This is a genomic window from Roseateles sp. P5_E8 (assembly GCF_054177665.1).
The window spans coordinates 55,084-158,994 of the sequence record NZ_JBGCUM010000010.1; the positions used below are offsets into that span (position 1 = coordinate 55,084).

97 protein-coding genes and 2 tRNA genes (1 of these 99 only partly in view) are annotated in these 103,911 nt (G+C 67.8%); 54 read left to right on the forward strand and 45 right to left on the reverse strand.

From position 1 onward, the window contains the following. From ACXRVZ_RS08345 to kefF, 6 genes are all read right to left on the reverse strand, one after another. Positions 1–513: the beginning of a hypothetical protein gene (locus tag ACXRVZ_RS08345; protein ID WP_457423816.1), read on the reverse strand. The gene continues 1,056 nt to the left of window position 1, outside the view; 513 of the gene's 1,569 nt are visible here — the first part of the coding sequence; the start codon lies at positions 511–513; its stop codon lies beyond the left edge, outside the window. A gap of 13 nt (positions 514–526) precedes the next feature. Further along, on the reverse strand, positions 527–2,440 hold the full coding sequence (locus tag ACXRVZ_RS08350; protein ID WP_457423814.1) for a hypothetical protein: 1,914 nt from the start codon (positions 2,438–2,440) through the stop codon (positions 527–529). A 153-nt stretch (positions 2,441–2,593) separates the two neighbouring features. Beyond that, complete coding sequence (locus ACXRVZ_RS08355) at positions 2,594–4,501, reverse strand: protein kinase domain-containing protein (RefSeq protein ID WP_457423812.1); 1,908 nt, start codon at positions 4,499–4,501, stop codon at positions 2,594–2,596. Next, a complete protein-coding gene (locus ACXRVZ_RS08360; RefSeq protein WP_457423810.1) occupies positions 4,494–5,060 on the reverse strand; it encodes an ECF-type sigma factor in 567 nt (188 codons plus the stop codon). Before ACXRVZ_RS08360 ends, ACXRVZ_RS08355 begins: the two co-directional genes overlap by 8 nt. After that, positions 5,057–6,910: a glutathione-regulated potassium-efflux system protein KefC gene (kefC, locus tag ACXRVZ_RS08365; RefSeq protein WP_458232289.1), complete on the reverse strand. Its 1,854-nt coding sequence runs from the start codon at positions 6,908–6,910 to the stop codon at positions 5,057–5,059. The genes ACXRVZ_RS08360 and kefC overlap by 4 nt, the downstream gene beginning before the upstream one ends. Then, the gene (kefF, locus tag ACXRVZ_RS08370) at positions 6,907–7,560 is read right to left on the reverse strand and encodes a glutathione-regulated potassium-efflux system oxidoreductase KefF (protein ID WP_457423806.1); all 654 of its coding nucleotides are present in this window, start codon (positions 7,558–7,560) and stop codon (positions 6,907–6,909) included. Before kefF ends, kefC begins: the two co-directional genes overlap by 4 nt. A gap of 51 nt (positions 7,561–7,611) precedes the next feature. Here kefF and ACXRVZ_RS08375 point away from each other — a divergent pair, with 51 nt between their 5' ends. Next, entirely contained in the window at positions 7,612–8,067 is a 456-nt protein-coding gene (locus ACXRVZ_RS08375; protein WP_457423804.1) for a MaoC family dehydratase, read from the forward strand. Positions 8,068–8,117: 50 nt separating this feature from the next. After that, complete coding sequence (locus tag ACXRVZ_RS08380) at positions 8,118–9,023, forward strand: DUF808 domain-containing protein (protein ID WP_457423802.1); 906 nt, start codon at positions 8,118–8,120, stop codon at positions 9,021–9,023. 6 nt (positions 9,024–9,029) lie between these two features. On the opposite strand, the gene ACXRVZ_RS08385 is transcribed toward ACXRVZ_RS08380, so the two are convergent. The 6 genes from ACXRVZ_RS08385 to ACXRVZ_RS08410 form a co-directional block, all read right to left on the reverse strand. After that, complete coding sequence (locus ACXRVZ_RS08385) at positions 9,030–9,848, reverse strand: hypothetical protein (protein ID WP_457423800.1); 819 nt, start codon at positions 9,846–9,848, stop codon at positions 9,030–9,032. Positions 9,849–9,967: 119 nt separating this feature from the next. After that, positions 9,968–10,813 carry a segregation and condensation protein A gene (locus ACXRVZ_RS08390; RefSeq protein WP_457423798.1) on the reverse strand — a complete coding sequence of 282 codons (846 nt, stop codon included), beginning with the start codon at positions 10,811–10,813 and terminating at the stop codon, positions 9,968–9,970. 9 nt (positions 10,814–10,822) lie between these two features. Continuing rightward, positions 10,823–11,026, reverse strand: a complete 204-nt coding sequence (locus tag ACXRVZ_RS08395; RefSeq protein WP_457423796.1) for a DUF3460 family protein — start codon at positions 11,024–11,026, stop codon at positions 10,823–10,825. A 28-nt stretch (positions 11,027–11,054) separates the two neighbouring features. Beyond that, a complete protein-coding gene (locus tag ACXRVZ_RS08400; RefSeq protein ID WP_457423794.1) occupies positions 11,055–11,783 on the reverse strand; it encodes a YoaK family protein in 729 nt (242 codons plus the stop codon). 77 nt (positions 11,784–11,860) lie between these two features. After that, positions 11,861–13,954 (reverse strand): methionine--tRNA ligase, encoded by a 2,094-nt coding sequence (metG, locus tag ACXRVZ_RS08405; RefSeq protein WP_457423792.1) that lies wholly within the window; start codon positions 13,952–13,954, stop codon positions 11,861–11,863. 42 nt (positions 13,955–13,996) lie between these two features. After that, a complete protein-coding gene (locus tag ACXRVZ_RS08410) occupies positions 13,997–14,179 on the reverse strand; it encodes a hypothetical protein (protein WP_457423790.1) in 183 nt (60 codons plus the stop codon). Between the two features lie 594 nt (positions 14,180–14,773). Here ACXRVZ_RS08410 and minC point away from each other — a divergent pair. From minC to minE, 3 genes are read left to right on the forward strand one after another with little or no spacing between them, the layout of a single operon-like run. After that, positions 14,774–15,601, forward strand: a complete 828-nt coding sequence (gene minC / locus ACXRVZ_RS08415) for a septum site-determining protein MinC (RefSeq protein WP_457423788.1) — start codon at positions 14,774–14,776, stop codon at positions 15,599–15,601. A 45-nt stretch (positions 15,602–15,646) separates the two neighbouring features. After that, entirely contained in the window at positions 15,647–16,462 is an 816-nt protein-coding gene (minD, locus tag ACXRVZ_RS08420) for a septum site-determining protein MinD (protein ID WP_458232290.1), read from the forward strand. A gap of 13 nt (positions 16,463–16,475) precedes the next feature. Further along, positions 16,476–16,742 carry a cell division topological specificity factor MinE gene (gene minE / locus ACXRVZ_RS08425; protein WP_457423784.1) on the forward strand — a complete coding sequence of 89 codons (267 nt, stop codon included), beginning with the start codon at positions 16,476–16,478 and terminating at the stop codon, positions 16,740–16,742. Here the strand turns inward: minE and ACXRVZ_RS08430 are convergent. Then, the gene (locus ACXRVZ_RS08430) at positions 16,739–16,987 is read right to left on the reverse strand and encodes a VF530 family protein (RefSeq protein ID WP_457423782.1); all 249 of its coding nucleotides are present in this window, start codon (positions 16,985–16,987) and stop codon (positions 16,739–16,741) included. The two genes, minE and ACXRVZ_RS08430, sit on opposite strands and share 4 nt — an antisense overlap. A gap of 174 nt (positions 16,988–17,161) precedes the next feature. Continuing rightward, a complete protein-coding gene (locus ACXRVZ_RS08435) occupies positions 17,162–17,752 on the reverse strand; it encodes a 1-acyl-sn-glycerol-3-phosphate acyltransferase (protein ID WP_457423780.1) in 591 nt (196 codons plus the stop codon). A gap of 123 nt (positions 17,753–17,875) precedes the next feature. On the opposite strand from ACXRVZ_RS08435, the gene ACXRVZ_RS08440 reads away from it, so the two are divergent. After that, positions 17,876–19,546: a serine hydrolase domain-containing protein gene (locus tag ACXRVZ_RS08440; RefSeq protein ID WP_457423778.1), complete on the forward strand. Its 1,671-nt coding sequence runs from the start codon at positions 17,876–17,878 to the stop codon at positions 19,544–19,546. Between the two features lie 3 nt (positions 19,547–19,549). Here ACXRVZ_RS08440 and ACXRVZ_RS08445 read toward each other — a convergent pair whose 3' ends face one another. After that, a complete protein-coding gene (locus ACXRVZ_RS08445) occupies positions 19,550–19,828 on the reverse strand; it encodes a 2Fe-2S iron-sulfur cluster-binding protein (protein WP_457423776.1) in 279 nt (92 codons plus the stop codon). Here ACXRVZ_RS08445 and ACXRVZ_RS08450 point away from each other — a divergent pair. From ACXRVZ_RS08450 to ACXRVZ_RS08460, 3 genes are read left to right on the forward strand one after another with little or no spacing between them, the layout of a single operon-like run. Beyond that, positions 19,822–20,337, forward strand: coding sequence for a YgjP-like metallopeptidase domain-containing protein (locus tag ACXRVZ_RS08450; RefSeq protein WP_457423774.1), 516 nt, complete (start codon positions 19,822–19,824; stop codon positions 20,335–20,337). The genes ACXRVZ_RS08445 and ACXRVZ_RS08450 overlap by 7 nt on opposite strands. After that, on the forward strand, positions 20,334–21,260 hold the full coding sequence (locus tag ACXRVZ_RS08455; protein WP_457423772.1) for a tRNA dihydrouridine synthase: 927 nt from the start codon (positions 20,334–20,336) through the stop codon (positions 21,258–21,260). The genes ACXRVZ_RS08450 and ACXRVZ_RS08455 overlap by 4 nt, the downstream gene beginning before the upstream one ends. A 14-nt stretch (positions 21,261–21,274) precedes the next feature. Beyond that, a complete protein-coding gene (locus ACXRVZ_RS08460) occupies positions 21,275–21,760 on the forward strand; it encodes a nuclear transport factor 2 family protein (protein ID WP_457423770.1) in 486 nt (161 codons plus the stop codon). A 59-nt stretch (positions 21,761–21,819) separates the two neighbouring features. On the opposite strand, the gene ACXRVZ_RS08465 is transcribed toward ACXRVZ_RS08460, so the two are convergent. Then, a complete protein-coding gene (locus tag ACXRVZ_RS08465) occupies positions 21,820–22,479 on the reverse strand; it encodes a peroxiredoxin (protein WP_457423768.1) in 660 nt (219 codons plus the stop codon). A gap of 129 nt (positions 22,480–22,608) precedes the next feature. Between ACXRVZ_RS08465 and ACXRVZ_RS08470 the strand changes: the two genes are divergently transcribed. The 3 genes from ACXRVZ_RS08470 to ACXRVZ_RS08480 are packed head-to-tail and all read left to right on the forward strand — an operon-like array spanning position 22,609 to position 26,056. Then, on the forward strand, positions 22,609–24,813 hold the full coding sequence (locus ACXRVZ_RS08470) for an alpha/beta fold hydrolase (RefSeq protein WP_457423766.1): 2,205 nt from the start codon (positions 22,609–22,611) through the stop codon (positions 24,811–24,813). A gap of 8 nt (positions 24,814–24,821) precedes the next feature. Continuing rightward, positions 24,822–25,700: a hypothetical protein gene (locus ACXRVZ_RS08475; protein WP_457423764.1), complete on the forward strand. Its 879-nt coding sequence runs from the start codon at positions 24,822–24,824 to the stop codon at positions 25,698–25,700. After that, a complete protein-coding gene (locus ACXRVZ_RS08480; protein WP_457423762.1) occupies positions 25,697–26,056 on the forward strand; it encodes a translation initiation factor Sui1 in 360 nt (119 codons plus the stop codon). Before ACXRVZ_RS08475 ends, ACXRVZ_RS08480 begins: the two co-directional genes overlap by 4 nt. A gap of 227 nt (positions 26,057–26,283) precedes the next feature. On the opposite strand, the gene ACXRVZ_RS08485 is transcribed toward ACXRVZ_RS08480, so the two are convergent. Then, positions 26,284–26,790 (reverse strand): hypothetical protein, encoded by a 507-nt coding sequence (locus ACXRVZ_RS08485; protein ID WP_457424381.1) that lies wholly within the window; start codon positions 26,788–26,790, stop codon positions 26,284–26,286. Between the two features lie 133 nt (positions 26,791–26,923). On the opposite strand from ACXRVZ_RS08485, the gene dbpA reads away from it, so the two are divergent. From dbpA to ACXRVZ_RS08515, 6 genes are all read left to right on the forward strand, one after another. Then, on the forward strand, positions 26,924–28,321 hold the full coding sequence (dbpA, locus tag ACXRVZ_RS08490) for an ATP-dependent RNA helicase DbpA (RefSeq protein ID WP_457424379.1): 1,398 nt from the start codon (positions 26,924–26,926) through the stop codon (positions 28,319–28,321). Positions 28,322–28,549: 228 nt separating this feature from the next. Then, the gene (locus ACXRVZ_RS08495; RefSeq protein ID WP_457424377.1) at positions 28,550–30,676 is read left to right on the forward strand and encodes a dockerin type I domain-containing protein; all 2,127 of its coding nucleotides are present in this window, start codon (positions 28,550–28,552) and stop codon (positions 30,674–30,676) included. A gap of 23 nt (positions 30,677–30,699) precedes the next feature. Beyond that, a complete protein-coding gene (locus tag ACXRVZ_RS08500) occupies positions 30,700–31,251 on the forward strand; it encodes a cohesin domain-containing protein (RefSeq protein ID WP_457424375.1) in 552 nt (183 codons plus the stop codon). Between the two features lie 320 nt (positions 31,252–31,571). Further along, a complete protein-coding gene (locus tag ACXRVZ_RS08505; RefSeq protein ID WP_457424373.1) occupies positions 31,572–32,381 on the forward strand; it encodes a hypothetical protein in 810 nt (269 codons plus the stop codon). 35 nt (positions 32,382–32,416) lie between these two features. After that, on the forward strand, positions 32,417–33,310 hold the full coding sequence (locus ACXRVZ_RS08510; RefSeq protein WP_457424371.1) for a hypothetical protein: 894 nt from the start codon (positions 32,417–32,419) through the stop codon (positions 33,308–33,310). A 382-nt stretch (positions 33,311–33,692) separates the two neighbouring features. Beyond that, positions 33,693–33,902 carry a hypothetical protein gene (locus tag ACXRVZ_RS08515; protein WP_457424369.1) on the forward strand — a complete coding sequence of 70 codons (210 nt, stop codon included), beginning with the start codon at positions 33,693–33,695 and terminating at the stop codon, positions 33,900–33,902. Here ACXRVZ_RS08515 and ACXRVZ_RS08520 read toward each other — a convergent pair whose 3' ends face one another. The 6 genes from ACXRVZ_RS08520 to ACXRVZ_RS08545 form a co-directional block, all read right to left on the reverse strand. Beyond that, positions 33,903–35,672: a glutamine--tRNA ligase/YqeY domain fusion protein gene (locus tag ACXRVZ_RS08520; RefSeq protein ID WP_457424367.1), complete on the reverse strand. Its 1,770-nt coding sequence runs from the start codon at positions 35,670–35,672 to the stop codon at positions 33,903–33,905. A 54-nt stretch (positions 35,673–35,726) separates the two neighbouring features. Further along, positions 35,727–36,545 (reverse strand): hypothetical protein, encoded by an 819-nt coding sequence (locus ACXRVZ_RS08525; RefSeq protein WP_457424365.1) that lies wholly within the window; start codon positions 36,543–36,545, stop codon positions 35,727–35,729. Beyond that, positions 36,542–36,805, reverse strand: a complete 264-nt coding sequence (locus tag ACXRVZ_RS08530) for a hypothetical protein (RefSeq protein WP_457424363.1) — start codon at positions 36,803–36,805, stop codon at positions 36,542–36,544. The genes ACXRVZ_RS08525 and ACXRVZ_RS08530 overlap by 4 nt, the downstream gene beginning before the upstream one ends. A gap of 50 nt (positions 36,806–36,855) precedes the next feature. Beyond that, on the reverse strand, positions 36,856–37,629 hold the full coding sequence (locus ACXRVZ_RS08535) for a LytR/AlgR family response regulator transcription factor (RefSeq protein ID WP_457424361.1): 774 nt from the start codon (positions 37,627–37,629) through the stop codon (positions 36,856–36,858). Beyond that, positions 37,626–38,696: a sensor histidine kinase gene (locus ACXRVZ_RS08540; RefSeq protein WP_457424359.1), complete on the reverse strand. Its 1,071-nt coding sequence runs from the start codon at positions 38,694–38,696 to the stop codon at positions 37,626–37,628. Before ACXRVZ_RS08540 ends, ACXRVZ_RS08535 begins: the two co-directional genes overlap by 4 nt. 80 nt (positions 38,697–38,776) lie before the next feature. Further along, the gene (locus tag ACXRVZ_RS08545; protein ID WP_457424357.1) at positions 38,777–40,321 is read right to left on the reverse strand and encodes a helicase HerA-like domain-containing protein; all 1,545 of its coding nucleotides are present in this window, start codon (positions 40,319–40,321) and stop codon (positions 38,777–38,779) included. A gap of 76 nt (positions 40,322–40,397) precedes the next feature. Between ACXRVZ_RS08545 and ACXRVZ_RS08550 the strand changes: the two genes are divergently transcribed. The 15 genes from ACXRVZ_RS08550 to ACXRVZ_RS08620 all read left to right on the forward strand — a co-directional run bounded on the left by ACXRVZ_RS08550 (position 40,398) and on the right by ACXRVZ_RS08620 (position 51,692). Beyond that, positions 40,398–41,120, forward strand: coding sequence for a YebC/PmpR family DNA-binding transcriptional regulator (locus ACXRVZ_RS08550; protein ID WP_457424355.1), 723 nt, complete (start codon positions 40,398–40,400; stop codon positions 41,118–41,120). Continuing rightward, a complete protein-coding gene (gene purD, locus ACXRVZ_RS08555; RefSeq protein WP_458232291.1) occupies positions 41,120–42,400 on the forward strand; it encodes a phosphoribosylamine--glycine ligase in 1,281 nt (426 codons plus the stop codon). The genes ACXRVZ_RS08550 and purD overlap by 1 nt, the downstream gene beginning before the upstream one ends. Next, positions 42,397–43,017, forward strand: a complete 621-nt coding sequence (locus ACXRVZ_RS08560; RefSeq protein WP_457424351.1) for a 1-acyl-sn-glycerol-3-phosphate acyltransferase — start codon at positions 42,397–42,399, stop codon at positions 43,015–43,017. Before purD ends, ACXRVZ_RS08560 begins: the two co-directional genes overlap by 4 nt. Next, entirely contained in the window at positions 43,014–43,949 is a 936-nt protein-coding gene (gene hemF / locus ACXRVZ_RS08565; protein WP_457424349.1) for an oxygen-dependent coproporphyrinogen oxidase, read from the forward strand. Before ACXRVZ_RS08560 ends, hemF begins: the two co-directional genes overlap by 4 nt. Beyond that, positions 43,946–44,533, forward strand: coding sequence for a nicotinate (nicotinamide) nucleotide adenylyltransferase (gene nadD, locus ACXRVZ_RS08570; protein ID WP_457424347.1), 588 nt, complete (start codon positions 43,946–43,948; stop codon positions 44,531–44,533). Before hemF ends, nadD begins: the two co-directional genes overlap by 4 nt. Next, positions 44,534–45,235, forward strand: a complete 702-nt coding sequence (gene rsfS / locus ACXRVZ_RS08575) for a ribosome silencing factor (RefSeq protein WP_457424345.1) — start codon at positions 44,534–44,536, stop codon at positions 45,233–45,235. Then, positions 45,235–45,702, forward strand: a complete 468-nt coding sequence (gene rlmH / locus ACXRVZ_RS08580) for a 23S rRNA (pseudouridine(1915)-N(3))-methyltransferase RlmH (RefSeq protein ID WP_056198982.1) — start codon at positions 45,235–45,237, stop codon at positions 45,700–45,702. The genes rsfS and rlmH overlap by 1 nt, the downstream gene beginning before the upstream one ends. After that, entirely contained in the window at positions 45,699–46,301 is a 603-nt protein-coding gene (locus tag ACXRVZ_RS08585; protein WP_457424343.1) for a Maf family protein, read from the forward strand. Before rlmH ends, ACXRVZ_RS08585 begins: the two co-directional genes overlap by 4 nt. A 45-nt stretch (positions 46,302–46,346) precedes the next feature. Continuing rightward, positions 46,347–47,840: a ribonuclease G gene (gene rng, locus ACXRVZ_RS08590; protein ID WP_457424341.1), complete on the forward strand. Its 1,494-nt coding sequence runs from the start codon at positions 46,347–46,349 to the stop codon at positions 47,838–47,840. A gap of 68 nt (positions 47,841–47,908) precedes the next feature. Beyond that, a complete protein-coding gene (gene tolB, locus ACXRVZ_RS08595; RefSeq protein WP_457424339.1) occupies positions 47,909–49,198 on the forward strand; it encodes a Tol-Pal system beta propeller repeat protein TolB in 1,290 nt (429 codons plus the stop codon). Positions 49,199–49,292: 94 nt separating this feature from the next. After that, positions 49,293–49,829 (forward strand): peptidoglycan-associated lipoprotein Pal, encoded by a 537-nt coding sequence (gene pal, locus ACXRVZ_RS08600; protein WP_457424337.1) that lies wholly within the window; start codon positions 49,293–49,295, stop codon positions 49,827–49,829. 17 nt (positions 49,830–49,846) lie between these two features. Further along, on the forward strand, positions 49,847–50,617 hold the full coding sequence (ybgF, locus tag ACXRVZ_RS08605) for a tol-pal system protein YbgF (RefSeq protein WP_458232292.1): 771 nt from the start codon (positions 49,847–49,849) through the stop codon (positions 50,615–50,617). Beyond that, the gene (locus tag ACXRVZ_RS08610) at positions 50,617–51,399 is read left to right on the forward strand and encodes a tRNA threonylcarbamoyladenosine dehydratase (protein WP_457424333.1); all 783 of its coding nucleotides are present in this window, start codon (positions 50,617–50,619) and stop codon (positions 51,397–51,399) included. Before ybgF ends, ACXRVZ_RS08610 begins: the two co-directional genes overlap by 1 nt. A 69-nt stretch (positions 51,400–51,468) precedes the next feature. Then, positions 51,469–51,544: transfer RNA gene (locus tag ACXRVZ_RS08615), tRNA-Lys, on the forward strand. Between the two features lie 72 nt (positions 51,545–51,616). After that, positions 51,617–51,692: transfer RNA gene (locus ACXRVZ_RS08620), tRNA-Lys, on the forward strand. A gap of 38 nt (positions 51,693–51,730) precedes the next feature. Here the strand turns inward: ACXRVZ_RS08620 and ACXRVZ_RS08625 are convergent. Next, the gene (locus ACXRVZ_RS08625) at positions 51,731–52,708 is read right to left on the reverse strand and encodes a LysR substrate-binding domain-containing protein (RefSeq protein ID WP_457424331.1); all 978 of its coding nucleotides are present in this window, start codon (positions 52,706–52,708) and stop codon (positions 51,731–51,733) included. A 123-nt stretch (positions 52,709–52,831) separates the two neighbouring features. On the opposite strand from ACXRVZ_RS08625, the gene ACXRVZ_RS08630 reads away from it, so the two are divergent. Beyond that, positions 52,832–53,845 carry an MBL fold metallo-hydrolase gene (locus tag ACXRVZ_RS08630; protein WP_457424329.1) on the forward strand — a complete coding sequence of 338 codons (1,014 nt, stop codon included), beginning with the start codon at positions 52,832–52,834 and terminating at the stop codon, positions 53,843–53,845. Positions 53,846–53,848: 3 nt separating this feature from the next. Here ACXRVZ_RS08630 and ACXRVZ_RS08635 read toward each other — a convergent pair whose 3' ends face one another. Further along, positions 53,849–54,664, reverse strand: a complete 816-nt coding sequence (locus tag ACXRVZ_RS08635; protein WP_457424327.1) for a substrate-binding periplasmic protein — start codon at positions 54,662–54,664, stop codon at positions 53,849–53,851. After that, complete coding sequence (locus ACXRVZ_RS08640) at positions 54,661–56,190, reverse strand: glycine betaine ABC transporter substrate-binding protein (RefSeq protein WP_457424325.1); 1,530 nt, start codon at positions 56,188–56,190, stop codon at positions 54,661–54,663. Before ACXRVZ_RS08640 ends, ACXRVZ_RS08635 begins: the two co-directional genes overlap by 4 nt. Positions 56,191–56,303: 113 nt before the next feature. On the opposite strand from ACXRVZ_RS08640, the gene ACXRVZ_RS08645 reads away from it, so the two are divergent. Further along, entirely contained in the window at positions 56,304–56,507 is a 204-nt protein-coding gene (locus ACXRVZ_RS08645) for a hypothetical protein (protein ID WP_457424323.1), read from the forward strand. 71 nt (positions 56,508–56,578) lie between these two features. On the opposite strand, the gene ACXRVZ_RS08650 is transcribed toward ACXRVZ_RS08645, so the two are convergent. Then, positions 56,579–65,152: a GH36-type glycosyl hydrolase domain-containing protein gene (locus ACXRVZ_RS08650; RefSeq protein WP_458232293.1), complete on the reverse strand. Its 8,574-nt coding sequence runs from the start codon at positions 65,150–65,152 to the stop codon at positions 56,579–56,581. 105 nt (positions 65,153–65,257) lie between these two features. Here ACXRVZ_RS08650 and ACXRVZ_RS08655 point away from each other — a divergent pair, with 105 nt between their 5' ends. Next, positions 65,258–65,725, forward strand: coding sequence for a hypothetical protein (locus ACXRVZ_RS08655; protein WP_457424319.1), 468 nt, complete (start codon positions 65,258–65,260; stop codon positions 65,723–65,725). Here ACXRVZ_RS08655 and ACXRVZ_RS08660 read toward each other — a convergent pair. Next, positions 65,709–66,047 carry a thioredoxin domain-containing protein gene (locus ACXRVZ_RS08660; protein ID WP_457424317.1) on the reverse strand — a complete coding sequence of 113 codons (339 nt, stop codon included), beginning with the start codon at positions 66,045–66,047 and terminating at the stop codon, positions 65,709–65,711. The two genes, ACXRVZ_RS08655 and ACXRVZ_RS08660, sit on opposite strands and share 17 nt — an antisense overlap. Before the next feature lie 125 nt (positions 66,048–66,172). Between ACXRVZ_RS08660 and ACXRVZ_RS08665 the strand changes: the two genes are divergently transcribed. Continuing rightward, the gene (locus ACXRVZ_RS08665; RefSeq protein ID WP_457424315.1) at positions 66,173–66,733 is read left to right on the forward strand and encodes a hypothetical protein; all 561 of its coding nucleotides are present in this window, start codon (positions 66,173–66,175) and stop codon (positions 66,731–66,733) included. Between the two features lie 12 nt (positions 66,734–66,745). Here ACXRVZ_RS08665 and ACXRVZ_RS08670 read toward each other — a convergent pair whose 3' ends face one another. Both ACXRVZ_RS08670 and ACXRVZ_RS08675 read right to left on the reverse strand, forming a co-directional pair. Then, complete coding sequence (locus ACXRVZ_RS08670; protein WP_458232294.1) at positions 66,746–68,131, reverse strand: sensor histidine kinase; 1,386 nt, start codon at positions 68,129–68,131, stop codon at positions 66,746–66,748. A 28-nt stretch (positions 68,132–68,159) separates the two neighbouring features. Continuing rightward, a complete protein-coding gene (locus ACXRVZ_RS08675; RefSeq protein WP_457424311.1) occupies positions 68,160–68,843 on the reverse strand; it encodes a response regulator transcription factor in 684 nt (227 codons plus the stop codon). A gap of 180 nt (positions 68,844–69,023) precedes the next feature. Here ACXRVZ_RS08675 and ACXRVZ_RS08680 point away from each other — a divergent pair, with 180 nt between their 5' ends. The 4 genes from ACXRVZ_RS08680 to ACXRVZ_RS08695 all read left to right on the forward strand — a co-directional run bounded on the left by ACXRVZ_RS08680 (position 69,024) and on the right by ACXRVZ_RS08695 (position 73,392). After that, positions 69,024–69,986 (forward strand): Bug family tripartite tricarboxylate transporter substrate binding protein, encoded by a 963-nt coding sequence (locus ACXRVZ_RS08680; protein ID WP_458232295.1) that lies wholly within the window; start codon positions 69,024–69,026, stop codon positions 69,984–69,986. 8 nt (positions 69,987–69,994) lie between these two features. Continuing rightward, positions 69,995–70,504: a tripartite tricarboxylate transporter TctB family protein gene (locus ACXRVZ_RS08685; RefSeq protein WP_457424307.1), complete on the forward strand. Its 510-nt coding sequence runs from the start codon at positions 69,995–69,997 to the stop codon at positions 70,502–70,504. Positions 70,505–70,827: 323 nt separating this feature from the next. Continuing rightward, positions 70,828–72,324, forward strand: a complete 1,497-nt coding sequence (locus tag ACXRVZ_RS08690) for a tripartite tricarboxylate transporter permease (protein ID WP_457424385.1) — start codon at positions 70,828–70,830, stop codon at positions 72,322–72,324. A 171-nt stretch (positions 72,325–72,495) separates the two neighbouring features. Further along, positions 72,496–73,392 (forward strand): YihY/virulence factor BrkB family protein, encoded by an 897-nt coding sequence (locus ACXRVZ_RS08695; RefSeq protein WP_457424383.1) that lies wholly within the window; start codon positions 72,496–72,498, stop codon positions 73,390–73,392. Here ACXRVZ_RS08695 and ACXRVZ_RS08700 read toward each other — a convergent pair. Further along, positions 73,363–73,914 (reverse strand): DNA-3-methyladenine glycosylase, encoded by a 552-nt coding sequence (locus ACXRVZ_RS08700; RefSeq protein ID WP_457424305.1) that lies wholly within the window; start codon positions 73,912–73,914, stop codon positions 73,363–73,365. The genes ACXRVZ_RS08695 and ACXRVZ_RS08700 overlap by 30 nt on opposite strands. A gap of 125 nt (positions 73,915–74,039) precedes the next feature. Here ACXRVZ_RS08700 and ACXRVZ_RS08705 point away from each other — a divergent pair, with 125 nt between their 5' ends. Beyond that, the gene (locus ACXRVZ_RS08705; RefSeq protein WP_457424303.1) at positions 74,040–79,745 is read left to right on the forward strand and encodes an alpha-2-macroglobulin family protein; all 5,706 of its coding nucleotides are present in this window, start codon (positions 74,040–74,042) and stop codon (positions 79,743–79,745) included. A 12-nt stretch (positions 79,746–79,757) separates the two neighbouring features. On the opposite strand, the gene ACXRVZ_RS08710 is transcribed toward ACXRVZ_RS08705, so the two are convergent. The 7 genes from ACXRVZ_RS08710 to ACXRVZ_RS08740 form a co-directional block, all read right to left on the reverse strand. Next, positions 79,758–80,546 carry an ATP-binding cassette domain-containing protein gene (locus tag ACXRVZ_RS08710; protein ID WP_457424301.1) on the reverse strand — a complete coding sequence of 263 codons (789 nt, stop codon included), beginning with the start codon at positions 80,544–80,546 and terminating at the stop codon, positions 79,758–79,760. Between the two features lie 146 nt (positions 80,547–80,692). Further along, on the reverse strand, positions 80,693–81,457 hold the full coding sequence (ssuC, locus tag ACXRVZ_RS08715) for an aliphatic sulfonate ABC transporter permease SsuC (protein ID WP_458232296.1): 765 nt from the start codon (positions 81,455–81,457) through the stop codon (positions 80,693–80,695). A gap of 2 nt (positions 81,458–81,459) precedes the next feature. Continuing rightward, the gene (gene ssuD / locus ACXRVZ_RS08720; RefSeq protein ID WP_457424297.1) at positions 81,460–82,632 is read right to left on the reverse strand and encodes an FMNH2-dependent alkanesulfonate monooxygenase; all 1,173 of its coding nucleotides are present in this window, start codon (positions 82,630–82,632) and stop codon (positions 81,460–81,462) included. Position 82,633: 1 nt separating this feature from the next. Beyond that, positions 82,634–83,587 (reverse strand): aliphatic sulfonate ABC transporter substrate-binding protein, encoded by a 954-nt coding sequence (locus tag ACXRVZ_RS08725; protein ID WP_457424295.1) that lies wholly within the window; start codon positions 83,585–83,587, stop codon positions 82,634–82,636. Further along, entirely contained in the window at positions 83,584–84,558 is a 975-nt protein-coding gene (locus ACXRVZ_RS08730; RefSeq protein WP_457424293.1) for a sulfonate ABC transporter substrate-binding protein, read from the reverse strand. The genes ACXRVZ_RS08725 and ACXRVZ_RS08730 overlap by 4 nt, the downstream gene beginning before the upstream one ends. A 126-nt stretch (positions 84,559–84,684) precedes the next feature. Next, positions 84,685–85,245 carry an NADPH-dependent FMN reductase gene (gene ssuE, locus ACXRVZ_RS08735; RefSeq protein ID WP_457424291.1) on the reverse strand — a complete coding sequence of 187 codons (561 nt, stop codon included), beginning with the start codon at positions 85,243–85,245 and terminating at the stop codon, positions 84,685–84,687. Positions 85,246–85,355: 110 nt separating this feature from the next. After that, positions 85,356–85,595, reverse strand: a complete 240-nt coding sequence (locus tag ACXRVZ_RS08740; protein WP_458232297.1) for a hypothetical protein — start codon at positions 85,593–85,595, stop codon at positions 85,356–85,358. Between the two features lie 346 nt (positions 85,596–85,941). Here ACXRVZ_RS08740 and ACXRVZ_RS08745 point away from each other — a divergent pair, with 346 nt between their 5' ends. Continuing rightward, entirely contained in the window at positions 85,942–86,223 is a 282-nt protein-coding gene (locus tag ACXRVZ_RS08745) for a hypothetical protein (RefSeq protein ID WP_457424287.1), read from the forward strand. Between the two features lie 591 nt (positions 86,224–86,814). Here the strand turns inward: ACXRVZ_RS08745 and ACXRVZ_RS08750 are convergent. Next, positions 86,815–87,282: a hypothetical protein gene (locus ACXRVZ_RS08750; RefSeq protein ID WP_457424285.1), complete on the reverse strand. Its 468-nt coding sequence runs from the start codon at positions 87,280–87,282 to the stop codon at positions 86,815–86,817. A gap of 358 nt (positions 87,283–87,640) precedes the next feature. Further along, positions 87,641–88,123 carry a hypothetical protein gene (locus tag ACXRVZ_RS08755; protein ID WP_457424283.1) on the reverse strand — a complete coding sequence of 161 codons (483 nt, stop codon included), beginning with the start codon at positions 88,121–88,123 and terminating at the stop codon, positions 87,641–87,643. Between the two features lie 168 nt (positions 88,124–88,291). On the opposite strand from ACXRVZ_RS08755, the gene ACXRVZ_RS08760 reads away from it, so the two are divergent. Beyond that, positions 88,292–88,594 (forward strand): helix-turn-helix domain-containing protein, encoded by a 303-nt coding sequence (locus tag ACXRVZ_RS08760; RefSeq protein ID WP_457424281.1) that lies wholly within the window; start codon positions 88,292–88,294, stop codon positions 88,592–88,594. 71 nt (positions 88,595–88,665) lie between these two features. Beyond that, complete coding sequence (locus ACXRVZ_RS08765; protein ID WP_457424279.1) at positions 88,666–88,962, forward strand: helix-turn-helix domain-containing protein; 297 nt, start codon at positions 88,666–88,668, stop codon at positions 88,960–88,962. A 314-nt stretch (positions 88,963–89,276) separates the two neighbouring features. Here the strand turns inward: ACXRVZ_RS08765 and ACXRVZ_RS08770 are convergent, their stop codons facing one another. Continuing rightward, positions 89,277–89,684, reverse strand: a complete 408-nt coding sequence (locus ACXRVZ_RS08770) for an antitoxin Xre-like helix-turn-helix domain-containing protein (protein ID WP_458232298.1) — start codon at positions 89,682–89,684, stop codon at positions 89,277–89,279. A gap of 160 nt (positions 89,685–89,844) precedes the next feature. Beyond that, positions 89,845–90,288, reverse strand: coding sequence for a thermonuclease family protein (locus ACXRVZ_RS08775; protein ID WP_458232299.1), 444 nt, complete (start codon positions 90,286–90,288; stop codon positions 89,845–89,847). Between the two features lie 196 nt (positions 90,289–90,484). Between ACXRVZ_RS08775 and ACXRVZ_RS08780 the strand changes: the two genes are divergently transcribed. From ACXRVZ_RS08780 to ACXRVZ_RS08790, 3 genes are all read left to right on the forward strand, one after another. Further along, positions 90,485–90,670 carry a DUF3606 domain-containing protein gene (locus ACXRVZ_RS08780; RefSeq protein ID WP_457424273.1) on the forward strand — a complete coding sequence of 62 codons (186 nt, stop codon included), beginning with the start codon at positions 90,485–90,487 and terminating at the stop codon, positions 90,668–90,670. A gap of 4 nt (positions 90,671–90,674) precedes the next feature. Beyond that, positions 90,675–93,440: a DNA ligase D gene (gene ligD, locus ACXRVZ_RS08785; RefSeq protein ID WP_457424271.1), complete on the forward strand. Its 2,766-nt coding sequence runs from the start codon at positions 90,675–90,677 to the stop codon at positions 93,438–93,440. 396 nt (positions 93,441–93,836) lie between these two features. Continuing rightward, positions 93,837–93,971 carry a hypothetical protein gene (locus tag ACXRVZ_RS08790; protein WP_457424269.1) on the forward strand — a complete coding sequence of 45 codons (135 nt, stop codon included), beginning with the start codon at positions 93,837–93,839 and terminating at the stop codon, positions 93,969–93,971. A gap of 129 nt (positions 93,972–94,100) precedes the next feature. Here the strand turns inward: ACXRVZ_RS08790 and ACXRVZ_RS08795 are convergent, their stop codons facing one another. Then, positions 94,101–95,297, reverse strand: coding sequence for an IS256 family transposase (locus tag ACXRVZ_RS08795; protein ID WP_457424267.1), 1,197 nt, complete (start codon positions 95,295–95,297; stop codon positions 94,101–94,103). 350 nt (positions 95,298–95,647) lie between these two features. Between ACXRVZ_RS08795 and ACXRVZ_RS08800 the strand changes: the two genes are divergently transcribed. From ACXRVZ_RS08800 to ACXRVZ_RS08825, 6 genes are all read left to right on the forward strand, one after another. Further along, entirely contained in the window at positions 95,648–96,415 is a 768-nt protein-coding gene (locus tag ACXRVZ_RS08800; protein WP_457424265.1) for an alpha/beta fold hydrolase, read from the forward strand. A 754-nt stretch (positions 96,416–97,169) separates the two neighbouring features. Continuing rightward, the gene (locus ACXRVZ_RS08805; RefSeq protein WP_457424263.1) at positions 97,170–97,649 is read left to right on the forward strand and encodes a hypothetical protein; all 480 of its coding nucleotides are present in this window, start codon (positions 97,170–97,172) and stop codon (positions 97,647–97,649) included. Between the two features lie 3 nt (positions 97,650–97,652). Further along, positions 97,653–98,342, forward strand: a complete 690-nt coding sequence (locus ACXRVZ_RS08810) for a hypothetical protein (protein ID WP_457424261.1) — start codon at positions 97,653–97,655, stop codon at positions 98,340–98,342. Positions 98,343–98,606: 264 nt separating this feature from the next. Further along, complete coding sequence (locus tag ACXRVZ_RS08815) at positions 98,607–99,806, forward strand: CBASS cGAMP synthase (RefSeq protein WP_457424259.1); 1,200 nt, start codon at positions 98,607–98,609, stop codon at positions 99,804–99,806. Next, positions 99,803–101,431, forward strand: a complete 1,629-nt coding sequence (locus ACXRVZ_RS08820) for a ThiF family adenylyltransferase (RefSeq protein WP_458232300.1) — start codon at positions 99,803–99,805, stop codon at positions 101,429–101,431. The genes ACXRVZ_RS08815 and ACXRVZ_RS08820 overlap by 4 nt, the downstream gene beginning before the upstream one ends. Positions 101,432–101,484: 53 nt before the next feature. Beyond that, the gene (locus tag ACXRVZ_RS08825; RefSeq protein WP_458232303.1) at positions 101,485–101,892 is read left to right on the forward strand and encodes a Mov34/MPN/PAD-1 family protein; all 408 of its coding nucleotides are present in this window, start codon (positions 101,485–101,487) and stop codon (positions 101,890–101,892) included. A 29-nt stretch (positions 101,893–101,921) separates the two neighbouring features. Here ACXRVZ_RS08825 and ACXRVZ_RS08830 read toward each other — a convergent pair whose 3' ends face one another. After that, positions 101,922–102,911, reverse strand: a complete 990-nt coding sequence (locus ACXRVZ_RS08830; RefSeq protein ID WP_458232301.1) for a CBASS cGAMP-activated phospholipase — start codon at positions 102,909–102,911, stop codon at positions 101,922–101,924. A 68-nt stretch (positions 102,912–102,979) separates the two neighbouring features. Further along, positions 102,980–103,911, reverse strand: a 932-nt coding sequence (locus ACXRVZ_RS08835; RefSeq protein ID WP_458232302.1) for a nucleotide-binding domain-containing protein, incomplete at its 5' end; no start/stop codon positions are given.

A 103,911-nucleotide genomic window follows, 5' to 3' on the forward strand; every position in this document is an offset into this window, starting at 1 on the left:
GGCCTTCTTGCGGGTTTCCTTGATCTTGCGGATGGCGGGTTCCGAGAGGTTCTCGGTCCAGGCCAGCCAGACGGCGCCGAAGTCGAAACCGTCGTTGAACACCGCACGCGCCTGGTTGAAGCCGCTGATGTGATCCTTGTGCTCATGCGTGCCCACCACCACGTCCAGCAAGGCCTTGCCATTGGCGGGCCGGCGCCTGGCCGCCGAATGAAGCACGCTGCCGCGGATGTGCTCGACGACGCGGGTCATGGAGGCCTGGTCGCGCGCCAGCGCGCCGCAGTCGATCAGCATGTTGAAGGGCGCTGCGCCCTTGCGGGTCAAGGTGAGCAGGAAGCAGTCGCCCAGGCCGTGGCGGTACATGCGCACGCGGGCGCGGTAGGTCTTGGGGCTGCGCGGAGCGACAAAGGTCGACGCGGTGGCGGCGGCGGGCGAGACCTTCCCCGCAACCTTCTTGGCGGGGGCCTTCTTTGCGGGGGCATTCTTGGCCGCGACGGGCTTGGTGGCTTTGGGCATGGTGTTTCTCCCGTCAGGCGCCGTGGCAGTGCAGGGCGGCGAAGGGCTCATCCGCGGCGCCGTAGTAGGTCGCCGCCAGGGACTGGCCGCGCAGCTGCGCTTCGCGGAAGGCGACGATGCGCGCGATCCGTTTCTCGTCGCCCAGACCCTTGCGGATGGCATACCTGACGACGCCGCCGTCCAGGTCGATCACCAGCGTGCTCCCGCAGTGGATGGGGTGCTGGCGCCCGTCCTCGCCGTCCGCCAGCTCGGTCTGCAGGATGGTGAGGAAGACCTGGTTGAGCACCTGCCCATCCTCGGTCTGGCGGCGCGCCTCGCGCAGCGAGTGGACGAAGAACTTCGGCGCTGCCCGGCGGTTCTTGCGCACGCTGGATGGCGTGCTCTCGGGCGACAGGGCCAGGCCGGTCAGGACTTCCAGCAGCCGTGCCTTGGCCATGTAGTCCCGGATGATGTCGTGAAGGCGGCGGCAGGCGGAGCGGCTTTCCTGCCAGACCTCGAAGCGGCTCCGGCAGCGGCGCAGCTTGTCCACGCTGCCCAGCAGATCGATGTTCCTCATGAAATCGGCAAAGGCCATCGTGGCCTCTTTGGCGTCCCCCGTCGGGTTCTCGTTGGGGGCTGCCCAACGCAGGCTGTCCTGCGACAGCGTGCGGATGTCCTGCGGATAGATGCCCCGGCGGCGGAACGCCTCGATGAAGGCGACGCGGTAGCCGTGCCGGTCCTCGGGCATCAGGTCGATGTCGGCGGTGATCAGCGCGCGCAGGAACTCGCCGAAGGTGAGGTCCACCGGCGGGCAATAGTCCAGCGCGCGAATGCACATGGTGAGGACGTGGCTGGCGGCCTTGCCGGCCTCCTGTGCCAGGCGGTCGACGAGGTCGGCCTGCAGCTCGCCCTGGCGCAGCACGCCGGTGCCCTCGCTGGCCAGGCGCATCAGGTCGCTGGTGCGCGAGCGGTAGATGGACAGGAAGGCGTCGAACACGGCGGCCACCAGGATGGCGCCGCGCGCATGGACCTCGGTCGCCTCGTCCAGGTCCGTGGGGTTGGGATCGTGCTTGACCCACTTCTTCAACTCGGGGCTGTAGTGGCCGATCGCATCGCGCAGGGCGCCGTGCAGGCCCTGGGCCTGGCCGAATTGCGTGGCCAACTGGCCCAGCAGGTTCTGCTCGCTGAGGTCGCCACGGGTCTTGGCGATCTGGTGGCGCAGCACCTCCGGGAATGTGAAGTGCCTGAACAGGGCCACGATGTCTGAAAAGGCCTCATGGAAGGCCAGCACATCCGGGTTCGTCGCTTCCATGAACTCGTCGTGAAAGCCGTCGAGCAGCGCATGCGCGGTCTCGTGCGCGACCACGTCATGGGACAGGCAGGTGAACACCATGCCGCCGGGAAACTGGCCTGACGAACGCTCCTCGGTGGCCGGAAAGTAGCCGAACAGCAGCGCGCCGCGGTTGCGGCTGTAGTAGGCATTGGCCATGCGCAAGGCATGCGGGTAGACGCGCAGCCGCTGGACGAAGCGTTGCGCCTCTTCGAGTGTCTCGCCCTCGGCTGGCTTGCGCTCTGCCCACAGGGCCTTGCGCCCGAGTGCCTGCTCGAAATGGTGGATTGTGGTCATCGCCGCCGCATAGACCATCTGCTGGTGGAACTGCGGGTTGCCCTCGGAAGGCGCCAGGCCGTTCTGGGCCAGGATGTGCGGGTGGTCCAGGTTGACGGGCGCGTAGAAGCAGCCGCTGGCCGGGTCCACGTCGATCACCTCCACATATTCGCCGCGGGGGCCGGCTTCCAGCGGCTCCCACGGCACGCGGTAGCGCACCTCACTGACCAGGGCCGTTTCCAGCCGCGTGGCGAGGCTGGGATCAAAGGCATAGCCGCGCAGCACCCGATGCGTAGGCTTGGCGGGTTGCGAAGCCGCGTGAATCGGCGCTGGCGCTGGCACCGGAGCAGGGGCAGAGCGAGTCGGCGTTGTCGATCTTGGCATGCGCCCTCCCAGGGGTTCCGGTCGACGCCGCGCTTCGGCGTCGGCGGCGTGTCGCACGATAGGCTCGGCGAGGGCCGCCGTCATCATCTGATCGGCGGATCAGGACGGTTTTCAGCGGGCGGAGCAGCCGGGCAGTCCGGCCTCCTCGGCCAGTGCGCGCGCCGCTGCGGCATCGCCGGCGCAGCGGCGGGCGATCAGCGCGGCCAGCGGCTGCTTCAGGAAGGCGGCGCGCAGGCCAGTGCTGCCGCGCAGCAGTTGCAGCGCCAAGGCTTCGTCCTGCGGCGCGTTGACGAGGCTGGCGCGCTGCAGCAGTTGGCGGGCGTGGTCGCTGGCGATGTAGGGCCGGGCGTGGGCGACATGGGTCAGCGCCTGGTTGACGGCGTCCAGCGCCTCGGCTCTGCGGCCGGTTGACGCCAGCAGTTCGCTCAAGGCCAGCCAGGTCGCGGCATGGCCGCTGTCGTCGGGTGCGTCGGCGGCGTAGCGGGCCAGGGCCTGGCGCAGCAGGGTGTCGCGTTCGCTGGCATCGGCGCCCTGGCGTTGGCGCAGGTCGTGGCGGGCCAGCCACCATTCGGCGCGCAGCAGGCCGCGCGCGGGCAAGGCCTTGTCCATGTCGGCCAGCAGCGCGGCGGCGGCGGGCAGGTCGGCTTCGGCCAGCAGTGGCCACACCAGGCCCATGCCGGCGTACTGGGTGCGCTCGTGGCTCAGGCCCAGGCGCGCTTTCAGCAGGGCGTAGCGGCGCTCGCTCAAGGCACGGCTGCGCCTGGCCTCGCCGAGGTAGTCGTGCAGCGTCGCGGTGATGCGCAGCAGCTCGTCGGCCGTGTCGGGGTCGGTGGGCAGCGTGGCCTCGATGCGGGCCATGCGCTCGGCCAGCAGGCGGCGCAGTGCGGCCTCGGGCTGGGCGGCGTCGGGGGCGCGGCGGTCCAGCGTCTTGAAGAGGTCCAGCAGATAGGCATTGGCGGCCTCGGCGCGGCGGGCCTCGCGGCGGGCGCTGTCGGCCTGCCATAGTGCCAACGCGAGGCCGATGAGCAGCGCCGTGGCGCCCAGCAGCGGCCAGCGCTGACGGCGCAGGAAGCAGACGAGGCGGTAGCCACGCGCCTGCGGCAGCGCGTTGACGGGGCGGTGGTCCAGCAGGCGGTGGATGTCGCTGGCCAACGCGTCGACGTCGGCGTAGCGGTCGGCGGGCTCATGGGCCTGGGCGCGGGCGATGACGGCGGCCAGCGCGCGGCTGCGCTCGGGCAGCGGCAGCAGCGCGGCCAGCACGCCACCCAGGCCGTAGACGTCGGCGGCGACGGTCAGCGCCTCGCCGCGTTGTTGCTCAGGCGCGGCCAGGCCGGGCGTGAAGGCGCGCGGGCCGGTGGCGTGCAGCAGGCGGGCGATGCCGAAGTCCAGCAGCTTCACGCGCCCGTCGGCGCCGACGAGGATGTTGCCGGGCTTGAGGTCGGCGTGCAGCACGAGGCGGGCGTGGGCGTGGCGCACGGCGTCCAGCACCTGCAGGAAGGTGATGAGGCGGGTGCGCAGCGGCTTGTGGGTGAGCGCGTCGGTGATGGGTTCACCGGCCACCCATTCCAGCGCCAGCCAGGGCTGTGCGGCCTCGGCGCCGGCGTCGTAGAGCCGCGCGATGTGTGGGTGCTCCAGGCCGATGAGCAGGGCGCGCTCTTCGCCCAGCCGCTCGCTCAGGCGCTGGCCCGGGCGCGGCAGCTTGAGCGCGACACGCCGGCCGGCCATGGGACCGTCGACCTGCTCGGCACCCCAGACCTCGGCCATGCCGCCTGCGCCGATGCGCTCGATCAGGCGGTAAGGGCCGATGTGTTGGCCGGGTGCGGCGAGGGCGGTCGCCGCTTCCAGCGCGGGCAGGTCGGCCTCGCTGTCATGGGCTCGCAACATGGCGCGCAACGGCGTTGACAGCTCCTCGGGCTGCGCGGCGAGCCAGGCCTCGCGCTCTGCGGCGCCCAGTTCCAGCGCCTCATCGAATGCAGCCGACACCCGCGGCCACAGCGCGGGTGGGATGCGTTCAGCCATTCAATTGCATCAGCAAAAAGGCACGCGCCTTGGTCCAGTGCCGGCGCACGGTGCGGTCACTCAGGCCCAGTGCCTCGGCTGTCTCGACCTCGGTGTAGCCGCCGAAGAAGCGCAGCTCCACGACGTGGGCCAGCGCCGGCTCCAGCGTCGTCAGCGCGTCCAGGGCGGCGTCCAGCGCCAGCAGGCGGTCGGCGTCGGCCTCGGGCGCAGCGGCGTCCACCATGGCGGTGTCCCAGCTCAGCGCCTGCCAATCCCCGCCGTGCCGCTGGGCCTGGCGGCGGCGCAGGTGGTCGATGACGATGTGGCGCATGGCCTTCGCTGCCAGTGCGTAGAAGTGGTGGCGGTCGGTCAACGGCGAGGCGAGGGGCTGGGCTTGGGCCAGGCGCAGGAAGCCTTCGTGCAGCAGGTCCTCGGTGGCCAGGCTTGGCGCGGCCGGCCCGCGCAGCCGGGCGCGGGCGATGCGCTTCAGCTCGGGGTAGACCAGCGGCCAGGCGGCCTGCGCGGCGGCGGCGTCGCCCCGGCGGGCGGCGTCCAGCAGCTCGGTCAGCGGCAGGCTCATCCCGGTTTGCCGTCCGCGGCGTCGTGCCGGTCCCAGCCGCCGCGCTGGGCGCGGCGTTGCGCCTCCTCGGCCTCGCGCTCGGCGGCCAGCAACTGCTCGAATTGCTGACGGCCCAGCTTGGCGGCGGCGATCAGCGCGCCCTCGTCGCCCTGCAGCGGCACCATGCGGTCCAGCACCTCGATGTTGTGGCGCCGAAAGCGCATGGCCTGGCGGCGTGCGGCGTGCGGCTCCATGCCGTTGAGCTCCAGCACGCTGCGGGCGCTCATCAGCGCGGCGTCGAAGGTCTCGCGCTCGATGTGGCGCACGCCGGCCTCGTGCAGCTGGTAGTAGTGCTGCACGTTGCGCGCGCGGGCCACGACGGTGAGCTGCGGGAAATGCTCGCGCGCCAGCTCGGCAATCTCCACGCTCTGGCCGATGTCGTCGATGGCGATGACGAGGATGCGCGCCGTCTGCGCACCGGCGGTCTTGAGCATGTCCAGCCGCGTGGCGTCGCCGTAGTGCACGGTCCACTCGAAGCGACGCAGCGTCTCGATGGCTTCGGCGTCGTGGTCCAGGACCGTGGCTTCCAGGCCGTTGGCGCGCAGCATGCGAGCGACGACCTGGCCGTAGCGGCCGCTGCCCGCAATGATGATGGGCGCGGGCGGCGGCGGTGGGGCTTCGCCGCGCTTCTTGGCGCCACGGCGGGCGATCTTGCGGGACATCAGGCGGTCGCCAGCGGTCAGCAGCAGCGGCGTCAACGCCAGCGACAGCGCGACGGACGCCACCAGCGCCGAGTTCTGCGCCGCATCGATCATGCCGTTGCCCTGGGCGAGCTGGAAGACGACGAAGCCGAACTCGCCACCCTGGGCCAGCAGGATGACGAAGGCCGGGCGCTCGACCAGCGGGATCTTCATCGCCTTGGCCATGATGGCGAGCACCAGCGTCTTGCAGACCAGCAGCGCCGCGAGCAGCGCCAGCACCAGACCCGGCTGGGCGGCGACGGCCTTCAGGTCCAGCCCCATGCCGACGGCGATGAAGAACAGGCCCAGCAGCAGGCCTTTGAAAGGCTCCAGGTCGGTCTCCAGCTCGCGGCGGTATTCGCTTTCCGCCAGCAGCACGCCTGCCAGGAAGGCGCCAAGCGCCATCGACAGGCCGACGGCCTGCATCAGCGCCGCCGTGCCCAGCACCAGCAGCAGCGCGGCGGCGGTGAAGATCTCGGGCGTCTTGCTGCGGGCGATCCAGCGCAGCGCCGGGCGCAGCAGCAGCCGGCCGCCGAAGATGATGACGACAATCGCACCGATGGCCTTGCCTGCCGCGAGCCAGGTCTTGCCATCGCCGTCGTCATGCGCGCCGCTGAGCGCCAGGATGGGCACCAGGGCCAGCACGGGGATGGCGGCGATGTCCTGCAGCAGCGCGACGGACAGGATGCTCTCGCCCGCCGTCGTGCGGCCCAGGTTGCGCTCGGCCATGACCGCCAGCGCCACGGCCGTGGACGACATCGCCAAGCCCAGGCTGACGACGACGGTCAGCCGCCATGGGTAACCCAGCGCCAGGCCCAAGGCGGCGAGCACCGCCGCGCAGCCCAGCAGCTGCACGCTGCCCCAGCCGAAGATGGGCCGGCGCATGGCCCACAGCCGCTTGGGCTCCAGCTCCAGGCCGACGAGGAAGAGCATCAGCACGACGCCCAGCTCGGCCACCTCGGGGATGGCGGTGGATTCCGGCACGAGGCCGAGCATCGCCGGGCCGATGAGCAAGCCGGCGACCAGATAGCCCAGGATGGAACCGAGCCGCAGGTAGCGGGCCAGCGGCACCGCGAGCACGGCGGCGGCGAGAAAAACGAGGGGCAGTTGGAGCCAGGCGCCGTGAGTCATTCCGCTCCCCCGCCCAGCGTCGAAAACATTGCCGGCCGCTCGTCCAGTTCAACGTCGTCCTCATCGCCCACGGGCGGCTCGGCCAGGTGCTCGCACCACTCGGGGTAATGCACCAGCCGCTTCACGAACAGCTCGGCATGGGCGTTGATCTCGGCATCCGTCGCGCGGTGCGCGGCGTGCAGGATCTGCGGCGGTAGGTAGTTCATGCCGCAGGTGCGCGCGGACTGAAGATAGGGCAGCAGGAATTCCTCGATGGCATGGTGGTTGTGGCCGCCCGGCGCATAGGCGTCGGCGCCGCCGCCTGTTGAGGTCACCAGCCAGAAGTCCTTGCCATGCAGGGCCGTGCCGCCGGGTCCGTAGGCCCAGCCCAGGTGGGCGACCTCGTCCAGCCAGAGCTTTTGCAGCGCCGGCATGCTGTACCAGTAGATGGGGTGCAGCATGACGACGAGCTTGGCTGCCTCCAGTGCGCGCTGCTCGGCATCGACATGGATGTGGAAGTCGGGGTAGAGGCGGTAGAGGTCACGCAGCTCCACGCGGCTGGCCACCGGCGAGGCGCGCAGCGCGTCTATCAGCGTGCGGGTGGCATGGGAGCGGCCCAAGTCGGGATGGGCGGCAAGAACGAGGATGTCGCGGGCGGTACTGTCAGGCATAGAGCATTAGGGTAACTTCGCGGCGCGACCCACCTTTCTACGTCAGCCCGAATGCGCATCTTCGACACCCTCGCCGACCTGCAAGCCCTGATCGGCCAACCCCTGGGCCACAGCGACTGGATCACCGTCGACCAGGCCCGCGTGAACGCCTTCGCCGAGGCCACGGAGGATCGGCAGTGGATCCACGTCGACCCCGAGCGCGCCAAGGCGGGGCCGTTTGGCGGACCGATTGCGCATGGTTTTCTGACGCTGTCGCTGATTCCGTACTTCTTCGAGACCGGCTTTGCCGTGCGCGAATCGCGCATGGTCCTGAACTACGGCCTCAACAAGGTGCGCTTCACCAGGCCGGTGCCGGTCGGCAGCCGGCTGCGCGGCGCCTTCAAGCTGCTGGCCATGGACGAAGTGGCCGGCGGCGCCGTGCAGCTGACGGTGGAGGTCGCCATCGAGGCCGAGGGCGCGACGAAACCGGTTTGCGTGGCCGAGAGCCTGGCGCGTCATTACCGGTGAAATAGCCGGATAGCATCGCGGCCGTTCCCACGACCGCTTTCGCTTGCACCATGGCCTCCAGCCTGCTCGTTCTGCTCGACGACATCGCCACCATCCTCGACGACGTGGCGACCATGACCAAGGTCGCCGCCAAGAAGACCGCCGGCGTGCTGGGCGACGACCTGGCGCTGAACGCCCAGCAGGTCACCGGCGTCAACGCCGACCGCGAGCTGCCGGTCGTCTGGGCCGTGGCCAAGGGCTCGATGCTCAACAAGGCCATCCTCGTGCCGGCGGCGCTGGCCATCTCGGCCCTGTTGCCCTGGGCCATCACGCCGCTGCTGATGATTGGCGGCGCCTACCTGTGCTTCGAGGGCTTCGAGAAGCTGGCGCACAAGTTCCTGCACAGCCCCGAAGAGGACAAGGTCCACCACGAGGAGCTGGTGAAAGCCATTGCCGACCCCAAGGTGGACATGGCCACTTTCGAGCGCGACAAGGTCAAGGGCGCGGTGCGCACCGACTTCATCCTGTCCGCCGAGATCATCGTCATTGCGCTCGGCACGGTGGCCACGGCCCCGCTGCAGACGCAGCTGGCCGTGCTGGTGGCCGTGTCCATCGCGATGACGGTGGGGGTCTACGGCTTCGTCGCCGGCATCGTCAAGATGGACGACGCCGGGCTGTGGCTGTCCAAGCGCCCGGGCGCGCTATCACAGGCCTTCGGCCGCTTCCTGCTGGCCGCCGCGCCGCAGCTGATGAAGCTGCTGACGGTGCTGGGCACGGCCGCGATGTTCCTCGTCGGCGGCGGCATCCTCGTGCACGGCATCGCGCCACTGCATCACGCCATCGCGCATCTGGCCGAGGGCAAGGCCTGGGCTGTGGCGGCGCTGCTGGAGAACGGTGCGAATGCGCTGGTGGGCGTGGTGGCCGGCGCGCTGGTGCTGGCCGGCGTGGCGGCGGTGCAGAAGCTGCGCGGGCGCTAAGCCGGGTTAAGACATCACGCCCGGGCGAGTCACGGCAGCCGCGATGCCCGCAGGCGCGACCTCGGGTTCGCAGCGCGCAAGATGACTCATTAGATCGGCGGTGCGCATTCGGCGGCCCAGCTTGTGACCGTGCACGCGCAGCGCCGAGCACATGCTGTCCAGTTCAGCTTCAGTCGGTCGCAGAGGGTGCAACGCACGCGCAAGCAGCGGTAGTACGGCTTTCTGCATGAAGCGCCGGCCAGACTGAATGCCTTGCCACACCACAAGACCAAGTCCGAGGATCCCGAAGATCAGAAACAACGAGCCTTCTTCGCCGGGCATGAGACCGTGCAGCGAGGCCGGCCCCACGATCAGCAACACCAGTGCCGCGACGATGGCCAATGCCATCTCCTTGTCGATGTGGGTCGTGGAGAAGCGCTCCTCGACCTTGCCCGACAGCACCATGAAGGGCTCGCGTATGAGCGCGCCACGCTCATCGACCGACAGCGAGTGCAGGTCGACGGCAACGCGCGACTCCAACGCGAAACGCTCGCTCAGCGCATCCTGGATGCTGGGATAGGTCTGCGCGATCAGCTCCGGCAGGGGCGTGCGCGCCTTTGCCACGCTGGCATAGGTGGAGGGGTCGGCTCGCAGCGTCGTGCCGCACTCGGTACAGGCGCGCTCGTGACCCAGCAGTTCGCCTTCGCCCGAGCTGATGTAGTAGACGTGACCCGCCGAGCCAACGCGCACGAGCTTGAAAGCTCTCGTCGTGCGGCAAATGGGGCAGAAGTCGGCAACGTGGCCGAGCTTCCTGCGGACGATCTTTTTCCCCCATACGATGAACATGGCGCTTTCCTCCCTGGCTTCGGCCTGATCTTTGGGGCGGCATGTTGCCAGTGCCAGCACTGGTCGACGCTCATTGCAAACCCGAGGCCGTTACCCCACGCGCGTCGTGTCAGCAGGCGCTAGTTGGCGCTGTAAGCCAGCCGCACGTAGATCGGCGCAAACGCCTCCGCCTGCGTGATCTCCAGCAGGCACTCCTTGGCCAGCTCCAGCAGCGCGATGAAGGTGACCACCAGCACGGCTTGGCCACGCGTCACGTCGAACAGCTGCTCGAACTCGACGAATCGCTGCCCTTGCAGGCGGCGCAGCACGATGCTCATGTGCTCGCGCACCGACAGCTGCTCGCGGCTGATCCTGTGGTGCTGATTGAGCTTGGCGCGCTTGAGGATGTCCAGCCATGCGTCACGCAGGTCGTTGCTGTTGACGTCGGGAAAGTGCGGCGTCAGTGACTGCTCGATGTGGATCTGGGCGCGCTGGAAGTCCCGGCCCAGCACCGGCAGGCGGTCCAGCCGCGCGGCGGCGAGCTTCATCTGCTCGTACTCCAGCAGGCGGCGCACCAGCTCCGCACGCGGATCCTCGACTTCCTTGCCGTCTTCGCTCTTCTTGGGCGGCAGCAGCATGCGCGACTTGATCTCGATCAGCATCGCGGCCATCAGCAGGTATTCGCTGGCCAGCTCCAGGTTGTGCACGCGGATCTGCTCGACATAGCTCAGGTACTGGCGCGTCACGTCGGCCAGCGGGATGTCGAGGATGTTGAAGTTCTGCTTGCGGATCAGGTAGAGCAGCAGGTCCAGCGGGCCCTGGAAGGCCTCCAGGAAGACCTCCAGCGCATCCGGCGGGATGTAGAGGTCCAGAGGCATCTGGAACAGCGGCTCGCCGTACAGGCGCGCCACGGCGACCGCATCCACCACCTCGGGCATGTCCGAAGCAGCGGCCACGGCTTGGCTGGCTTCGTCAGCCACGGCCATCGTCAAGGCTTACTTGTCGGACGTCTGATAGACGTAGGGCTGCTGGGCGACCTTGGCGTCATCGAAGTCGGCCTGGGCGGCGCGGTCCTGGGGCTTGTCCCACAGCAGCGCACGGCCGGCGCGTTGTTCGGCTTCCAGCGTGGGGCGCTGGGCCTTCAGCTGCTCGATGAAAGACGTGACTTCGGATTTGTAGGGCTTCCAGAACAGCGGCATGGGGGTCTCTCAATCGGATCGCGGCATTTTAGTCGCCGAGCCTGGCGCGCAGCCGGTCCAGGTCGTCAAGCGCCGGCACGGCGCCGAGCAGCGTCAGAAAGATGGCCAGCGGCAGCGTGGCGGCGTAGCCCACCGCCTGAAAAGCCAACGCCCCGACGAAACCACCAGTCGCAAAGGCGAGCAGCAGGCCGCCGAGCAGGCGCAGCTTGGTGGCGCTGACGTTGGCGCCCGACAGCGCGCGGCCGAGTTCGATACCCAGGTCGGTGACGATGCCGGTGACATGGGTGGTGCGGATCTCGGCGCGCGAGATCTTGGTGATCAGCGCGTTCTGCAGGCCCATCGTGAAGCACAGCACCGCGACCGCCGCGGGGATGAAGACCGCTTGCACGCCGGTCAGCCAGGCGCCCATCAGGCCGAACAGCACAAGGCAGGCGGCTTCCAGCAGCAGCGGCAGCGCGAAGACGCTGTGCGCCTGGCGCTGGCGGCCGAAGTTGACGAGCAGCGAGGTGCTGGCCGCGCCGGCGGTGAAGCACAGCAAGGCGCCAATGGCGGTGACCAGGGCCTGCGTCGTGCCCAGGGCCAGGCCATCGGCGGCGGCGGAGACCATGCCCGTCATGTGCGAGGTGTACTGCTGCACGGCCAGGAAGCCACCGGCGTTGATGGCACCGGCGACAAAGGCCAGCATCCAGCCCAGGTGGGCGTTGCCTTGCGGCGTGCGTTGCTCGGCCAGTAGTAGGCGGGCGTAGTCGGTGGGCATGGCGGGCGGCTCGGCGATGAACTGCGACGCCCCGATTCTGAGGGCGCCGCCCGGCCGGGCCACCACTCGTGCGACGTTCAGCGAACGCGCATGCCTGGTTGAGCGCCGGGGTAGGGCTCCAGCACGAAGATGCCGGGCGTGGACTTCTCATCGGCATGGCTTGCGGCCAGCACCATGCCCTCGCTGATGCCGAACTTCATCTTGCGCGGCGCGAGGTTGGCGACCAGCACGGTTAGCTTGCCTTCCAGGTCTTCGGGCTTGTAGGCGGACTTGATGCCGCTGAAGACATTGCGCATGCGTCCCTCGCCGGCATCCAGCGTCAGGCGCAGCAGCTTGTCCGAGCCTTCGACGTGCTCGGCCTTGACGATCCTGGCGATGCGCAGGTCGACCTTGGCGAAGTCGTCGATCTTGATCTCGGCGGCAATGTCCTCGCCGCCGGGCGGGCCGACGGCGATGTCGGACGCTTCGAGCGGCAGGGCAGCCGCGTGACCGCCCGCAGGGGCGGCCGGCGCGTCGAACAACTGCTCGACCTTGGCCAGGTCGACGCGCTGCATCAGGTGCTGGTAGGCGCCGATCTGGTGGGCGCCGAGCGCGCGGGCGCTGTCGCTCCACTGGAGGGGCTCGACCTTCAGGAAGGCCTCGACCTGTTGGCTGAGTGCCGGCAGCACGGGCTTGAGGTAGAGGGTCAGCAGGCGGAAGGCCTCGATGCAGACGCTGCAGACGTCATGCAGTGCGGCGTCCGCGCCCTCCTTCTTGGCCAGCTCCCAGGGCTTGTTCAGGTCGACGAACTCGTTGACCTTGTCGGCCAGCGCCATGATCTCGCGCAGCGCCTTGCCGAACTCGCGGGTCTCGTAGAGCTCGGCGATGGCGCCGCTCTGGGCCATGAGGGCGTGCAGCAGTGCCGTGCCTTCAGCGCCAGCGCCTGTGCTCAGCCTGCCGTCAAACCGCTTGGTCAGGAAGCCCGCCGCGCGCGACGCGATATTGATGAACTTGCCGACCAGGTCGCTGTTGACGCGGGCCGCGAAGTCCTCGGGGTTGAAGTCGATGTCCTCGACCTTGGCATTGAGCTTGGCGGCGATGTAGTAGCGCAGCCATTCGGCGTTCAGGCCCAGACTCAGGTACTTCAGCGGGTCCAGGCCGGTGCCGCGGCTCTTGCTCATCTTCTCGCCGCCGTTGACGGTCATGAAGCCGTGCACGTAGACATGATTCGGTGTCTTGCGGCCGCTGAAATGCAGCATGGCCGGCCAGAACAGCGTGTGGAAGTAGGTGATGTCCTTGCCGATGAAGTGGATCTGCTCCACGGTGTCATCGGCCATGAACGAATCAAAGTCCTTGCCCAGCTTGCCGAAGTAGTTCTTTAGCGACGCCAAGTAGCCGACGGGTGCGTCCAGCCAGACGTAGAAGTACTTGCCCGGCGCGTCCGGGATCTCGATGCCGAAGTAGGGCGCGTCGCGGCTGATGTCCCAGTCGCTGAGGCGGTTCATGCCTTCCTCGTCGGGCTCGAACCACTCGCGGATCTTGTTCAGCACCTCAGACTGCAGGCGGCCGGGCTCCTGGGTCCACTGGGTCAGGAACTCGACGCAGCGCGGGTCGCTCAACTTGAAGAAGTAGTGCTCGCTGGTCTTCATCACCGGCGTGGCGCCGGACAGCGTGGAGTAGGGATTCTTCAGCTCGGTGGGGGCGTAGACGGCGCTGCAAACCTCGCAGGAGTCGCCGTACTGGTCCTTGGCGCCGCACTTGGGGCACTCGCCCTTGATGAAGCGGTCCGGCAGAAACATCGACTTCTCAGGGTCGAAGAACTGCTCGATGGTCTTGGTCGTGATCAGCTCGTTGCGGCGCAGCGCGAGGTAGATGGCCTTGGACAGCTCGTGGTTCTCAGGCCCGTCGGTCGAGTGCCAGTTGTCGAAGCTGATGTGGAAGCCGTCGAGGTATTGCTGGCGGCCGGCGGCGATGCCAGCGACGAAGTCCTGCGGTGTCTTCCCGGCCTTCTCGGCCGCAATCATGATCGGCGCGCCGTGGGCGTCGTCCGCGCAGACGAAGTGCACCTGCGAGCCTGCCATGCGCTGGTAGCGGACCCAGATATCGGCCTGGGTGTACTCCATGATGTGGCCGATGTGGAAACCGGCGTTCGCATAGGGCAGGGCGGTGGTGACAAAGAGCTGGCGGGGCATGGGCGCGGGGGCAACAGGGACAGAACGGGACAACCGGCGATTTTAGGTTTGCGGTGCGGCGGGGTCGGTGGGGGCAGGCGCGGCGTCGGCGTCGGGCTGCGGTTCATCGGGCGAGCTGCCGTCCTCGGGCTTGCCGCTCAGCTTGCGCTGGCGCTTGTCTTCGGCCTTGCGCTTCTTGGCCAGCTCGCGCTGGCGTTTCTCATAGCTGTAGTTGGGTGAGGCCAAGTGCGTTTCTCCTGGGGGCGCCCGCACGCGCGGGCAGCAGCCAATGTAACCCGCTGACCTGGGCGGCACCGAACCTCACTTGGCAACGAAAGCTACGAGCCGCCTCAAGGAAGCCGCCTAAGTCACTGATTCGTAACACTTCCAAAAGCTATCCACCGATGCTGTGGAAAACTTTGTGGAGAACTCGCCTCCATCGCCTCCAAGCCCTTGTGTGATGCGGCTCCGCTTAGGTTGCCGTATTTTTGAGCAGCGCCGGGCGCTTATATGAATCAATGACTTAGCGATGCTCCCCGCATGGCCGGCAGGCTAGGGGGACTCAGGGTCCAAAAGACTTGACGCGTGCCGGAAGTGGGGATAAGTCAAGCTCCGGTCGACCGATGTCACGGTTCTGGATGACAGCTGGATGACGTTTGTCCCCGGGATCTGTGGACAAGTCTGTGGGCCGACTGACGACATCGCTGCTAAGTGCTTGATCGGCCGGCAATGATGTCTCTGTGCTCGAATATGAGGCGATGCCATTCGGGGCAGTCCCCAACAGGCCGTTTGAAAGCCCACGGCTAAACTCGCGCCCTTTTGAAGGGCTGGCTGGGGCAGATGGCGGACAACACGAGGGAGAACGGCGGGCGCAAGGCCACTTCGCGCACCGGTGCGTTCGAATTGAAGTCGCGCCGCTTCAGCCTGCTGGGCCTGGTGCTGCACAGCGCCGACATGGCTGAGATCGCTGCGGACTGGGCCGAGCGCGCCGGTGCCGGCGGCTTCGAGCACGAGCCTGTCGTCATCGACCTGAGCGCGGTGCCGCGCGCACCGGCCGCCGCCGCTGCGGAAGGCCAGGCGGCGTTGGCGCTGGACGGCCCGGCTCCCGTGGACCTGAGAGCGATCGTCGAACTGCTGCGCGCCAGCCAGCTGCAGCCCGTCGCCGTGGCCGGCGCTACGCCCGAGGAACTGGTGCTGGCGCATGAACTGGGCCTGGCGGATGCGGCTGACGAACCTGCCGCAGAACGTGCCGTGCCGGTTGCCGTCGAGACCGTGCGCGAAGTGGTCCGCGAGATCACCGTCGAGAAGATTGTCGAGAAGCCCGCCGCGCCCGTGCCGACGATGATCATCGACAAGCCGCTGCGCTCCGGCCAGCGCATCTACGCCAAGGGCGGCGACCTGGTCGTGCTGGCCCTGGTGAACCACGGTGCCGAGGTCATTGCCGACGGCAGCGTGCATGTCTACGCGCCGCTGCGCGGCAAGGCCATCGCCGGTGCGCGCGGCGACACGACAGCGCGCATCTATGCGCACAGCCTGGAGGCGGAGCTGCTGTCGATCGCCGGCATCTACCGCACCGCCGAGAACCCGCTGCCGGCCGACGTGGCGGGCAAGCCGGCCCAGGTCTTGCTGGATGGCGAGAAGCTGCTGATGCAGCCTCTTTCGCTGTAAGGCTCTCTGAACCTCGATTGAACTGAACACAACAGGAAAGCTCAGATGACCAAGATCGTCGTCGTCACCTCCGGCAAAGGCGGGGTCGGCAAGACCACCACCAGCGCGAGCTTCGCCACCGGCCTCGCGATGCGCGGCCTCAAGACCTGCGTCATCGACTTCGACGTCGGCTTGCGCAACCTCGACCTGATCATGGGTGTCGAGCGCCGTGTCGTCTATGACCTGATCAACGTCGTCAACGACGAGATCAAGCTCACGCAGGCGCTCATCAAGGACAAGCAGCTGGACAAGCTCTACATCCTGGCCGCGTCCCAGACGCGCGACAAGGATGCGCTGAAGCAGGAAGGCGTGGAGCGCGTGCTCAACGAGCTGAAGGCGATGGAGTTCGACTACATCGTCTGCGACTCGCCGGCCGGCATCGAGACGGGTGCGCTGATGGCCATGCACTACGCCGACGAGGCGCTGGTGGTGACCAACCCCGAGGTCTCCTCGGTGCGCGATTCGGACCGCATCCTCGGCATGCTGAGCAGCAAGACCAAGCGCGCCATCGAAGGCGGCGAGCCGGTCAAGGAGCACCTGCTCATCACGCGCTACAACCCCAACCGGGTCGAGGGCGGCCAGATGCTGAGCCTGGACGACATCCACGACATCTTGCGCACGCCGCTGATCGGCGTCATCCCCGAGAGCGAGAGCGTGCTGCAGGCGTCCAACCAGGGCACGCCGGCCATCCACCTCGCCGAGACCGACGTGGCCGAGGCCTACAAGGACGTCGTCGCGCGCTTCCTGGGCGAAGACAAGCCGATGCGCTTCACCGAGGCCGTGAAGCCGAGCTGGTTCAAGCGCGTCTTCGGCGGCAAGTGAAGGAGGCCGCACCATGGGATTCCTGAACTTTTTCCTCGGCGAGAAGAAGAGCTCGGCCAGCGTCGCCAAGGAGCGGCTGCAGCTCATCCTGGCGCACGAGCGCAATGGCCGCAGCTCCAGCCCCGACTATCTGCCCCAGCTGCAGCGCGAGCTGGTGGCCGTCATCAGCAAGTACGTGTCCATCAACCCCGACGACATCAAGGTGCACATGGAGCGCCAGGGCGACTTCGACGTGCTCGAAGTGAAGATCGAGTTGCCCGAGACCGCGCCCGGCCGCTAACGGGCCGGTCGCTCGGCGCGGGCCTGCTCGCGCCGCATGAAGAGGTAGAGGCTCTCCACCTTGGCGCGCGCCCATGGCGTCTTGCGCAGGAACTTCAGGCTGGATGCCACGCTGGGATCGATGCGAAAGCACTTGATCTCTATGCGCTGGCCCAGCTCGGCCCAGCCGAAATGCTCGACCAGCGCGGTCACGATGGCCTCCAGCGTGAGGCCGTGCAGTGGGTCTTTGGACAGGTTGGTTGGCATGGGCTGCACTGTGCAATCGGTGGTTTCAGTATTCGGGCCGAGCGCCGGGCCGCTCCCAAGCCGGCCCGCCTGGCGATGTGCGAGCGGGGCCTCCCCCGCGAGCATCGCCGTCCCCTTGGGGGACCGGCTGGGTTCGCCCGCGTGCAGCGAGGCGAGACCGGACGAGGGGCTCGTCTACTCATGCGTGAACTGGTCTGAGTTCTTGCCCTTGAACTGGGCGTAGTAGCGCTTGATCTCGGCCATGTCGGCTTCGATGTCACCGGTGGGTCTGAACAGCGGCCCCAGGCCAACGAGTTTGCGTGGGTAGTCCATGTGGGCCATGACGATGGGCAGCTCGGCGGTCACGGCAATCCAGTAGAAGCCGGTCTTCCAGTAGATGGTCTTGCTGCGCGTGCCCTCGGGCGGCACGATGAGCTGCACCGGGCCGTCGGCGGCCTTCAAGGCCTCGGCCGACGCGGCCACCAGGTTGCTGGACTTGCTGCGGTCCACCGGGATGCCGCCCAGCCAGCGCATCAGGCCGCCGAACGGGAAGCGGAAGATCGACGACTTGCCTATCCAGTAGGGCGTCAGGCGCAGCGCGAACGAGGCGAACAGCGTGTAAGGCAGGTCCCAGTTGCTGGTGTGCGGCGCGGCGATGAGGACGCTCTTGCGCGCCTCGGACGGCAACTCACCCTGCACCGTCCAGCCGGCGAGCTTCAGCCAGGCGATGGACAGGCCCCGCAGCAAGGTGCTGACCCCCGGGGTCGTGAAGATGGTGCGGTGCATGCACCGAATTATCCCGGCCTCCTGCGGCTCATGCCCTGAATCGCGCAGCCTGTCACAGCCGCGTTTGTCACGGCGCAAGACTGCGGCGATGCTGCGCGCTCCCGCAACCCCAGCCACCCCGCCATGCGCAACCCACAGATCTCCGTCGCCGTCCTGCTGTCGCTGCTGCTCGGCGCGGCCCAGGCCGCCACGCCGGCCACGCCCGCCGCGATGGCGGCCTATGCCGATCAGTTGCTCGACGCGCAGAAGATCGCCCGCGACGGCCCGGGCATCACGGTGCTCGTCGCGCGTGGCGACCAGCTGCTCTACAAGGGCGCGCGGGGCGCGGCCAGCATCGAGCTGGGCGTTCCCATGCAGCCCGACCACCTGCTGCGCATCGGCTCCGTCACCAAGCAGTTCGCCGCTGCCACGCTGCTCAGGCAGATCGACGAGGGCAAGGCGAAGTTCGATGACCCGCTGTCCAAGTTTCTGCCCGACTATCCCAACGGCGCCAACATCACGCTGCTGCAACTGCTCAACCACACCTCGGGCGTGAAGAGCTACACCGGCATCGCCGGCTATATGGTCAACCCCATCCGGCGTGACCTGACAACGGCCGAGCTGATCAAGGAGTTCAAGGACCTGCCGGCGGACTTTGCGCCGGGCGAGAAGTGGGCCTACAACAACTCCGGCTATGTGCTGCTCGGCGCCGTCGTCGAGGCCATCTCGGGCAAGAGCTGGCACCAGACGCTGGACGAAGCGTTGCTCAAGCCCGCGCAGATCACCAGCGTGCACTTCGAGGCTGGCGACCAGCTCTTCAAGGGCATGGCGCGGGGCTACACGCTGAACGGCCAGGGGCAGGTCGCGCCGGCTGGCCTGCTCAGCATGACGCAGCCGCACGCGGCCGGCGCGCTGATCGGCAACGCCGAGGGCCTGTGGCGCTGGAACCAGGCCCTGCACGGCGGCAAGCTCATCAGCAAGGCCAGCTACGAGCGCATGACCACGCCCGAAGGCCCGGCCAAGCCGCGCAACTACGGCTTCGGCATCGGCACCGGGAGCTTGCGCGACCAGGCGCTGCTGTCGCATGGCGGCGGCATCCACGGCTTCACGTCGCTGCTGAGCTATCTGCCGAAAAGCCAGACCACCGTCGTCATCCTGCGCAACAGCGACAGCCCCGGTTTCAACATGGACCTCGTGTCGCGCAAGCTGGCGGCCTTCGCCATCGGCGAGCCCTTTGCAGATAGCAAGCCCGTGGCCGTGCCGGCCGAGCAGCTCAAGGCGGCCGAGGGCGTCTATGCCCGCGAGGACAAGCAGACGCGCACGCTGCGCGTGAAGGACGGCGTGCTGCAGAGCCAGCGCAGCGGCAGCGGCATTGCCACGCTGGTGCCGCTGGGCCAGGACCGCTTCGCCTTCGCGGATTCCGTCAACGAGCTGCACCTGGAACGCGACGGCAGCGGCAAGGTCGTCGCGCTGCGTGTCTTCAACAACGGCGAGAAGGCCGGCGAGCGCTGGACGCTCAGCGGCGAGCTGCCGCCCGAGCGCGCCTTCCTCACGCTGAGCGCGGCGCAGATGGAGGCCCTGGTGGGCGAATACAGCGCGCCGCAGTTCTCCATCAAGGTCTTCATCGACGACAAGGGCCGGCTGCTGGGTCAGGCCCCGGGCCAGCCGAGCTTCGAGTTGATGGCCAGCACGCCGCGCCAGATGCACATACCGCAAGTGGGCGCCCAGCTCGACTTCAGCGCGGGAGAGGGCAAGGCCACCTCGGTCACGCTGACGCAGGGCGGGCAGACGCTGTTGATGCCGCGCAAGCCTTGAGGTTCAGTCCCGCCGCAGCGTCACATCGCTGCGCGGCTCGGCCACGCAGGGCAGGATCAGTCCCTCGGCCTTCTCCTCGGCGGAGAGACCGGGCCAGGGGATACGGTGCTCGATGCGGCCGTCCACAAGACGGCTGATGCAGGTGCGGCAAGTGCCGTTGCGGCAGGACCAGGGGAGGGCAAGGCCGGCGGCCAGCGCAGCCAGCAGCAGGGGTTGGTCCGGCGCACAGTCGAAAATGGCGCCCTGCGGCTCCAGCCGCACCTTGAATATCTCCGATGACATCGCCCCATCTTGCCAGCCCTGCCGCCCGCTACCTTGCTGGCTACCCGCCCGAACTGATCGCCCAGGCCGAGACGCTGCGCAGCGAAGGCCGCCTGGCCGCCCACCTCGCGCGCCGCTTGCCGGAGCGCCACGAAGTGCGCAGTGACTCTGCCTTGTTTGCCTACGTGCAGGACATGAAGGCCCGCCACCTGCGCAACGCCGAGCCGCTGAACTTTGTCGGCTACGACGCCAAGCTGCGCGTGCTGCAGCACGCCCTGGGCACGCACACCCGCCGCACCCAGGTGCAGGGCAGCAAGTTGAAGATGCGCCGCGAGATCCGCGTGGCCACGCTGTTCAAGGACGCCCCGGCCGCGCTGCTGCGCATGATCGTCGTGCACGAGCTGGCCCACCTGCGTGAGCTGGAGCACAACAAGCCCTTCTACAAGCTCTGCCAGCACATGGAGCCGGACTACTTCCAGCTGGAGTTCGATCTGCGCCTATACCTGATGCAGCAAGAGGAATCGAAATGATCCTCCTGGCTCCCATGGAGGGCCTGCTCGACCACATCCTGCGCGACGTGCTGACCCGCGTCGGCGGCGTGGACCGCTGTGTCAGCGAGTTCATCCGCGTGACCGACCAGCTCCTGCCTAACCGCGTTTTCACGCGCATCGTGCCTGAGCTGCTGAACGGTGGCCGCACGGCCGCGGGCGTGCCGGTTCATCCGCAGCTGCTGGGCTCGGACGTGACCTGCCTGGCCGAAAACGCCGCTCGCCTGGCCGAGCTCAAGCCCGAGGGCATAGACCTCAACTTCGGCTGCCCCGCCAAGTGCGTGAACCGTCACCGTGGCGGCGCGGTGCTGCTGGACGAACCCGAGCTCATCCACGAGATCGTCGCCGCCGTGCGCCGCGCGGTGCCGGCCGACGTGATGGTGTCCGCCAAGATGCGCCTGGGCTTCATGGACGACAGCAGGACGCTGGACGTCGCCCACGCCATCCATGCGGCCGGCGCGCAGGAGATCGTCGTCCACGCCCGCACCAAGGCCGATGGCTACAAGCCGCCGGCCTACTGGGAGCGCATCGCCGCCGTGCGTGAGGCCGTGCCCATCACCGTCATCGCCAACGGCGAGATCTGGACCGTGGAGCACGCCGAGCTGGCGCGCGAGCGCAGCGGCTGCGAGCACCTGATGCTGGGCCGCGGCATGGTGGCCGACCCCGGGCTGGCGCTGCGTATCGCCGGCCAGCGCGACACGCAAGCGCCGTGGGCCGAGCTGCTGCCGCTGATGCGGGTCTTCTTCGACCAGGTCCGCGGCCACGTCGCCGCCAAGCACCAGGGCGGCCGGCTCAAGCAATGGCTGTTCTACCTGAAGCGCGCCTACCCCGAGGCCGAGGCGGCCTACGCCGAGCTGCGCACCGTGAACGATGCCGACGAGCTCGCCCGACGGCTCTGCCATTGAAAGAGAACCTCGCCATGGTTTCCCTCTCCAAAATCCTTGCGCTGGCGCTCGGTGGCTCACTGGGCACGACCGCGTTCTGCCAGACGATCCACCCCAGCATCCCCGACGCCGAGCTGCCGGCGATCGTCGCCAAGCTGGATCAGCAGCATTTCGACGCCTTCAACCACTGCGACACGGCCACGCTGCTTGCGCTGTACGCACCGGACGTGGAGTTCTTCCACGACCTGACCGGCCGCATCCTGAACCGCGAGCAGTTCATCCAGGCTGTGCAGAAGAACATCTGCGGCAAGGTGCAGCGCCGCTTGGTCGAAGGCGCGATGGAGGTCTACCCGATGGCCAAGATCGGTGCCATCCAGCTGGGCCGGCACTGCTTCCTCGAAGCCGGCAAGACGGACTGCATCCAGCAAGCCCGTTACTACATCCTGTGGCGCTTTGACGGCAGCACCTGGCAGATCGCCAAGGTGTTCAGTTACGACCACCGGCCCATGACTGCCCCCTGAGCTTCAGGCGGCCGGCCGACGCCGCCCTTGCGGACAGGCCGGCGCCTACAGCCTCAAGATCAGCCCGGCTGCTTCGTGATCCGCAGATAAGGCTTGGGCGCCTTCCAGCCCGCCGGGAACAGCGTCTTGGCGTCTTCATCCGACACCGAGCCGGCAATGATCACGTCCTCGCCCTGCTTCCAGTTCGCCGGCGTGGCGACCTTGTGCTTGGCGGTCAGCTGCAGGCTGTCCAGCACGCGCACGATCTCTTCGAAGTTGCGGCCCGTCGTCATCGGATAGGTCAGGATCAGCTTGATGCGCTTGTCCGGGCCGACGATGAAGACCGAGCGCACGGTGGCGTTGGTCGCGGCCGTGCGGCCTTCGGACGTGCCTTCCACTTCGGCCGGCAGCATGTTGTAGAGCTTGGCGACGTTCAGGTCGCTGTCGCCGATCAGCGGGTACTTGGGCAGGTGGCCTTGCGTCTCCTCGATGTCGGCGGCCCAGCGGTGGTGGTTGTCCACGGGGTCGACCGACAGGCCGATGAGCTTGGCGTTGCGCTTGGTGAACTCGGGCTCGATCTTGGCCAGGTAGCCCAGCTCGGTCGTGCACACCGGCGTGAAGTCCTTGGGGTGCGAGAACAGCACGACCCACTTATCGCCAATGAAGTCGTGGAACTTGATCTCGCCCTGGGTGGTCTGGGCGGTGAAGTCGGGGGCGATGTCGTTGATGCGCAGGGACATGGTGGTTCTCCAACGGAAGGGGGCGGGGCGTGAATGATAGGAAGGAAGCAAGTGCCTGTTCCGCATGTGCTTGTTCGAAAGCCGTCTATGGCCGCGGACGCGGCTAGCATGCCGCCGATGAAGATCCTCATGACCCTGCTGACCAGCGCCTGCGTCACAAGCGCCGCCCTGGCCCAGCCCCCCAATCCCAATCTCCTCACCCTCGAACGCCTCACCGCCGACCCGCCGCTGGCCGGCCGCCTGCCACGCCAGGCGGAGGTCTCGCCCGGCGGGCAGTGGGTCAGCTTCCTGCGGCCTTCGCAGGCCGACAGCGAGGTGCTGGAGCTGTGGGCCCAGCCCAGCTCGGGTGGTGAGCCGCGCAAGCTGGTCGCCGCAGCCGACCTGCTTGGCGGCGCCGAACAGAAGCTCAGCGAGGCCGAGAAGATGGCGCTGGAGCGGCAGCGCATCAGCCAGCGCGGCATTACCGGCTACCAGTGGTGCGGCAGCGACGACGGCGCGCTGCTGTTCCCGCTGTCGGGCGACCTCTACCTGGTGCGACTGACGGCCGCCGGCCCGCAGGCGCAGAAGCTGGCGCTGGAGCCCGGCGCGCCCAAGCTGGAGCCGCGCTGCGCACCGGACGGAAAGAGCCTGGCCTATGTGCAGGGCGGCAACCTCTTCATGCTGCCGCTGGCGGCAGGCGCCGTGCCGCGCCAGCTCACCCAGGACGGCAGCGACACGCTGACCTGGGGCCAGGCCGAGTTCATCGCCGCCGAGGAACTGGCGCGCCAGCGCGGCTACTGGTGGAGCAAGGACGGCAAGTCCCTGCTGGCCCTGCGCGTGGACGAGGCCGGTGTGGCGCTCAAGACGCGGGCGCAGATCTTTGCCGACCGCACCGAGCTGACCCAGCAGCGCTACCCCGCGGCCGGCGAGGCCAACGCCAAAGTCACGGCCTTCGCCATCGACGTGGCCAACGGCCAGCGCCGCGAGCTGGCCTTGCCCAAGACGGCGGAGTACATCGCCCGTGCCGGCTGGTTTGCCGACGGCACGCCCTGGCTGCAATGGTTCACACGCGACCAGACGCGGCTGACGCTGACCGAATTCAAGGGTGCGCCGCGCGACATCACCGTCGAGACCGACACCGCCTGGGTCGAGGCCCACGACGACCTCATCGAGACGCCGCGCGGCCTGCTCTGGTCCAGCGAGGCTTCGGGCCGCCGCCAGCTGCTGCTCATCGACCGCACCAGCGGCGCGCGCACGCCGCTGACGCAGGCCGCCGAGCCGGCCGCGCACGCCATCTGCGCCAACGCGCAACACCTCGTCTTCGCGGCTTATGGCGACCGCGGCAAGGGCCAGGAGATCTACGTGATGCCGCTGGCCGGCGGCAAGGCCCAGCCCCTGGCCGGCGCCGGCAACCGCCAGTGGCGCGACGCCAAGGCCGACGCCGGCTGCGGCCGCCTGCTCGTCACCCGCTCGGCCTGGGGCGCGCCGCCGCGGCTGGAGCTGCGCAACCCGGGCCAGGACACCGTCATCGCGCTGGCCGGCGACGCGCCCGACCCGGCGCTGCGCCAGTTCAGCAACACGCCGCTGGCACTGGACCTGAGCGCCGCCGACGGCCGCACGCCGCTGAACGCCTTCTTCTTCGCCGCCCAGGACGGCCGCCCGGGCAAGCACCCCGTCATCGTCATGGCCTACGGCGGCCCCGGCGCCGCGACGGTGCACTGGGGTTGGGGCAAGGACATGCCGCTGATCGCCTACTGGCAGCAGCGCGGCTACGGTGTGCTGATGCTGGACACGCGCGGCATGCAGCACCGCGACCGCGAGTTCACGCGCGCTCACCGGCAGGCCTTCGGCAAGGTGGAAGTGGCCGACCTCTTTGCCGCCGTGCGCGAGCTGCCCAGCCGCGTGCCCTGCGTGGACGCCGCGCGCATCGGCTTCTTCGGCTGGAGCTACGGCGGCTACCTGGGCGCCCGCGCCGTGTTGGATGCCGACACGCCGTTTGCCGCCGCGGTGGCCGTGGCGCCGGTGACCGACTGGACGCTCTACGACACCGCCTACACGGAGCGCTATCTCGGCCAGCCCGAGGCCGGCAAGGCGGCGACCTACGCCAGCGCCAACCTGTCGTCGCGCGCCGCGCTGCTGGCCAGACCGCTGCTGCTGGTGCACGGCACCGCCGACGACAACGTGCTGTTCGAGCACACGCTGCGCCTCGTCGAGGCGCTGCAGACCGCCGGCAAGACCTTCGACCTGCAGATCTACCCCGGCAAGGCCCATGGCATCGCCGGCCGCGCGGCGCGGCTGCACCTGTACCGCACGATGGATGCCTTCTTCGAGCGCCACCTGACCCCCGGCCGTTGAGCCGAGCCATGCCCAGCCGCCGCCAGCTGCTGACTGCCACGCTCGCACCGCTGGCCGGGCCCGTGCTGGCCGCGCCCGAGATGGTGGTCACGCTGCGTGCACCCGATGGCGGTGGCGACCCGCGCAAAGAGCTCATAGGCGCCATCGCCCGGCTGGCCCTGGAACGCACGCGCGACAGCCACGGCGCCTACCTGCTGGCGCTTTCGGCGCGCATGAACAATCGTCGCGCCCTGCTGACTGCGGCGCGCAATGAAGTCGCCAATCTGCTGCTGCCCGCGTCGCCCGATGTGGGCCGCGCGGCCGGGCTGGCGGCGGTGCCCTTCCCCATCCACCTGGGCCTGCATGGCTACCGGGTCTGCTTCGTCAATGCGGCCCGGCAGGAGGCATTGCGCGCCGTGCGCAGCCTGGCCGACCTCAAGCCCTTCGTGCATGTGCAGGGCAAGGACTGGTCCGACGTGACCGTGCTGCGGGCCAACGGCTTGCGGGTCGAAGAAATAGTCAGCTACCCGGCCATGTTCCAGATGGTGTCGCTGGGGCGCGCGGACCTGTTCTGCCGCAGCATCCTAGAAGCCGGCCCCGAACTGGCCCAGAACGCCGGCCTGCCGGGCCTGGTGCTGGACGACAGCCTGCTGCTGGCCTACGACATGCCGGGCTACTTCCACACCCACCCGTCCAACACCGCGCTGATCGAGCGCATGACCACGGGGCTCAGGCGCGCCCATGCCGACGGCAGCCTGCAGGCCCTGCTGCGCCAATACATACAGCCGCATGTGGACCGGTTGCGCCTGGAGCGGCGGCGCGTCATCCGCCTTGCGTCGCCGCCGGGCTGGCCGGCACCCGGCGAGCCGCGGATGGCGCTTGATCTACTGTTGAGGAGTCTGCGATGAGCGGCACCCGTCTCGTCTATTCGACCGATGTCGGCCGCGTCTGTGCGGCCTGCGGCCAAGCCCTTGCGCAATGCGTGTGCAAGGCCAACGCCCGGCTCAGGCCCCCTGGCGACGGCATCGTGCGCGTTCGCCGCGAGACGGCCGGCCGCAAGGGCAAGGGCGTCACGGCCATCCACGGCCTGCCGCTTGACGACGCGGCGCTGACCGTGCTGGCCAAACAGCTCAAGGCTCAGTGCGGCAGCGGCGGCACGGCCAAGGACGGCGTCATCGAGATCCAGGGCGACCACCTGGAGAAGGTGATGGCCTGGCTGCAGGCCCGGCCCGAAGGCTGGACGGTCAAGCGCGCCGGCGGCTGAGCTCGCATTACGGGCCGAGCGCCGGGCCGCTCCCAAGCCGGCCCCAATGGCGATGTGCTCGCGGCCCAATGCCGCGAGCATCGCCGCCCCCTCGGGGGCTGAGGCCGGACACGACAAGTCCTGTGGACTTGTCGTGCCTGCCGAAGGGCTGCGGCACTGCCGCAGCGCGGTCTGCAAGACCGACCAGACTCGCTCGCGTTCAGCGATGCGCGACTGGGCGGGGGGCTTCAGTTCGGCGGGAGCCCCTGCCGCGCGCGCTCACGCGCCATGTAGTTGTTGTGCGCCTGGTCGCGCTCGCGCTGCACGCGGGCGTCGCGGGTTTCCCAGTCGCCGCAGCTGAAGAACGAGCCGCCGAACAGCCAGCTCGTGATGCTGGAGTCGTCCACCGCGCGCGCATCGCCGCCGGTGCAGATCATGGCGGCCTTGGAGCTGCTCTGCTCGGCCAGCGCCTCCTGCACGAGCATGGAGCGCGACATCAGCACCGTGGCCGGCATGGCCACGGCCAGCAGCACGCCGCCGATGACGACGCCCTTGGCCCAGCGCGGTAGGCCGTCTTGCGCCCTGGCTGCGCCCTGCGCGCGCGGGCCTGCCGCCGGCCGCGCCCTGGCAGCGGCGGGGGCTGCCGTGCGCGCCGCCTGCGGGCGGCCCGATCCGCTCTCCAGCACCCTGGGCCGCGCCGAGGTCGGCGGGTCAATGGGCTGGGTGGCAGGGAAGGAGCGTGTGACGGTAGGCATGGCGTTAGGTGGGGGTTTTGAAGCCCGGCGCAAATGCTAGTCAGCGAGGCTGCGCCGGGTCGTGACCAAATGCAAAGCTCGACCGCTTGTCGCGCCGAAACGAGCAGGAAGTCACAACCTCGACAATCACGTCATGACCGATATCGCTTTTTCCACACTGCCGCTGAGCCCCGCCATGCTGGCCAACCTCGACCAGCTCGGCTACACGCAGATGACGCCCATCCAGGCCGCCAGCCTGCCGCTGGCCCTCGCGGGCCGCGATGTCATCGGCGAGGCCCAGACCGGCTCGGGCAAGACGGCCGCCTTCGCGCTGGCCTTGCTGCACCGGCTGGACGCCGCCCAGACGCGCGTGCAGGCCCTGGTGCTGTGCCCCACGCGCGAGCTGGCCGACCAGGTCACCCAGGAGATCCGCCGCCTCGCCCGCGCGGCCGACAACATCAAGGTGCTGGCCCTGTGCGGCGGCTCACCCATGAAGCCGCAGATCGAGAGCCTGTCCTTCGGCGCCCACATCGTGGTGGGCACGCCCGGCCGCCTCATCGACCACCTGGAGCGCGACACGCTGGATCTCTCCGCGCTGAACACGCTGGTGCTGGACGAGGCCGACCGCATGCTGGACATGGGCTTCCTGGACGACATCAAGGCGATTGCCAAGCGTGCGCCGGCCAAGCGCCAGACGCTGCTGTTCTCGGCCACCTTCCCCGAGGGCGTGACCGAGATCGCCGCCAAGTTCATGCGCGACCCGCAGTCGGTGAAGGTGGCGGGCTCGACCAGCGCCGCTTCGTCGACCATCCGCCAGATCGCCTTCGAGGTGGGCGAGAGCGAGCGCCTGGACGCCGTGCCGCGCCTGCTGCGCGCCTTCCGGCCCGAGTCGGCCATCGCCTTCTGCAACACCAAGCAGCAGTGCCGCGACCTTGAGGCGGTGCTGGCCGCCCAGGGCTTCATCGCCCTGGCCCTGCACGGTGACCTGGAGCAGCGTGACCGCGACCAGGTGCTGATCCAGTTCGCCAACCGTAGCGCCTCGGTGCTGGTGGCCACGGACGTGGCCGCGCGCGGCCTGGACATCGCCAACCTGGCCTGCGTCATCAACGTCGACATCAGCGCCGACGTGGAACAGCACGTCCACCGCATCGGCCGCACCGGCCGCGCCGGCGCCGATGGCCTGGCGCTCAGCCTGGCCAGCCTGGACGAAATGGGCCGCATCGGCCGCATCGAGCAGCTGCAGGGCGAGGCCTTCGTCTGGCAGCCGCTGGACGGCCTGAGCGATGCGCCCGGCGGCCCGCTGCTGCCGGCCATGGACACGCTGCAGATCCTCGGCGGGCGCAAGGAGAAGATCCGCCCCGGCGACATCCTCGGCGCGCTGACCGGCGAGGCCGGGTTTGCGGGCGCGCAGATCGGCAAGATCAATGTCACTGACTTCCACAGTTATGTGGCGGTGCAGCGCAACATCGCGGCGGAGGCGGTCAAGCGCCTGTCGGCCGGCAAGCTCAAGGGCCGCAAGGTGAAGGTGCGGCGGCTGGTGGATCTGGAGTGACGTTCGACTGAGGGGTCGTCAAGCTGGCCTGCGCGCGCGGGGGGCGAGATACCGGGGAGGGCCGCGGACTGCCTGCTCCGTGATGCTGCTGGCGTCGCGGGCGGCGGCACACCCATCCGAACGGATGGGCCGCAGGCATCCTTTTGTCGGCTGGGCGGGTGGAGCGGCGATTCCTAGACTGCGACACAGCAAGGTCTCACACCGAACGACGCTTGCGGAGGAGTCTTCATGTCAACCACCCGCTCATCTCTTGTCGCGCGGCGCATGGCCACCAGGCTTGCGCAGGCGTTGCTGTTCAGCCCGTTGCTCGCCGCGGCCCACGATGACGGCGCCTATTGGCACGACTCGGGGCCGGCGGGCAACAACCCCCAGTGGATGCTGACGATCAGCCCGACCAAGACGCTGCCGAACCTGTCGCTGCCGGGTACGCACGACAGCGGCACCTACCGGGGCGTCGGCGGCCCGAGCGCGCGCACGCAGACGATGACCATCCGCGAGCAGCTGGTCTCGGGCATCCGCTGGCTGGACATCCGCCTGCGTTGGTACGACCCCTCCGCCTTGCGCAAATGCAACGACAACTACGTGTCGCCGAACTGCGAGATGCTGGTGTTCCACACCATCTCCAACCAGAGCGTGCAGTTCGAGCGCGACGTGCTGCAGCCGGTTGTCTCCTTCCTCAAGGACAACCCGTCCGAGCTGGTGATGATGCGCCTCGCCAAGGAGAACGACGACCTCGGGGATTGCGATTGCAATCCCGCCAAGCCACTCAAGGCGCTGTTCGAGAAGCCCGCGGTGATCAACGGCGTGACGACGGCGCAGAAGTATGGCGACTGGCTGTTGACCGCCCAGTGCCCCGATCCCGAACAACTGGTGCTGGGCCCGGTACGGCCGCTGAATGCGACGCCGGACCCGAAGTCCTGCAATGCGCGCGGCAAGCTGCTGGTCATTGACCAGTACCTGGGCGGCCAGATCCCGGACTACCACTACAGGTTGCAGTACGACACCGAGCACGGCAGCGGTCCCTACCTGAGCCCCGGCTATGGTCCCTTGAACGTCGTCGGGCAGTTCTACGACAACCTCTGGCTGCCGGTGAAGGCCCACCTCGCCATCGCCAATGCGCTCCCGGCTCTGCCGGGTTTCCTCTACAACTCCGGCCTCTCTGCCAACGGGCCTTCGTTCCCGTTCTTCTTCGCCAGCGGGCACACCACCGAAGCCACCGATGCGCCACGCCTGTCCACCGGGCTGGTCCAGGGCATCAGCGCCAGCAGTTCCACCTGGCCCGACTTCCCGCGCACGGCCTGCCTCGGCAGCGTGTGCACGATCTCGTACGAGGGCATGAACACGCTGGTCGCCGACCACCTGATGCTTCCACCGTTCCACCTGCCCAACAGCCGAGTCGGCATCGTGAATGCCGACTTCCCCGGGGACCGGCTCATCAAGGCCATCGCCAGCGTGAATGCGGGCGTCACATTCAACCGCCCGAACTTCGCGTACACCCTCAAGACGACGACTGGCCGGCCCTACCAGCCCGGCACGTGGACGAACGAGCCGGTGGCGGTCACCCCCGTGTGCACCACGATCTGCACCGGCGACCGCGCCTTCGTGACCGAGGACACGCCCGATGGCTTCACCTACACCGTGACCGGTGGCGGGCAGACCGCGCGCATCGCGGCCAGTCCGGTGCGCATCGACACCACACGCCCGACCGTCGTTGCCGCCGCCACCACGCCGCCGCTGGGCAACGGCTGGTACACCGGCGACGTGACCGTGCACTTCACGTGCGCCGACACCGGCGGCTCGGGCGTGACCATTTGCCCGGCGGACCAGCTGCTCTCGAAGGAGCGTACGGTGTCGTCGACTGCCCAGTTCGCGCTGGACAACGCAGGCAACAAGAGCAACCCGAGCAACGTCGTCACCGTCAACATCGACAAGACGCCGCCATCGGTCACCTACCGCGGCAACCTGGGCTCATACGCACCGGGCCAGACCATCGACATCCGCTGCGAGGCGGTGGACGGGCAATCGGGCGTCGCGTCGACCACCTGTGCCGACATCCGCGGCCCGGCGTCGTCTTTCGGCGTCGGCACGCACAGCTTCAGCGCTCGCGCCACCGACCTCGTCGGCCGCATGGCGACCGCTGCCACCAGCTTCACGGTGGTGGCGCTGCCGGGCGACGTCACGGCCGATGGCGTCATCGACTGCCGCGACCTGGCGCTGGTGAAGGCTTCGTTCGGCAAGCGCGTCGGCATGGCTGGCTTCGACGCCCGCGGCGACACCAACGGCGACGGCGTCGTCGATATCAGGGACCTGTCGTTCGTTGCGCAGAAGCTGCCCGCCGGCAGCACCTGCCAGTGACGGCCCCATCAAGGAGAGAAATCATGAAGTTCGGATTCCTGTGCGCCTGCCTGTTCGTCGGCCTTGTCGCCCCTGCGGCGGCGACCACGCTGTCCATAGTCGCCGCGCCGGCCTCGGTGAAGGCGGGCGAGACGTTTGCGGTGGATGTGGTCGTGACCGACGCGAAGGACCTCTACGGCTTCCAGTTCGACCTGGTCTTCGCAGTGCCCGTGCTGGAGGCGCACGAGGTCGTCGACGGCGGTTTCCTGGCCGCCGGCGGGGCGCTGACCTCCTTCTTCCCCGGGTTAGTCGACGGCGGCGAGGGCAGCGTGTCATTCGTTGCGAACACGCGCCTGGGCCCTGGCGGCGGCGCGAGCGGCGACGGCGTGCTTGCGCGGCTGTCGTTCCTGGCACTGACCCCCGGGGAGGGAACTCTGCTGCTGCGCAACGTGGTGCTGCTGGACTCCGCCCTGGCCGAGACGAGCGCGACGTTCGCTGGCGCGTCGATCAGCGTCACCGCCGTGCCGGAGCCCGCATCGGTCGCGATGCTTTTGGCCGGGCTTGTGGTGATGGCCGCGCGGCGCCAGCGCGCCTGATGACCAGCCGCGTATGGCCCGCTCGACGCGCCCGTGAAAGCGCCTGTCGGCCGGCAAGCTCAAGGGCCGCGAGGTCAAAGTGAGAAGGCTGACCGACCTGACGCAGGACTGATTCCGAACGCCGAATCCGCACGCCGTCTGCGCGCGGCAAGCCCATAGAATTGCCGCAACAAAGGAGTCCGGGTCTGCAGCAGACGGCGTTGGCCGCGCGATGACGGAGGCACCCGGCAACGGCAGTGATCGAGCGACGTTTGCTTCTTGGGGCTGGAGGCTGCCTGCTGGCAGGCGTCTGGCAGCCTGCCCAGGCAAGCCTGCTGACGGTGACCCTGCGCGCGCCCGACACGGCGTCTGACCATCGCAGCGCCTATGTGCGCCAGGCCGTCGATCTCGCTTTGAAGAAGACGGTCGCCAGCCACGGCCCCTACCAGATCAAGATCACGCCGCCGATGAACAAGCGGCGCGCGCTGCTCGTCGCCGGGCAGCAGACCTACCCCAACCTGGTCGTGACGACGGCGCCCGCCGCCGGGCGTGGTGCCGGCCTCGCACCGGTGCTGTTCCCCATCTACATGGGCAGCAACGGCTACCGCGTCTGCTTCGTCAACGCGGAGCGGCAGGCCGCCGTGCGCCAGATCAGCGACCTCGGTGCGCTGGCGCAACTGGAGCATGTGCAGGGCAAGGGTTGGCCTGACGTTGGCGTGCTGCGTGCCAATGGCCAGCGTGTCACCGAGGTGGTCAGTTACTCGGCCATGTTCCATCTGGTGGCCCTGGGCCGGGCCGACCTGTTCTGCCGCAGCGTCATGGAAGCCAGCCACGAAGCCGCCGCCCACGCCAACGTCAAGGGACTGGCCCTGGACGACAGCTTCCTGCTGCGCTACACGCTGCCGCAATACCTCTACACGCACCCCGACAACCGCGTGGCGATGGAGCGCGTGGCGCTGGGCCTGCGCCTGGCCTTTGCGGACGGGTCGCTGCTGGCCTTGCTGCACCGGCATGTGCGGCCATCGCTGCAAGGCCTGGGTCTGGCCAGGCGGCGCGTGTTCACGCTCAAGAGCCCGGAGGACTCGCCCGAGATGGACGACCGGCCTTTCCAGCTGGACCTGCTGCAATTGCAGCCCTTGCCGCGCCCCTGACCGCGGGCAGGGGTCAATCCGGTCCTGCCTCACCCATGTTGCACAGACGCCGCCTGTTGAAGGGAATGCCCGCGCTGCTGATGGCGGGAGACGCCTCGGCGCAGGAGCTGGTCGTCACGCTGCGCGCACCTGACAGCGACGCGGACATGCGCAACGCCTATGTCCGCGACGCCGTGCAGCTGGCGCTGGACAAGACCCGTGGCAGCGACGGCCCCTACCGGCTGGAGAAGTCGACGGCGATGAACAAGAGCCGCGCGCTGCTGGAGGCGGCCCGCGGCGCGGTGCCCAACTACCTCATCGTGACCAGCCCGGAGGCGGGCCGCGCGGCAGGGCTGGTGCCGGTGCTGTTCCCCATCCACCTGGGCGTCAACCGCTACCGCGTCTGCTTCGTGCATGCGCCCCGACAGGCCGCCGTGCACGCGGCTGTGCGCGCGGCCGACAGCCTGGCCGCCGTGGCCGCGCTGCGCCATGTGCAGGGGCGCGACTGGGCCGACGTGGCCGTCATGCGCGCCAACGGCTTCAGGGTGGCCGAGGTGAGCACCTACGAGGCCATGTTCGAGCTGGTGGCCGTGGGCCGGGCCGACCTGTTCTGCCGCAGCGTGCAGGAGATCGGCCATGAGATCCAGGCGCATCTGGGCGTCAAGGGCCTGGCCGTGGACGACAGCCTGCTGCTGTCCTACGACCTGCCGCAATACCTCTACACGCATGCCGACAACCGCATGGCCATCGCACGGGTCGAGCGCGGCCTGCGCCTGGCCTTTGCCGACGGTTCGCTGCAGGCCCTGCTGCGCCGCTATCTGCAGCCCTCGCTGGCCCTGCTGAACCTGCCGCGCCGCAAACTCTTCACGCTGCAGAGCCCCAGGCCCGAACGCGTCGAGATGAACGACCGGCCATTCCAGATCGACCTGCTGCGGCCGTCGGGCCGCTAGGAGCCTGCGCGGCAGTGGGCATAGCCCGCGTTGAGCCTGGCAAGGGTGCAGGCAAGGCGCGAGGAGGCCGCGGGCTCGTGTCCGCAACGACGAGCAACGCTGCATGCGCCCTTGCCAGGCTCAACCCGCAGGGCCGGGGCGATTTGCGGGGCCATTCGGCGTTGCCGGCTCGTTGTGGGTCTCGACCCACGCCTCGCCGTCGCCTTGCCTGGCCCCGCAACTCGCCCCGGCGCGGGCTATGCCCACTGCCGCGCAGGCTCCTAGGTCTGTGACATCTTGGCGCGCAGGGCACCCACTGCAGGGGGTGGCGGCCTGAGCCGCGACGTATGCACGCGCGGCGGGCCGATGCGGCGCCTAGTCTGGAATCAAGACGAGGTGCCCCATGAACTCACGCCCCATGCCCCTGATGACCGATGACTACGAGCTGCGCTTCGAGTCCCTGTTCCAGACCGGCCGCGCCTTGGCCTTCCCGTGCGACGCCTGCGGTGGTGTGCGGCTGGACTCGCTGAGCGACAAGGCGCTGCAGAACTACCTGTTTGCCCGCGCCGTTGTGGGCCGCGATTACGCCAGCCCGACGGTCCGCCGCGTCTGACTACTTCGTGAAGCTGTCTTTCAACCCGGTGATCTTGTTGAACACCGGCTTGTCCGCCTGATGGTCCACCCGGTCGGTCACGAAATAGCCGTGACGTTCGAATTGCCAGCGCTGGTCTGCCGCGGCGTCGGCCAGTGAGGGCTCGACAAAGCCCTGCACGACCCGCAGCGAGTTGGGGTTCAGGAACTCGACGAAGTCGCGGCCGCCGGCATCGGGCTGGGCCTCGGCGAACAGGCGCTCGTACAGGCGCACCTCGGCGGCGACGGCTTCGTGGGCGCCGACCCAGCCGATGGTGCCCTTGACCTTGACCGCATCCGCACCCGGCGTGCCGCTCTTGGTGTCGGGAACGAGGGTGGCCAGCGCAGCGGTGACCTTGCCGTCGGCATCCTTCTCGGCGCCGGTGCACTCGATGATGTAGCCGGCCTTCAGGCGCACCTTGTTGCCAGGGAACAGTCGGAAGTAGCCCTTGGGCGGCACTTCGACAAAGTCCTCGGCTTCGATCCACAGCTCGGGGCCGAGCGAGAACTTGCGCAGGCCCAGCTCCGGCTTGTGCGGATGGGCTGAGGTTTCGCAGGGCTCGCGGTGGTCGGTAGAACCAAAGACCTCGGCGTAGTTCGTCAGCTTGAGCTTGAGGGGCTGCAGCACGGCAAAGGCGCGCGGCGCCTGCGGCTCCAGGTCGGCGCGCAGGGCCTGGTCGAGCACGGTGTCGTCGATCCAGGCGTTCTGCTTGCTGGCGCCGGTGGCTTCCACCATCGCGCGCACGCTGGCCGGCGTGAAGCCGCGGCGGCGCAGGCCCACCAGCGTCGGCATGCGCGGGTCGTCCCAGCCGCTGACGTGGTTCTCTTCCACCAACTGGCGCAGCTTGCGCTTGCTCGTGACGACGTAGTTCAGGTTCAGGCGGCCGAACTCGATCTGCTGCGGCAGCGGCCGGGCCAGCAGGCCCAGGTCGGCGAGCTGGTTCAACAGCCAGTCGTAGAACGGGCGCTGGTCTTCGAACTCCAGCGTGCAGATGCTGTGCGTGATGCGCTCCAGCGCGTCCTCGATGGGGTGGGCGTAGGTGTACATCGGGTAGATGCACCACTTGTTGCCGGTCGCGTGATGCTCCGCATGCTTGATGCGGTAAAGCGTCGGGTCGCGCAGGTTGATGTTGGGCGAGGCCATGTCGATCTTGGCACGCAGCACCATGGCGCCGTCAGGATGCTGGCCGTCGCGCATCTCGCGGAACCGGATCAGGTTCTCTGCCGACGTGCGGCTGCGGAAGGGGCTGTTGACGCCCGGCCGGCCGAAGTCGCCGCGGTTGGCGCGCATGTCCTCGGCGCTCTGCTCGTCCACATAGGCGTGGCCGGCGTTGATGAGGGCCTCGGCAGCGGCGTACATGAAGTCGAAGTAGCTGCTGGCCTCGAACAGGTTGTCGCCCCAACTCCAGCCCAGCCACTGCACCATTTCCTTGATGGCGTTGACGTATTCCAGCTCCTCCTTCTCGGGGTTGGTGTCGTCGAAGCGCAGGTGGCAGGCACCGCCGTAGTCGCGCGCCAGGCCGAAGTTCAGGCAGATGCTCTTGGCGTGGCCGATGTGCAGATAGCCGTTGGGCTCGGGCGGGAAGCGGGTGCGGATGCGCGCCTCGTCCAGCGGGCCGGCGGCGTGGTGGGCGGCATCGCCCGGCGTGCCGCCAAAACGGCGGCCGCTGAAGGCGCCAGATTCGAGGTCTTGCTCGATGCGCTGGCGCAGGAAGTTCGTCGCGGGGGCAGCGGGTGCGGCGGGGTTGCTCATCGTCGGCTCTGGAAATGGAAGCGGGCCGTGTTCCAGGCCCGTGTGGCGCCGATTCTAAGGACGACGCTCCAGCCGCAATGGCAGCTTCACGTGGGCCAGCGCGATGCTGATCCAGACGGCGACGCTGAAGTACAGCGTCATCCACACCACCTCGCTGCGCCAGTGCGCCCAGTCGTGCGAGACGGTCCAACGGCCTGAGGCGTCGGCAATGCCGGCGGCCACGGTCGGATACATGCGGCCAGCCGCTTCGTCGGCCAGCCAGCGCGCCCAGTACATGGGCACGTCGACCGCGAACATATAGGCCGCATACAGCGTGCCCGCCACGATGGCCACGCCCAGCCAGCGGCGGCCGCGCGTGCTCGCCTGCGGCCACATGGCCAACATCGCCAACACGCTGAGCACGGCAGCCGTGCCCCACAGCGTCTCTTCGACGACGTGGCCGATGTTGCGTGTCGTCAGCACGGCATACCAGGAGTGCAACTCGGCGATGGCGATCATGGGCACGATGGCATGCGCCACCCAGCCGCTGAAGCGGTGCCCGGTCGTCAGCGCGGCGCCGCGCAGCAGCAAGGCCCATTGCGCGGCAAAGCTCAGCTCGGCGATGGTGGCCACCGTGCGACCGACGATGACGCTGGATGCCCAGGAGTCGACCATGACGACGCGCGGCACGTCGAACACCGGCAGGAAGCAGCGGTAGCCGCAGCCCAGCACGTACAGCGCCGACAGCAGCAGTTGCAGGCGCTGGTGGGGCCAGGTCGTGCCGTCAGGGCGGTGGCGGTGCAGCCAGGCGGTGGAGGCCGTCCAGGCAATCAGGTTCAGGCCGGCGATGGCGCACAGCAGGGTCCACCAATGCAGCGTCGTCGTGTCGTTCATGGTGCTTCGGTCTTCTTGGGTGGGCGGCCGGTCTTCACCGGCGCCAGCCGGTCCAGCGCGGCGGCCAGGTCCTTGGGCGCTAGCAGGGCCAGCGCCTGCAACCCGGCGCGCAGCAACTCGCTCTTCTTGGCCTCGCGGTGCGCGGCGTGCAGGCGGTGCTTGAGCTCGGCGATCAAGGCGTAGTCCGCCTCGGGCATGGTGAAGCCGTCGCGTACGAGCTTCAGGCGTTCTTCGGGGGCGGGTTTGGGTTTGTGGTTCATAACGATGAAAACCGTTTATACGGTTTGCATCGTTTCCTTGCTACCGCGAGTCAGAGGGCTTTGAAACGATTTGCGTGCACTCTGCTCACGGTCAGCTTCTCCGGCCGCTGGCGCAGTTCCAGCAGCACGGTGCCGTTCTCCAGTCGCTGGGCTCGGGCGACGGCGTCGATGTGGACGATGGTGCTGCGGTGCACCTGCCAGAAGCGCGCCGGGTCCAGCTGCGGGGCCAGCTCGCGCAGCGACATGCGCACCCAGTAGTCGCGCTCGGCCGTCACGGCGCGCACGTATTTGTCGGCGGCTTCCAGGTAGACGATGTCGTCCACCGGCACCAGCTCGATGGTGTCGCCCACGGCGGCCTGCAAGTGGCGCAAACGTGGTGCTGGGACGGCCTGCGTCAGCAACTGACGCAGCGTGGCCAGCGTGGTGTCTTCTGCTGTCGGCTGGGACAGGCGGGCCTGCAGCCGAGACACGCTCTGCGCCAGGCGTTCGGGCGTGACGGGCTTGAGCAGATAGTCGGCCGCCGCCGCGTCAAAGGCCTGCAGCGCGTACTGGTCATAGGCGGTCACGAAGACGAACAAGGGCAGGGCGCCTGCATCCTCGGGCCAGTCCTCGCCGATGGCCTGGGCGGCCTCCAGCCCGGTCATGCCCGGCATGCGGATGTCCAGGAAGCAGACCTGTGGCCGGTGGCGCAGCGCCAGCTCCACGGCCGCCGTGCCGCTGCCGGCCTGGGCCACGACCTGCAGCGCGGGCCAGGCGACGGCCAGCTCGGCGCGCAGGTTGTCGGCCAGAAGGGGCTCGTCTTCGGCAATCAAGGCGGTCGTCATGACGGGATCTCGATGCGAGCGACGCTGCCGCCGCCGGGTTGGGATTGCAGCGCAAAGCTCGCCGAATCGCCATAACGATGGGCGAGGCGCTCGCGGACCTGGCTCAAACCGAAACCGGTGCCGACGCCACTCAGCTCGTTCGCCGTCGCCAGCCCGGCGCCGTTGTCCGCCACCTCCAGCACCAGCCGCCCGCCCGCGCGCGCGACCGACACGCTCAGCTCGCCGCCGGCCACATGAGGCTCCAGCCCGTGCTTGATCGCGTTCTCCACCAGCGGCTGCAGCAGCAGCGGCGGGATGGCGATGCCGCTCAGTTCGGCGGGCAGGTCCAGGCGCACGCGCAGGCGCTCACCCATGCGCAGCTGCATCAGCGCGAGGTAGTCCGACAGGCGCTCGAACTCGTCGGCCAACGGGTGCTCCGTCGCGCGGCTGGCCTGCAGCGTAGCGCGCAGGTAGTCGATCAGGCGGTCCAGCATGCGCTGGGCTTCGTCGGGTTCCCGCTTGATCAGCACGCGCAGATGGGCCAGCGTGTTGAACAGCATGTGCGGCTCCAGCTGGCTCTGCAGCAGCGTCAGCCGCGCCTCGGCGGCCTGGCGCTGGGCCTCGGCCTGGTCCAGCTTCAGCGCGTTGAGCTTGAAGGCCCAGAAGAACACCAGCGAGCCGAGCACGGCGGCCAGCAGCGTGAAGGCGATGGACCGCGTGACGCGCTGATCGCCCACGTCCCACGGGGCGAGCGACTGCTGACCGCTGATGACGTCGGCCAGCCAGATGCCACCCGTGTAGCCGGCCACGGACGCGATCAGCAGGCAGGGCAGCATCAGCCCCCAGGACACCCAGGCCCGCCGCAGGATGGACACGTCGCCATGCCAGCGCACCAGCAGATAGCCCACCCCGGACTGCAGCAGCGCCACGCCGACCGAGATCTGCACGCCGATGGCGAAGGAGTACAGCATGCCCAGCCAGAAGCGCTCGCCACGGAACAGGTAGTTCAGCAGGCCGACGACGACGCAGATGGCTATGGTGCCGCAGAGGTGGAGCCGCCAGTTGTATTGGGAGCGCAAGGGCTTCATGGGGTCAGCATCATGCGGCCCGGCGTCAAGCGCCAGCGGCCCGCGACGGACGGGCGTGTTGAGGCGCCAGCGGGTCCGGTTCAGCGCCGGCGGCCGCCGCCGCCCAGGATGCTGCCCAGCACGCCGCGGATGATCTCGCGGCCCACGGCCGAGCCGATGCTGCGCACGGCCGACTTCGCCGCCGCCTCGGCCAGGCCGGGGTGCCGGCCGCCGCGCGGGCCGGTGGTGCCGAACAGCACGTCCTTCAGCCCGCCCAGCATGCCGCCGCCTTCTTCGGCCGGCGCGGGTGCGGCGGGGCCGCCCTTGAACACGGCGCCACCCTCGGTCGCGATGCTGCCGCCGGCAGGCGCTGCGGGTTTGCCGGCCAGCTTCTCGTACGCCGACTCGCGGTCCAGCAGCTTCTCGTAGACACCGGCCACCAGCGAGTTGGCCAGCAGGGCCTGCCGCTGCGGCAGGCTGATCGGGCCGATCTGGCTGCCCGGCGGCAGCACGAAGACGCGTTCGGTGATGCTGGGGCGGCCCTTTTCGTCGAGCAGGCTGACCAGCGCCTCGCCGACGGCCAGCTCGGTGATGGCGGTGGCAATGTCCAGCCCGGGCTTGGCGCGCATCGTGTCGGCCGCGCTTTTGACCGCTTTCTGGTCACGCGGCGTGAAGGCGCGCAAGGCATGCTGCACGCGGTTGCCGAGCTGGCCCAGCACGGCGTCGGGGATGTCCAGCGGGTTCTGGGTGACGAAATAGACGCCGACGCCCTTGGAGCGCACCAGGCGCACGACCAGCTCGATGCGCTCGACCAGCGCGTCGGGCGCGTCCTTGAACAGCAGGTGGGCCTCGTCGAAGAAGAACACCAGCTTGGGCTTGTCCAGGTCGCCCACCTCGGGCAGGGTCTCGAACAGCTCGCTCAGCATCCACAGCAGGAAGGTCGCGTAAAGGCGCGGCGCGTTCATCAGCTTGTCGGCGGCCAGGATGTTGATGACGCCCAACCCCGACTCGGTCTGCATGAAGTCGGCGATGTTCAGCATGGGCTCGCCGAAGAACTTGCTCCCGCCCTGCGCCTCGATCTGCAGCAGGCCGCGCTGAATGGCGCCCACGCTGGCGGCCGACACGTTGCCGTACTGCGTCGTGAACTGACTCGCGTTGTCGCCCACATGCTGCAGCATGGCGCGCAAGTCCTTCAGGTCCAGCAACAGCAGGCCGTTGTCGTCGGCGATCTTGAACACCATCTGCAGCACGCCGGCCTGGGTCTCGTTGAGCGCCAGCATGCGGGCCAGCAGCAGCGGGCCCATGTCCGAGACGGTCGCCCGCACCGGGTGGCCTTGCTCGCCGAAGACGTCCCACAGCGTCGTGGGGCAGGCCAGCTTTTCGGGGGGGTCGATGCCGCGGTCCTTGAGCACGGCCAGCAGCTTCTCGCTGGGGTTGCCGGGCTGGCTGATGCCGGTCAGGTCGCCCTTCACATCGGCCATGAAAACAGGCACGCCGAGGCGGGAAAAGTTTTCGGCCAGTGTCTGCAGGCTGATGGTCTTGCCGGTGCCCGTGGCACCGGTGATGAGGCCGTGGCGATTGGCCAGCGCGGGCAGCAGCAGGCACTCGATATCGCCGTGGCGGGCCAGCAGGATGGGGTCAGTCATGGGGCGTCCTCTAAAATCGCGAGCTTGCCAACGATAAATCAGGCCGCCTTCGATGCGGTCGCCAGGAGCCGAACACATGGCTGGTCATTCCAAATGGGCCAATATCCAGCACCGAAAAGGCCGCCAGGACGAGAAGCGCGGCAAGATCTGGACACGCATCATCCGTGAGATCACCGTCGCCGCGCGCCAGGGCGGCCCCGACGTCAAGGACAACCCGCGCCTGCGCCTGGCCGTCGCCCTGGCCAAGGCCGCCAACATGCCGGCCGACCGCATCAAGTACAACATCGACAAGGCCAGCGGCAATCTCGACGGCCTGACCTATGAAGAAATCCGCTACGAAGGCTATGGCATCGGCGGCGCGGCCGTCATGATCGACACGATGACGGACAACAAAGTCCGCACCGTGGCCGAGGTGCGCCACGCCTTCAGCAAGTACGGCGGCAACATGGGCACGGACGGCTCCGTGGCCTTCCAGTTCAAGCATGTCGGCCAGCTGCTGTTTGCGCCGGGCACGTCGGAAGACAAGGTCATGGAAGTCGCGCTGGAAGCCGGCGCCGAAGACGTCATCACCGGCGACGACGGTGCCATCGAGGTGCTGACCTCGCCTGCCGAGTACGAAGCCGTCAAGGCCGCGCTCGAAGCTGCTGGCCTGGTGCCCGAGCTGTCCGAAGTGACGATGCGCGCCGAGAACACCATCGAATTGACCGGCGAGGACGCCGAGCGCATGCAGAAGTTGCTGGACATCATTGAGGACCTGGACGATACCCAGGCCGTCTATCACAACGCGGAACTCAGCTGATGAAAGTCCTTGTCATCGGCAACGGCGGCCGCGAACACGCGCTGGCCTGGAAGCTGGCCCAGGCCGAACGCGTCGCCCAGGTTTACGTCGCTCCCGGCAACGGCGGCACGGCGCGCGACGAGCGGCTGGAGAACGTGCCCATCACCGACGTGAAGGCGCTCGCCGACTTCGCCGTCGAACAGAAGATCACGCTGACCGTCGTCGGCCCCGAGGCCGCGCTGGCTGCCGGCGTCGTCGACGAGTTCCGCTCGCGTGGCCTGCGCATCTTTGGCCCCACAAAGGCGGCTGCCCAGCTTGAAAGCTCCAAGGCCTTCGCCAAGGACTTCATGAAGCGCCACGGCATCCCGACGGCGGCCTACGAGACCTTCACCGACCCGGCCGCCGCCCACGCCTATGTGGACGGCCGTGGCGCGCCCATCGTCATCAAGGCCGACGGCTTGGCGGCGGGCAAGGGCGTCGTCGTGGCGATGACGCTGGCAGAAGCCCACGAGGCCATCTCGTGGATTCTTGAGGACAACAAGCTCGGTGTGACCCACAACGCCGGTGGCGCGCGCGTCGTCATCGAGGACTTCCTGACCGGCGAGGAAGCCAGCTTCATCGTCGTCTGCGATGGCAAGCATGTCGTGTCGCTCGCCACCAGCCAGGACCACAAGCGCCTGCTCGACGGTGACGAAGGCCCCAACACCGGCGGCATGGGCGCCTACTCGCCCGCGCCGGTTGTCACGCCCAATGTGCATGCCAAGGTCATGCACGAGATCATCCAGCCCACCATCACCGGCATGGCCAAGGACGGCCACCCGTTCACCGGCTTCCTCTATGCCGGGCTGATGATCGACGAGCTGGGCCAGCCGCGCACCGTCGAGTTCAACACCCGCATGGGCGACCCCGAGACGCAGCCCATCATGATGCGGCTCAAGAGCGATCTGTTCGAGCTGCTGATGCATGCGACGGACGGCACGCTGGACGAGGTCGAACTGCAATGGGACCGCCGCGTCGCCTTGGGTGTCGTGCTGGCTGCCGAAGGCTACCCGCTCAACCCGCGCAAGGGCGATGCCATCACCGGCCTGCCGGCCGATGAGGACGAGGCCATGGTCTTCCACGCCGGCACGACCGAGGCCGACGGCCAACTGCTGACCAGCGGCGGCCGCGTGCTGTGCGTGACGGCGCTCGGTGAATCCGCCCGCACGGCCGCGCAGAGCGCCTACGAGCTGGCCTCAGGCATCCAGTTCGCGGGCCGGCAATACCGCAGCGACATCGGCCACCGCGCCATCAAGCGTTGAGCACTGCGCCCCTCGTCCTGACCGGGCCGCTGCATCCGCACGGCCGCCAAAGCCGGCTGGCCCGCCGGGTGCTGGGCCTGTTCGGCTGGACGGTGGACGCTCCGGGCCTGCCGGCCGAGCAGGGCGTCATCCTGGTCTATCCGCACACGTCCAACTGGGACTTCGTCATCGGCCTGATGGCCAAGTGGACGCTGGGCCTGGAGCTGCGCTTCTGGGCCAAGGACAGCCTCTTCAGCCTGCCGCTGATCGGCCGCTGGATGCGCTGGATAGGTGGCGTCGCCATCGACCGCCGCAACCGCCACGGCATCGTTGCCGACACGGTGAGCCAGATGCAGGCCGCCGCCGCGCGTGGCGAGCGCTTCTGGCTGGCCGCCGCGCCCGAGGGCACGCGCTCCCTTGCGACCGGCTGGCGCAGCGGCGCCTACCAGGTGGCCGTGCAGGCCGGCGTGCCGGTGGGCCTGTGCTATTTCGACTTCCGCGAGCAGGTGGTGTCTCTGACCCGCTTCGTGCGCCTGACGGGCGACGCGCAGGTCGACTTCGCCGCCTTTGCCGACTACCTCGGCCGGCGCGTAGGCAAGCGCCCCGAGCTGGCCAGTCCCATCCGTCCCCGCTCATGAACTCGCAAGCCGTCCGCGACTACCTGCTCGGTCTTCAGCAGCGCATCGTCAGCGCGCTGGAGGCGGCCGATGGCAACGCCTTCCTCAGCGACGGCTGGACGCGCGAGCCCGGCGGCCGGCTGGAGGGCGACGGCCTGTCGCGCCTTATCGAGGGCGGTGCCGTCTTCGAGCGCGGTGGCGTCAACTTCTCGCATGTGAAGGGCCGCGTGCTGCCGCCCTCGGCCACGCAGCACCGGCCCGAGCTGGCCGGCGCGCCCTTCGAGGCCATGGGCGTGTCGCTGGTGATGCACCCGCACAACCCCTTCGTGCCGACGGTGCACATGAACGTGCGCATGTTCGCGGCCCTGCCGCCCGATGGCCCGGCCGTGACCTGGTTTGGCGGCGGCATGGACCTGACGCCCTATTACGGCTACGAGCGCGACGCCCAGCACTTCCACCGGGTGTGCCGTGATGCGCTCGCGCCGCATGGGCCGGAGCTGCATCCGAAGTTCAAGGCCTGGTGCGACGACTACTTCTTCCTGAAGCACCGCCAGGAGCCGCGCGGCATAGGCGGCATCTTCCTGGACGACTATGCCGACGGTGGCTTCGATGGCGGCTTCGCGCTGATCCGCTCGGTCGGCGACGCCTTCCTGGGCGCCTATATGCCCATCGTCGAGCGGCGCCAGGGCTATGCCTACGGCGAGCGCGAGCGCGACTTCCAGGCCTACCGACGAGGCCGTTATGTCGAGTTCAACCTTGTCTGGGACCGCGGCACGCTGTTCGGCCTGCAGTCGGGCGGACGCACCGAGTCCATCCTGATGTCCATGCCGCCGCAGGTGAAGTGGCGCTACGACTGGGCACCCGAGCCCGGTACGCCCGAGGCACGCCTGTACACCGACTTCCTGCGGCCCCGCGACTGGGCCGATGAAACCCCAACCGCACTTTGGCTGTGAAGATCGCACTCTTCGGCGGCAGCTTTGACCCGCCCCACCTTGGCCACCTGGCCTTTGCCCGCTTCGCGCTGGAGGCGCTGGCGCCCGAGCGCCTGCTGTGGCTGCCCGCCGGCCGGCAGTGGCAGAAGCCCGACCAGGTCATGGCCGCCGGCGTGCATCGCGCCGCGATGATCCGCTGCCTGATGGGCGGCGAGCCCCGCTTTGCCGTCGACGAGCGCGAGCTGCACCGCCGCGGCCCCAGCTTCACGGCCGACACGCTGAACGAATTCAAGGCGCAGTTCCCCAGTGCCGAGCTGATGTTCCTCATCGGCCAGGATCAGTACGCCCGGCTGCCGACCTGGTACCGTGCCGAGGCCGTGGCGGCGCTCGCCACACTTGTCGTGGTGCCGCGCGCGGGCGAGTCGGTCGTCACGCCGCCCGGCATGCCGCCGCACCGCCTGCAGGTGCTGAATCTGCCCGAAACCCCGATCTCATCCACCGCCGTGCGCGAGGCTCTCGCCCGCGGCGACGATATTTGCCCCTTGGTGGGCGCCGACGTCGCGAGCTATATTGACTCGCATCGTCTCTACGAGAAGAAGCCCTGAATGGACATTCGCAAGCTGCAACGAGCCATCGTCGATGGTCTCGAGGACGTCAAGGCTCAGAACATCGTCGTGTTCAACACCGAGCACCTGTCGCCCCTGTTCGAGCGCGTCATCATTGCCTCCGGCACCAGCAACCGGCAGACCAAAGCGCTCGCGTCTAGCGTGCGTGAAACGGTCAAGGGCCGCGGTCTGCAGGTCATGCGCACCGAGGGCGAGGACAACGGCGAATGGATCATCGTCGACTGCGGCGCCGCCGTCGTCCATGTGATGCAGCCGAGCATCCGCGACTACTACCGCCTCGAAGAAATCTGGGGCGACAAACCCGTCAAGCTCAAGCTCGGGTCTAGCGAGATCAAGCTGGTGAAGGCGTCGGAAGACGCCTCTGCCAAGCCTGCGAAAAAGTCAGGCAAGCCCTTGGGCTCGGTGGGCGTGAAGCAAGCCACACCGGCCAAGAAGGCTGCGCCCGCCGCCAAGAAGCCGGCGGCCAAGAAGGCGCCTCACCGTGCCGTCGCCCCCAAGACGCCGGCGGCCAAGACCATCACGGTCGGTGCGACCAAGCCTGGAGCCAAGAAGCCTGCCGCCAAGAAGGTCGCGGTCAAGACGACGGTCGGCGTGAAGAAGGCGGCGCCTGCCAAGACGTCGACGAGCAAGGTCGTCGCCAAGAAGGCTCCGGCCAAGAAGGCCGCTCCGAAGCGCGGCTGATGCGCCTGTTCCTCGTCGCTGTCGGCCAGCGCCAGCCGGCCTGGGCTGACACGGCCTACGAAGATTTCGCCAAGCGTTTTCCGCCCGAACTGAAGCTGGAACTCAAGGCCGTCAAGGCCGAGACGCGCGGCAGCAAGACGGCCGAGCAGTTGATGGCCGCCGAAGCCGCGCGCATCGAGGCGGCGTTGCCGAAAGGCGTGCGTCGCATCATCCTGGACGAGCGCGGCGAGCGGCGCACCTCCGTTCAACTGGCCGAGCGTTTGAAGCTCTGGATGGGCGAGGGGCGTGACGCCGCCCTCATCATTGGCGGGCCTGACGGCCTGCACCCCGACCTCAAGGCCACGGCCGACGAGACGCTACGCCTGTCCGACCTCACGCTGCCGCACGCCTTCGCCCGCGTGTTGCTGGCCGAGGGCCTGTACCGCGCCTGGACCGTGACGACCGGCCATCCGTATCACCGCGAATGAAGCCCTTCATCTACCTCGCCTCGCAAAGCCCGCGCCGCCGCCAACTGCTGGAGCAGATAGCCGTCCCGCACGAACTGCTGCTGCCCGGCGCCGATGAGGACGCCGAGGCGCTGGAGATCGTGCACGCCGGCGAACTGCCCGAGACCTACTGCGCCCGCGTCACCGCCGCCAAGCTGGACGCCGCCCTGACACGCCTGGCTGCGCGCGGCCTGCCACCGGCGCCCATCCTCTGCGCCGACACGACGGTGGCCGTGGACGACCTCATCCTCGGCAAGCCCGAGGACGATGCCGACGCGCGCCGCATCCTGACGCTGCTATCCGGCCGCAGCCACCGCGTCATCACGGCCGTCGCCGTGGCAGATGCCAACCAGCGCGCGGCGACGCTGAACGTGTCCCAGGTCGAGTTCGCGCCGCTCTCTGCGGCCCAGATCGATCGCTACATCGCCAGCCGCGAACCCTTCGGCAAGGCCGGCGCTTATGCCATCCAGAGCCAGGCCGCGGCCTGGATCGTGAAGATTGCCGGCAGCTACACGGGCATCATGGGGTTGCCCCTCTTTGAGACTGCCGCGCTCTTGGACAAATTCGGTTTTGAGTTTTGACATCTGCGCCTGCCGGGCGCAGAGGTCAGCATTCAAAGGTTCGCGATGGAAGACATCCTGATCAACTGGTCTCCGCAGGAAACGCGGGTGGCCGTGGTCGAGAACGGCGCGGTGCAGGAACTGCACGTAGAGCGCACGTTGGAGCGGGGCCTCGTCGGCAACGTCTACCTCGGCAAGGTCGTGCGCGTGCTGCCCGGCATGCAGTCGGCCTTCATCGACATCGGCCTGGAGCGCGCGGCCTTCCTGCATGTCGCCGACCTGCACAGTGCCAGCCAGTTCGGCCACAGCCGGCACCAGAACGCCCATGGTGTCGAAGTGCCACCGACGCCCATCGAGCGCCTGGTCTTCGAAGGCCAGCCGCTGACCGTGCAGGTCATCAAGGACCCCATCGGCACCAAGGGCGCGCGCCTGTCCAGCCAGATCAGCATCGCCGGCCGGATGCTGGTTTTCCTGCCGCAGGACGAGCACATCGGCATCAGCCAGAAGATCGGCTCGCCCGAGGCGCGCGAGGCGCTGCGCGCGCGCATGGTGACGCTGGTGGGCACGAAGGAACAGGGCGGTGGTGGCGGCTTCATCCTGCGCACGAATGCGGAAGATGCGTCGGACGACGAGCTGGCTGCTGACATCGCCTACCTGCGCAAGACCTGGCACCAGATCCGCGACAAGGCGCTCACCACGCCGTCGGCCAACCTGCTGCACCAGGATCTGAGCCTGGTCGAGCGCGTGCTGCGTGACCTGACCCACGAGCGCACCGCGCACATCCGTATCGACTCGCGCATGCAGTACGACGTGCTGCGCGAGTTCGGCGAGATATTCATGCCGGCTGCCACGGCCAAGCTGGAGCACTACCGCGGCGAGCGGCCCATCTTCGACCTGTGCAATGTCGACGCCGAGATCGCCCGCGCGCTGATGCGCAAGGTGGAGCTGAAGTCGGGAGGGTCCCTTGTCTTCGACCAGACTGAAGCGATGACGACTGTCGACGTCAACACCGGTGGCTTCGTCGGCGCCAAGAACTTCGACGACACCATCTTCAAGACGAATCTTGAAGCGGCGGGCTCCATTGCCCGCCAACTGCGCCTGCGCAACCTGGGCGGCATCATCATCGTGGACTTCATCGACATGACCCGCGAGGAGCACAAGACGGCGGTGCTGGCGGAGTTCAAGAAGCAGCTCGGGAAGGACCGCACCAAGGTCACGGTCGGCGGCTTCACGCAGCTGGGCCTGGTCGAGATGACGCGCAAGCGCACGCGCGAGTCGCTGTCGCGCATGCTTTGCGAACCCTGCCCGACCTGCGAGGGCCGCGGCCAGGTGAAGACGGCGCGCTCGGTCTGCTACGACATCCTGCGCGAGATCCTGCGCGAGGCGCGCCAGTTCTCGCCGCGCGAGTTCCGCGTCGTCGCGGCGGCCAACGTCGTCGAGATGATGCTGGACGAAGAAAGCGCCCACTTGGCCGGCCTGTCGGACTTCATCGGCAAGCCCATCTCGCTGACCGCCGAGCCGACCAACCAGACCGAGCACTACGACATCGTTCTGTTGTAGTGGGGATTGCGTCGGACAAGGCCTTGTCTGACGTTACAACTCGCGCGGCTGCGGCAAAATCGCGCGCCATGCTCGAATCAGTTTCCCGTCGCCGCAGCCTTGCGGCTCTTGTTGCCCTCACTGCCGCGCTCGGCGCCGCCCCGGCCCTGGCCCAGGTCCGTATCGACATAGCCGGCACCGGCGGCACGCGCATCCCGGTCGCCATCGTCGACTTCCGCGACGAGTCCAAGTCGCCCCAGCCCATCGCCGCCATCATCCGCGCCGACCTGGAGCGCAGCGGCCTGTTCAAGAGCGTCGATGCGCCTGGCGCCGTCAGCGAAACCAGCGTCCCGGTCTTTCCCGAATGGAAGGCCCGCCAGGCCGACGGTCTCGTCGCCGGCTCGGTCAACAAGCTGGCCGACGGCCGGCTGGACATCCGCTTCAAGCTCTGGGACGTCGTCAAGGGCGCCGAGATCATCGGCCAGGCCCAGGCGGTGCACCCGGACGACGCCCGTCTCGCGGCCCACCGCATCGCCGATGTCGTCTACGAAAAGCTGACCGGCGAGAAGGGCGTGTTCGCCACGCGCATGGCCTACGTCACCAAGGCCGGCCGCCGCTTCAGCCTCGTCATCGCCGATGCCGACGGTGAGAGCGCCAAGGTTGCGCTGACCAGCCCCGAGCCCATCATCTCGCCCGCCTGGGCGCCCAATGGCCGCGAGCTGGCCTACGTCAGCTTCGAGAGCGGCAAGGCCACCGTGCGCATCCAGGACGTTCAGACCGGCACGCGCCGCGTGCTGGCCGACTTCAAGGGCACCAACAGCGCCCCGGCCTGGTCGCCCGATGGTTCGCAGCTCGCACTTAGCCTGTCGCGTGAAGGTGGCACCCAGCTCTTCGTCATCAACCGTGACGGCTCCGGCGTGCGCCGCATCGCGCAAAGCAGCGCCATCGACACCGAGGCCTGCTACTCGCCCGATGGCAGCAAGATCTACTTCGTCAGTGACCGCGGCGGCGGCCCGCAGGTCTACCGTATGCCGGCCACCGGCGGCACGGCCGAGCGCGTCACCTTCGGCGGTGGCTACAACATCAGCCCGGCCATCAGCCCCGATGGCCGCACCATGGCCTACATCACGCGCACCGGCGGCGCCTTCCGCCTCAGCGTGATGGACCTCGGCACCGGCCAGTCACAGCAGATCAGCGAAGCCAACGACGACGAGAGCCCGGCGTTCTCGCCCAACGGCAAGCTCATCGTGTATGCGAGCCGCGCCGGCGGCAAGGAAGTGCTGATGACCACCACGCTGGACGGCAAGATCAAGACGCCTCTGCTGGTCACGCTGGCCGAGGTTCGCGAACCTACTTGGGGCCCATTTACATCCCCGTAACTTGACAGTTCGCACCATGTTGGACAATGCCCGGCCGCCGGTGCTGCCGGCAACGCTCTTTTCCCTCGCCCCCCTGTCTGTGGAGACCACTCTAATGAAGATCACCCGCTACGCGCTCACCCTGATTGCCGCTGCTGCCCTCGCTGGTTGCGGCTCCACCGTCAAACTGGACGAGCCCGCGCCGGTCGTCACTGCCCAGCCCACGACGCCCCCGCCGGCGCAGCAGCAAGTCACGACCCCGGTGGTGCCGCAGAGCCAGGTGAAGCCCATCACCCTGGATGAGCAGCTCAACCAGCAGGTCCAGGGCAAGCGCGTCGTCTACTTCGACTTCGACAGCGACATCGTCAAGGAAGAGTACCGTCCGCTGATCGACGTGCATGCCAAGCGTCTGAACAACAACAAGAAGCTGGCGCTGAGCCTCGAAGGCAACACCGACGAGCGCGGCGGCCGCGAGTACAACCTGGCCCTCGGCCAGCGCCGTGCCGAAGCCGTTGCCAAGTCGCTGACGCTGCTCGGCGTGGGTGCAGCCCAGGTTGAAGCTGTCAGCTTCGGCAAGGAGCGCCCGGCCGCCCAAGGCAGCACCGAGGAAGCCTGGTCCAAGAACCGCCGCGTCGAGCTCAAGGACAAGTGATGCGTGGCCTGCGCCTGATGCGACTGACGCTCCTGGCCCTCGCCGCAGGCGCGGCCTTCATGCAGCCGGCTCGCGCCGGCTTGTTCGAGGACGACGAGGCCCGCAAGGCCATCCTGGAATTGCGCGCCAAGATCCAGGCCAACGACGACGCTGCCAAGCAGCGCGCCGAGCAGCTCAACACGCTGGTCCAGGATCAGCTCCAGCCCCTGCGCCGCAGCATGCTGGAGCTGAACAGCCAGCTCGACGGGCTGCGCGGCGAGGTCGCCAAGCTGCGCGGCACCAACGAGCAACTGGCTCGCGATCTGTCCGACACCCAGCGCAAGCTGGTCGATCAGACGCAGTCCGTCGACGCCCGCCTGAAGCCGCTGGAGCCGCAGAAGGTGGCCCTGGACGGCCGTGAGTTCCAGGTCGCCCCCGATGAACGCGGTCAGTACGACGCCGCCGTCGGCCTCGTGCGCCGCGGCGATTTCGCCGAGGCCGTTGCCGCGCTGAACGCCTTCCTCAAGCGCTACCCCGCCAGCGGCTACACCGACTCGGTGCGCTTCTGGCTCGGCAACGCCCAGTACGGCAAGCGTGACTACAAAGACGCGATCGCCACCTTCAAGGCCTTCATCGCCGGCAACCCGGACCACCCGCGTGCCGCCGAAGCCCTGCTCGCGCTGGCCAACTGCCAGGCCGAGCTGAAGGACAACAAGGCCGCGCGGCGCAGCATCGAAGACCTCATCAAGGCCTACCCCGGCACTGAAGCCGCGCAAGCCGGCAAAGAGCGCCTGGCCAGCCTGAAGTGATGGCCGCAGATCAGCAGGATGCTGATCTGGAGCGTCGCTTCGGCGGCCTGCGCCGCCTGCATGGCGACGCCGCCTATCAGCGCCTGCGCACTGCACGTTTCGCGGTCGTGGGCCTGGGTGGCGTCGGCTCCTGGGCCGTCGAGGCCCTGGCCCGCAGCGGCGCGGCCGAGCTGACGCTGATCGACCTTGACCAGGTCTCCGAATCCAACATCAACCGCCAGATCCAGGCCCTGGGTTCGACCGTCGGCATGGCCAAGGCCGAAGCCCTGCGACTTCGCATCGCCGACATCCACCCTGGCTGCGCCGTGCGCGTCATCGAGGAATTCGTCGAGCCCGACAACTGGCCGGCCTTGATCGGCGATGCGCAGTTCGACGGCCTCATCGACTGCTGCGACCAGGTCCGCGCCAAGGCCACGTTGGCCGCCTGGGCGCGTGAACGCGGTCTGCCTTTCGTCACCGTTGGCGCCGCCGGCGGCAAGCGCGAGCCGCATCGCGTGCAACTGGACGACCTCAGTGCCACGACGCATGACCCGCTGCTCGCCTCGCTGCGCCAACGCCTGCGCAAGCATCACGGCGCGCCGCGCACGGGCAGGCTGGATGTGGCCTGCGTCTACTCGCTCGAGCCCGTGCACCTGCCGCAGCAGGGTGAGGGCGACGCTTGTGATGTCGATGGCAGCCTGAATTGTCACGGCTACGGCTCCAGCGTCACCGTCACGGCGACCTTCGGGCTATGCGCCGCCGCGGAGTTGCAGCGCCTGCATGTGCTTCGCAAATCAGCTTGACGGCGCTTGAATGAAAGTTCTTGTCGAGTGCCGAAAAACCTGCCTATAATGGCGGGCTCTGCTTGACACGGGACGTTAGCTCAGTCGGTAGAGCAGCGGACTTTTAATCCGTTGGTCGCAGGTTCGAATCCTGCACGTCCCACCAGGTTTTTCAGTGCTGATTCGACGGAATCAACGCTACAATCACTGGCTCAGCGCGGTACGCCGAGTTGAATCAGGGCTCTTAGCTCAGTTGGTAGAGCAGCGGACTCTTAATCCGTAGGTCGAGTGTTCGAGTCACTCAGGGCCCACCAAATCAGCTTCCGGCACGTCCGGTAGCGCAAAAAACCCCTTACGAATCAACGCGTAAGGGGTTTTTTGTTGTCCGCATCAAGGCGCCAGCCTCGGGCTGCAGCAGACGGTCCCACCACGGCGTCTCGCCGATCTCGGCACGCAAGTGGTCGATGAACAGCCTGGCCTTTGTCGCATGGCTGCGCCCCGGCAGGCGCACGGCATGGATGGCCGGCATGCCGGGCGAGGCGGCCGCCGCGGCTTCCTCGGGAAACAGGGCGATCAGTTCGCCCGAGCGCAGCTGGTTGCACACCACCCAGGTGGCGATGTGGATCACGCCCAGGCCTTGCAGGGCGGCTTGCAGCATGCCGTCCTTGTCGTCGGTGCGTAAGGGGCCGCGCACGGGCAGGGGCTGGTTGCGGTTGATGCCGGCGTAGCGCCAGACGAAGCCAGGCGCCGGGGGCGTGGCGACGGTGATGCAGGCGTGCTCCATCAGATCCAGCGGGCTGGTCGGGTGGCCGGCGCGGGCGAGGTAGGCCGGGCTGGCGCAGGTGACCAGGCGCACCGGCGCCAGCGTCGTGGCACGCAGGTCGCTGTCGGGCAGCAGGCCGATGCGGATGGCGACGTCCATGCGCTGCTCGGAGAGGTCGATGACCTGGTCGATGAGATGCAGGTCAACCTCGATGTCCGGGTAGCGCCGCAAAAAGCTGGCCAGCGCGCTGACGACATGCTGGCGGCCGAACACGGTGGGCGCCGTCACCGTCAGCAGGCCGCGCGGGTCGCCGTCGCCGGCCTGGAGGGCCTCCTTGGCGCCGGCCAACTCACCGAGGATGTTGCGCGCCCGGGGCAGGAACTGCTCGCCGGCGTCGGTCAGCGCCAGGCGGCGCGGGCTGCGGTGGAAGAGCTTGGCGCCAAGCTCGACCTCCAGCGCGTCGATCTTGCGCGTGACCGAGGACACGGCGACGTCCTGGCGGCGCGCGACCTCCGAGAAGCTGCCGTGAGCGGCGACGGCGAGGAAGGTGTCCAGGGCTTCGATCATGGCTTGAGTCTTTGCGAATTTCGCAAACTTCATTTGCGTTGGACATGATTGTTCCGAGAAACGCAAAACAAAACAATGCACTCCGTTTCGCGAACGAACCCAACTTCTCACCGAAAGCCGCAAATGACTTCCTCCCATCCCTTCCCCGCTCCGTCCCCCCATCGCCGCACTGCTCTTGGCCGCCTGGCGTTGGTGTCCGCGCTGGCGCTTGCCGGGCTGGCCTTCGCCAGCCTACCCGTGCCGGCCGAAGCCGCCGCGCCGCAGCAGAAGACGCAGGCACCCGGCTGGTACCGCCTGATGCTTGGCAGCTTCGAGGTCACGTCGCTGAGCGACGGCACGGTCGGTCTGCCGGTCGACCAGCTCCTGCACGCGCCGGCCGGGCGGGTCGCCGAGGGCCTGAAGCAGCATTTCCAGCAGGCGCCGCTGGAGACCTCGGTCAATGCCTGGTTGATCAACACCGGCAGCCGCCTCGTGCTGGTGGACGCCGGCGCGGGCACGCTGTTCGGGCCGACGCTGGGCAAGCTGGTGGCGCAGATCCGCGCGGCGGGCTACCAGCCCGAGCAGGTCGACGACATCCTCATCACCCACATGCACCCGGACCATGTCGGCGGCCTGGCGGCGGGCGGCGAGCGCGCGTTCCCCAACGCAACGGTGCATGGCAGCAAGGCCGATGCCGACTATTGGCTGTCACAGGCCAAGGCGGACGCTGCGCCCAAGGAGAGGAAGGGCTTCTTCCAGGGCGCGATGGCGTCGCTGACGCCCTATGTGCAGGCGGGGCGATTCCAGCCCTTCGAGCGCGATGGCGAGATCCTGCCGGGCATCAGCGCCCTCGCCGCACCTGGCCACACGGCCGGGCATGCGGTCTACGCGGTGGAGAGCCAGGGCCAGCGCCTGGTGCTCGTGGGCGACCTTATCCACGTCGCCTCCGTGCAGCTTGCTTCGCCGGAGGTGACCATCGCCTTCGACAGCGACGAGCCCCAGGCCGCCAGGAGCCGTGCCCGCGTGTTTGCCGAACTGGCCAGGGACGGCAGTCTCGTCGCGGTGAGCCACTTCAACTTCCCCGGCATCGGCCGCCTGCGCCAGGAAGGCAAGGGCTGGCAGTGGCTGCCGCTGGACTACCGCAGCCAGGTGAATTGAAGGTCAGGGCGGCAGCGGCCGGGCGCTGCCGTTCAGGCTGCCCGCCGGGTAGTTGTCGTTGAAGAGCTGCCACACCCGGCCCGACCTGGCCGCCTGCTTGAGGGCTGTGCGCAGCAGGAGCCGGTCGGCGTCGTTCAGGCTGTGCCGGGACAGGTAGACGCCGCTCTCCCCCCAGTCCAGTTCTACCAGCGGCTCAACGTGAACCTGCCTGGCGAGCGGGGCCAGGTCGGCCTCCTGGGCTAGCGTGGCGATGAGAATGCTGGCCGTCATCACGGTGCCCTGGGCCAGGCCCTGGCGCAGCGCGCGGGCCACGCCGGCAGCGTCGGGTTCCTCGACGAGCCGGTGCTGGGCGCGCAGCGTGGCGAGGGCCTGGTCGTAGGCCGGGCCATAGGTGAAGCTGCGGATTACCGCCAGCTTGTAGCCGCGCCGGGCGAGCAACTCGGCCAGCGAGCGCGGCGTCTGCCGCTCACGCTGCAGCGTCACCAGGCTGGCGCGCACCTGCACGAGGGGGACGAACTCGCCATGGACATCGCGAGAGGGTGCGTGGGCGGCGGGCAACAGCAGGTCGGCCTGGCCGGACTCGAACATCTGCTGCAGCCGGGCGCGCGGCACGCGGTGCATCTTGAACTCACAACCGTGGGCGGCGCCCAGTTCGCGCAGCAGCGTGGGATACAGGCCGACGATGCGTTCGCCGTCGAAGCTGACGCTGACGCCAACCGGCGCCAGCGGTACCTCGACCGGCCGGGAGCAGCCGGCCTGCGCAGCGGCAGCCGCCAGCAGGCCCCATGCCCAAATGCCTGATCGCGCCCTTGCGTTCATGCCCCTCGGTTCCGCCATGTTTTGTGCCGATTGTGAGCCCCCGCAGCCCGGCGCTCCAGCGCGTCGAACAGCAGTTGCACGGCGATGGCCAGCACGGCGGCGGGCATGGCGCCGGCCAGCATCAGCGCGCTGTCGTTGACGGCCAGGCCGGCGACGATGCGCTCGCCCAGGCCGCCGGCGCCCACAAACGCCGCCACCGTGGCCGTGCCCACGTTGGTGACGGCCGCCGTCTTCACGCCAGCCATCAGCGTGGGCAGGGCCAGTGGCAGCTCAACGCTGCGCAGCGCCTGGGCGCGCGTTAGGCCCAGCGCGAGCGCGGCGTCAAGCAGGCCGGTGGACACGGCCTGCAGACCCGCGTGGGTGTTGCGCACGATGGGCAGCAGCGCGTAGACGAACAGGGCCAGCAGGGCCGGGACGAAACCGATGCGGCCCACCAGCGCGATCAGGAAGGCCAGCAGGGCCAGCGAGGGCAGGGTCTGCAGCAGACCGGTGACGGCCATGACCGGCGCGGCCAGGCGCGGCAGGCGGTGCGCCGCGATGCCCAGTGGCACGGCCACAGCAATGGCCAGCGCCAGCGAGCCGAGCACGAGGGCCAGATGCTGGGCGAGCAGCTTGGCGAGATCGGGCGCCAGCAGCCGCGCAACGAAGCCCTGCGGCGCTGCGGCGCTGGGCGCGCCCTGCAGAAAGGCGCGCGCCACGTCCGCAAACAGCCAGCCCTCCAGCTCGGCGGCGGCGTTGAGCTGGATCATGCGCGCCTCGGTCAGCCGCCCGGCCAGGCCTTGCAGCGGCTTCTCGTCCACCGCCGCGCGCATCAGCAGCACGGCGTCGTAGCGCGGGAAGAAAGCGCGGTCGTCGCGCAGCACGCGCACCGGCTGGCGGGCGAGCTGGGCGTCGGTGGTGTAGACGTCGATGAGGTCGACCTGGCCGCCGGCCAGCGCCTGGTAGGCCAGGCCGTGGTCCAGGCCGCTGCCAGGCTGCAGCGTCAGGCCGTAGGCGCGCTGCAGCGCCGGCCAGCCGTCGGCGCGGGCGATGAATTCATGCGACAGGCCGGGCTTGAGCGTCGGCGCCTTGGCTGCCAGCTCCGAGATCGTCGCAATGCCCAGCCGCGCGGCATCGGCCTCGCGCATCGCCAGCGCATAGCTGTTGTTGAAGCCCAGCGGCACGCCGGCCTTGAGGCCCAACGGCTTGAGCCAGGCGTTGATCTGCTCCAGCGGCGCCTGCGCGTCGGCGGCGGCGTCGCGCTTTAGCAGCTCGCGCACGATGGTGCCGGTGTACTCGGGGTAGACGTCAATCTGCCCCTGCTGCAAGGCGGTGGCCAGGATGGCGGTGTTGCCCAGGCCCTGGCGGTGCTCTGCGGGGATACCCTGATTTATTAGTGTTACACTAATGAGTTCGCCGAGCAGATAGCTTTCAGTGAAACGCTTGGACCCCACCTTCACAGGTTGGGCATGCGCATTGCCCAAAAGGGCAGTCGCGCAAGCCGCAAGGACGAGGCGGAGCAGCAGGCGGCAAGTCATGGCCGTCATATTGCCTGAGGCGAAGTAGGTTCAGTCCTACCCCCGCTTCTGATCGTCTCCGAAAGACTGGGCGCGATGCCGCACCTAGAGTTGTAAGTCCAGCCCCCAGGAAGGAGCACAAGATGTCCCGCGCCACCGATCATTTGCTGCGTCAGCATCTCGAAAGCCTTGGCGCGCACCTGCGCCAATGCCGAACCCTGTCTGACCGCAGCCACCGAGCCCTGTGCTCGCTCGAAACCATCAACGCCGTTGTCGGCCAGCGCCTGTTCACGACGGTGCTGCTTGGCGGCCTGGTCATGGCGCTCTTCCTTGGCGTCTCGGCCTAGCGCCAGGCGGCAAAGCTTGCCGAAGAAAAAGGCGGCCCTGCGGGGCCGCTTTCCTTTTTTGCCGCTGTGTTTCAAACCAGAGCGGGTTCGGCCCGGGGCGCCGAGGCGTGCTCCGAGGCCGGCACCCACAGCTTGAGGTCGCCCGGCACCTCGGCCAGCACCAGCGCGGTGCCCGGCGCGAGCAGCGTGTAGCCGGCCGGCACCCTGGACTGGGCGGACGCCCGTTGCACTAACACCTCCACCTGGCGGCCTTCCACCGCCAGCCGCACGCGTGCCTGGGACCAGTGCGGCGGCAGGCAGGGCTGCACGCGCAGCTCGCCGTGGCTCAGGCGCACGCCGCAGATGGACTCGACGGCCGCGCGCAGCAGCCAGCCGGCCGCACCCGTGTACCAGCTCCAGCCGCCGCGGCCCGCGTGGGGCTGCGCGGTCTCGATGTCACCCGCCACGGCAAACGGCTCCAGCCCGTAGACGGCGCCATGCGCGCCGCGGTGGGCCGGGCTGATCGCCGTGAACGCGGCCCAGGCACGTTCGGCCTGGCCGAGATGGGCGCTGGCCATCAGCGCCCAGGTGGCGGCGTGGTTGTACTGGCCGCCGTTCTCGCGCACGCCGCCTGGGTAGGCCTGGATGTAGCCGGCCTCGGGTTCATGGTCCTTCAAGGGCGGCCACAGCAGGCGCAGCAGGTGGGCGTCGCGGTCGTGCAGTTCGCGCCAGGCGCTGTCCAGGGCCTGAGCGGCGCGCTCAGGGCGGGCGGCGCCAGTGAGCACGGCCCAGGCCTGCACGATCAGGTCGATGCGGCATTCGCTGGCCGTGTGCGTGCCCAGCACCGAGCCGTCGTCGAACCAGCCGCGGCGGTACCACTCGCCGTCCCAGGCGTTGGCGTCCAGCGCCGCGCTGAGCTTGTCGCGCGCGCGCTTCCAGGTTTCGGCGCGGGCCTGCTCGCCGCGGGCGATGGCCATGGGGCGCAGCGCGTCGATGACGGCGCACAGGAAGAAGCCCATCCACACCGACTCGCCGCGCCCTTCGGCGCCAACGCGGTTCATGCCGTCGTTCCAGTCGCCGGTGCCGAACAGCGGCAGGCCGTGGGAGCCGACCGGCAGGCTCACGTCGATGGAGCGCGCCGCGTGCTCGTAGAGGCTGGCGGTGTCGGCGCTGATGAATGGTGTTTCGTAGATGTCCTCGGCGCCCTCGGGCACGGCGCGGCCTTCGATGAAGGGCAGTTGCTCGTCGGCCAGCGCCGTGTCGCCGGTGCGCTCGGTGTACAGCGCCAGGGCCAGCGCCAGCCAGAGCCGGTCGTCGGCGAAATGCGTGCGCACGCCGGCGCCAGCGGGCTCGTGCCACCAGTGCTGCACGTCGCCCTGCGGGAACTGGCGGCGTGCGTGGCGGCGGATCTGCTCGGCCAGGCGCTCGGGTGCGTGCTGCACCAGCGCCATCGCGTCCTGCAACTGGTCGCGAAAGCCAAAGGCGCCGCCGGCCTGGAAGAAGCCGGCGCGACCCCAGATGCGGCAGGCCAGCACTTGCGTGGGCAGCCAGTGGTTGACGAGGGCGTCGAAGCCGGCGTCGGGCGTGGCCACCTGCACCGGGGCGCTCAAGTTGCGCCAGACCTGGCGTTGTGCGGCCAGGCGCTGCAGCGGGTCCACCTTCCAGGCCTCGCGGGCCCGCTCGCGCGCCGCGTTCAGGCTGGGCGCATGGCCTAACAGCACGGTCGCGTGCCAGGCGTGGCCGGCCTCAAGGCGCAACGGCACGGCCAGCAGCGCGGCGGCGTCGGTGTTGGGTCCGGCCTGGCCGTCCAGCGCGTGCGGCATGACGAGACGGCCCTCGTCGTCGAACAGCAGGCGGCGGTCGCCGCTGGCCTCGATGGCGGCATTCCACAGCCGCGGCGGGTTCAGGTCGGCGGCAAAGCCGGCCTCGTGCGGCCAGGGCCACAGCGCATGGTCCTCGGCCAGGCTGTCGACCTGGTCGGGCGTCACGTCGCCACCGCGCGTCGGGCGCAGCGCCAGCCAGGCGGTGTGGCCACCAAAGCCGTTGAGGCCATCGGCCTGCGTGGCCAGCACCAGCAGCGGCACGTCGCTGGCGTTGCTGGGCGTCGGCGCTTCGATGCGCGTGACCACGCTGCGGCGCGCGCTGCTGTCCATGCCCAGCTGCCATTGCGCGCCGGCCAGCAGGCGCAGGCGGCGCGGCGCGCTGCCGGGCGCGGCGTGCAGCTCGACCTGGCATTGGCGCACGGCGGTGCTGGCGTCCACCGTCCAGCGCAGGCGCACGACGAGGTGGGGCAGCGTGAAGGCCAGCGCCGTGGCGCCGGGCAGGTGGGCCACCGGCTGGTGGGCGCTGGCGCGGCCCAGCAGCCAGGCGCAGCCGCTGTCCAGGCAATGCAGGATCAGCCACTCGCCAGGGCTGTCCAGCAGCGCGTCGTTGGACCAGGGCGTGATCTGGTGCAGCCGGCTGTTGCCGGCCCAGGCCATGCCGGCGCCACGCTCCGACACCTGGCAGCCAAAGCTCTCGTTGGCGATGACGTTGACCCAGGGGCGCGGCGGCTGGCTGGCGGGCGCCAGCTCGAAGACGCATGCACCGCTGGCGGCGTCGAAGTCGTGCGGCGGCTGGGCCGCGCCAGGCTCGGCCGGGCTCCACAGCACATGGGTGGCGAGCGCGGCGCGGCGGGCCTTGGCGGCCTGCTCATGCGGCGCGGCTATGCGCTCCAGCTGCTGGGCCAGCGGCCGGCCGTCGGCAAACCAGCGCACGCGGGCGAGCAGGTTCAGCGCGAAGCGGGTGTCGTCCTGCACGGCGCCGTCGGACAGCACATGCAGCCGCGCACGGCCGCGCTGCTGCTGCTCTGCCAGGGAGCGCAGTGCGCGCGACACCGGCGCCAGGTAGGAGGCGGGCTCGGCGTCCAGCACGACGATGTCCACCGCCAGCGGGCTGCCCTGGGCCTGCAGCAGCGCGCAGAGCTCGCGCACCATCAGCACGCCGGTCGTGTCAGCCACGCGGATGAGGATGATGGGTGCGTCGCCCGACACGCCGTGGCGCCACAGCGCGTCGCGCTGGAAGCTGCCCTCCAGCGCCGGCACGCCGTCGCGTGCGGCTTGCGAGGTCAGCAGCGTCTGCAGCGCCAGGCCCGCGCGCCAGGCGCCCGGGGCCAGGCCGGCGCCCTGCGTGCGCACGCCGGCCATGGTGTGGGCCAGCATCAGCGTGCGCTCGCGCAGGGCGGTCTGGGCCAGCTTGTCGAGCGCGTGGTTGAGCGTCTGCGCCTCGGGCGCGGCGGCGGTGGCGATGGTCAGCGTGATGCGCCCGCCGGGTGGCAGCGTCAGGGCCAGGTGCAGCAGCGAGATGGGGTCGTTGCCCGTGTCCAGCGCGCCGGCCTCGGTGCTCAGCCCAGGCAGAGCACCGCTGCGCAGCGCCTTGGCCTCGGCGCGGGCAATCGCGCCGCCGGGCTGGCCGGCGCGGCCACCACGGGCTAGCCAGTGGGCGCGGTCGGCGCCGGCCTGCAGGCGGTCCAGCCGCGCGCCCCCTTCCGCCTCCACGCCAACGAGGGCATGCACCGCATAAAGCGGCGCCTCCTTGTGGCCGCGCGGCAGGCGCTGCCAGTGCAGGGCGCGCTGCTCGGGAGCCCAGCGTGCCTGCAGGAAGAGCTTGCCGAAAGCCGGGTGGGCCAGGTCGGCACGGGCCGGCGCCAGCACGGGCTCGAAGCTGGACACCAGCGCGATGCGGCGCTCGCGGTCGGACAGATTGCGCAGCGTGATGCGGCGCAGCTCGACGTCGTCTTCCACCGCCACCCAGACCTCGGTCTGCGCGTGCAACTGCTCGCCCTCGGCCGTGAACTGCGCGCTGGCCGGGTGCAGGCGGGCGCTGTAGCGCCACTGCGGGCCAGGCGTGGGCCGCAGCGTCAGCGACCGCCAGGGATTGACCTCAGCACCTCCGCGCCAGTGGCCCTCGGCGGTGACGGGCCAGGGCGTGTCCAGGTCGCGCAGGTGCAGGTGGTGGCCCAGCAGGTCCTGCGCGAGGTCGTCGTGCCAGCGGTTCACCAGCACCTGCGCGCCGGGCTCGCCGAACATCAGCGCGCCGCCGCCGTGCTCGCGCAGCATGGCGGTGAGGCGGCCATGGCCCAGCCAGGCGGTGGCGGGCAGGGCGCGGCCGCGCGTGTCGGGCACGACCAGGGAGATATGGGCGCGGCGCGGCGCGGCGCGCGTGGGCGTGACGGGCGGTTCCTTCAGCGGCGGCACCTCGTGCGGGGCGCGCTCGTGCAGCAGCCAGCGCACGGCGGACAGGCGCGGCTCGGCGTCAGCCCAGCGCTGCGGCGCGCCGCCGCACAACACCTCGGTCAGCGCCACGAGGGCCATGCCCTGGTGATGGCTCATGGATGTGCCGATGCGCTGCACGCGCGGGCCGGTGCGGGCCGGCGCGTCCTCGCTGTCGCTCGGCGTCTCCGGCTGGCGGCTGGCGGTGTAGTCCAGCGCCTCCATGAAGCCATGCTCGTGGCGTGCGCCCAGGGCTTGCAGATGGCGCAGGTTGGCCACCGCCGCGCGCGGCATCACCATGGTCGCCATGAGGCTGGCGTAGGGGGCGATGACGACCTCCTCGGGCGGCGTGTCGCGCAGCGCCAGGGCGGCGTTGCCCTGCGGGCCGTACTGGTAGGCCAGGCTCTCGTCGCGCTTGGCATAGGCGCTTTCGGACACGCCCCAGGGCAGGCCCTTGGCCTTGCCGGCGCGGATCTGCTCCATGACGGTGGCGCGCGCAGCCTCTTCCAACGCGCTGCCGGCGGGCTCGTCCAGCACCAGGGACGGCATCAGCATTTCGAACATCGAGCCCGACCAGCTCTTCAGCCCGGTCACGGCGCCGCGCGAGAAGAAGGGCCGGCCCAGCGCGCCCCAGTGAGAGGCAGGCAGGTCGCCCTTGGCGATGCCGACGAGGCTGGTCAGGCGGGCCTCGGAGCACAGCAGGTCATAGTGGTTCATGTCCAGCCGCTCGCCGCCGGGCTCGACGCCCGGGGGCGCGACGGCGCCGATGTGCAGCAGGCGGCGCTGCGTGTCGTAGAGCCAGGTGAAGTCGTGCGCCAGCGCCATGGCACGGGCGCGGTTGGCCACCTCGTCCAGCGCCTGCGCCACCTCGGGCGGCGGCGGGAAGCCGTCGCCGCCGCGCGCAAAGCCCTCGCAGGCCGCCGCCACGACGAGCAGGTGGGCGCAGAGGTTGCCGCTGTCCACAGCCGACACGTAATGCGGCTCCAACACGGCCAGGCGCTGCGTGTCCATCCAGTTGTAGAGATGGCCGCGGTGCTTGGGGAGCTTGTCCACGGTGTCCAGCGTGCGCTTGATGCGCTCGGCCAGGCCCACGTCGTGCAGCCAGCCGAACTCGCGCGCGCAGCAGGCCGACAGCAGGTACAGGCCGATGTTGGTGGGCGAGGTGCGGTGGGCGACGGCGATGTCGGGATCGAACTGCACGTTGTCGGGTGGCAGGTCGTTGTCGTCCTTGGTGACCCAGCGCTCGAACCAGCGCCAGGTGTCGCGCGCCACGCCCAGCAGGTAGTGGCGGCCGTCGTCGTCGATGGCTTCGCGGCGCGGCCGGGCACGCGGCCGGCTGGCCAGCGCGATCCACAGTGGCGACAGCAGCCAGGCCGCCAGCAGCGGCAGGGCGATGTGCCAGGCGACGTCCAGCCCGACGAAGTTGGCGTTGACCAGCAGCGTGATGAGCACGCCGGTGGCCAGTGTGAGCTTGCGGTGCTGGCGCCACAGCGGCAGCCATTCGGTGCGGGCGGCGGCTTCTGCGGCGTCGGCCGTCGTCCACTCCAGCAGGCCGCGGTGCGTGACCTTCTGGCGCCAGACGGCGCGGGCGATGGCGTCCAGCTGCAGCCAGGTCGTGGCCGGCAGCATCGCCAAGTGCCACAACGTGCCGGCCGCCGTGCGGCTCAGTTCGATGGCGGCCTGGCGGTAGAAACGCGGCAGCGAGATGCGGTCACGCGCCGGCGCGCAGGCGGCCAGCGCGCCCATCAGCGGCCCGACGCCGAAGGCCGCTGCGACGGCGACCAGCGCCCAGCCCGGCGACAGGCCCAGGCCCAGCCATGACGTGACCAGCAGCAGCAGCGAGGCGGGTGCGACGAGACTGCGGCGCAGGTTGTCCAGCATCTTCCACACGTGCACGGCGCGCAGGCCCCAGCGGCGCGGGTGATTGATGAAGGGCAGCAGTTGCCAGTCGCCACGCGTCCAGCGGTGGATGCGCGCGGCGGCCACGTCGGCATGCATGGGCGCGGCCTCCACCAGCACCACGTCGCTGACGCCAGCGCAGCGCATCAGCGAGCCTTCCAGCAGGTCGTGGCTCAGGACCTGGCTCTCGGGCAGGCGGTGGGCCAGCACCTGGGCGGCTGCGTGCACGTCGATCAGTCCCTTGCCGGTGGCGCTGCCTTCGTCGAACAGGTCCTGGTAGACCTCGGACGCGGCGTTGCTGTACGGGTCCAGCCCCGGCTGACCGGCGAACAGGCTGTGGAACCAGGTGCCGTGCACGGTGGAGCTGCCGGCGGCCGTGGCCAGCGGTGTGGCAATGCGCGGCTGCAGCATGCCGTGGCCGTGCACGACGGTGATGGCGCCGCGCGCGGAGGTCTGCACGCGCGGGCGGTTCAGCGGGTGGGCGGCAATGGCCACCAGCTCACGCAGGGTGCCCGGGGGCAGGGCGGTGTCGCTGTCCAGCGTGACGAGGTGGCGAATGCCGGGGGCCGGTGTGGACAGCGCGCCGAGGTCGATGAAGCGGTCGGGGAGCGTCTGGGTATCCAAAGTTGCAGGGTCGGCCGCCAGCAGCGCGACCAACGCTTCCGTCTTGCCGCGCTTGCGCTCCCAGCCAATCCACTTCTGCTCGGTCTCGCTCCAGCGGCGCTCGCGGTGCAACAGCAGGAAGCGCGGCAGGCCGCCGCAGCTGGGGCCGTAGCGCTGGTTCAAGGCCTCGACGCCGGTGCGGGCGCGCAGCAGCAGCTCGCTGTCCTGCGGCAGGTGCTCGACCTTAGCGTCGCCAAAGTCGCTGAGCAGCGCGAACTGGGCTTCGCCCTCCAGGTTGGCGAGGTGGTGGCGCTCCAGCTGGGCCAGCAGCGTCGCGATGCCCTTGGCGCGCGTCAGCATGCAGGGGATGACGACCAGGGTGCGCGCCTCGGCCGGGATGCCGCCGGGCCAGGACAGGCGCGGCAGCCGCAGCGGCCGGGAGCTTTCGCTGATCAGGCGGTTGGCCAGGGCGACGATGGCCTCACTGGCCGGCAGCGCCGCCAGCAGCGCGGCGGCCACCGTCATCGGCCAGCCGGCGTCGTACGCCAGGCCCAGCGCGAGCAGGAAAGTCATCGCGGCGATGCTGAGCCCGGCCAGGCTGGACAGGTAGACGGCGGTGCGGTGGCGCAGCAGCAGGCCTGCGGCCCGCTCGGCCCAGAAATCGCGGATGCGCAGCGCCGACAGCAGTTGCGGCCGGCCACGGCCGGTCAGCCAGTGCAGCGGCGCGCGCTCGGCGGCGTCGGCTGCCCGGGCCGGGTCGTTGCAAAGCCCGCGCAGGACCTCGGCCACGTCGGCCTCAGCCAAGCTGTGCCGGGCCGCCAGCGCCTCGATGGCGTGCACGGCGCGGTCCTGCGTGCTGTCCTGCTCCTGGCGATAGATGTCGATGCGGTTCAGCGCCTTCAGCGCCGGGTGCACGGCCTCGAACAGGCTGGCCCAGTCGGCCGCGCCCAGGCGGCGCAGGCTGCCAATGGCGTTGCGGATGCTCTGGTGGTCGGCCGCGCCCTCGGTCTGCTCGGCGTCCTGGGCGGCGGCGGCATCGGGCAGCAGGCCGGTGATCCAGTCGCGCGCCGCTGCCCACGAGGACTCGGTCCCGTCGCCGTCCTCGTCCTCATGCGGCTGGCCGAGGGCACGGTCCACCAGGCGTTCATGCAGGCGCAGCGCCAGGGCCTGCACGGCAGGGTCGCGCGGCCATTGGGCTTGCCAGTTGGCAAGCTGCTGGCGCACGGCGTCGGGCTTCAGCTGCGGCAGCGCCTCGAAGAGCGCCTGCGCCCCGCGCCGCCCGAGATGACGCCAGGCGGCGCGCTCGGCCAGCCGGCGCAGGTTCTCCACCAGCACCACGCGCAGCGTGGACGGCAGCGCCCACAGCTCGCGCAGCGTCAGTGCCTGGGCATCGTGATGACCGTCCAGGAAATGCTGCATCAGCGTCATGTCCAGCGCGCTGTCGGCATGCGCCACCCAGGCCCAGGCCACGCCGTAAACGCGCGGCAGCCCCTGCAGCGGCTCGTCGGCTAGGCGTGGCAGGCGCTGGAAATAGCTGCGCGGCAGGTCGTGCAGCACCTCGTCGAGCTGCTGCTGCACCAGGCGGGCGTTGTCCAGCAGCCAGGCGTGGGCCGGGTCGGTGTCGGCCTGCAGGCCGTGTTCGGACAGCACCTCCAGCGCGGCGTCCCAGACCTGCAGATTGCTCTTCAAGCGCGGGAAGAAGGGGCGCGGCTTGCGGCTGTCATCCTCGACGCGCTGGGCAGTGGCGAGGCTGCGGCCATGCTCGGCAAAGCGCTCGGCGCCGAACTGCACGGCCCGCACCACCGCCGCCGCCGCTCCGGGGCCCGCCGCCACGCGGAGAAAGTCGGTCGCGGCGCCCGCGGGCGTCAGGTCTTGCGGCAGCGGTGCGGGCGTGAGAGGGGACGGCTCGGTCATGACTGCACTGTCCACGCGAGCGCGCGGGCACGGCGACGGCATGCGTGCCGAGCGGATGTCAGTGCAGTCCTACAGGTAGGGCGACATGCTGCACACTCGCTCACGATGCGAAAACTGCTGCGATTTGGGGCGGGTGTTCTAGGGGTGCTGCTGCTTTTTGTAGCGATGTTGCCGTGGCTGCTCTACGAGCTGGGGCTGAGCCGGTTCGACAAGTTGCCGGCGAGCCCCGCGCAGCTGGCGACGGCGGAAGAGCAGGCGCAGGCGTGGGCGCGTGCGCGTGGCGCGGGCATGCCGAAGATCGAGCCGATGAACCCGTACAGCTTCGTCTTCAATTTCTTCACACGAGACCCTGCCCACAACGCGACGCCGGGCGAGTCGGTCGCCCACCTCGCCGCATCCGACTACGCGCTGCAGCAGCGGCCCATGATGGGGAACGCGCATCTGGAGCGAGTGGCCTTGGCGATCTGGCTGACGCGCCACTGGACGACCGAAGAGCTGCTGACGGCGGCGGCCCATCCCGTCGTGATCACGTTCACGCCGCGCAAGCCGCGCCCGGTCAGCGCTGAGCCCTGAGCCGGCCGGCCAGTTCCACGTAGTCTGGCGCTGCCCGCGCCGGCGTCGCATCCGTGAGGTGGGCGCGCAGCACGCGCTTGAGCGTCTCGGGCTGCGGCGTCAGCGGGCCGGCGAAGCGGATGTGCTCGTCGTCGGCGATCAGCAGCGTCGGGAAGGTCTCGATGTCCAGGTCGCCGATCAGCTCCGCCTCGTCCTCGATGTCTATCCAGCGGATGCGCAGGCCGGCCTGCGGCAGCTCGGCGCAGGCGGCCTCAAAGACTTGTTGGTAGGACTCGCAGGTGCGGCACCAGGCGGCGCAGAGGCAGGCGACGTGAACGGTCATGGGGCGGCATGGTGCCATGGCGGCAGAGGCAGGCGCTGGCATGCCAGCATTGGCCGCCGGATTGACGGTGATTGCTGTTGCGATAAAACCTTCATCCAACGGCAACAGCCATCAGGGAGCCTCCATTGCGTTTCTTCGTCCTCCTCGCCGCGCTGGCAATGGCAAGCGCGCCCGCCACTGCCGTTGAATTGACCGTGGTGACCACTAAGGGATACGTCCGGTTCGAGGTGCCTGACGAATGGACGGTCCTGAAGGCACAGACCAAGCCGCCGGTCTCGGCGTTGGCGTTTCAGATTGCCAACCCCGCCGACGAAGGTACTCCGCACTCCACCAATGTCGCGGTCTCGTTGATGGATACGAAGACGGAGGCGGGCAAGAAGGCGGCGTCTCGTATCGGTGTGCAGTACGGGAGCGCCTCACCTGTGGTGAGCCAGGAGGGTGCCTGGACGCTCTACTCGCAAGGCGCTGATCAGGGCGGCGTCAGATATCAAGTCGTTGATGCCGCGCGCGACATCGCCGATGTTGTCGTCTCCATCCGCTTCGCCTGGCCGGAACTGCCGGCCAATGGCGCGGGCTACAACGAGGCCATGCGCGCGGCACTGCGAGGCGTTCAGAACTCGGTGTCGGGCGGCCTTGGAATTCCGCCACCGAGGCCGGGCGAAGTGATTCGCCGCCCGGCACAGTGAAGCGGGTGGAGATCAGCCGGCCAGAGGCAACTCAACTCGCGCGTCCAGCCCGGCGATACGACCGCTGTCCAGGCGATTGCCCAAGCCCAATTGCCCGCCCAGTGAATGCACCAGCGCCTGGCAGATGGCCAGGCCCAGGCCCGAGCCCTTGCTGGCGTGGCCGACGGCGAAGGGCAGGAAGAGGCGCTGCTGCTGCTCCGCCGTCAGGCCCGGCCCGCCGTCGGCGATGAGCAGCCGCGCGGTGCCCGCCTGCACCGTCAGCGCGATGCTCAGGCCGCCACCGGCCGGTGTGTGCTGGATGGCGTTGTGCAGCAGGTTGCGCGTCAGCTCGCGCAGCGCCCATTCGTGGCTGGCGATGGGCGCCGGCTCGGTGTGGATGTCGAAGTCCAGCCCCTGCTTGGCGATCAGTGGCGCCAGGTCCAGAGCCACGGCGCGCACGATCCCGGCCCAGTCCTGCGTCGGCATGGCCTCGCCCTGCTGGCGCATCTGCTCGGCGCGGGCCAGGGCCAGCATCTGGTTGGCGAGCTCGGTGGCGCGGGCCACGGTGGTGTCGATCTCGGCCAGTGCCTGCAGCGGCTCCACGTCGCCCTGGCGGGCCGATTGCACTTGCACCTTCAGCACGGCCAGTGGCGTGCGAAGCTGGTGGGAGGCATCGCGCACAAAACGCTTCTGGTGCTCCAGCAGCCGCGCCTGGCGGGCCAGCGCGTCGTTGGTGGCGACGATCAGCGGTGCCAGCTCGGCCGGCATGTCGGGCGCCTGCAGGGGGCTGAGATCATCGGCGTCGCGGGCCTGCAGCGCGGTGCTGAGTTCGCGCACCGGCCGCGTCGCGCGCTGCACCACGGTCCAGACGACGATGGCGATGACGGCCAGCAGCGCCGCCTGCCGCCACAGCGTGTGCAGCAAGACCTGGCGCGCCAGGCTGCGGCGCAGGGCCAGCGTCTCGGCCACCTGGATGATGGCTTGCCCCATGCCGGTCTGGCCGGCCACCGGCTGCACCAGCACGGCCATGCGCACCGGCTCACCGCGAAACGTGTCGTCGTAGAAGTCCACCAGTGCCGGGTAGGCGGCCTGGTCGGGCAGCTTGCCCTGCCAGGCTGGCAGGTCGTCGTAGCCCGACACCATCTCGCCCTTGAAGCCCAGCACCTTGAAGTACAGCCGGCTGCGGCTGTCGGTCTCGAAGGCTTCCAGCGCGGCATAGGGCACGGCCGCCACGAGCCGGGCCTGCTCGCCGCTGCCGTCCACGCCCAGCAGTTCGCCAATCGACTTGGCCGAGGCCAGCAGCGTGCGGTCATAGGCCGTGTCGACAGCGCGCAGGGTCTCGCGGTAGAGGCTGACGGTGTTGATGGCGATCAGCAGGCCCACCGGCAGCAGGATGCCCAGCAGCAGGCGGCTGCGCATGGACAGCCTAGCGAGACCTTTGGCCTGCTCAGTCATCTGCTTGGAGCAGATAGCCGAGCCCGCGCAGCGTGACGAGCTTGGCGCCGGTGGTGGCGAGGCGCTTGCGCAGGCGGTAGGCGACCACCTCGATGGCATCGGGCTGGGCGTCGGCTGCGTCGGCAAAGACAAGGTCGAACAGCTTGTCCTTGGCCACCGCCTGGCCGGGCCGAACGAGCAGCGCGCGCAGCAACGCGGTTTCGCGCGGTGGCAGGTCCAGCGGCTGGCCGTGGTGGACGACGGCGCCGCTTTCCACGTCCACGCGCAGGCCGCAGAAGCTGGGGGTTTCAATCGCCTTGAAGCCCTCGCTCGCCTGGCCCTGCCGGCGCACCAGCGCGCGGATGCGGGCTTCCAGTTCGTCCAGGTCGAAGGGCTTGGGCAGGTAGTCGTCGGCGCCGGTGTTCAGGCCCAGGATCTTGTCGCCCAGCGTGCCGCGCGCCGTGATGATGATGACCGGCGTGGTGAGGCCTTCGGCGCGCGCCTGGGCCAGCACGTCCAGGCCGTCGAGGCCGGGCATGGAGAGATCCAGCAGCACCACGTCGGGCAGGCTGGCGCGCCAGCGGCTCAGGGCCTTGGCGCCGTCGTCGCAGATGCCGACCTTGAAGCCGCGCCGCTCGAAGGAGCGTTGCAGCGTGGTCTGCATGGCGGTGTTGTCTTCGATCACCAGCAGCTTCATGGGGCGGCAGGCTAGCACCGGGTCACCTCACGACCGGGGTTGAGGTTTACCCCGACGGTTTGGACAGCCGATTGACAGCCTCGCCGTCGAGGATGGGCCCCCAAGAAGCACAGCCTTCTGCGCTGGACGCCAGCGCGCGGGCCCCCAAGAATGGCCCCTTCCAAGACCAAGGAGACAAGCATGCGTCGAGACACCTTTCTGAAGTCCCTCGCGGCCCTGGCCGCCACAGGCGCATTTCCGCTGGCCGCTGAGGCGGCCGGTGTGCCCATGAAGATGATGATCCCCGCCAACCCGGGCGGCGGCTGGGACACGACCGGCCGCGCCTTTGGCAAGGCGCTGCAGGATGCGGGCGTCGCGTCCTCCGTGCAGTACGAGAACAAGGGCGGCGCGGCCGGCGCGCTGGGCCTGGCCCAGTTCGTCAACGCCAGCAAGGGCGACCCGCATTCGCTGCTGGTCATGGGCGCCGTCATGCTGGGCGGCATCATCACCGGCAAGCCGCCGGTGAGCCTCTCGCAGGCCACGCCGATTGCCCGCCTCATCAGCGAATACAACGTCTTCGTCGTGCATGCCGCGTCGCCGCTGAAGACGATGAAGGACGTCGTCGAGATGCTCAAGAAGGACCCGGGCAGCGTCAAGTGGGGCGGCGGCTCGCGCGGCGCCACCGAGCACATCGCCGCAGCCATGATCGCCCGCGACCAGGGCGTGGACGCGTCCAAGATCAACTACGTGCCCTTCCGCGGCGGCGGTGAGGCGACGGCGGCCATCCTGGGCGGCAACGTCACCATCGGCGGCAGCGGCTTCAGCGAATTCCAGCCCTACCTGGAGAGCGGCAAGATGCGCGCCATCGCCGTCACGTCGCCCACCCGCATCAAGGGCCTGAACGCGCCGACGCTGAAGGAACTGGGCATCGATGTCGAGATCGGCAACTGGCGCGGCGTCTACGCCCCGCCCGGCATCACGCCGGAGCAGCGCAAGGTGCTGACCGACATGGTCGTGCAGGCCACCAAGAGCAAAAGCTGGGCGGAGTCCATCGAGAAGAACGGCTGGACACCGGCGCTGCTGGCAGGGCCCGAGTTCGACAGCTTTGTTGATCGCGAATTCGCGACATTGCGCGCCATCATGGTCAAGTCCGGAATGATCTGAGGCCGGCCATGAGCAACACCACTTCCACCTCCGGCCAAGCCCTGGTCGGCGCTGGCGTCGCCATCGTCGGCGCCGTGATGGCCTGGGGCGCCACCTTCATTTCGTCGGACGCCGGCTATGCCGGCGTCGGCCCCAACGCGCTGCCGTGGCTGGTGTCCGTCGTGCTGATGGTCTGCGGCGCCTGGTTGGTGTGGGAGGCGCGCAGTGGCGGCTACCGCGAGATGGACGAGCCCTCCGGCGCGGCAAGCGGCGACTGGCGGGCGGTGGCCTGGGTGGTGGCCGGTGTGGTTGCCAATGCCAGCCTCATCACGACCATCGGCTTCATCCTGTCCTGCGGCCTGTGCTTTGCACTTGCGGTGCGTGGCCTGCGCATCGCCGAGGGAAAGGCTGGCGGCGACATCAAGCGCAGCCTCATCGACCTCGTCACCGGCGTGGCCATCGCGGCACCGGTGTTCTGGATGTTCAGCAAGCTGCTGGCCATCAATCTGCCCGGCCTGACGGCCAGCGGCTGGCTTTAACCTAGATCCGGCAGTTGACCGCTCGCTACTCATCGAGAGTGCCGGCACATCAACAGTTCGGTCACTTTGCAATGTTCACCACTTCGATGACCAGCGCTGCCCGCCCGCTAGTCCGGCGCTTCGGGCCGCTGGCGGCGTTGCTCCTCCTTGTGGGCACGAGCCCACTGCGTCGGCGCGCCTTGCCAACGACCCGCCTCGCCGTGCCGGGGCGAGACGCCCCGTCCTTCGGCAGGCACAAACAGTCCACAGGACTGTTTGTGTCCGGCCTCAGTCCCTCGGGCGCGCCCAGCTGCCGGATCTAGGTTTTAAGGAATGCTCCCATGATCGATCTCTGGAACCAACTGATGGGTGGCTTTGCCACCGCCGGCACGCCCATCAACCTGATGTGGGCCTTTCTCGGCTGCGTCATTGGCACCGGCATCGGCGTGCTGCCCGGCCTGGGCCCGGCGGTGACGGTGGCCATGCTGCTGCCCATCACGTCGCAGGTCGAACCGACGGCGTCGATGATCTTCTTCGCCGGCATCTACTACGGCGCCATGTACGGTGGCTCGACGACGTCCATCCTGCTCAACACCCCCGGGGAGACCGGCACCATGGTGACGGCGCTGGAGGGCTTCAAGATGGCCAAGAGCGGCCGCGCCGGCGCGGCACTGGCCACGGCGGCCATAGGCTCGTTTGTGGCCGGCACCATCGCGACGATCCTCGTCACGCTGTTCGCGCCGGTCGTCGCGGACTTTGCCGTCACGCTCGGCCCGCCGGAGTACTTTTTGCTGATGCTGCTGGCCTTCACCACCGTCAGCGCCGTGCTGGGGAAGAGCACGCTGCGCGGCATGACCTCGCTGTTCATCGGCCTGGCGCTGGGCCTGATCGGGCTGGACCAGATCACCGGCCAGGTGCGCTACACGGCGGGCGTGCCCGAGTTCATGGACGGCATCGAAACCGTGCTCGTGGCCGTGGGCCTGTTCGCCGTCGGCGAGACGCTCTACATGGCGCTCTACGAGGGCCGCAGCAAGCAGGAGATCAACAAGCTCAGCAGCGTGCACATGACGCGCGGCGAGTGGAAGCGCTCCATCCCCGCCTGGCTGCGCGGCACGCTCATCGGCTTCCCCTTCGGCACCATTCCGGCGGGGGGCTCGGAGATTCCGACCTTCCTCAGCTACGCGGTCGAGCGCAAGCTCAGCAAGCACCAGGAGGAGTTCGGCACCACCGGCGCCATCGAAGGCGTGGCCGGCCCCGAGGCCGCCAACAACGCGGCCGTGACGGCCACGCTGGTGCCGCTGCTGACGCTGGGCATCCCGACGTCCGTCACGGCGGCCATCCTGCTCAGCGCGCTGCAGAACTACGGCATCCAGGCCGGCCCGCAGCTGTTCACGACCTCGTCGACGCTGGTGTGGGCGCTTATTGCCTCGCTCTACATCGGCAACGTCATGCTGCTGGTGCTGAACCTGCCGCTGGTGGGCCTGTGGGTCAAGCTGCTCAAGATCCCCAAGCCGCAGCTCTACGCGGGCATCCTGATCTTCGCCACCGTCGGCGTCTATGGCATGCGCCAGAGCGCGTTCGACCTGTTCCTGATGCTGGCCCTGGGCTTGATGGGTGTTGCCATGCGGCGCTTCGATTTCCCGACCGCGCCCATCGTCGTCGGCATGATTCTGGGCCCGCTCGCCGAGGCGCAGGGCCGCAACGCGCTGTCCATCGGCAGCGGCCACTGGGGCGTGTTCGTCGAGCGGCCGCTGTCGCTGGGCCTGCTGGTGCTGCTGGCCGCCGTGCTGGTGCTGCCGAAGGTGTGGAAGCTGTTGAAGCTGCGCAAGCGTGTGGGCTGAGGCCTACAGCCGGAGGCGACCCGCGCCGGGCTGACATGGCCTGACGGCTGCCCAGAATGAAGCCACCGGCCTGCGCGCCGAGTGAGCGACACGATGGCACACAGTCAGGCTTTGAATGAATCCCCTGCAGCGGGCGCCAAGGGCGCGCTGGACGAGGCGTCGCGCTGGTCCATGGCGACCTGGTGGGGGCTGATCAAGGCGTCGCTGGTGGCCTGGCTCGATGACTACGCCCCCAGCATGGGCGCGGCGCTGTCGTACTACACCGTGTTCTCGCTCGCGCCGCTGATCGTCATCGTCGTTTCGCTGGCCGGGCTGGTGTTCGGCACCGAGGCGGTTCGCGGCGAGGTGTTCGGGCAGATCGCCGGGCTGATGGGGCCTGAAGCGGCCAAGGGCATCCAGGACATGCTGGCCAGCGTCAGCAAGCCCAGCACCGGTGCCATCGGTGCCGCCATCGGCGTGGTCGTGCTGCTGGTGGGCGCCACCACGGTGTTCGGCGAATTGCAGGACGCACTGGACCGCATCTGGCGCGCACCGGTGCGGCAGAAAACCAGCGGCCTGTGGACGCTGGTGCGCACCCGGCTGCTGTCCTTCGGCATGATCCTCGGCGTGGCCTTCCTGCTGATGGTGTCCCTCGTCGCGAGCGCTGCGATCGCGGCCCTGGGCAAATGGTGGAGCGGCTGGTTCGAGGGCTGGGAGATCGTCGCCCAGGTCGTCAACGTGCTGCTGGGCTTTGCGCTCACGACGGCGGTGTTTGCGCTCATCTACAAGGTCATGCCGCGCGTCAAGGTGGGGTGGGGCGACGTGTGGGTGGGCGCTGCCGTCACGGCGCTGCTGTTCACGGTGGGCCGCTTCCTCATCGGCCTGTACATCGGCAAGACCGGCGTGGCCAGCGGCTTCGGCGCGGCCGGCTCGGTGGCGGTGGTGTTCGTGTGGGTCTACTACTCGGCGCAGATCTTCCTGGTGGGAGCTGAGTTCACGTGGGTCTACGCGCAGCGGCTGGGCTCCCGGCGCGGCATGCCGCATGTGGAGCGCCGTGCTTCAGTCGAACCGCCTGCTCAGGAACGGTGACTCGGCGACGCCGAAACGCCAAGGCAGCTCGGCCGCCTTGGTGATACCGATGCGCAGGCCACTGGCGACCTTGACGGCGCCGGTCGGCGCCAGCAACTCGAACGGTGATTCGTCCAACGCCAGGCCGTCCAAGGCCTTGTTGATGCCGAGTGCCTGGCCCACCCGCCCAGGCCCCGAGGCCAGCAGGCGCGGCTGCGCGGTCCGGCGCCGCTCGCGCATCACGTCCAGTCCCTGCGTGGGCTCCAGCGCGCGGATCAAAACCGCAGCGCCCTGGCCTGCTTCACGGCAGACGACGTTCAGGCACCAGTGCAGGCCATAGCTCAGGTAGACGTAGGCGTGGCCGGGTGGGCCGAAGATCGCACCGTTGCGCGCCGTCTGTCCTTTGAAACCATGCGATGCCGGGTCGCCCACGTCGTAGGCCTCGGTCTCGACGATGACGCCGCCAACGCCCTCGACGAGCAGCGTCCAGCCCAGCAGCTGTTGGGCGAGGGCAACCGGGCTTTCCTCGAAATTCAGTGGCATGTGCAAGCGACGATGAGAGCGCTTGCGATTGTCGTGGTCGTCGGCGCCCGGCGGCGCCGTTGGCCGTGCTGGCGCCGAGCGTTCAGCGGCCAAAATAGCCCGACAAGAATCCCAGGGAGACTCGCTTGCCTCACGCACCCAGCGCACTGTTTCGCCTCGCCCGGACGATTGCCGTCTGCGTGCTGTCTGCGGCATCCGCGTTCGTCAACGCGACCGAGCCCACCGCGCGGGTGCTCACCTTCAGCCCGCAGGGGTCGGTGCCGGCGGCGCAACAGGTCAGGGCGACGTTCAGCGAGCCCATGCTGCCGCTGGGCAAGCTGTCTACGCCGGGGCCGTTTGAGGTGGACTGCGCGCTGGCGGGCGACGCGCACTGGGTGGATGACCGCACCTGGGTGATGGATCTCAAGGACCAGGCGCTGTCCGGCCAGGCCTGCGAGTTCCGCCTCAAGCCCGCGCTGAAGTCGCTGGCCGGCCGTGCGGTCGGCGGGACGCAGGCGTTCCGCTTCAAGCTGCCGGTCTTGACCGAGGAGATGCGGCGGACGGTCCGCAGTGTCTACCCCGGGCGCGGCTCGCGCTGGGTCGCGGAGGACCAGGCCTTCCTGCTGACCTACTCCAGCCCGCTGGGTAACGCGCAGCCCGACCTGCGCTGCGAGGCGCCTGGCCACGCCGAGGCGCCGGCCGTGCACCTGCCGGCGGCGATGCGCGACGAGTTGATCAAGCAGGTCATCTGGTTGCGCGGCACGGAGGACCGCACCGAGGCGGTTCGATGCCCGTTCGCTTTCGCGCCGGAGAGCGCGGTCACGCTGCGGCTGGTGCGGCCGGGCCTGAAGGCGGACGTGATGAACTTCCAGGTCCGACCATTGCCAGCCATGACGGTGAATTGCCGGCGGCTCGTGCCGGACGGCGACTGCGTCGCCAACTTCCCCGTCATCCTCTCCTTCAACGCGGCCTTGCCGGAGCCCGTGCTGGCCGCGATCCGCCTGGAAGGCGCGCGAGGCCCGTTGGCGGGCAGCGTCAACGTTCATGGCAACAACCTGCTTTCCGCCGCCAGCAGTGCTGTGAGCTTCGCTGGGGAACTGGAGCCGCAGACCGAGTACCGCATCCGCTGGCCGGAGCAGGCGCTGGTGGACGTCTCCGGTCGACCGCTGTCGCGGGACAGGCTGCCTGCCAGCGTCAGGACGGCGCCCGCGCCAGCGCTGGCCTACTTCCCGATGCCGTCGCTGGCCATCCGGCCGCTGCAGGCTGACAACTCCGTCCCGGTCTTCCTGCACGGGGCGGCAGACGGCGTCACGGTGCGCGAGAAGTTCCTGGCCGACGGTGGCAGCGAGCAGCTCAGCGACCAGGACTTGCTGCGCTGGATGGGCATGCCCGTGCCCGGTGGCGCTGCCGGCACCAGCCATTTCTTCTGGTGGTCGGGCTCGGGCGGCGCCGTCTGGCGGACTCGCGACAAGTCGGACAAGCCGTTGCTGCCGGCCGACGCCGCAGCGCTGCCGCTGGAAATCCTGGTCCCCGGCACGGCGCCGGCTTCGCGCCGCAGTCAGGTGTTGCTGCGGGGCGCGGGGCTGCATCTGCTCGAACTGCAGGCCTTCGCCGGCCAGGGCGCCGCTGGCCCCGTCCATGACAGCGTGGCCGTGCTGCTGACGCGGCTGGCCGTGCACCTGAAGGTCGCGGCGGAAGACAGCGCGGTCTGGGTGACGGCGCTGGACGGTGGCGCGCCGGTGGCCGGCGTGGCGCTCAAGGTCTACGACTGCGCCGGGCGCCTCGCCTGGCAGGGCGTGAGCGGCAAGGACGGTCTGGCCGGCATCGACCGCCGGTCGCTCGGCAGTTGCAGCGAGTCGCCCGACGCCGGAACGACGGTCGTCGCGCGCTACACCTGGCCCGACGGGGAACGCGACCTGTCGGTCGCGAACAGCCACTGGGAGAGCGTCCTGGATGTCGGCAGCCAGGGTGTTCGTTGGGGCTGGGGTGCAGCGGAAATCCGGGCGCACACGGTGCTGGACCGGAGCCTCTTCAAGCCCGGCGAGACCGTGGCCATGCGGCATGTGGTCCGCGCTGAAAACGACGTCGGGCTGGCCCCGCCCGACGCGAACGAGCTGCCGGCCACGGCGGAGATCCGCCATGCCGGGTCCGGCAAGGCATGGACCGTGCCGGTGACCTGGGCCCTGCCGGGCGACGGCGGCTCCAGCTTCCAGCTGCCCAAGGACGCGCCGCTGGGCCGCTATTCGGTGAAGCTGCAGGTCGGCCGCGACGGCGCGCGCTCCTACTCGACGCCGTTCGCCGTCGAAGCCTTCCGCCTGCCCGCCATGCTGGGTGCCATCGAGGCCCCGGGCGCCAGCTTGCTGCCAGGCACGGCGCCGACGCTCAGGCTGGCCCTGCACTATGCCGACGGCGGCGCCGCGCAGCGCTGGCCCGTCACGCTGCGCGTCCACGCCAAAGCGACCGGCTACCGGCGGCCGGCGGCGTTGGCCGGCTATCCGAGCCGCAAGGTCTTTGCCGATGCCTCTCGCGACCAGGCGGAGGACGAAGACTTCGAGAAGCTGCTGCTGGACGCGCAGCCGCTCGAGCTTGACGTTCAGGGCCGCGCGCAGCTGACGCTGCCGGCGCTGCCCGTGCGCGCGCAGCCCTACCTGCTGCACGCCGAGCTGAGCTATGCAGACCCGAACGGCGAGGTGCAGACCTTGTCGCAGGACTTCGACGTTCAACCCAGCCGCTGGACGGCGGGCGTGCGCACGCTGGGCGGCGCCGGGGCCGGGCGGCGCGTGATGGTGCAGAGCCTGCTGGTGGACGGGTCGGGCGCAAGGCAGGCGGCACAGCCCGTGCGCATCAGCGCCCGGCGAGGCGTGGGCTACGGCAGCGCCGAGGTCGAGGACCTGGGCGAGGTCTGCACCGGCATGACCGATGCCAACGGCCTGCTCGCCTGCAACTTCGTGCTTGCCAAGGCCGGCCACTACCAGTTCGAGGTCACCGCGCGAGACCCCGACGGCCGGGTGGCCGTGGCGTACGGGCAGGCCTTTGCCGGTGATCGGGCCGGCCCAGCCCAGCCGCTGTTCCTGACTGCCGACAAGCCGCTGTACCGCGAGGGCGAGACGGCAAAGATCGCGATTTCCGGCCCCTTCCCGCGCGCCCGCGCGTGGCTGACGCTCGAGCGCCAGGGCATCCTGGAGTCGCGGGTCGTCATGCTGGACGCGGCGCAGACATCCCTGCGCCTGCCCATCCGCCGCGAGTGGGCGGGCAATGTGGCGGTGTCGCTGCTGGCGCTGGATGCCGGCGCGGGCGCCTCGCCTGGGGCGGTGGCGGCCGGCATCACCGAGCTGACGGTGTCCACCGAAGCCCGCGCGCTGCGCGTGAGCCTCACGCCCGACCGGCGGCGTTATCAGCCCGGCGAGCGCGCCAGCGTGCGGGTCCGCGTCACGACGCCGGACGGCCGGCCGCTGCCCGCGCCGAGTCGGCTCAGCTTCTTCGCCGTGGACGAGGCGCTGCTGAGCCTGAAGGACAACCCGAGCTGGCAACTGCTGGCCCACATGCGCCCCCCGCGCGTGCACGGTGTGCATACCACCAGCGGCCAGGTCATGAACCCGGCGCTGGACGCGGCGGGCCTGCTGAATCCGGCGCTGGCTGCGCTGATGGAGCACATCAGGAAGGCGAACGAAACCGGGACTCTTGCATCCTCGATGGCCCGCAAGGTGATGGCGTCGGCGATGCAGAGGGTGGAGGCATCCGACATCGGTCAGTTCCCCGATTCGGTCGTCGTGACGGGGAGCAAGGTGATCGAGCGCGACGACGCGGCGCCGCCTCCGCCACGCACGCTGCTGGACTCGCTGCTGTACTGGCAGGCCGACGTGCCGCTGGATGACCGGGGCCGTGCCGTCGTGAGCTTCCCGATCAAGGACTCGCTGAGCCGCTTCCGCCTGGTGGCCGTCGTCAGCGCCGGTGCCGAGGACTTCGGCACGGGCATCGCGACGCTGGACGTGGGCAAGGACTTGCAGATCACCGCCGGCCTGCCGCCGCAGGTGCGCGAGGGCGACCGGTTCACGGCCCTGGTGACGGTGCGCAACACGTCCGGCAACGCCATCACGCTGGACGCCACCGCCCGCCTGGCCGACCAGGCCGAGCTGCCGGCCCAGGCCCTGCGCCTGGCCGCGGGCGAATCGCGTCAGCTCAGTTGGGAGGTTGGCGTGCCCACAGGTGCCAAGGCCTTGAGCTGGACCTTTGCGGCGAAGGAACGCGGCGGCCCGGGCCGGCAGGACGTGCTGGCGGCCACGCAGCAGGTCGAGCCCGCCGTGCCCGTGACCGTGCAGGCCGCCACGCTGGCGCAGGTCACCGGCAGCTTCGATGTGCCCGCCTTCGGCTTCGACAGCGCCGGGGCCAGCGGCGCCCGCGTTGCCGTGCAGCTGCTGCCCTCGCTGGCCGGCAACCTGGGCGGCGTGCAAGCCTGGCTTGCCGCCTACCCCTACCGCTGCCTGGAGCAGACCGCCTCACGCGCCATCGGCATGCACGACCGCGCGGCCTGGGACGCGGCCATGGCCGAGCTGCCGCGCTACCTGGACGACGACGGCCTGGCCAACTACTTCCCGCGCACGCCGTCGCAGCCCCGGCAGGGCAGCGACACGCAGACGAGCTATCTGCTGGACGTGGCCAGCACGTCGGGCTGGCCCATTCCCGACGCCGAGCGCAGCCGCATGCTGGCCGCGCTGGAGCGCTTCGTGGCGGGCAGCCTGAAGCGCTCGTTCTGGTCACCCCGGGATGACGGCCTGGCGCGCAAGCTGGCCGCCATGGCCACGCTGGCCCGCCACGGCCGGCTCAAGGCCGCGCAGTTGGCCGCCATCCGTGTCGACCCCGACGAGTGGACTACCGCGATGCTGACCGACTGGCTGACCATCCTGCGCAAGACCGGCTTCCCGCCCGGTACGCAGGCCACACAAGCCATGACCGAGAACGCGTTGCGCGCCCGCCTCAGCTACCAGGGCCGACGCATCGCCTTCTCCACCGAGCACCGCGACTATTGGTGGTGGTTGATGAGCAACGGCGACGTGGACGCCGCGCGCCTTCTGCTGGCCGTGGCCGACCTGCCCGGCTGGAAGGCCGACCTGCCGCGCCTGCTGACGGGGCTGCTCGCCCGCCAGCAGAAGCACGGCGCCTGGGCCACCACCAACGCCAACGCCTGGGGCACGCTGGCCGTGGATGCCTTCGCCAGACTGATGGAGCCCGTGCCCGTGGCTGGTGAGACGCACATCACGCTGGGCAAGCGCGAGCAGACCGTGAACTGGGGCAGCGCCGGCAGCCGGACCTTCGACGCCGGTCTGGACGAGGCTGGCGACGCGCTGCGCATCCGGCACACGGGTGGGGGCGCGCCCTGGGCGTCGGTGGAAGTGCGTGCCGCCGTGCCGTTGACGGCGCCGCGCTTCGCCGGTTACAGCGTGAGCCGCAGCATCATGCCCGTTCAGCAAAAGACGCCGGGGCAATGGCATGTGGGCGACATCCTGCGCGTGCGCCTGAGCGTCCGCGCCCAGGCCGACATGACCTGGGTGGTGGTGAACGACCCGGTGCCCGCCGGTGCCAGCCTGCTCGGCACCGGCCTGGGCCGCGACTCCGCCGCAGCCCAGGCCGGCGAGCAGCGCTCGGGCAACGCCTGGCCGCTCTACCAGGCCCGCGACTTCACGTCCTTCAAGTCCTTCTACCGCCGGGTGCCGCGTGGCGACTTCACGCTGGAGTACACGATCCGCCTCAACAACCCGGGCCAGTTCGTGCTGCCGCCTACGCGCGTGGAGGCGATGTACGCGCCCGAGGTGTTTGGCGAGACGCCGAACGCGGTGTTCGCCATCGAGCCCTGAGGTCGCTGGGCCTCAGGCCGTGACCGGGTGGCCAATGATGTGGCGCAACACCCGGTCTTCCAGCTCCGCAAACCCGGGCGCCGCACGCGAGCGTGAGCGGGGCAGCGTCACAGTCGCGTCCAGCGCGATGCCGCCGCGGTCGATGAGCAGCACGCGGTCGGCCAGAGCCACGGCCTCGGCCACGTCGTGAGTGACCAGCAGCGCCGTGAAGCCATGGCGCTGCCACAGTTGCTCGATGAGGCGGTGCATCTCCAGGCGCGTCAGTGCATCCAGCGCACCCAGCGGCTCGTCCAGCAGCAGCAGGCGCGGGCGGTGCACGAGGGCACGGGCGAGGGCGACGCGCTGGCGCTGGCCACCGGAGAGCGTCGCGGGCCACTCGTCGCCGCGCCCGGCGAGGCCGACCTGGGCCAGCGCTTCCATCGCGCGGGCCTTGGCGTCGCGGCCGGTGAGGCCCAGTGCCACGTTGTCGACGACGCGCTTCCAGGGCAGCAGGCGCGCGTCCTGGAACATCAGCCGGCGCTCGTGATCCGTGCCGGCCTCGACGAGGCCAGCGCTCGGCGCATCCAGCCCGGCGATGAGGCGCAGCAGCGTGCTCTTGCCGCAGCCGCTGCGGCCCACCAGGGCGACGAACTCGCCGGGGGCGACGTTCAGGTCCAGGCCTTGCAGCACATGGCGTGCGCCGAAGGACTTGTCGACGCCACGCAGCGTGAGTGCCAGGCCGTTGGACGCGTCGCGCGCGGGTGCCGGTTCAGGCGCCGGTTCATGGGGCTGCACGGGGGTGTCGAGTTCGGTGAGCCACATGTCAGTTATCCATAGCGCTGCGAGCCGCCCGCAGCTGATGAAACGGGTACGGAAATGCAACCACAGAGGCACAGAGCCACAGACAAGTGCTCGCTCTGCATTTCCTCTGAGGCTCTGTGCCTCTGTGGTTGCCTTTGAATTTCATCTCAGTTCCCTTGGAGGGAATAGCCGCGGTGCCAGGGCAGCCAGGCCTTCTCCAGCCCTCGGGCGACGACGTCGGCCAGCTTGCCGAGCAAGGCGTAGAGCAGGATGCCGACGAGCACGATGTCGGTCTGCAGAAACTCGCGGGCGTTCATCGTCAGGTAGCCGATGCCGGCCTCGGCCGACAGCGTCTCGGCGACGATGAGAAGCACCCACATCAGGCCGAGCGAGAAGCGCAGGCCGACCAGGATGGAGGGCAGGGCGCCGGGCAGGATGACCTGTCTATACAACTGCCAGCCCTTGAGCCCGTAGCTGCGCGCCATCTCTATGAGGTCGCGGTCGACGTTGCGGATGCCGTGGAAGGTGTTCAGGTAGACGGGGAAGAACACGCCCACCGCCACCAGCACCAGCTTGGCCGCTTCGTCGATGCCGAACCACAGGATGACCAGCGGGATCAGCGCCAGCGCGGGGATATTGCGCAGCATCTGCAGAGTCGTGTCGAGCAGGGCTTCGGCGCGGCGCCAGGTGCCCGTGAACAGGCCCAGCACCAGGCCCAGGCCACCGCCTATGGCCAGTGCCGAGAAGGCCCGCGCCGTGCTGACGGCGACGTGATGCGCCAGCTCGCCCGAGCGCAGCAGCTTCCAGAACGCGGCCAGCACCGCGGCCGGCTCCGGCAGGATGCGCACCGACAGCAGGCCGCTGCGCGAGGCGATCTCCCAGGCGACAAGGATGGCCGCGGGCAGCAGCCAAGGGGTCAGGCGGCGCAACATGGTCAGGACGCGGATACGGCTTTGGGCACGTAGCTGTTCGCCACGACCTCGCCGAACGGGCCGGTCAGCGCGGGTTGCTTGAGCTTCTCGCGCACGTCCAGCGGCAGCAACGGGAACACCAGTTCGGCAAAGCGATGCGCCTCGTCCAGGTGCGGGTAGCCGCTCAGGATGAAGTACTCCAGGCCGATATTCGAATACTCCTTGATGCGGTCCGCCACCTGCTGCGGGCTGCCGACGAGCGCCGTACCGGCGCCACCGCGCACCAGGCCCACGCCGGCCCACAGGTTGGGCGAAATCTCCAGGCCGGCGCGCACGTTGTTCTTGTCGAACTGGCCGCCATGCAGCTCGGCCATGCGGCGCTGACCGACCGAGTCCATGGTTTTGAAGCGCGCCTGGGCGGCCGTCACGGTGGCTTCGTCCAGCTCGGACAGCAGCTCGGTGGCGGCGCGCCAGGCTTCGTCTTCGGTCTCGCGCACGATGACGTGCAGGCGGATGCCGTAGCTCAGCTGGCGGCCTCGTGCCGCGGCGCGCTCGCGCACGTCTTGCAGCTTCTTCTCGACGTCGGCCGGCGGTTCGCCCCAGGTCAGGTAGGTGTCGACCTGCTCGGCGGCCAGGTCGTGCGCGGGGCCGGACGAGCCGCCGAAGAACACCGGCGGGTAGGGCTTGTTGACGGGCGGGTAGAGCACCTTGCCGCCCTTGACGCTGAGGTGGTCGCCGTCATAGTCCAGCGGCTCGCCGGTGTGCGAGCGGGTCAGCAGGTCGCGCCAGATGCGGATGAACTCGGCGGACTGCTCATAGCGCTCGGCGTGGCCCAGGAACTGGCCGTCGCCGGACAGCTCTTCGGGGTCACCGCCGGTGACGAGGTTGACGAGCAGGCGGCCGCCCGAGAGACGGTCCAGCGTGGCGGCCATGCGGGCGCTCTGCGACGGCGCCACGAGGCCGGGGCGCAGCGCGACGAGGAACTTCAGGTTGCGAGTCGCGTCGATGAGGCTGGCGGCGACGACCCAGGAGTCTTCGCAGCTGCGGCCGGTGGGCAGCAGCACGCCTTCGTAGCCGAGGCTGTCGGCGGCGATGGCGATCTGCTTGAAGTAGGCAAAGTCGTTCACGCGGGCACCGCGCGAGCTGCCGAGGTAGCGGCTGTCGCCGTGGGTGGGGATGAACCAGAAGATCTTCATGTCATGCCTTGATGGGAGTGGCGATGGCGTCGGCCACGCGGATGCTTCGAGGAATGAGGTTGAGCTCGGCGAACGAGTCGGCCACCAGCTGCTGCTCCTTGACGATCTCGGCCGTCAGCGGCCCCACGGGCGCGGCGCCACGGCGCTCGACCATCTTGTAGACCGTGGCCAGCGGCAGGCCGGCGAAGTCGGCATAGCGCTGCACGGCGTCGCGGCGGTCGGCATGGGCGCGCGTGTCGGTGTCGGTCAGGGCCTGGAACAGCGTCTTCACCAGCGCGGTGTCGCGGCTCAGCGAGCGGGAGGCGAGATAGAAGGTGTTGTTGCTCGTCAGACCGCGGCTGGTGGCCAACGCGCGCAGCTCGCCGGTGACCTCGGCGGCGGCGTAGTACGGATCCCACACGGCCCAGGCGTCGACGGAGCCGCGCTCGAAGGCGGCACGCGCATCGGCCGGCGGCAGGTAGACGGCCTGGATGTCGCTCCAGGCCAGGCGGGCGCGCTTGAGCGCCTGCACGGTCAGGAAGTGGGCGCTGCTGCCCTTCTGCAACGCGACGCGGCGGCCCTTCAGCTCGGCCAGCGTCTTCAGCGGCGAGTCGGGCTTGACGAGCACGGCCGAGCTGTCGGGCTTGGGTGGCTCAGCGCCGACGTAGACGACGTCCTTGCCCGCTGCCTGCGCGAACACGGGCGGCGCGTCTCCGGTGGCGCCGAACTCCACGCTGCCCAGGGCCAGCGCCTCCAGCAGCTGCGGGCCGGCGGGGAACTCGGTCCACTGGATCTTGGTGCCCGGCAGGCGTTGTTCCAGCAGGCCGTAGCTCTTCAGCAGTGCCAGGTTGAAGGAGCCCTTCTGGAAGCCGATGCGCAGCTGCTGGGGCTGTCCCGGGGCCTGCGCGCGAGTCCACACGGAGGCCGTCGTCGCGAGGATGGCGACGGCTGCGCGCCGTGTCGTCTGTATGGTCACTTCGCTGCCCCAGCGGTGGCGGCGCCACCTGCGGCCAGCGGCACGGCGTCAGCCACGCGGATGGGGCTGGGAATCAGGCCCAGGCCGTGGAAGGTGTCGGCGATCTTCTGCTGCTCGGCCGCGACGGCGGGCGTCAGCGGCTTCACGCCGAACTGGTAGCGCGTCAGGCTCTTCTCGACGATCTCGGGTGCCAGCCCTTGCAGCGGCGCGATGACGGCTGCGGCGGCCTTGATGTTGCCTTTCAGCGTGACAGCCTGGGCCTGCGTGTCCTCGAACAGCGCCTGGATGACCTTGGGCTGCGACTGCGCGTAGCCGCGCTCTGCCAGGTAGTAAGAGTAGTTGTTGACGAGGCCTTTGCCGTCCTGCAGCAGGCGAGCGCCGCTCTGATGCTCGACGGCGGCGAGGAAGGGGTCCCAGATCACCCAGGCATCCACCGCACCGCGCTCGAAGGCAGCGCGGGCATCCGCCGGCGGCAGGTAGACGGGTTGGATGTCCGTGTACTTCAGTCCGGCCTTCTCCAGCGCCTTGACGAGCAGGTAGTTGACGTTGCTGCCCTTGTTCAGCGCGACCTTCTTGCCCTTGAGCTCGGCCACCGACTTGATGGGCGAGTCCTTGGGCACGACGATGGCTTCGGCCTCCGGCGCGGCCGGGTCGAAGCCGATGTAGACGAACTTGGCGCCGGCGGCCTGCGCAAAGATGGGCGGGGCTTCGCCGACGAAACCAACGTCGACCGCGCCGACGTTCAGGCCTTCCAGCAGCTGCGGGCCGGCGGGGAACTCGACCCACTTCACGGAAACGCCCAGCGTCGCCAGGCGCTTCTCCAGCGAGCCGTTGGATTTCTGAAAGGTCAGCAGGCTGGCGGCCTTCTGGAAACCGATGCGCAACGTGGTGCCCGACTGGGCAGAGGCATTGAAGCTGATGGCGGCAACGAGCAGCGGCGCGGCCAGGCGGAAGAGGGAGCGGAAGTTCATCGATGTTGTCCTGTGCAAAAAGATCCCGGCGCTCGGTCACACCCGATCCGCGCCCGAGCGCCGGGAAGAAGTCGCCGAACCGTTCAGGTGGCGAGGAGACAAGAAAGGGAGGGCTGGCTGGCGGGTTCAGCGCCGACAGCTGAACTCGTCGGCATCGCTGCGCATTTGCAGGGCTGGCGCGATGGGTTCGAGTGCGCGGTCCAGCCGCGCGAGCAGTTCGGGCGCGGGCACATAACCGCCTGATTCGTGGCGTTGCAGCTGGGCGTCGGTGGCGAACACGCCGTCCAGCACATGGCGTGCGCCCAGAGCTGACAGCACGGGCTTGAGCGCGTAGTCCAGCGCCAGCAGATGCGCCGCGCTGCCGCCGGTGGCCAGCGGCAGCACCGTCTTGCCGCGCAGGGCCTCGGGCGGCAGCAGGTCCAGGAAGACCTTCAGCAGGCCCGAGTAGGCCGCCTTGTAGATGGGTGTGCCGACGATGACGAGACTGGCAGAGGCGATGACCTCGACCGCCCGGGCGATGGCCGGCTCCTGGGCATCGGCCAGCAGCAGCGCGCTGGCCGGCAGCTCGCGCACGGCGATGTGCTCGTTGCTCGTGGCCAGGCCTTCCAGCCGCGTGACCGCGAACTGCGTCAGCCAGGCCGAGCGCGAGCGTTCGCTGGGGCTGCCGGAGATGCTGGTGATGTGCATGATGGCCTGGGTGTGTTCAGGCCTTGCACGATAGGGAAGGGCGCTTCTGCGCGGAACGAAGGAAAGCGGGGATGCTTATGCGCGGAGTGATATTGCGCGCAAATGGCGCGTCAGGAGCCCGCGCTGGATTCCGGCGGCGGCTCGCCGGGTTCGAGGTCGTCGATCGTCTTCTTGGCGCCTGGCGGTCGCGCGGGCTCGCCGGTCGGCTGGCCGGCAGGCACGGCATCGGTGGTGCGGGGATGCTGCTCGAGCGATGCGCCTGTGTCGCGGGCGGGCTCAGCAGGGCCAATGCCGGGCTGAAGCTGCGGTGACGGCTGCGTGCTTTCTTCGGGGCGCGGCGTATTGCTCATGATGGGTTTCTTCGGTGTTGAAACCCCGAACTGGCAACCTGCATGCCTGCCCATCGGCGGGCGGTCGAACTCAGCGCCATCGGGCGCTCGCGAGGCGACAAAAAGAAGGCGCAGATCTCAGGCTCGTTCAGAAGGCTTCGACGCACTGGGTCGATGCGGACATCAAGCGCGCTGGCGCGTCGATGCTGTTCCTGAAGTTTGCTGAGGCCTGCGCCCGGAACGAAATTTAGGCCGGCGACCATGGGCGGTGCGTAGGACCGCGACGCACGCGCCGGTCAGACATTTCCAGTCGTCGCCGGGCTTGCTGGCTCACCCCATGAGCCGCCGTGCCGGCAGCATTTGTGCCATGACTGAAGCTTCCGACCTCATCACACCGCGCTCATCTCCTCAAGCCGACAACGGCATCCTGGCCAGGGTGCCAAGCCAATTCATCGCGCAGGCCAGCAAATCTCTGCCTGACCCGGCGTGTGCCGTTGACGATGAAATGAGCGTCGAGATAGACGCCGCATGGGCGGGCCGCGTGCGCCTGACGTTCAGAAAGCGGCGCTACAGCAGACCTCGAGGCAAGACTTCCTATGCTGCTTGGCTTTGCCACCACGCTGAGCCTGTGCCGCCGGCCATCGGTTAGCGCTGTGGTTGGTGCGCGGGGCGCCAGACCATCACGCACAGATTACGTTGTGGAAGTAGTCAATAAGCGCTCATCGGTTCCGGCACTTACTGACCGGAAATGGTGAAAAAGCTGCGCTTGAACCGCTCTTTTGTTTTGGGTTTACGGCAATTCGTGAACGGCTTCCCAAAACTTTCCGGCATTAAGTGCGCGGTACCGGACCGCAAGGGCCGTCCCGCCCAGGATTCGCCGACCCCCGGTGCAGTGGATACCAAGGAACATTCGCCGGAGTTGCTGGATGGGGTGGCGACAGAAGTCGGCCGCATTGAGTACGTTGCGGCCACTGGGGCGGGCACACGCTGCATCACCCAGCGCGTCTGCACCAGCGCTCCGCCTCCCGCCCGTCCATGTTCGTGGCCGGCTTGAACGAGTGCCGAAGGAGCGGCTGGCGATGTTGGGAAAGCGCGCGGCACCTCGGCGGCAACTAAGCGAAGATCGCTTGGCGCGCCTGGCTGACCAGGATTGCCTCAAGCTTCTGTGCTGCTCCGTGCGCGTCGCGATTGCACAAGCCGGCGGGAGGCCGCGACGCATTACGAGTTTTGCCTAGTTTTGTTACCCATGGATTGGGCCCTCCGCCCAGTGCTGGGCGGCCATCACAACAGCCGCGCCGTCCTGCAACAGCACCTCGCGCGGGCGCTTGCCAGCTAAAAAGCTGCTTGTAGATTCGAACCATGCCGCTATCTGAAAAGGCGACCTGCCCTGCATCATTTTGAGCACCTCACGAAGGCTGGGCACTGGTTCTAGGGCGGAATTGAACGCATAGCGAGGGGCGATCTGAAGCCCATCCCGCTCCAACGCGAAAAGTTGCCCGTGCGCTAGCCAGCGGGCCAGCATGGCGTCGCCATCCAAAGGATTCGTCTGCAGTTCAGAGTACAGATCCGTCGATGCAAGCCATTCTGTACCGCTCATCACCCGCCGTTCCGTGTCAGCGAGCATGCGCGACTTGATCTCCAGGGCCTCCTCATAGGCAGCAGCAGCGTTTGATGTCGACTGCGCAACCATAGTGGGTGATACCTCCATCCTTGCCAAGCTGCTTGCTGACCTCGGTAAGTATCGATGCAGCGAGCGTGCGGTCTGCAGTCGTCCAGCCACCCTGGAAATAGGTACCACTCAACAGCCCGGACGCAAGGCGTACCGCCTCGCCGTCATCCCTATGTTGGGGCCACGCAGGGAGTGACATCCGACGGTGGCCCGGAGCACCATAGTGCCGGGTCAAGATGCCTTCGCCGGACGGTTACCCTCAAGCAACTCATGGGTCTGTTCCGACGAGCGGAGCATCTCTGCCGGGTCGAAACCCTTGTTCAGGTGAGTGTCCGATGACCACCACGTCTTCACGACGCGACTAGCGCTTCGCGATCTGGTAGCTTGCTTGAGCGGTTCATGACGGACGTCGCGATGCGGCCGCCTTGCGCTTCAACTGCCGCACGGCGGGTTTGATCTCGATCAGTAGCGTGCGTTCGGTCTCTTCCTCCGAAGGAATCGAAGAGAGCTGGACGTCGAGGGTCTGCCCGTCCGCCCCGGAAAGAACCAGATGAGTGCCGGCAGCTGTGGTTGCTCGCCAAACCTGTCGGACCTCATGAGAAGTCCATGTTCCGGAAACAGACATCCAACCTGGAGTCATGCACACGAGACCCCGCACCTTCTCGGCTTCGACCGTGATGAAGAACGTCGTCAGGTCATCCTCCCGGGCAAAGCAAAACGTCTGTACTCGGCCCAGGGTGGTCTCTGGGTCGACAACCTCTACGGAAACCATGAACCAGGGCACATGAAGGGGGAGCTGCATCATCCTCCAGCTGCGCACATCTCCTGCAAGCCGGCCCGCCGGTGGATGGAGCTCGAAGGTAGGGAAGGTGATGAACATGCGTCCGGTAGGGATGAGACAGACTGCGGTTTAAATAACTCTGAAAATTCTGCTTGAAGGCGGGGCCGATGCCAAGCGCCTGGGCCAATACGTGACTTCCCGGCAAGGGAAAAAAAGCGCTTACCGAATACGGCGTCTGGTGGGCTAGCGTGCACACCGGACCAGACCATGCCCAAGATTCTTCATTCCCGTCACAACGAGATCTTTCTGCGAAAGCTCAAAAACAGTCGGAAGGACAAGCGCTTGCGCCAGCGCGACCTGGCCGATTTGCTGGGCAGACACCAGGGTCTGGTAAGTAAGGTAGAGCGTGGCGAGCGCCGGCTGGATGTGATCGAGCTTCGGGACTGGCTGACAGCGCTAGAGATCGACTTCATCGAATTTCTCAGCGAACTGCATGCCGAACTTGCTCCTTACGGGATGGCAGGACTTCAAGTGCTTCGGCGCCGCAGTCCGAGGCGACCGATCTTCTAGTAAAAACTGTCAATTGCTTTGAGTTATGTATAACGTGGCGTAGATAGCTCAGTTCTTGGATTCTTGGGCGGATGCCTGTCCGCCCCCAAACTGCCCTCAAACCCGGCCGCCCGAAGGGCTACAGCAGCCTCGATCAGGGGATCGCGAAAGCGTTCGGGCAAACGGCGCAGCACCGACGCCTAGCTGCGGGCCTGTCTCAGGAGGCGCTGGCGTTGGAAACTGGCATCGAGCGCTCGTACATCAGCCGGCTCGAACGTGGGCTAAGCCAGCCAACCCTTCTTGCGCTCCTCAAGCTGGCCAAAGGCCTAGGCTGTGAAGCGGGGGAACTGCTGGCGCCGGTAGAGAAGATTTTTAAGCGTCGCAGGTAGCGCGAGAACCGGATCGTCAACTCAGTACGATCGGCCCCCTTTTAGCATCATCAGCGGTCGCCGAACCCGGTGTTCTCTAGCCGTCGGTCAGCGACCTTCTTCCGATACCGGTTGACCCGGGCTGGCACTCATGCGCGTGGGGTGATGAAGGTGCAAATAGAGGCGAACCGGTTGCTACACAACAGCATTGCCGCGGCGTCACGCTAGTCAGCACAACCAGACCTGTCGTATCCACACTTTGTTCTCAGCGCCATAGTCAGCGAAGTCAACATGACAGACGCTGACGCACTTCCCTCTAGAAGCATGGGAGCTCGTCATGCGAAGTCACCCACTTGCGCTGCGGCCAAATAGTCGGCCACGACTTTCAGATCGCCCACCAGTCCTCCGAGCATCCGATTGATGGCTGACTCGCCACCGAATACGGGAGCGTAGCTGCGCTCACGCACCCAGGCGTCTGCGCGCTCTTGAACAGGAAGCAAGGTTTGGAGCGCCGCATAAATGTTCAGGATGTAACCTAATCGTTCAAGCTTGTCGGCCGAAAGCGCTGACTTCACTTGGTTGTTGCGCCAGCGGTTGCATGTAGCGTTGCTGACGCCGAGCAGGACACATTGTTCGGAAGCCTTCAAATTCCACGCTCGGGCAATGTTGAAGAAGGTTCGCAGAACTGTGCGGGCAACTTCCACACTACCTAGATTCTCGATACCGGTGTTTGCTAGTGCCATGGCGACTTGCGGCAGAGGGGTCGATTGTTCCAATGGGGCGTGGTTTTGGCACTCGGTAGAACTCCGCCTCGACCATGCATAGACTCCGAGTACACGGGCCGGTCACAAACCGGGTGACCGCACGCCGGCTTGGGTCGAGCTCAGCTGACGTCACTGTCATTCAGGGCGACGAGGTCCCGTCAATTCCGGCTGGCATCGCACGCTTGTGTCGAAAATCCCATGGAGCGAATGGACTGCTGTCCGCCCAAAGGCCTTGACGCGCCTTCCGCGCTGCCGCCTCCGCCTGGGCGTATGCGCGCCGGTCATTCAGTGGCTGCTCCCGCTGGTACGCGACGTAGTGCCAAGCGAGCCCCGCTCCGACTTGTTCGAGGCAGACATCGGCGCCCTCAAACGTCACTTTGCCAACGACGCGTCCGTATCGGTCGCGCTTCTTGAACTCAACTTGCACGACGCGTCGGAACACCCGCTTGGCAAGTGACTCACGTGCTTTCGTTCCAAACGACTGGCGCTTTTCCGGTGCGTCGATGCCAGCGAGCCGGACCCGGTGCTGCTGATGATTGGCGTCCAAGACGGTGATGGTGTCGCCGTCGGATACGGCAACCACCTCTCCCGTCAACGTGTCTGCGGCCGTGAGCCCGGCACACGCTGCCATGCACGTCGCGACAAAGAAGTCCCTCAACTCATGCCGTCGCGCGTTGGTGGCTGTAGGTTTGGGACTGCCCAGAAACGAGCGATTTGATGGCTGTACTGTCATCGGCATGAGCAGACGATTTTCGCTCGACCAATATGGAACACACATCATGTCTGACGACAAATCGCGAAGCGGCGGCCAGGACCGCACACGCATCAGCCTCAGCGAGGACTACGAAGTCCGCGACTGGTCCAAGAAGTTCGGCGTGACGGCAGATGAGCTAAAAGCCGCGGTGAAGGCCGTGGGCAACGACGCCGAGGCCGTCGAGAAGCACTTGAAGGGCCGCAAGGGGTGATTCAGTGCGTGTCGCGACGTGGAACATCAATAACGTCGTCAAGCGCATCGACCTGCTCCTCGACTGGCTGGACCGCACGCGTCCCGACGTGGTCGCGTTGCAGGAGCTGAAGAACGTCGCCGAGGCCTTCCCTCGTGACGCGTTGAGGGAGGCGGGCTACGAATCTCTGGTCGTTGGGCAGCGCAGCTGGAACGGCGTGGCGTTGCTCGCACGAGGGCACGAAATCGTCCCTGTCATCCGTGCGCTGCCTGGCGACCCCTCAGACAAGGAGGCCCGGTACGTCGAAGCCGCTATCGGCGGCGTGCTCTATGGGTGTCTGTACCTCGTCAACGGAAACCCCCAACCCGGCCCGAAGTTTGCCTACAAGCTCGCTTGGTTCGAGCGGATGCGCAAACGTGCTCAGGAGCTTTGGGACACCGGCAACCCAGTCGTGCTGCTTGGCGACTGGAACGTCGTCCCGACAGACGCTGACATCTACAAGCCCGATACCTGGCGTGATGACGCGCTGCTCCAACCTGAAACGCGCGAGGTGTTTGCCAGGGTGCTCGAGCAAGGCTGGACCGACGCCATCAGTCAGGTCTACGCCGGGCAGCAAGTTCCCTTCACGTTCTGGGACTACCGTAGGAAGCGGTGGGAGCGCGATGCCGGCCTGCGCATCGACCACATCCTGGTCAGCCAGAACATCGAGGTGCTAGACGCCGGCGTTGACAAGGAAGAGCGCGGCAAGGAAAACGGGAGCGACCATGCGCCCGTCTGGGCTGAGCTGCAGCCGACGACGGGCAAGCGGCGCGCGAAAGCCGCCGCCCCCGGTGCGAAGCGAACGGCTGTTCCCAAGCCGACGAAGGCCGCTGAACCGGTCGACGCCGCCCCCGACCTGTCCAAGGCGGTCAAAGCTCCGTTTCCCGCGAAGCTCGAACCCCAGCTAGCCACCCTCACACAAGGCCCGCCCGCTGGCGCGAACTGGGTGATTGAAAACAAGTTTGATGGGTACCGGGTCCTCGTGCGCATCCAGGGCGGCAAGGTCCGCCTGATCACGCGCAACGGCAACGACTGGACCGACAAGCTGAAGTCGCTGACCGCTGAGGTAGAGCAGCTTGACATCAAGCAAGCTTGGCTCGACGGGGAAATGGTCGTGTTGAACGAGCATGGCGTGCCGGACTTCAACATGCTCCAAAACGCCATCGACAACTCAAGAAGCGCCAACCTCCAGCTGTATCTGTTCGATGCGCCGTTCCTGGGTGACCTCGACCTGAGAGCCGTGCCCTTGCGGGCACGGCGGCAGGTCCTGGAGAACTTGCTCGAGCAAAACACTTCCGACCGAATCAGATTCAGCGAACAGCTGAATGCCGCGCCCCGGGACGTTCTTGAGGCGGCGTGCCGATTGGGACTCGAGGGAGTCATGCTCAAGGACCCCGACGCCCCGTACGTTGGCCGTCGATCGGAAAGCTGGCTCAAGCTCAAGTGCCAGCGGCGCCAGGAGTTTGTCGTTGTCGGCTTCACGGACCGCGCCAACGCGCCGCGCGACGTCGGCGCGATGCTGCTGGGCTACTACGAGAACGGCAAGCTTCGCTACGGCGGCTCGGTGGGCACGGGGTGGTCGTCGGCCCAAGGCGGTGAGCTGCAAGCGATGTTGCTGAAGCTCGAGACCAAGGAGCCGCCCGTCGATGCTGCGATGGTCACCCCTGGCCGGTGGTCGAAGCGCCGGTCAGGCGCAGAGCGCTGGGTGAAGCCAACCATGGTCGTCGAGGTTGCCTTCGGCGAGTGGACGCCCGATGGACACGTGCGGCATGCGACCTTCCGCGGAGTACGAACGGACAAACCGGCAAAGAGCATCAAGCGCGAGGAGGCAGCCGCTGCAGGAGCCCCTTCAAGGCAAGCTGCTGTCACAGCGCCGGCATTCAAGGTCAAGGTTAGCAATCCGCAGCGGGTCATCGATCCAACGACCGGCACGACGAAGTTGCAGCTCGTTGAGTTCTACAAGGCCATTGCGCCATGGATGCTTCCGCACCTGAAGGACCGCCCCGTCTCCTTGGTCCGCGGACCGTCCGGCATCGGGGGTGAGCTGTTCTTTCAGAAGCATTCCGAGGCAAAGATGCCAGGCATGACGGAGCTCGACCCGGCACTCTGGCCAGGCCATGACGCGCTGCTGGCGGTCAATTCTGTGGAGGCGCTCGTGCACGCGGCGCAGTTCAACGTCATCGAGTTCCACACTTGGAATTCCACGTCGAAGCGCATCGACGACCCGGACCGGGTCATCTTTGACCTTGACCCGGGTGAGGGAGTGACCTGGGCGCACATTCAGGAGGCCGCGGTCCTGACGCACGGGCTGCTTGAACAGTTGGGACTGAAGGCATGGCTCAAGACCAGCGGCGGCAAGGGCCTCCATGTTGTCGTGCCGCTTGCGCCGAAATTGGATTACGAGACCGTCAAACACTTCTCGCAGAACGTCGTCCAGCACATGGCCAAGGTCATCCCCCAGCGGTTCGTGGCCAAGTCGGGCGGCTCAAACCGCGTCGGAAAGATTTTTGTGGACTACCTGCGCAACGGGCATGGGCAGACGACTGCTGCTGCGTTCTCAGCGCGAGCGCGACCCGGCATGGGCGTGTCCATTCCGGTGTCTTGGGAGCAACTGCCCGACATAAAGAGCGGCGCGCACTGGACGATCGCCACCGCGCCAGATTACATGGCGTCCCAGCGCGACGACCCTTGGATCGACTATTGGAAGAGCCGGCAGACGTTGACCCAAGCAAGGAAGCTGCTGGGCCAGTGAGGAAACCTCAAAGCTGCACCCGGTCACCCCACATCCGGAGCAACTTCTCTGCGTCATCGCATGCATCCAGATAGGCTTCCAGCTCGGTGTCTCGAAGAGGCAAGCACTCGTGTTCAACCCGGAGTGCTCTAGGGCCCTGGAGCGCAGAAACGACGCCAACGAACCACCGTTCCGACCGGCGAGTTGAGGGGAACAAGGTGACGTGCGGGGAGACGTACAGGTTCGACATGTTCGCTCCAGTAGTTTGGGAATCTTCGAGTCTGTTCTTTGCTTTTTCAAGTCGAACTGCTGCACGCGCCAACGGTAGGCGGTTTCATGCAAGCCATGGCGACTTCCTCCGCTGGGCTGTACCGTGCGATAGGCACATGCTGGTCGCCTTCCAGCCAGGAGATCGCCATGCCGTTGTTGTCCAAACTCGCTGAGGTCAAACGCCATGACGACCGCCGGCCCGGCTTTCCGGGCGAGCATCTCGTGACCTTCGGTGTCGGTGCGCTGCTGCTTATGGCGTCGGGCCGCGCCTCGGTCCAGTAATGCGTTGGATCGGCCGCACCCTGGGCACCAGCTTCATCGCCCGTTCAGCGGGCGGCCGCGACGGGCTGGGTGATGTCCCGGCGCTTGGTGTAAGTCCACAGCCCGGACAGGCTGGGATGCGCGGGGTACTCAGCGTGCCACTGCGGACAGCCGAGTTGGAACAGTATCATTGAGGGCCTGCAGACCCTCCAACTGCATGTAGCGCCGGTTCAGACTCCACTCGTCGTTCTGCTCCAGCATCATGGCGCCGACCAGCCGCGTGATCGAGGCGTCGTTGGGGAAGATGCCCACCACGTTGGTCCTGCGCTTGATCTCTGCGTTCAGCCGCTCCAGCGGGTTGGTGCTGTAGATCTGCGGCCAGTGCGCCCTGGGGAAGCCCATGAACGCCAGCACGTCGTGCTCGGCCGCGTCCATCATGGCGCTGAGCTTGGGCAGCTTCTCTCTGAACTGGTCGGCCACGCTGCGCCACTGCGTCCTGGCCGCCTCGGGCGTCTCCTGGACGAAGACCGTGCCGATGGCCGCGCTCACCATGCGCCGCTGCGTCTTGTTGGCGTAGGCCAGCGCATTGCGCATGAAGTGCACGCGGCAGCGCTGCCAGGTCGCCTTGAGCGTCTTCGCAGCGGCCGCCTTGATGCCCTCGTGACTGTCGCTGATGACGAGCTTGACGCCACGCAGGCCGCGCCGGTTCAGGCTGCGCAGGAACTCCGTCCAGAACGGCTCTGCCTCGCTGGCGCCGACCTTGATGCCGAGCACTTCGCGCTGTCCCTCGGTGTTCACGCCCACCGCCACTATGACGGCCACACTCACGATACGCCCGGCCTCGCGCGTCTTGACGTAGGTCGCGTCGATCCAGAGGTACGGCCAGTCGCCCTCGATCTGCCGGTTCAGAAACGCACCAACCCGTTCATCGAGCTCGGCGCACAGCCGCGAGACCTGGCTCTTGGACACGCCGCTCATGCCCATGGCCTTGACCAGGTCGTCCACCGAGCGCGTGTAGATGCCTTTGACGTAGGCCTCCTGGATGACCGCCGTGAGCGCCTTCTCGGCGGTCCTGCGGGGCTCCAGGAACTCGGGGAAGTAGCTCCCCTGGCGCAGCTTGGGGATCTTCAATTCGACGCTGCCAGCGCGCGTCTCCCAGGTTCGATCTCTGAAGCCGTTGCGGCTGTTCAAGCGCTCTGGACTCTTCTCGTCGTAGCCGGCGCCGCAGCGCCCCTCGACGTCGATCTCCATGAGCCGCTGGGCCATGAACTGCACCATCTGGCGCAGCACATCGACGTCGGCTCCCTTCTCGGCAAGTTCAGCCAATGCGATAGTTGAGGCGGTCATCGTGTCTTCCTATGGACAAGGGTTGTTGGGTCGCACCTCAACCTTATCCGGACTCACGATGGCCACCCTCTACGGGCCGCCTCGCTCAAGACTTACACCACCTCCTGGGGCATCACCACGGGCTGAGGCGGCTGGTGCGGTGACCGTGCCGTGGCCGCCCCGGAGTCGTCCGCCAGTGGAGGAGCGGTGCGGGGTCGTAGTGGCCGCCGTGATGAGCGAGGCAGTCGGCCAGGCACTCTGGCTGCGGGATTGCCGATGTCCTTAATCGGGTTCCACTGGCGCGGGAGTCGCATGCCTCCACTGCAATGGCCGCGGACAGTCGGGGCCACGAACCCTTGGAAAATGGCCTTATGAATCGAGATCCATCGCCTGACCGCGAGACACGCCATGTCGCCGGGCTGGACGTGCTCATCGAGGGTTCCGGGGAACGAACCGTCGTGATGATTCACGGCTGGCCGGACACGGCCGCACTGTGGGAGCCGCAGGTAGCGGCGCTACGCGGGCGCATGCGCTGCGTGCGCTTCACGCTGCCAGGTTTTGACCGCCGGCACGAACGCCGCATCTACAAGCTCGACGAAGTGATTTCGATCTTGCAGCAAGTTGTCGACGACGCCTGTCCCGCCCGGCCAGTCGCGCTGCTGCTGCATGACTGGGGCTGCGTCTTTGGCTACCGCTTTGCGCAAGCATATCCAGAGCGAGTGGAGGCAATCTTGGCCTTGGACGTAGGGGACGCCGGCTCCAAGGCGCATCTCTCCAGCCTTGGCCTCGCCGGCAAGCTCGGCATAGCCAGCTACCAGCTTGCTTTGGCGCTCGCCTGGCCGCTGCCGGCGGCCCAAGGCGATGCGGTGAGCCGACGCATAGCGCGCTGGGCGAAGGCGCCGAGCGACATGCGCCGAGTCGGATCGCACATGAACTACCCCTATGTTCTGCGGTGGACAGGCGGCTACGCCAGTCAGCCCTTCGAGCCGCATTGCCCGATGCTGTTCGCCTACGGCACACGCAAGCCGTTCGGTTTCATTCCGCCTCATGGCTGGCGGCCCTGCAGGCGCGGCCAGACAACGAGGTGCTGGAGTTTGATACGGGCCACTGGGTCAACCATGAGGCCGCGGCTGAGTTAAATGCCGCACTGCTGAGCTGGCTAGACAGGGCTTCGGCGGGAACGGCGGCGCCCGGGAGCAAAGCGGCCTAATCGGACTTCGCAGCGCAAGCGCACGGCGCGTCGTTAGAACTCGCTCGAGAGGCAGGGGGATCGGGTTGGATACAGCCCTTGGCGGCCGCCGGGAAAGTGTCGCCTTATCTCGAGCAACCGCTGCGCAGCGGTCGTCGGCTTCAGGCTGGTCTGCGTCATTCGCGGCTGACAGCCTGACGGCTGCTTCAATCAGAACCGGCCTTTCGACATGCGGCGCATCGTGTGTCCGCTGCACATCCTAGACCGACCGTTCGGCGGCTAACGGCAGCGTTCCGATCCTGAACGGCCGGTTTGGCCCCGGGGGAGGCCGGGAGGTGCCGGTCGCAGAGCTGTCGGTTCTTGATGCAAGCTTGGTTGCAGGAAAGTCGTCGTCGGGCACTCCTCGTGGGATGACGCCAGAACGGCGATGCAGTGGGGCAGCGGATCACCATCAGCGCTTCGCGCTCCACAGAGCAGTTGCTGGACGTTCTTCTTGACGGCACAGCGTTGGGCCTCGGGAAACTGACCGGATGGCCCTTTTTTGCACGCCGGGTGAACTTCTGTTCCATGGATGCGCCTGAGGCGCGCCAGCACCGTTCCGCGGTGACATGACCCGCCTTCGTAGGCAGCCGAAACTTCGCCGTGGAGGCGTTGGACAATCGCAGCGCGCAAGCGCACGAAAATCTTCGTGCCCGCCTCACTGCATGACGACCATTTCAAACGCTGCGGCAGACGACCGCCCTGAAGATAGGGCTGAGCAGGTACTTCGGGCCATCGCACGTACCCGTAGCCATGATTTCTCTGGCGTCGGCGTCGTCTTCTATGAGCATCTGGCGCGACTCCCGCATCTCCAGCTCACGAATGGTTTCGGAAATCCAGACCTTGGCCATGTCACCGAGGTCGAGCTTGCGGATGCGCTTTTAGGCCTGTCAGCGATTAGCAATCCGCTTCACGACGGATTCCACTTTGTGGCCGTTCGCACCTGGAAGCTGACGCATTTGTCGCAGTTCATCTCTCCCCCTATTCCCGCTAACGCCGCATGGCGTTTTCATGGAACTGGCGCGCGTTTGATGGCCGCCCTTTTGGCGTCGTTGCAACCGGGAATAGCGTGCGTAGGGCTGGTGTCGCAGGCCGGCGAGGTTCACCTGTTTGCCAACGGCGTCGATGCCGCTGCGAAAGACTAGAAGATGGCGAACGTTTCCCTATCAACCGACGAACTGAAGAAGGCGCTGCTGTTCGTCTCTGTCAGCACAGGCGTGATTGGTGGCCTGGTTGGCCTTGTTCGCCATTACCTCTTCGGCGCCGACGCCACCGCAGCGCTGGTCGTCGGCCTGGTCAGTGGGGCGAGCTGGGCTGTTCTGTTCTCAATCTGGGCCTTCCGGCGCCCGTGGACGTATGGCTGGTTGGCTTGGTTGACCGGTCGTCCGATCATTCACGGCGTATGGTTTGGCTATCTCGACAGCAGCTACGAATCGGGCGACGAGAACGTCGGCAAGCGCATCCCGATAGCCTTTGTCATCAAGCAGACCTTCCTGAACTACTCGCTGCTGTCGTACACGGAGCGCCAGGACAGCGTCACCCTCGCAGAGACCTTGGACGTCGATGACAAGCACAGCACGGTCCACCTCCGTTACATGTATCGCTTCCAGATCATGCGGGCCACAGAGCGGAAGCAGACCACTGGCGCCGGTGAGCTAAAGCTCGTCGAAGGAGGCAGGAAGCTGAAGGGGCACTACCTTACGGACTCGCCGACCCATGGCTCGGCCGAGCTGGTGTTCGTACAACGCGATGTCGAGAACATCGACACCTTCAACGCGGTACGGGAGCTGTATGCAGCCAAGTTCCTCCCGGCGACGCCAGCGTCGGCGACGGGATGACGCGCCCTTGCCCCCGGGGCAGAAAAGTCGCCGGCCTGCCTGCATGCCGGAATGCGGGTTTACACCATGTTGCAGGATGTTCGCCAGCCCACATGTAACGGTGGAATAGGCCAGAGCGGGCGTACGGCAGGAGGGATCAGCGGCTAAACCGCTGACCAAAGGGGAGCTCGAGGCGTCAAGCAGGCTTGAATTCGGACAGCACCGAGGGCTCAGGAACGCCTCGGCGGCGGTTGTTTGCTACTGACCACAACGCGAGTCACCTCAATGCTCAACCTTAGCCAACTCTTCTTCACCTCGGACGCGAACGAAACTGCCCTGCTTGACCGCCTAGACCTGGACTCCGCACAGAAGACGGAAATCCAGAACGCAAAAGGCCTTGTACGGGCCGCGCTCCGCGAGGGCATTCCGAAGAAGTACGCCGAGCTCGAACTGCCCGGCAAAGCGCCTCAACCGCGATTCTTCACGCAGGGTTCATGGGCGTACAAGACGCTAAACGCTCCTTGCCAGGCACCGCAGGAAGCTGACATTGACGACGGCTGCTACCTGCCGATGACGTTCGTCACGCAGCAGACGAAGCGTCCGAGCGTGGCGGCTGAGACGTTCTTCGAGATTGCTGAGGCAGCGCTCGCGCCGATAGTTGCATTTCAGGGATGGAAGTTCGGCAGCAAGAAGCCGACCTGCATTCGCATCCACATCAGCACCCTGGCTCACATCGACATCCCGCTCTATGCAATCCCGGACGAGGAGTTCGAGAAGCTGAAGAAGTCGATGGCAATGAAGGCCATGACGCTGGACTCTGTGATACGTAACGAAAGCATCGACCGCTGGGAGGCGCTCCCCATCGACCAGGTTCTGCTCGCGCACCGTGAAGAGAACTGGAAGCCATCCGACCCTCGCCCTCTGAACGACTGGTTCGTGGACCAAGTCGAAGCACAGGGCCCGCAACTACGTCGCGTTGTTCGCTACTTGAAGGCGTTTCGGGACCACAACTGGGCATCTGGAGGACCGGCCTCCATCCTATTGATGGCAGTCGCGGCAAAGCTGTTCCAGCAAGAGCCTGGTCGGGATGACTTGTCTCTGCTGAACGTCGCAAAGGGCATCCCCACGCAGCTACGCACCGGCGTGAACCATCCGAAAGACGAATCTGAGTCGTTGACTGACCGTCTGCGGAAAGCTGGCAAGGAGGAAGGCCGGGACTACGTGGAAGAAGCCGCTCGAAGCTTTGAGCAGTTCTCTGCGGTTCTGGAGGCCTCACTAGCAGCAGGCAATGCCGAGCAAGGGGTCATCTGGATGCGCCAGCAGTTTGGCCCGCGCTTCCCCAACCGGCCGGATCGAGTGAAAGTGACCAGCGCCCCCAGCTCGATGGTGGCAGCTGCAGCCGCATCGCGCGTAGCGAGTGTCATCGCTTCGACGCCTGCGAAGGCAGGTCCGTCCCCGCTGGTCGGCTCCACCCACGCTGGATGAGCGTCACCGGCGTTGAGCTGAGCTCGTATGTTGAGCAGCTCAAGCGAAACGGATTCACGTACGCCGGGAAATTTGGCCAAGGTTGGCTCAGATTTGCAGGCCAGCTAGACGCGCGCGGAACGAGCTACCCATGCGAGTTCTTCGTGCCGCGCTCGCTGGACGAGATTCCCCTTGTCACGGTCACTTCGATGCCGAAGGACCTGCCAAAGCTGCTCCCGCATCTGACCGCGCGGGGCTATCTCTGCTACATCGCAGCCGGGTCCATCGCGCTGGACCTTTTCGACCCAATTGGTCAAACGCTAGCGTGCCTCCAGAGAGCTGGCGAGGTCCTGGCTCGAGTCCTGGCAGGTGAGATGGTTGACGACTTGGCCGACGAGTTCTATGCCTATTGGGGTGACGAGTCATGCCTTCTCGACATCCAAGGAAACACCTTGGGAGCCCATCCTGGCTACGTAGCCAAGAACGGCGACGCCATTGACTTCGTCATCACAGACGACAAGGCAAGGACCGAGAGGAAGCTCAGTGCCTTGGGATGTGAGCTTGCACCAGAGAGTATTCCGACGATTCGCGTGCGAACTACAGCCAGGCCGTTCCCGCTTCAAAAGGAATGGCCACCAAAGGACATCGGCGCGTTGCTGCGCTGGCAGTCCCTGCTCGACCCAGCCTGTCGTCGCCGGATTGAGGAGAAGCTGATCCACCACTATCGGGCTGGGGCCGATTTCGCCACGGTGGTTATTGACTCACCGGCCTTGCACTATGGGTTCGGCGTCCTGTTCAAGCGACCAGTGCGTCGGCGAGGCCAACTGCGCAACTTCAGGCAGGAGGTCTTCAACCATTCGTTCACAGAGCTGAAGTTCGTCCGCATCGACGACAAGTACATGGCGGAGCGCAGCCTAGCCGGTTTGGCGAAGACGCTCGCTGGTTTCAACATCGTTCTCGTCGGCTGCGGCACGATTGGAAGCTTCCTTGCGGAGATGCTTGTCAAAGCAGGAGCCGGCACGTCGGGCGGATGTTTGACCTTGGTGGACAACGATAGGCTCGGTCCACAGAATCTTGGGCGGCACCGCCTGGGCATGCCTCACCTGTTCAAGAACAAAGCCTTGCAGATGGCGGTTGAACTGGGACGCTTGGCTCCTGGCGCCAAAATCGAGCCCAAGCCATTCGACGTTAAGAACCTCGACCTCGGGAAAGTCGACCTCTTGGTTGACGCCACCGGTTCGCAGGCTCTAACCGACTGGCTGATGTGGAAGTACGCCAAGAAGCTGCCTGTCCTAGCTACATGGGTAGAAGGGCCAGGACTAGCAGTTCGCGCATTGATGAAGCATTCGCCACTGCATGGCTGCTCACGCTGCATCTCACAGCCACCTATGCTGGAAAGCTACCAAGTGTTCGAAGAGCCGACGCCGACGGTGCTCAAAGGTCATGGTTGTGAAGGCCTGTTCGTCCCATTTCCAGCTACAGCGTCTATGCAGGCCGCGACATTGGCAATGGAGATGCTCCAAGAGTGGATGGACGGACGTCTGGAGAACACGCTGCAGACCCGCGTACTTGATCGCAGCAGAGTTCTGAAGACACAAGACTGCACGCCAACACGTCAGGAGGGCTGTTTGGCATGCAGCACCTGACCGATTGGTCTACCCGCATGAGCGACGTACTTTTGCACTTCTCGGGCGCGGTTATGGCTGTGTTTGCCGCAAACGTGCAAACCGGCCGTCGACCGGAGAGCGGCGGCATCCTTCTCGGAACGGTCCACGACCGCGGCATGCTCATTACGCACGCAACCGCACCTTCGAGATTTGATCGGTGCCTGCCCATGTTCTTCTCTAGGGATTCGCGCGTGCACCGCGAGGTCGCACAGAGGCTCTGGCACGAAAGCGGAGGGACAACGCGCTACCTCGGGGATTGGCATACACATCCCGAGGATGTGCCTTCACCATCTCGAATTGACCTCCGAGAATGGCACAAGCTAGCTCTCGCACGAAACGACGAGCGCCCTGCGCTATCGGTAATAGTCGGCCGAGTCGGGATGCACGTTGAGCTGATGGATTCTCATGGGCAGCGGGTACATCTGACCCCAGTTTCGTGACCGCCGACACGCCGTCAAACGCGGACAAATTACCCCCCGCGAACAAGCTTCAGCTGAGGTGTATGGCGAAGATAGGGCATCAGCTTGCTACCCAAAATATCCGAGGTCGTCTTCGCAGCCAAAGCCAAGAGCGTCTTCCGAGCTGCCTCAGTAGCCACATCCAACCCGAGGTCCGCCGTCTGTTCGTTTGACGGAGGGTAGTCGACCCGCAAATAGCGCTTGCCCAGCTTGTGGTCCATGAGCTGCTCTACGAACTGTTGCTGTGACGATATGGTCACGTTGAAGAGACGAACGTCACTCATCCAGTCAGCGATGCCGAACTGACGGCCGGCGCTAAAGGCAATCGAATAGCTCTGAGTTGTCGTTCCAACGCTCAGCATGCGCACAGCTTCGCACGGGACACCGAAGAAGTGCTCTGCCTCGTGCAGCGCTAGCAAGTCAGGTGCGTTGGCGAACAAACCTCCATCGGCGTAGAGGCATCCTCCAACTTCAGCAAGCTCGAAGAACGTTGGAGCCGCAGAGGTAGCAAGAGCGACATCAACAGCCTTGAACTTCCAGTCGCGCGTCCATTCCTCCTTGTGCCTACTCTTGAACACCTGCGGATGCCCTTCCGTCACGTTGACCGCCGGAATTCCCACCGGATGCTTCGCGTCATTGAGCGTGGCGTCTTTGTCGATGAGCTTGGTGATGACCTCCCGGAGAACCTCGGCGCGGTACTGCGGTGCCTTAATGCGCTTCGCCAGGCTGGCAAGCCCGGCAAGCTTACCTTTAGGCTTAGGCGGAAAGATTTGCTCCCCGTAGTCGACAAAGGTCTGCACGACCTTGGCCATAGGAACCTCGAAAGCGACGGCCAACGCGATGATGCCGCCTATCGAAGTGCCATACGTCAGGTCGAAATGTCGGCCAATTGGCTCGCCAATGTGGTCCTCCATCTCTTGCAGTGCACGGGCGGTGAACAAGCCGCGGTATCCGCCTCCAGTCAACGCCAGAGCCTGAAATGGCTGCTCAGTAGTCCACATGCTCCCTCCCGCTTTGTTTTCTGAGGGAAGGATACCAACGCCTGCGTGGTGGCTCGACGCGACGCCCGCTACCGGCGCCGACTCTTCTTCGTACGCAACTTCGTCCAGGATCTTTGAGCCTGCGCAAGCAGCCTTTGATGATCCGGCTTGATGTGAACCGGAACTCGGCGGGCAGCGAAGATCGTTCCGTTCAACCTGATGACGCAGTCCATGTAGTGCTTACCGAGGTAGGCCGTCGACTCACTCGCAGTATGCATGTTGATGCCACGTCGAAAGTGGCCAAGGTCGCCAAGGCGGTCGGCCTCTTCACCTTCATTGCGAACTGTCCAGGAAATATCGGCGAAATCTGGAATGACGTGCCGGTTGGCAAGCTCGAAAACCAGCCATCGGTCTCTCGGGACGCTTGGGACTTCGTTCGTGTGCGTCGCCAAGAGATCGCCTCCCTCGCGGTCGTAGACCCGCACAACAATATCCGGAACCTGCATGAGCGCACGGTCCGTAGCCGGCTCGACTATCTCTACCTCGTCGACTTCGGGCAGCGGCATGAGAAACAGGAAAGCCCCCTCCCAAGCGAAGGCCGCCGATGCCTCGTCCTCGGCTGCATTTGCTGCCTGAGCCGCGTCGTTCAATACGGCTAGGCGGGTTAAGAAGGCCTCCCAAGAATCGTCTGCGATGCGGTTTAAATCCTCTTTGCCATCAATAGGATTGAAGACCCGACTGTCATGCACCAGCCGCTCGTACAAGCTTTCAACGACAGCGATGAGCGCGTCGTCATCAGCAATGCCTAGCAGCCTGGCGGCCCACATTTGACTGAACGCCTCAGCGACCGTCACCGTAAGTAGGATAGAGCTTGGCCGCGCTTCCGGCACATCTTTGAATGCAACCGCAGCCCACCCTTTCAGGTATCGAATTAGGCGCCTGAGTTGCTCGTGGTCATCGGGGCCAACGACATCTCTGAACCACTTGTAGAGCCGCTTGGGACAGTCTCTAATACACAACT

What these genes read in the sequence shown, in the direction of transcription:
- ACXRVZ_RS08355 (WP_457423812.1), bottom strand. Translation starts at nt 4,501, where the DNA reads ATGGCTGAACGCATCCCACCCGCGCTGTGGCCGCGGGTGTCGGCTGCA.
- ACXRVZ_RS08360 (WP_457423810.1), bottom strand. Translation starts at nt 5,060, where the DNA reads ATGAGCCTGCCGCTGACCGAGCTGCTGGACGCCGCCCGCCGGGGCGAC.
- kefC (WP_458232289.1), bottom strand. Translation starts at nt 6,910, where the DNA reads ATGACTCACGGCGCCTGGCTCCAACTGCCCCTCGTTTTTCTCGCCGCC.
- kefF (WP_457423806.1), bottom strand. Translation starts at nt 7,560, where the DNA reads ATGCCTGACAGTACCGCCCGCGACATCCTCGTTCTTGCCGCCCATCCC.
- ACXRVZ_RS08375 (WP_457423804.1), top strand. Translation starts at nt 7,612, where the DNA reads ATGCGCATCTTCGACACCCTCGCCGACCTGCAAGCCCTGATCGGCCAA.
- ACXRVZ_RS08380 (WP_457423802.1), top strand. Translation starts at nt 8,118, where the DNA reads ATGGCCTCCAGCCTGCTCGTTCTGCTCGACGACATCGCCACCATCCTC.
- ACXRVZ_RS08385 (WP_457423800.1), bottom strand. Translation starts at nt 9,848, where the DNA reads ATGTTCATCGTATGGGGGAAAAAGATCGTCCGCAGGAAGCTCGGCCAC.
- ACXRVZ_RS08390 (WP_457423798.1), bottom strand. Translation starts at nt 10,813, where the DNA reads ATGGCCGTGGCTGACGAAGCCAGCCAAGCCGTGGCCGCTGCTTCGGAC.
- ACXRVZ_RS08395 (WP_457423796.1), bottom strand. Translation starts at nt 11,026, where the DNA reads ATGCCGCTGTTCTGGAAGCCCTACAAATCCGAAGTCACGTCTTTCATC.
- ACXRVZ_RS08400 (WP_457423794.1), bottom strand. Translation starts at nt 11,783, where the DNA reads ATGCCCACCGACTACGCCCGCCTACTACTGGCCGAGCAACGCACGCCG.
- metG (WP_457423792.1), bottom strand. Translation starts at nt 13,954, where the DNA reads ATGCCCCGCCAGCTCTTTGTCACCACCGCCCTGCCCTATGCGAACGCC.
- minC (WP_457423788.1), top strand. Translation starts at nt 14,774, where the DNA reads ATGGCGGACAACACGAGGGAGAACGGCGGGCGCAAGGCCACTTCGCGC.
- minD (WP_458232290.1), top strand. Translation starts at nt 15,647, where the DNA reads ATGACCAAGATCGTCGTCGTCACCTCCGGCAAAGGCGGGGTCGGCAAG.
- minE (WP_457423784.1), top strand. Translation starts at nt 16,476, where the DNA reads ATGGGATTCCTGAACTTTTTCCTCGGCGAGAAGAAGAGCTCGGCCAGC.
- ACXRVZ_RS08430 (WP_457423782.1), bottom strand. Translation starts at nt 16,987, where the DNA reads ATGCCAACCAACCTGTCCAAAGACCCACTGCACGGCCTCACGCTGGAG.
- ACXRVZ_RS08435 (WP_457423780.1), bottom strand. Translation starts at nt 17,752, where the DNA reads ATGCACCGCACCATCTTCACGACCCCGGGGGTCAGCACCTTGCTGCGG.
- ACXRVZ_RS08440 (WP_457423778.1), top strand. Translation starts at nt 17,876, where the DNA reads ATGCGCAACCCACAGATCTCCGTCGCCGTCCTGCTGTCGCTGCTGCTC.
- ACXRVZ_RS08450 (WP_457423774.1), top strand. Translation starts at nt 19,822, where the DNA reads ATGACATCGCCCCATCTTGCCAGCCCTGCCGCCCGCTACCTTGCTGGC.
- ACXRVZ_RS08445 (WP_457423776.1), bottom strand. Translation starts at nt 19,828, where the DNA reads ATGTCATCGGAGATATTCAAGGTGCGGCTGGAGCCGCAGGGCGCCATT.
- ACXRVZ_RS08455 (WP_457423772.1), top strand. Translation starts at nt 20,334, where the DNA reads ATGATCCTCCTGGCTCCCATGGAGGGCCTGCTCGACCACATCCTGCGC.
- ACXRVZ_RS08460 (WP_457423770.1), top strand. Translation starts at nt 21,275, where the DNA reads ATGGTTTCCCTCTCCAAAATCCTTGCGCTGGCGCTCGGTGGCTCACTG.
- ACXRVZ_RS08465 (WP_457423768.1), bottom strand. Translation starts at nt 22,479, where the DNA reads ATGTCCCTGCGCATCAACGACATCGCCCCCGACTTCACCGCCCAGACC.
- ACXRVZ_RS08470 (WP_457423766.1), top strand. Translation starts at nt 22,609, where the DNA reads ATGACCCTGCTGACCAGCGCCTGCGTCACAAGCGCCGCCCTGGCCCAG.
- ACXRVZ_RS08475 (WP_457423764.1), top strand. Translation starts at nt 24,822, where the DNA reads ATGCCCAGCCGCCGCCAGCTGCTGACTGCCACGCTCGCACCGCTGGCC.
- ACXRVZ_RS08480 (WP_457423762.1), top strand. Translation starts at nt 25,697, where the DNA reads ATGAGCGGCACCCGTCTCGTCTATTCGACCGATGTCGGCCGCGTCTGT.
- ACXRVZ_RS08485 (WP_457424381.1), bottom strand. Translation starts at nt 26,790, where the DNA reads ATGCCTACCGTCACACGCTCCTTCCCTGCCACCCAGCCCATTGACCCG.
- dbpA (WP_457424379.1), top strand. Translation starts at nt 26,924, where the DNA reads ATGACCGATATCGCTTTTTCCACACTGCCGCTGAGCCCCGCCATGCTG.
- ACXRVZ_RS08495 (WP_457424377.1), top strand. Translation starts at nt 28,550, where the DNA reads ATGTCAACCACCCGCTCATCTCTTGTCGCGCGGCGCATGGCCACCAGG.
- ACXRVZ_RS08500 (WP_457424375.1), top strand. Translation starts at nt 30,700, where the DNA reads ATGAAGTTCGGATTCCTGTGCGCCTGCCTGTTCGTCGGCCTTGTCGCC.
- ACXRVZ_RS08510 (WP_457424371.1), top strand. Translation starts at nt 32,417, where the DNA reads ATGTTGCACAGACGCCGCCTGTTGAAGGGAATGCCCGCGCTGCTGATG.
- ACXRVZ_RS08515 (WP_457424369.1), top strand. Translation starts at nt 33,693, where the DNA reads ATGAACTCACGCCCCATGCCCCTGATGACCGATGACTACGAGCTGCGC.
- ACXRVZ_RS08520 (WP_457424367.1), bottom strand. Translation starts at nt 35,672, where the DNA reads ATGAGCAACCCCGCCGCACCCGCTGCCCCCGCGACGAACTTCCTGCGC.
- ACXRVZ_RS08525 (WP_457424365.1), bottom strand. Translation starts at nt 36,545, where the DNA reads ATGAACGACACGACGACGCTGCATTGGTGGACCCTGCTGTGCGCCATC.
- ACXRVZ_RS08530 (WP_457424363.1), bottom strand. Translation starts at nt 36,805, where the DNA reads ATGAACCACAAACCCAAACCCGCCCCCGAAGAACGCCTGAAGCTCGTA.
- ACXRVZ_RS08535 (WP_457424361.1), bottom strand. Translation starts at nt 37,629, where the DNA reads ATGACGACCGCCTTGATTGCCGAAGACGAGCCCCTTCTGGCCGACAAC.
- ACXRVZ_RS08540 (WP_457424359.1), bottom strand. Translation starts at nt 38,696, where the DNA reads ATGAAGCCCTTGCGCTCCCAATACAACTGGCGGCTCCACCTCTGCGGC.
- ACXRVZ_RS08545 (WP_457424357.1), bottom strand. Translation starts at nt 40,321, where the DNA reads ATGACTGACCCCATCCTGCTGGCCCGCCACGGCGATATCGAGTGCCTG.
- ACXRVZ_RS08550 (WP_457424355.1), top strand. Translation starts at nt 40,398, where the DNA reads ATGGCTGGTCATTCCAAATGGGCCAATATCCAGCACCGAAAAGGCCGC.
- purD (WP_458232291.1), top strand. Translation starts at nt 41,120, where the DNA reads ATGAAAGTCCTTGTCATCGGCAACGGCGGCCGCGAACACGCGCTGGCC.
- hemF (WP_457424349.1), top strand. Translation starts at nt 43,014, where the DNA reads ATGAACTCGCAAGCCGTCCGCGACTACCTGCTCGGTCTTCAGCAGCGC.
- rsfS (WP_457424345.1), top strand. Translation starts at nt 44,534, where the DNA reads ATGGACATTCGCAAGCTGCAACGAGCCATCGTCGATGGTCTCGAGGAC.
- rlmH (WP_056198982.1), top strand. Translation starts at nt 45,235, where the DNA reads ATGCGCCTGTTCCTCGTCGCTGTCGGCCAGCGCCAGCCGGCCTGGGCT.
- ACXRVZ_RS08585 (WP_457424343.1), top strand. Translation starts at nt 45,699, where the DNA reads ATGAAGCCCTTCATCTACCTCGCCTCGCAAAGCCCGCGCCGCCGCCAA.
- rng (WP_457424341.1), top strand. Translation starts at nt 46,347, where the DNA reads ATGGAAGACATCCTGATCAACTGGTCTCCGCAGGAAACGCGGGTGGCC.
- tolB (WP_457424339.1), top strand. Translation starts at nt 47,909, where the DNA reads ATGCTCGAATCAGTTTCCCGTCGCCGCAGCCTTGCGGCTCTTGTTGCC.
- pal (WP_457424337.1), top strand. Translation starts at nt 49,293, where the DNA reads ATGAAGATCACCCGCTACGCGCTCACCCTGATTGCCGCTGCTGCCCTC.
- ybgF (WP_458232292.1), top strand. Translation starts at nt 49,847, where the DNA reads ATGCGACTGACGCTCCTGGCCCTCGCCGCAGGCGCGGCCTTCATGCAG.
- ACXRVZ_RS08610 (WP_457424333.1), top strand. Translation starts at nt 50,617, where the DNA reads ATGGCCGCAGATCAGCAGGATGCTGATCTGGAGCGTCGCTTCGGCGGC.
- ACXRVZ_RS08625 (WP_457424331.1), bottom strand. Translation starts at nt 52,708, where the DNA reads ATGATCGAAGCCCTGGACACCTTCCTCGCCGTCGCCGCTCACGGCAGC.
- ACXRVZ_RS08630 (WP_457424329.1), top strand. Translation starts at nt 52,832, where the DNA reads ATGACTTCCTCCCATCCCTTCCCCGCTCCGTCCCCCCATCGCCGCACT.
- ACXRVZ_RS08635 (WP_457424327.1), bottom strand. Translation starts at nt 54,664, where the DNA reads ATGAACGCAAGGGCGCGATCAGGCATTTGGGCATGGGGCCTGCTGGCG.
- ACXRVZ_RS08640 (WP_457424325.1), bottom strand. Translation starts at nt 56,190, where the DNA reads ATGACGGCCATGACTTGCCGCCTGCTGCTCCGCCTCGTCCTTGCGGCT.
- ACXRVZ_RS08645 (WP_457424323.1), top strand. Translation starts at nt 56,304, where the DNA reads ATGTCCCGCGCCACCGATCATTTGCTGCGTCAGCATCTCGAAAGCCTT.
- ACXRVZ_RS08650 (WP_458232293.1), bottom strand. Translation starts at nt 65,152, where the DNA reads ATGACCGAGCCGTCCCCTCTCACGCCCGCACCGCTGCCGCAAGACCTG.
- ACXRVZ_RS08655 (WP_457424319.1), top strand. Translation starts at nt 65,258, where the DNA reads ATGCGAAAACTGCTGCGATTTGGGGCGGGTGTTCTAGGGGTGCTGCTG.
- ACXRVZ_RS08660 (WP_457424317.1), bottom strand. Translation starts at nt 66,047, where the DNA reads ATGACCGTTCACGTCGCCTGCCTCTGCGCCGCCTGGTGCCGCACCTGC.
- ACXRVZ_RS08670 (WP_458232294.1), bottom strand. Translation starts at nt 68,131, where the DNA reads ATGCGCAGCCGCCTGCTGCTGGGCATCCTGCTGCCGGTGGGCCTGCTG.
- ACXRVZ_RS08675 (WP_457424311.1), bottom strand. Translation starts at nt 68,843, where the DNA reads ATGAAGCTGCTGGTGATCGAAGACAACACCGCCATGCAGACCACGCTG.
- ACXRVZ_RS08680 (WP_458232295.1), top strand. Translation starts at nt 69,024, where the DNA reads ATGCGTCGAGACACCTTTCTGAAGTCCCTCGCGGCCCTGGCCGCCACA.
- ACXRVZ_RS08685 (WP_457424307.1), top strand. Translation starts at nt 69,995, where the DNA reads ATGAGCAACACCACTTCCACCTCCGGCCAAGCCCTGGTCGGCGCTGGC.
- ACXRVZ_RS08695 (WP_457424383.1), top strand. Translation starts at nt 72,496, where the DNA reads ATGGCGACCTGGTGGGGGCTGATCAAGGCGTCGCTGGTGGCCTGGCTC.
- ACXRVZ_RS08700 (WP_457424305.1), bottom strand. Translation starts at nt 73,914, where the DNA reads ATGCCACTGAATTTCGAGGAAAGCCCGGTTGCCCTCGCCCAACAGCTG.
- ACXRVZ_RS08710 (WP_457424301.1), bottom strand. Translation starts at nt 80,546, where the DNA reads ATGTGGCTCACCGAACTCGACACCCCCGTGCAGCCCCATGAACCGGCG.
- ssuC (WP_458232296.1), bottom strand. Translation starts at nt 81,457, where the DNA reads ATGTTGCGCCGCCTGACCCCTTGGCTGCTGCCCGCGGCCATCCTTGTC.
- ssuD (WP_457424297.1), bottom strand. Translation starts at nt 82,632, where the DNA reads ATGAAGATCTTCTGGTTCATCCCCACCCACGGCGACAGCCGCTACCTC.
- ACXRVZ_RS08730 (WP_457424293.1), bottom strand. Translation starts at nt 84,558, where the DNA reads ATGAACTTCCGCTCCCTCTTCCGCCTGGCCGCGCCGCTGCTCGTTGCC.
- ssuE (WP_457424291.1), bottom strand. Translation starts at nt 85,245, where the DNA reads ATGCACATCACCAGCATCTCCGGCAGCCCCAGCGAACGCTCGCGCTCG.
- ACXRVZ_RS08740 (WP_458232297.1), bottom strand. Translation starts at nt 85,595, where the DNA reads ATGAGCAATACGCCGCGCCCCGAAGAAAGCACGCAGCCGTCACCGCAG.
- ACXRVZ_RS08745 (WP_457424287.1), top strand. Translation starts at nt 85,942, where the DNA reads ATGACTGAAGCTTCCGACCTCATCACACCGCGCTCATCTCCTCAAGCC.
- ACXRVZ_RS08750 (WP_457424285.1), bottom strand. Translation starts at nt 87,282, where the DNA reads ATGGAGGTATCACCCACTATGGTTGCGCAGTCGACATCAAACGCTGCT.
- ACXRVZ_RS08755 (WP_457424283.1), bottom strand. Translation starts at nt 88,123, where the DNA reads ATGTTCATCACCTTCCCTACCTTCGAGCTCCATCCACCGGCGGGCCGG.
- ACXRVZ_RS08760 (WP_457424281.1), top strand. Translation starts at nt 88,292, where the DNA reads ATGCCCAAGATTCTTCATTCCCGTCACAACGAGATCTTTCTGCGAAAG.
- ACXRVZ_RS08765 (WP_457424279.1), top strand. Translation starts at nt 88,666, where the DNA reads ATGCCTGTCCGCCCCCAAACTGCCCTCAAACCCGGCCGCCCGAAGGGC.
- ACXRVZ_RS08770 (WP_458232298.1), bottom strand. Translation starts at nt 89,684, where the DNA reads ATGGCACTAGCAAACACCGGTATCGAGAATCTAGGTAGTGTGGAAGTT.
- ACXRVZ_RS08780 (WP_457424273.1), top strand. Translation starts at nt 90,485, where the DNA reads ATGTCTGACGACAAATCGCGAAGCGGCGGCCAGGACCGCACACGCATC.
- ACXRVZ_RS08790 (WP_457424269.1), top strand. Translation starts at nt 93,837, where the DNA reads ATGCCGTTGTTGTCCAAACTCGCTGAGGTCAAACGCCATGACGACCGC.
- ACXRVZ_RS08795 (WP_457424267.1), bottom strand. Translation starts at nt 95,297, where the DNA reads ATGACCGCCTCAACTATCGCATTGGCTGAACTTGCCGAGAAGGGAGCC.
- ACXRVZ_RS08800 (WP_457424265.1), top strand. Translation starts at nt 95,648, where the DNA reads ATGAATCGAGATCCATCGCCTGACCGCGAGACACGCCATGTCGCCGGG.
- ACXRVZ_RS08805 (WP_457424263.1), top strand. Translation starts at nt 97,170, where the DNA reads ATGACGACCATTTCAAACGCTGCGGCAGACGACCGCCCTGAAGATAGG.
- ACXRVZ_RS08810 (WP_457424261.1), top strand. Translation starts at nt 97,653, where the DNA reads ATGGCGAACGTTTCCCTATCAACCGACGAACTGAAGAAGGCGCTGCTG.
- ACXRVZ_RS08815 (WP_457424259.1), top strand. Translation starts at nt 98,607, where the DNA reads ATGCTCAACCTTAGCCAACTCTTCTTCACCTCGGACGCGAACGAAACT.
- ACXRVZ_RS08820 (WP_458232300.1), top strand. Translation starts at nt 99,803, where the DNA reads ATGAGCGTCACCGGCGTTGAGCTGAGCTCGTATGTTGAGCAGCTCAAG.
- ACXRVZ_RS08825 (WP_458232303.1), top strand. Translation starts at nt 101,485, where the DNA reads ATGGCTGTGTTTGCCGCAAACGTGCAAACCGGCCGTCGACCGGAGAGC.
- ACXRVZ_RS08830 (WP_458232301.1), bottom strand. Translation starts at nt 102,911, where the DNA reads ATGTGGACTACTGAGCAGCCATTTCAGGCTCTGGCGTTGACTGGAGGC.